The following is a 115,343-nucleotide window of genomic DNA, read 5'->3' as shown; positions in this document are numbered from 1 at the left end:
GTGTTGCAGCGGTTGCAATTGCACTTGCCCTTCCGGAGTATATCCATCTTATCAGTACAGTTATCGGATTAATGATTCCCTATGTTTTACTTGTTGTAGAACGTATTATGTTTCATGTAAAAAATCAGCAATGAGAATGTGAAAGAGAGGTGAATTAATCGTGGAACATTCAAATCCCACATTTGAATTTCTAGGCATGACAGGGAACTGGTCCAATATTTTAATGTTAGCAGTGACTACACTAATAGTATTTTTGATCGCCTTTATATCAACTAGAAACTTAAAGATGAAGCCAACTGGTATGCAAAACTTCATGGAGTGGATTATGGACTTTGTGAAGGGAATCATTAAAAGTAACTTTGACTGGCAAACTGGCGGTCGATACCATGTTCTTGGAATAACCCTACTTATGTTTATCGCAGTAGCGAACTTATTAGGACTTCCATTCTCCATATCTTATGATGGGGTACTATGGTGGAAATCTCCGACGGCAGACCCAACAGTTACAATGACATTGGCAGTTATGATTATCATTTTAACGCACTATTATGGAATAAAGATGAAGGGTATGAAGGGCTACGCAGTAGATACATACTTAAAGCCAATGCCGTTCTTATTCCCATTAAAAGTTATCGAGGAATTCGCAAATACGTTGACACTTGGTCTTCGTCTTTACGGGAACATCTATGCAGGTGAGGTTCTTTTAGGCCTTCTCGCAGGTTTAGCAACAGGTTATGGAGCTTTTGGCTTTGTTGGTGCAATTATACCAGCAATGGCATGGCAAGGTTTCTCGCTATTTATCGGCGGAATCCAAGCATTCATTTTCGTTATGTTAACAATGGTTTATATGTCACACAAAGTGTCGGCAGACCATTAATATAACTGTTTAGATTCTTAAACAGAAAAAAAATAAAACAACATTCCAAGGAGGAAATTACACAATGGTAGGTTCAGTTGGTCTTTTAGCAGCAGCTATAGCAATCGGTTTAGGTGCACTTGGTGCAGGTATTGGTAATGGTTTAATCGTTTCAAAAACAGTAGAAGGTATCGCTCGTCAACCAGAAGCACGTGGAGCTTTACAAACAGTTATGTTCATCGGGGTAGCATTAGTTGAGGCGATTCCAATTATCGCAGCAGTTATCGCATTCATCGTATTAAACAAATAATAACTCAATCAAGTCTTAATGGCGGGTCTTAATCCGCCATTCTCTTTATGAATAACACATTATATGAACTAGAAAACAATGATTACTATTAAATAATAGAAGCAAGATCTCTTAATAGCGTTTGAAAGGAGTGAAACAATCGTGTCTTTTGATTACCTTGTACTTGGTGCTAGTGGCCATGATGGGTTGAATACTTGGGATATTTTAGCTACATTATTCTTCTTCCTGTTACTTATGGTTCTATTGAAGAAAGTAGCTTGGGGTCCACTTATGGGGATTATGACTCAACGTGAAGAGTTAATCGCAAGTGAAATCGCAGCAGCTGAAAATAGTCGCCAAGAATCACAGCGTTTACTTGAAGAACAACGTGACTTACTTAAAGAAGCACGTACGGAAGCTTTAGCGATTGTAGAAAATGCGAAAAAGCAAGGCGATGCATCTCGTGAGGAAATTATCACAACTGCTCGTACTGAAGCTATCCGTTTGAAAGAATCTGCTATCCGTGAAATTGATACAGAAAAAGAAAGAGCGATTGCAGCAGTACGTGAAGAAGTAGTTTCACTTTCAGTACTTGCAGCGTCGAAAGTTCTTGAAAAAGAAGTTTCGGAAGAAGATAATCGTGCGCTAATCGAGGCAACGATTGCGAAGGCAGGCGAGGTTAATTGAGTAATTCAACTGTAGCTAAGCGTTATGCAATCTCTTTGTTCGAGTTAGCAACACAAAAAAATGAAGTATCAGCAGTCGAAAATGATTTGCGAGAACTTAAAGTTGTTTGGAATGGTAACAAAGACGTGAAAACTTTATTCACCTCTCCAAAGTTATCTCTAGACAAGAAAAAAGAGTTAATACGTCAAATCTTTGCAAATGCCAATCCGATCGTTATCAATACACTTTTAGTGCTTATTGATAAGAAGAGATTAGCAGAAGTATCAGACATTATTTCTGAATTTATGATTCTTTCGAATGAAGCACAAGGTATTGCTGAAGCGAAAGTGTATACTACACGTGCACTTACAGAAGAAGAACGTGCAAACGTATCATCTGTATTTGCTAAAAACGTAGGAAAACAAGCTTTAAATATTCAAAACATTGTAGATCCATCAATTATAGGTGGAATGCGTGTTCAAATCGGAAACCGCATTTACGACAGCACTCTAAGCACAAAATTAGATCGCTTAAAACGTAACTTGATCGGTTAATATTATGAATTATGAGAGGTGACATACATGAGCATCAAAGCTGAAGAAATCAGTGTCTTGATTAAGCAGCAGATTGAGAATTACGAATCTGAGATGAAAGTTAGCGACGTTGGTACGGTAATCACGATTGGTGACGGTATCGCGCGTGCTCATGGCCTCGACAATGTCATGGCTGGAGAGCTTTTAGAATTCTCAACTGGTGTTTTAGGTATGGCGCAAAACTTGGAAGCCAACAACGTTGGTATCGTTATCCTTGGACCATACTCGGACATCAAAGAAGGCGATGAAGTACGTCGAACAGGCCGTATTATGGAAGTTCCAGTTGGTAAAGAATTGATTGGCCGCGTTGTCAATCCACTTGGCCAACCAGTTGACGGACTAGGTCCTATTGCAACTACAAAATCTCGTCCAATCGAAAGTCCTGCACAAGGGGTTATGGCACGTAAATCTGTACATGAGCCACTTCAAACAGGTATTAAAGCGATTGATGCACTTGTACCAATCGGGCGTGGCCAACGTGAGTTAATCATCGGTGACCGCCAAACAGGTAAAACATCTGTTGCAATCGATACTATTCTAAACCAAGCAGACCAAGATATGATTTGTATCTATGTTGCAATTGGTCAAAAGGAATCGACTGTACGTAACGTTGTAGAAACACTTCGTAAAAAAGGTGCTTTAGATTACACAATTGTTGTAACTGCATCTGCATCACAACCAGCTCCATTACTTTACCTAGCTCCTTATGCTGGTGTAACAATGGCAGAAGAATTTATGTTCGAAGGTAAGCATGTATTGATCGTTTATGATGATTTATCTAAACAAGCTGCTGCATACCGTGAGCTTTCATTACTTCTTCGTCGTCCTCCAGGCCGTGAAGCATATCCAGGGGATGTATTCTACTTACACAGCCGTCTACTTGAGCGCGCTGCGAAGTTAAATGAAACACTTGGTGCAGGTTCAATCACTGCATTACCATTCGTTGAAACACAAGCTGGAGATATCTCTGCTTATATTCCAACAAACGTAATTTCTATTACAGATGGTCAAATCTTCTTACAATCTGATTTATTCTTCTCGGGTGTACGTCCAGCGATCAATGCCGGATTATCAGTATCTCGTGTAGGTGGGTCAGCACAAATTAAAGCAATGAAAAAAGTTGCGGGTACACTACGTCTTGACTTAGCTGCATACCGTGAACTTGAAGCATTCTCTCAATTTGGATCAGATCTTGACGCAGCAACACAAGCTAAACTTAACCGTGGTGTGCGTACAGTAGAAGTATTAAAACAAGACTTGAATAGCCCGATTAAAGTGGAAAAACAAGTAATGATTTTATATGCTCTAACACGTGGCCATTTAGATGATATTCCAGTGAAAGATATTACTCGTTTTGAAGCAGAACTTGGAAGCTGGTTAGATTCAAACCACACAAATGTTTTAGATCATATTCGCACGACAAAAGACCTTCCTTCAGATGAAGATATGAGCAATGCAATTTCTGCATTCAAAAAAACTTTCGCTAAATCTGAATAATTCCTTTGTCTAAGTGAAAAAAACAATAAGGTGGTGAAATACCAGTGGCATCATTACGCGACATTAAAAGTAAAATTACGTCAACAAAGAAAACAAGTCAGATAACAAAAGCTATGCAAATGGTTTCTGCTTCTAAATTGAACCGTGCGGAGGAAAATGCGAAAGCATACGTTCCCTACATGTCAAAAATTCAAGAAGTAGTTGGTGCAATTGCATCAGGTACTAGTGATAGTGGGCATCCAATGTTAACTTCTCGTCCTGTTAAAAAGACTGCATATCTTGTCATTACTGCTGATCGTGGTTTGGCTGGCGCATATAACAGTAATGTTATTCGTGCTGTAGCTAATGCAATAGCTGAAAGACATTCTTCAAAAGAAGAGTATGTAATCTTCGCAATTGGGCGTATGGGACGTGATTTCTTCCTAAAGCGTGGTTCTAACGTAATTGGGGAAGTAGTCGGCTTACCAGACCAACCTGCTTTTGCTGATATTAAAGAAGTTGCTCGCAAAGCTGTTGGTATGTTCACGGATGGTACATATGATGAACTTTATATGTACTATAACCACTTTGTCAGTGCTATCTCCAGTGAAGTAACGGAGAAAAAGGTACTGCCACTTACGGATATTGCAGTAGAAACAGGCACAACTGCTTCTTATGAATTTGAGCCTTCACCTGAAGCAATTCTAGAAGTATTACTTCCACAGTATGCGGAAAGCCTGATTTTCGGTGCATTACTCGATGGTAAAGCCAGTGAGCATGCTTCTCGTATGTCTGCGATGAAATCCGCGACAGACAATGCAGCTGATTTGATCAGCAATTTAACATTAGTATACAACCGAGCACGTCAAGCAGCAATTACGCAAGAAATTACGGAAATTGTCGGCGGCGCAGCGGCATTAGAATAGTTCTAGATAGAAAGTAAGACAGGAGGGAACAGTAGTGAACAAAGGACAAGTACTACAAGTAATGGGTCCAGTTGTTGACGTTAAGTTTGACAACGGCCATTTACCAGCTATCTATAATGCACTAACTGTAGCGATTGAACGTCCAAACGAAGCGCCTACAACTTTAACATTAGAAGTAGCGTTACACTTAGGAGATGACTCAGTTCGTACTATTGCAATGTCATCTACGGACGGCCTTAAGCGTGGTACAGAGGTATTTGATGCTGGTACAGCAATTTCTGTTCCAGTTGGTGATGTAACTTTAGGACGTGTTTTCAACGTACTTGGTGAAGTTATTGACTTAGGGGAAGAAGTACCAGTTGGAGAACGTCGTGATCCAATTCACCGTCAAGCTCCAACATTTGAAAACCTATCTACAGAAGTTGAAATTCTTGAAACAGGTATTAAAGTAGTAGATCTATTAGCTCCTTATATTAAAGGTGGTAAAATCGGTCTATTCGGTGGTGCCGGTGTAGGGAAAACGGTTCTTATTCAAGAACTTATTAATAACATTGCTCAAGAGCATGGCGGTATTTCTGTATTCGCTGGTGTTGGAGAGCGTACGCGTGAAGGAAATGACTTATTCCATGAGATGAGTGATTCAGGCGTTATTAAGAAAACAGCAATGGTATTCGGTCAAATGAATGAACCACCTGGCGCACGTATGCGTGTTGCTTTAACTGGTCTTACAATGGCAGAATATTTCCGTGATGAACAAGGTGCAGACGTACTTCTATTCATCGACAATATTTTCCGTTTCACGCAAGCAGGTTCTGAGGTTTCAGCACTTTTAGGTCGTATGCCTTCAGCTGCTGGTTACCAACCAACACTTGCAACTGAAATGGGTCAATTACAAGAGCGTATCACGTCAACTAACACTGGTTCAGTTACATCTATCCAAGCGATTTATGTACCAGCCGATGACTATACGGATCCAGCTCCAGCAACAACATTCGCTCACTTAGATGCGACTACAAACTTAGAACGTAAATTATCTGAGATGGGTATCTATCCAGCGGTTGATCCTTTAGCTTCTTCTTCACGTGCGCTTTCTCCGGAAATCGTAGGTCAAGAGCATTATGATGTAGCACGTCAAGTGCAATATACATTACAACGCTATAGAGAGCTTCAAGATATTATCGCAATCTTAGGTATGGATGAATTAGGAGATGAAGACAAGCTAGTAGTAAACCGTGCTCGTCGTATTCAGTTCTACCTATCTCAAAACTTCCATGTTGCAGAACAATTTACAGGTCAAAAAGGTTCATACGTTCCAGTTAAAGAAACTGTTGAAGGATTCAAACAAATTCTTGATGGAAAATATGACCATTTACCAGAAGATGCATTCCGTCTAGTTGGACGCATTGAAGAAGTTGTAGAAAAAGCGAAAAGCATGGGCGTAGAAGTATAATAAATCGGACCAGGAGGTAAAAATATGAAGACACTTACAGTCAATATTGTCACTCCCGACGGCCCGGTATACGATTCTGAAGTAGACATGATTATCGCGAAAACAGCATCTGGTGAAATCGGTATTTTACCTGGCCATATTCCAATGGTTGCACCACTTGTAGCAGGTGCAATAAAATTGAAAAAAGAGGCAAAAACAGAGTACGTAGCAGTAAGCAGTGGTTTTGTGGAAGTTCGACCTGAAAAGGTATCGATCTTAGCAACATCTGCTGAGGTTGCTTCAAGTATCGATTTAGCTCGTGCTAAAGAAGCGATGAAACGTGCTGAAGAACGTCTTCAAAGCAAATCAGACTCGGTTGACTTCAACCGCGCTGAGCTTGCCTTGAAACGTGCGATGAATCGTATCAACGTTTATGAGGGTAATATTTAAGCTTATTTCTTTATGTGGGATAATCTTAAAACCTATGGCGAAGCAATGGATTTTGTAAGGGAATTTATCTTGCTAGCCGTTAGTGGCTTGACGAAGGTCAGTTAGCCTATGAGGATGTATACGACATAGGTTAAATTTCCTGCATATTCTTAGCTAAATGCCTAGGTGAATTTGATTTAGATGAAGCGGGCAGAATAATTTAATTCTGTCTGCTTTTTTTACTATTGCCTAAAATAGGAGGACTATAAATGGGATTATTAAGTAGTGAACAAGCAGTAATTGCTATACTAGCAAATATCTTTTTTATTGGAATATCTTTCTATGCGTTACAGGCATTAATGATGGATAAAATAATAAAGAAAAATCGTGTATTTCAAGCACAACTTTTTTATATTTTAACGAGTATAGTGATTGGATCTATCGTCGCTAATTTTTTCTTGAATTTAACAAGTTGGTCAAATCAGCTTCCATTTTTATTCGAGTAAAAAGATCCTATATGCTCATGCAAATTATGGGAAAGTTTGTATGAGCATGTAGAATCTTCACGTATTTCCTGGGAAATTTTTTGTTCAATAGGTTTACCCGTTCGTACTATGGGTATTTTAAAATTATCTACACGAAAAGGCTGGGTAATACGTATAATAGAACAAGAAAAATAATGGAAAAGCTCAAAAATAGTGTTTTAGATGCTTGTATGTAGTCGAATTACATTGTATGATGAATATTGTTTTGAATACCTAAAATTGACATCATACGTATTCTTTTATATAAAGCAAATGGATAATGAACGCGGAGGGAAAGTAGTGGACAAAATCGTTGTTAAAGGTGGCCAAACGTTAAACGGGAAAGTACGAGTAGAAGGTGCAAAAAATGCAGTACTACCAGTATTAGCTGCAGCTCTACTTGCTACTAAAGGCAAAAACGTTATTAAAGATGTACCGACACTTGCAGATGTTTTGACAATAAATGAAGTATTGAAAAGTTTAAATACAGAAGTTAGTTATAACCCGGAAAAGAATGAAGTAATCATTGATTCGCAAAAGAAACTATCTAGTGAAGCCCAATTCGAGTATGTTCGTAAAATGCGTGCATCTATACTTGTAATGGGTCCAATTTTAGCGCGTAATGGATTTGCACGTGTAGCTCTTCCTGGTGGTTGTGCAATAGGATCACGTCCTATTGATCAGCATTTAAAAGGTTTCGAAGCAATGGGTGCAGTAATTTCATTTGGACATGGATTTGTTGAAGCAACTACTAATGGACGTCTAAAAGGTGCCAAAATTTATTTGGATGTTCCAAGCGTAGGTGCAACGGAAAATATTATGACTGCTGCGGCATTAGCGGAAGGTACAACAATTATCGAAAATGCTGCAAAAGAACCTGAAATTGTCGATTTAGCTAACTTTATCAACGAAATGGGCGGATTGGTAAAAGGTGCAGGTACCGACACTATTCGCATTGAAGGTGTGGAAGAACTTCATGGCACAGAACACCATATCATACCTGATCGTATTGAAGCGGGAACATTCATGGTCGCTGCTGCAATAACAAAAGGTAATGTGCTCATTGAAAATGCAGTACCTGAACATATGACAGCACTTATATCTAAAATGCAAGAAATGGGCATTGAAATTACCGAAGAGGAACAAGGTCTTCGTGTACGTTCTAAAGGAAATCTAAAATCAGTTGATATCAAAACGATGCCACACCCAGGTTTCCCAACAGATATGCAATCCCAAATGATGGCATTAATGATGACTGCCCACGGAACTGGCATCATAACAGAAACAGTATTCGAAAATCGCTTCATGCACGTGGAAGAATTCCGCAGAATGAATGGCAACATGAAAATCGAAGGACGTTCTGTCATTATGGAGTCCCCATCCGACCTACAAGGTGCAGAAGTCGCTGCAACCGACCTAAGAGCGGCAGCAGCACTTATTATTGCAGGATTAGTCGCTGAAGGAATCACACGCGTTACGGAGCTCTACCATCTTGATAGAGGATATGTCGATTTTGATAAAAAATTGGCAGCATTAGGCGCCGATATTGAACGCATCGGTAGCGAATCAGCAGAGAAAACAGTGCAATTTGTATAACACTATATGTAAAGCACTACGCATGTATACATGTGTAGTGCTTTTTCGTTTTTGTTGCATGATTGCTCTCGTATAGCTGGAGTCTCTCTCGTACAATCCTCTAACTCTTTCGTATAAGACCGATTTGCTCTCGTATAGTGTAAGGTCTCTCGTAGAGCACTGAATTACTCTCGTATAGCTGGAGTTCACTCTCGTATAATCCTCTAAGTCTCTCGTATAGCACCAATTTGCTCTCGTATAGTGTAGGGTCTCTTATATAGGACTGAATTGCTCCCGTATAGCTGGAGTTCACTCTCGTATAATCCTCTAACTCTCTCGTATAGCACCAATTTGCTCTCGTATAGTGTAAGTCTCTCGTATAGAACCGAATTGCTCTCGTATAGCTGGAGTTCACTCTCGTATAATCCTCTAAGTCTCTCGTAAAGGACCAATTTGCTCTCGTATAGTGTAGGTCTCTCGTATAGGACTGAATTGCTCTCGTATAGCTGGAGTTCACTCTCGTATAGTCCTCTAACTCTCTCGTATAGCACCAATTTGCTCTCGTATAGCTGGAGTTCACTCTCGTATAATCCTCTAAGTCTCTCGTAAAGGACCAATTTGCTCTCGTATAGTGTAGGGTCTCTCGTATAGCTTAAGTTCTCTTGCATAGCGCAGTTTTTATTAGCAACCTCCTTTTTTAATATTTGTGTCGATTTATGTTTGTTATTTATCAAAATTCAATTAGTAGTTTGATATTAATAGAATCATCAGTCTCTCAGTACGAGCATATAGTATTTCTATGAAACAAAACATACTTTTTATAATCCTATGCGCAGCCCTGTTGTTTTTGCCCTTTTTATTAATAAAAGAAAAACCAAAAGAAGAAACAGTACCATCGCCAACATCGGAACTCGAAATTTCTTGTCCAATACTAATCGAAGTGAAAGGGGTTAAGGAGAAAATTCCGCTAGAAAGTTATGTACTTGGAGTTGTGGCTGCTGAAATGCCGGTTACTTTTCATGAAGAGGCATTAAAGGCTCAATCTATAGCGGCAAGGACATATGTGCTTAGAGATACGAATTATGGTCAAAAATCAATCAATCCAACAGTATTGAAACAGGTCTATGCTAGTGAGACAGATCGGAAAGAAAAGTGGGGGGCCTCCTTCCAACAATATGAGGACAAGCTAAAGAAGGTTATCGCTGCGACAGAGGGAGAAATTATCGTCTATAAAGATCAACTAATCACAGCGATGTTCTTTTCTTCCAGCAACGGTCAAACGGAAAGTGCAGAAAACTACAGTGGAAATGCGATCCCCTATTTAGTATCTGTACCAAGTAAATCAGAGGAAATGTATGCTCCAAATAGAACGAAGCAGTTTGAATTTACACATGGAGAATGGTCTAAAGCCTTTAATATGAAATGGACTTCAAACATACCTAAAACTTTCGAAGTACGAAAGACTGATACGGACCGAGTAGAATCGATCCATATGGATGGAAAGTCGTGGACAGGCCGTGAAGTTCGAACCCTTTTAGGTCTACCATCTACTGATTTCACTATAATGTTTCAATCTGATAAAGTAGTAGTGGATACGGTTGGATACGGGCATGGAGTAGGGATGAGTCAGTACGGGGCAGAGGTACTTGCAAATGATTCTGTATTGGCAGCCGATATTTTACTTCACTACTATAAAGGTACAGAAATAAAAAAATTTTCACCATGTTTAAAATCTCCTTGATTTGCAAACAATGCAAATAGAGGTGATGAAAATGAGAGAAGAACAAAAGAACAATACTTCTCAGAAGAAGAATAATAACCCGAAAAAGCCGTGGTTTTGGCCACTAATTTATGCAGGTTTTTCGGTAGCTTTTGTAGGAATGATTTGGGGTTACAATGTGTATGTCAGTGATGATTCAGCAAAAGATTCAGAATGGACAGATGCAAGTAAAGATCCAGATTCAGTAACGATTGAAACAAATGCTCAAGCAGAATCGATGAAATACCCTTTTAAAGAGGCTCTGCATGATAGCATCAAAATCGTACAGCACTATTACGATATGGAAGCAGATGAAGCGACTCGTGAAAAGTCAATACTTGTATTCGATCATAGTTATGTGATGAATACAGGTGTATCTCTATCTATGAATAGTGAGCCATTTGAAGTAGTTGCAGCAATGAGTGGAAAAGTAGAGGAAGTCAATCTAGATCCATTTGTTGGAGATGAAATCGTCTTGTCACATGCTAATGGTATGGTAACCAAATATCGCTCTGTCACTGGTATTCTAGTAAAAGCTGGAGACGTTGTAGAACAAGGAGACTCGCTTGCTACAGCTGCTGAAAATGAATGGAACCCAACTGCGGGTATTCATTTACAGTTTGAAGTACTGCAAGATGATGTTTTAGTAAATCCAGAGACCTTACTAGCATTTTAATTCATAATAGCTAAGACGTATGCATAAATTGATGGAAAGTGTTCCTTTACTAACGAAAGGAAGAGTTAGTGCACGAAACGATTCGTCATAGATGCATACGTTTAGGTGAAATGGTCATTGAGACTAAAAAAACTGTTCGTGCTATCGCGAGCACAACCGGTCATTCCAAAAGCACTGTGCATAAGGATTTGACGGAAAGACTTCACTTAGTAGATCCGCAACTGGCAAAAGAAGTAAAAGAAATTTTAGCGTATCATAAATCGGTCAGGCATTTACGAGGTGGAGAAGCGACGAAAAGAAAGTGGAAAACGAAAAAAGAAGATAGAAGAGGTCGTGATTAGTAAGTGATCACGGCTTTTTCTTATATTTTAGCGATGCATAATCTCATTACCGCTGCAATTGTCTCATATACCTATATCCGCTTAAAATAAATACTTAGTCGCGCATCTAATAGTAGTTTAGACCCGAATTCCATGCCATTTTTTCACATATTTTATTGTTAAATAAAGTGTATTTCTAGTAAAACTATGATAAAATTTAAAGTTAGAGACGTATCGATTAATATACATAATGGTTTTAGCTGGGAAGGAGAAACATCAGTAATGTTTGCAAAGGATATAGGAATTGATTTAGGTACAGCAAATGTATTAATACATGTAAAAGGAAAAGGGATTGTTTTAAACGAACCCTCTGTCGTGGCTATAGATAGAAATACAAAAAAGGTACTTGCAGTTGGAGAAGAAGCTAGACAAATGGTCGGGAGAACTCCAGGGAATATAACAGCAATTCGACCACTTAAAGATGGTGTGATTGCTGATTTTGACGTGACAGAAGCTATGTTAAAGCATTTTATCAATAAGTTAAATGTAAAAGGATTCCTATCCAAGCCGCGCATTTTAATCTGCTGTCCTACAAATATTACTAGTGTAGAACAAAAAGCAATACGCGAAGCAGCTGAGAAGTCTGGTGGGAAGAAAGTCTATTTAGAAGAAGAGCCAAAAGTAGCCGCGATCGGTGCAGGAATGGATATTTTCCAACCGAGTGGTAACATGGTTGTTGATATTGGTGGAGGTACAACAGATGTTGCAGTACTTTCCATGGGGGATATCGTAACGAGTGAATCGATTAAAATTGCGGGAGATGTTTTTGACAATGACATTCTTCAGTATATAAAAAAAGAGTACAAGCTTCTCATAGGGGAACGTACTGCTGAAAATATTAAAATTTCGATAGGAACCGTTTTTCCAGATAGTCGTCATGAAGAGATGGACATTCGTGGACGTGATATGGTCTCAGGACTTCCTAGAACGATAACAATTAAATCTGAAGAAATAGAAAAAGCCTTGAAAGAATCAGTTACAGGTATTGTACAAGCTGCAAAAAATGTATTAGAAAAGACACCACCTGAGCTATCTGCAGATATTATTGATCGCGGAGTTATCATAACAGGAGGCGGAGCACTTTTACACGGTATGGACCATTTGTTGATGGAGGAGTTAAAAGTACCGGTATTTATAGCTGAAAACCCAATGGATTGTGTCGCAATAGGAACAGGGATTATGTTAGATAATATTGACAAAATATCAAGAAGATAAATGCGAATTTTCTGCGGAGCTAAAAGATATGCCCGTATACTAAGTTTGCATTAGACTGAAGTGGAGGCTTTCTTATGTTTCGCGGATTTAATACAGTTGCATCAGGAATGATTGCGCAACAGCGTAGAACAGAACTATTAACAAATAATATGGCCAATGCAAATACACCAGGATTCAAAGCAGATCAATCGACGATTCGCTCGTTTCCAGATATGCTTATGTCCAGACTTGGACCTACTCAAATTCCTACAAAGGATCCGATTAGTGGAAAATATGTTTCCGAAGTTGGCGCAATTAGTACGGGTGTGTACATGCAAGAAACAATGGCATTAATGACTCAAGGACAACTCGTGCAAACTGATTTAAACACAGACATAGCATTAGTTGATGGTTCACTACCAGTGGATGAAGAGACAGGTCAAACAGGAGCAGTATTTTATCGTTTGCAGCATCCTACTGAAGGGGAAGCATACACTCGAAATGCGAATTTCACGTTAGATGGAGCAGGATACTTAACGAACCCCCAAGGCCTGTATGTACTGGATTCAGAAGGGCAACCAATTCAGCTAGAGAATGATGATTTCCAAGTGGATTCAAGTGGACAGATCCTTGTAGACAATGCTGCAGTAACCCGAATTGGTGTATCCTTTTCTACGCAGCCTAATACGCTTATAAAGCAAGATAACGGTTTATTCCAAACAGTGGACGGTACTGACCTTCCATCTGCCTATAATATAGATAATGTAACGTTTTCGATGCAACAAGGGTATATTGAAGGTTCAAATGTAGACACTGCCAGAACAATGACAGATATGCTAACTGCGTATCGTGCATTTGAAGCAAACCAAAAAGTACTGCAAGCATACGATAGAAGTATGGACAAAGCTGTTAACGAAGTGGGCCGTGTGAATTGATAAAGCTATTACAATCTTTAACCATGAAAAGAGGTAGGCTTAAATGCTACGCACGATGATTACAGCGACAAATACAATGTCGCAACTACAAAGCCAAATAGACATTATTGGGAATAACCTTTCTAATACAGGTACTCATGGCTATAAAGCGAAGGATGCAAAATTCCAAGAATTATTATATCAACAATACAATAATGATAAATTAGATAGAGTAGAACGAGATTCACCTACAGGAATCCGCTATGGTGTTGGTGCAGCTCTTGCGCAGACGCAAATGAACTGGAAGCAAGGTAGTCTCCAATCTACAGACCGCGATTTAGATTTCGCTTTCCAAGAGCCGAAGCAATATTTTAATGTGCTTATGCCGGATGGGGTAGACGGGCAACAGACAGCCTATACGCGTCAAGGTGCCTTTTATGTTTCGCCAATGGAAAATGGAGAGCTTATGCTTGTGAACGGTGATGGTTATCCAGTAGCTAATGCAGGTGGACAAGCGATTACTATTCCAGATGGTGCTACGGGTTTCACTGTAAATGAAACAGGAACTCTAACAGCAACATATCCAGACGGTACTACTCAGCAACGTGAATTAGCAGTTTCTGTGTTACAAAAGCCGAATGCGATGGAGCATTTATCTGCAACATATATTGCGATGCCGGAAAACCTACAAGAATTAGGTTTAAATGCAGAAGATATTATGACAGATCTACAAGGTGCAGACCGCGAGGAAATAGCTATGGCGAATGGTATGTTAGAGTTGTCTAATGTGGATACATCTAAAGAGATAACGGATCTCATGACAGCGCAACGTTCTTATCAGTTCAATGCCCGTTCCATTACAATTGCGGACCAAATGCTGGGACTTATTAATGGCATTAGATAATTATTCGTGTAAGGAGTTGTGTTTATGACAGAAGAAAGTAAAATTTCTGGTAGACAACAGCGAAGATTAGAAAAAGAACAAGAAAAAGCCAATGAACAAGCAGCAACGACTGGAGCAACCAAATGGGTTCAGATCCGCATGTTTCCTATTTGGTTGCGTATACTACTCGTTATTCTATTCTTTGCTGGAGCAGCTATGGCAGGTCTAATGGTTGGTTATGGCGTATTAGGTGATGGTGAACCAAAGGACGCATTAAAATGGGATACATACCAGCATATGATTGATATTAAAGATGGCAAATAATCTTTTGGAGGATGATTCTATGTTAACAACAGAGCAAGTTCAAGCAATTTTACCTCATCGTTATCCCTTTCTTATGATAGATAAAATTCTAGAAGTTGAAGAAGGAAAGCGTGCGGTAGGCTTAAAAAATGTAACGATTAACGAAGAGTTCTTCAATGGTCATTTCCCAGGATATCCAGTAATGCCCGGAGTACTAATCGTAGAGGCTCTTGCTCAGATAGGGGCAGTAGCTGTTCTTCAAATTCCAGAGAATAAAGGAAGACTCGCATTCTTTACTGGGATTGATAATTGCCGATTTAAACGTCAAGTGAAGCCAGGTGACCAATTAAAACTAGAGGTTGAATTGACAAAACTACGTGGAACTATGGGAAAAGGTCACGGAATCGCAACAGTAGATGGAGAATTAGTGTGTGAGGCAGATATACTTTTTGCCCTTGGACCTGTAGTAGAGAAGTAATAATTTGCAATATAGAGTTATATCATATAAAATAAGTTGAATTATTTAGAAATATTTATGCGTTGCAATAATGTAGGAGGTTTTATGCTTCATGTATAATGAGTTGTCATCAGGAATTAAAAGCAGTATTACTAGATCTATAACAAAGGCTTTTGAAATATATATGACGAATATCAATTGGGATGAAGAACTTTTTACTATCGAAGACTTCGTGAAAAGTTGGCAATTATACATTGTTGAGTCTGCCACTTGGTTTGAGAAAGTACCTCAAGAGGTAAAAGAAAGTCCAGAGTTCCATGAAGAAATAGCACTAAAAATAAATGCATCTATTGAGAAAATTTTATCAGAGCCAGTTAATGAGGATTTGATTGCTTCCATTGAAATTATGCAAGAAAAATTAGATACTCACTTTAAATATGGCTGCAAAGCAGAGGCATTATACGTTGAATCGCTTCTAAAAGAAATGCAAAAACAGGCATAAATGCCATAGGATAGTTCCTTTTTTCTTGGATAACCTATCGTAAGTCACAAATTAGTGATGACGATATCTAAGAAAGGAGGAATTTTTTTATGTGGAAAAAAGCCGTTCCTGCTGTAGCTTTATGTTCTTTTTTATTAGTTGGGTGTAACAATGTAAACGATGATGCTATCCCTGACAACAATGAAACCCCAATGGAGGATGTGCGAGATGATATAAATACTCCATCGCCGAACACAAACAACGGTATGGATAACAATGGGAATGGAACATTAAACGATGGAACCATCAATGATGGAACCAACAATAACGGAACACTCGATAACGGAACAATGGATGGCGATAATGGTACAGGAAATGGAATGGGAACTGATAATGGTACAGGAAACGGAAATGTACCAAACGATGATAAATGGATAAAAGAACCAAGCACAGAGCACGATGATGATGAATTGATAAATGATAAAGACAATAATACTAAATAATTTGAATAAAAATTAAAAAAGATGCTGATTCCTAAAAAATTTAGGATCAGCATCTTTTTTCAGTTAAACAAATGGCAAGCGCAAGTAACTAAATCTTTCGTCCTAGATGATTTCTATAGAATATCCACCTTTCTTAATGGATAAATATTCCGTTTCCCAAATAAATGGCACTTGAAAGCAAGTAACCAACGACGTAGCGCAAGTACCGGATAGGATAGAGCAAGTAAATTTACCATGAGCGCAAGTAACCGACATGTTAACGCAAGTAACTAGTATTAAAGAAGAAAAACTTGCGATATCCTTCATGGAAGTAAACGGTATTTATAAACTTGGCAAAGTGGAAAAATTGATCTCAACCGATAGCAATGGCTGGTCTCAGTGATTTTACGTAACAAAAATCGCTGCAAATTCACAGGGATTCCAAGAATTCCGGTATAAACAAAAATTGCATTAGCAAAGCTAGTATTAGGTTTCCTACTATTGATCCTTCTTCAAGGCAGGTCTAGTTTTCATATCGTTTTCAAATTTAGAAAGTAAATCTTCGCCAGTTAAGCCTTCCTCGATTAGCTGCGCTAGCAAAGACTCTGCGTATTTTCTTCTTACTCGTTTCAATGTACCTCTAAGCAGCACGGAAAGGTGATTGCCAATTTGTTTAACAGAGTAGGTTACCACTTCAAAATGAGCAGGTTCGTTTTCTGGATAAGAAATAATAACTTTTACATCATATACTTCATTAGACATTTTTAATTCATTAAAATAATTTTCGTATTTTTGATCAGTAAATAGTTCTAATATCCAAGAACGGCTTGAATTTTCCTGATTGATAACAATGCCATCCTCAATTGTTATTGGCACTTCTTCATGGTCTGAAATAATACTGACTGAAATCATTTTGAATGTTTTCATACACAAATCCCCTTTGGAAAAGCATTAATTAGTTTCCATTATAGCATAGTGATTTAGGTGGAAAAAATAATAGTACAAACTACCAAAATAGCATTATTGAAAATTAGAAAGTTGATATAGAAAGAGTTTAAAGAAAGTCGGTTTCAGGAATTAAATTTTGTGCTTAAAAAATGCTTGAAAATTGAATTATAAGCTTTTGCCAACAATTTATACTGCCAGTATGATAGGGCTAATGCTAGTAAAGGAGGTGACAGATTGAACACTGTTTCGATAATCGGACGTATGACGAAATCTCCACAATTAAAGCATTTATCAGAAGGGAGGATGCAAACGAGTTTCATAGTCGCGGTAAATAAAAGCTATAAAAATGATGAAGCGAACTTTGTGCTATGCACGATTTGGGGAAAGCTCGCTGAAACGACCGTCAAGTATTGTGGTAAAGGGTCACTTGTAGGGATAACAGGTAGACTTAATACAAGGTCTTATGAGAAGGAAGCGGGAGCGAGAGTATTCGTTACAGAAATAGTTGTGGAGGACATCCGATTTTTAGCAACAAAGAAACGAGACGAGGAACAACCAGCACAAACAGTGCAACAGCCAAATAAAAATATTGAGAGTGATTTTGAATTTCCAGTAACACCACCAAACCAACTACCAGTTTAATGATTGATAAGGCCGCAATCCTATTCAATGATTATCAAAAGAGGGAAACCCTGACCAAAAAATATTTGGCCAGGGTTTTAATAAAATATTATTAAATAGACAGTGTGAGTAAGTCTTTTATGTCATTATCCGACATTTCAGTGATCCACTGACTAGAATGGATTAACTCCTCTGATAGCGCCTGTTTCTCAACTAGAAGCTTATCGATTTTTTCTTCAATTGTTCCAATTGTTATAAATTTATGGACATGAACAAAGTTTGTCTGTCCAATCCGGTAAGCACGATCAGTTGCTTGGTTTTCAACTGCAGGATTCCACCATCGATCGGCATGGAGCACATGACTTGCCGCAGTTAAGTTTAAGCCAGTTCCGCCAGCCTTAAGTGATAATAAGAATACAGGAAACTCTTTTGCTTGGAATGCTTCTACCAAATGATCACGTTGGTTTTTAGGCATACTACCAGTCAAAAATGGTGCATCAATTTCATATAGCTCTGTTAAACAATGCTGAAGTAAATGTCCCATCCCGATATACTGAGTAAAGATTAGACATTGCTCACCACGTGCTGCAATTTCTCCGGCAAGTGTCACAATTTGAGCTAGCTTCTCGGAACGCTCAAGCATATCCTCTGCATCATCAAAGGGCTCTTTTAAATAGAGTGCGGGGTGATTACAAAGTTGTTTCAGCTTGCTGAGCATTTTGAGAATGAGGCCCTTTTTCTCGAACCCAGTTAGTGTGTCGAGCTTGCTTACGGTTTCTTGTATAAGTGATTCATACAAAGCCGCCTGCTCTGTAGTAAGGGCACAATACTCTCGTTGCTCCAACTTTTCTGGTAAGTTAAGCTGAAGCTCTGGATCTTGTTTCGTTCTTCTTAATAGGAATGGTTGAATTTTCACTCGTAATTTATGTTTTGTTGCATCGGAATTATCTCGTTCAATAGGTGCTATATAATTTTCTTGGAACTTACCGAAAGAGCCTAAATATCCTTTATGGATAAAGTCAAAGATAGACCATAACTCCGATAATCTATTTTCTACAGGCGTACCAGTCAGCGCAATATGATGACCACCAGTTAACTTTCGAATAGCACGTGATTGTTTTGTATGCATATTTTTAATGTTCTGTGCCTCATCTAAAGTAGTACTGGTCCATACGATTTCAGAAAGTGAATCGATATCTTGCATAGCAGTTCCAAATGTAGTGAGAACAACATCACTCGTCATATCTATCTCTTTTGTTCGGGAAGATCCGTAATGTGTCTGTACTTTAAGTGAAGGAGCAAACTTGGCAATTTCTTTTTGCCAGTTTCCTAATACAGAAGTAGGACAAATAATGAGCGAAGGTGTCGGTTGCTCTGTATTTTCATGGACATGCAGTAAATAAGATATCAACTGTACCGTTTTTCCAAGACCCATATCATCCGCTAGGCAAGCCCCAAATTTTTCATTTCGCATAAAGACGAGCCATTCTAATCCTTGCTGCTGATAAGGGCGTAAAGTCGTCAACAGATTAGGAGAAATCTCTACGGAAGGGAAACCCTTTTTATCCGAGAGCTGTGTCATAAGAGTTTGCAAGGATTTTTGCATTTCAAATTCAAATAACGGATCAGCATCAGTTTCCTCTTCGTCGTCAAGTGCGAGTGCAAGCTCTTCGGGAATTTCGCGGAACAGTAGCTCTTTCACCGTCCAGTTCTCATCCTCTGATTTTCTTATAAGCTCTCGAACTTCATGCATCCAAGCGGAATCGATACGGAACCATTCATTGCCAGCCTGTATAAACGAACGATTTTCATTTACCATCTGTTGAAACACATCGGCTGAAATCTCTTGACCGTTCAAAGAAAAACTCCAATTAAATTGCAGTATTTCATTTAAACCTGCAGTAGTTTTATATGAATTGGCCGTCTTAGCGACAGTTTTAATACGCATTTTTGTGTCTTTTACCGCCTTCAGCCAAGCAGGAAGAACAATCTCAAATCCAAGTGCCTGTAGTTTCACTAAATCATCACGAAGAAACATCCGTACTTCTTCATCAGTTAATGTGGAAGAATAGAATGTTTCTGGATTTGTTTGATCGATGGAAGAAATAAGAGAAAATATTTTTGACTGTGTTTCTTCTATAAAATCACTAAATTCAACCCATTTATCAGGAAGTGCTTTACCTATGGGTAATGATTTCTTTCGGTATGCAGGTGTCCAGTAAACACTGCTTTTTTTCCCACGAACCACTGTCTCGAGCAACCATGTGTCTTCCATTGCTTCTGGTTCTGACAATCTAAGTGCAACTAATAAACTTGGATGAGTAGCCTGAGACTTGATCGGCCAGCCACCTCGTTTGAAAAATGGTATGAGTGGCTCTATATCCTCCATCGATAGCCCGGCTTGGAAAAGCTTTTGTTTAACAGCATTCCCAAGAAGTGCTTGCCCACTATCATCAATTGGTGCAGTAATTTTAAGTTCATTTCCTTCAACGTTTATAAAGTCCCATAAGTCAGGCGTTGCCCAAACTTTTGCTGTATCTTTGAATGTTTCTAACCATTTATTAGAATCTTCATTGACACCGTCAAACAATGTAAATGGATTCATTTTTCTAGAGAAAAGTTCAACTAACTCAACGGGAGAGGCGATAAGTGCATTATCTTCTATTTGAGCATTGAGACCGAAAAAGCTTTCTCGATGATTTAAATATAAGGATGGTACCCACTTTTCGGCAGGTATATTTATCGAAACTAAGCGAAACTGCCCGTTTTCCAAAGGGTGAATGTTTAAAGAAAATTCTTTCGTAATAGATAAAGGCTGAGTCATAATGGTAGGTTTCCTTTCTCTATTTCTTGTTGCAGTGCGCGAAGTCGGCGATACTTTTCGCGAACATTTTCCACGTATGCATTCCAGTAGTCAGTATCATTCGATTTTTTCGCAACTTGTTTCATTTTTTTCCAAATTCTAACGGCTTGTTTGTAGCTATAGCGATTTTTCTCTTGAATGAAACGCATTGCATAGTGATGATAAAGTGGAAGTAAAACATCTGGAGCCTCTTCTTTTATAACTGAAAGTCCACATGCTTCCGCATACTCTAATGAGGAATTTGCCGATTGATGGAGTGCCATCCAATCATAGTAACGCTTCTCCTTAATGAGTAAGTTCGAATAAGACTGTAATCCATACAGTCCAAAAGATTGGTATACTTTTTCTAACTCTGCAGGCTGCAACTGCACTGTTTCAAATAAAAGCTCTAATCTACGGATGAGTATAACACGTGATGGATTTAGTATTACCTCGTTTAAGTAATAAGAAACATGAGGCAGCAGCTTTCGAGCTAAGTTGGTACCTAATTCTTTTTTGCCAGTTTGAAGCGCCTTTTCACATACTTCTACCCACTCAAGTAACTGGTTTCCTTCCATTTTTTCCGCAGCTAACAATAGTTCATCGGTCATGGACAAGGTTAAGTAAAAGTATGGTAGCACCATATTTAAAGGCACATCATCTTCTACTGTGTCTAATGCCTCTAAATATTTTACTTCTTTCATTCTTTTATTTTTGTCTGTTACGAGCGCATCCCAAAAGGACAGATATACTTGCTTTCGATAGTGTACAAGGTTTTCCATATCAAAGTAAAAATGCTGAACTCGCACCATTATTTCATCGTAAAAGGGATCGGCTGCGAACATACGCGGCTTCGATGATAGTTGGTTTAAATGATCATTCAGCTCATCCAAGTATTCGTTTAAAAAATGTAGAACTCGATTTTGCATATTCGACTGGGCAAGAGGTTCGATATATGGCCATGACTTTATGAGTATAGAAAGTTCCACATACACATCAAAAATAGGCTGCCACTCGCGTTCAAATGGACGGGACTTTCGAATTTGAGATTTCAAATCATGAATAGCAAATTCAAGTAAATAAAAACTTGTAGGTGGATAATTGGCGATAAATTTACGGAAAAAGTTTTCGACAATAATATCCCAACTTCTAGGACTACGTTCATCTTTTAGCAAAGTCAGTTGGACCTGGTCTGCCTGTGAACGCCATTCAGAAATCCAAGTAGACAAGGAATCATTTTGTTGATACAAATAAAAAACAGCTGCCACAATATGTCTACACGGCTTATGTATAGGACAAGGGCAGTGAAAATTATCTTTGGTAATATGATAGTTCACTTCAATATTCGTCACATCGCGTATTGTAAAATCAACCCGATGCTCCTGAGGGTAATAATTCGTTATAGAAACAGCACCGTTACGCACAAAAAAAGCGGCACGACGGACAAGCTCCTCATCCTCTAACATAGCAGGATGTAGCTTTTTAGCAATCGTATCCATAGACTGGTGAATCTGTTTATTATAATGAGATGCAAGTTTTTGATAAGAAGTAAGGTTCAAACGGATCTCTCCTAAGAAAAAAGGCTTTCCTTCCATTATACGTTTAAAACCTGCTGATTAAAAGTCGAACCTAAAACAATTTGACTAAAAGGCGACGTAACAACAGAAAAAGCCTTTACTTATTGTGATGTAAGTAAAAGCTTTAATCTTTTTTTAATCGACTTAAAATGTATTTTCTTCGTTCTTTGTCACTTTCGGCAAAATTAACAATATCCATGGTGAAATCACGATATTCTTTCAAGTGAATGACTTCGTTGACAAACTCATCCTGAAAGGTTTCTATGTATCTTGCTTTACTTTCCCTAGCCTCTAGGATCGGATCTTCGCTTTTATAGCGCTTATCCTGGAACATATATAAAAATTGATCATCTGGAATTTTGTATTTTTCTTTTATTTTTGCTAATAACTCGAGGGAAATACCAAGATCGCCTTTTTCATATTTTGATAATGCGGAATGATCAATACCTAAAATTTTAGCAGCTTCCATTTGTGTGATGTCTAGTTTTTCACGATAAGCACGCAAATGCTCCCCAAATGTCATATTCATCCCTCCCATATACAATGCAAGGATAGCGAAATTAAAAGAGCAATGAATAAAAATCGCTAAATTGGAGATATCCATAAAAAACACAAGCATTTATAGTATAAGGAATATACATCCACTAACATTAATGAGAAATATAGGAATTAATATAATGTAAAAGGAAGTGATAGTTATAGAAAGAGTACAATTTAACATACCGTCCTTATTTGAGTTTCAGGATAATGATTCAAGTAGGAATGAGGAAGATATAAAGGTTATTGGTGTTAAGAAAAAGTATATTGAGTATTTTAGTGGATATCGTAGAAAAGAGATGACTCATATTGAACAGATTGTTGCAGAGGATTTCACTGTTTATGATTTACAACTCGATTGTAACGCTAACCTATTATCATTTTTTTTAGAACATAAAGGGGAGTATAACCAAACAAAAGTACTGGAAAAAGTATTTCAAACGTTTATCGTTGAATACAACCCGCACTCATTTGGTTTTTTCACCATAGCAAAAGGAAAGAATAGACCGAGATCTCTAGTAAAATAAAATCATATTTAAAAGCGGATACGGAGTGCATTCGCTTTTTTTTATTTATTCGATAGTTACTTTATCGAAAACAATTACCCACAGCATTAATCCCGTATAAAACATAGAGGAAAATACGAGTAAATGGTGCTCCACCGGAAGTATTTAGAATACCATAGCAAGTAAATCCTTCACGAATGCAAATAAATAAAGAAAGAGCGCAACTATCCAGTAGTTATGAGCGTGTAAATGATCCCAAGGAACAAAGCGTTAACGTTAAATATTTCCCATCTAGTAAGAATATTTAATGGCATTAACTACACGAAAATGAGAAAATGTGATAAACTAATAGTAATCAGAAAATTCTATTAAAGGAGAGGAGAATATGATACTAGTACAGTTAATGAAACCATTTTATACAAAGTATGAAGGGAATAGTATAAAGATGGTGTTTGCCTATCAGTATTTTTCCATAAGGAAAGATGATGAGCTGTTTCATTTTATACCAGTAGAGGGCAAAGAAATCATTTTAAATGCGCAGACATTACAGGTGGAAAATTTGTCGGAAGTATTTGTTTTTCAAAAAGGGAATAGATTTATTAGATTGCCACTCTATCAATTATTGCTTGTGTCAGATATTCATACACATTTACAAACAATTTTAGAAGAAGCAAACCAAGATACACAGGAAGTACCGATAGAAGGAACTGAAGAAGTCATCGAATTACTAGAACAACTAAACTTAGAGCGCATGTTTGACTTTGCTTTGACGACAAGAGATGAGTCATTATTCAACAAACTACAACAGTATAAAAAAAATTAACGGAGGACGTTACATTGTTTAAATTTATCAAATAGAAAACACCTAACGAATAGGAGCATTTCGATAGGTGTTTTTATATGCTTTCCAATTTAATAGGATGTAAAAAAGTAAAGAAACAAAACAAAACCACTTGATCCGAGTACTCCAAACAAAATGTCCCCCCAATTAAATCCAAACTTGTCGATTTTCATTTACAAAAACTCCTTTCCTGTCAATTTCCCGGGAAATAACTCGATTATTAAGTTTGTCTTAAAACTATTTTAAAAGTTACATTTATACTCTCCTAAACTGAAAGGAATTAATCGTTTTCAAGCGTATTAATTTTAAGAAATCTCAAAGATTGAAAGATATTAAAATAACGACGATATAAGGATAAAGTAAAAGTTTATCCCCACTGGTTGTTAGTTGAACCATTCGGGCTTTTACGGTCAGTTGATCTCCCACGTACACTTCGTTGCTTTGGACCAACCTTGAAATGGGAGTCATACTGACCGTTAATGCGGGATAAACGGTTCAAAAAGGAGCTGAGATGATGCTTGGAAAATGGAGCTCTACGGGATTATCTATTGTGCGGAACATGAACTCTCAATGGGCAATGGTAAATAAGTCGATGGAACGCATTTCTTCCGGGTATCGTATCAACCGCGCAGGTGATGATCCTGCAGGTCTAGCTATCTCTGAAAAAATGCGTGCACAAATTCGGGGACTAGGACAAGCTTCGAGGAATATTCAGGATGGGATTTCCCTTGTCCAAACTGCGGAAGGTGCTCTAAATGAAACACATTCTATTTTACAAAGGATGAGAGAACTAAGTGTTCAATCAGCAAATGATACGTTAACTGACAGGGATCGTGATCAATTAGCAATAGAATTTGAAGAACTAAAAAAAGAAGTGTCTAGAATTTCAAAAGATACTGAGTTTAATACAAAGCCGTTATTAGATGGGTCTCAGAGCTCTCTTAAGATTCAAGTTGGTGCAAATGCCGGGCAATATATCGAACTGTCCTTTGGCAATATGGGTGCCGCTAGTATTGGTATACAGGATTTATCCATTTCTACGAGAGATGGTGCAGATAATGCGATTGGGGAACTCGATAAAGCACTTCAAAAAGTATCCAGTGAACGCTCAAAAATGGGAGCTTATACAAATCGAATGGAACATGCGTATAATAATGCAGTTAATATGGAAGAAAATCTAACCGCAGCGGAATCTAGAATTAGAGATGTAGATATTGCAAAGGAAATGATGGCCCTCACTAAAGCTAGTCTATTAATGCAAGCGGGTCAATATGTTCTAAGCTTGCATATGCAACAAGCACAGGGAGTACTGCAACTTCTCAAATAATCAGAGGGGACAACAGTTGTTTTACTGTTCAACCCAATAATACTTTTCTTTTATAATATAGAAATTTATGCAGTTCTTGTAAATTTCAGTTAAGATAGGTTTATAGATATTTAAAAGGGGGAAATGGGATGAAGAGGTCTACTCTCTTAGCAGCAATCATTATGATTACCGGATTAATCTTAGCTCCGATTTCCACATTGGCAGCACCACTAGATGAAGTGAAGAGTTTAGTTAGTGTGCACTATAAAGGAGAACTACCCTCTAATATAGAAGAAATAAATTCTATTGATGAGATAATGGAGCAGTTGGATCCCTACTCTGCTTATTTTACGAGTGAAGAATATGAGGCATATACGAACACCATCAATAATACGACGACTGGAATTGGTGTGACGATTGAGGAACATGAAAGTGGTATACAAATTGTCAGCACATTTGAAGGAGCAGCAGCAGGGCAAGCTGGAATTTCTCCTGGTGATATTATTCTTTCAGTCGATGGTATATCTACAATTGGTATGGCAGTTCAACAAGCTTCTTCCATCATCACGGGTAAAGAAGGAACCACAGTCAAGCTTCTGGTTTTGAAAAGTAACCATACGAAACAAATGTATAACATAACCCGTATGAAATTTACGATTCCTGTCGTAACGAAAGAACTCTTGGCAGGCAATATAGGGTATATAAGGATGAATTCGTTTTCAGATGATGGAGCAGTCCTTGTACAAAAAGCAAAAGTCGAACTTCAAAAGCAAGGTGCAACTTCGTTTATACTAGACTTACGTAATAATGGCGGCGGATATGTACATACAGCAGAAGAACTTATTGGTTTATTTCCCAACAGTCCCAATGCATTTAAAATTATTACAACTAGTGAGTCTATGTTAACTAAATCGACAAAGCAAACCTCGTTATTTCCTGAGAATACAAGAGTACTAGTCAATGGGTATAGTGCGAGTGCGTCTGAAATGACAGCAGCAGCGCTACTAGACCAAAACTCTGCAACCCTCTACGGGCAAACGACTTACGGAAAAGGATCGATGCAATCTTTTTTTAGTCTTTCTGACGGATCCATTTTAAAGCTGACGATTGCAAACTTTACCGGACCAAAAGGCACTCCTATTCACAAAACTGGCGTGAAGCCGCACTATGAAACAGTAATGGGTTACGAGCTAATACAAGCGCATAAAGATGCATTAGTGGAAACAAATAAAAACTATAAAAAAATGTCCACACTACATAATGTACCGACAACGAAACAATTTACCATTACTTTTTCCAACAATATAGTAAAAAGTTCAAAACAAAAAGTGGAATTAGTAAAACTAGGAACTACAGATATCGTTCCGGTAACAATTGAACCAAAATCATCGAAACAGTTCGTTGTCACACCAACAGCACCACTAAAAAAAGGAGCAGCTTATCTACTACTCATCCATCCGACTTTCCAAACGAATGCAGGGATCATGATGAAAACTGGTGCTTATGTGGAAGTAACTGTTCAACCATAAGAGGGGGAACACTTGAATGTTTTTTGAATTTCGGTTTTGGAAATACCTTTTCAATAGAAATGAACTAATTGTATCGTTAAAGGAAGATGCAACGATGCGAGGTTTTCAGAGTCGAGTATGGTTCGTAGCGATCTTTGGAGTCCTATTATACGCGCTACGAGATATTTGGGGATTACATACAGAAGAACTAACGGCGCTATTTGTCAACGGCTATGAAGATACTTTTACGATTGCTAGAATCACCTCTTTAATAGGAACAATTATATGGTCTTTACTATATATGGGATTTCATTTCTTTATAATTGCGTTTATTTTACATAAAATTACGAATGTGGAATTATCAAAGGTAGCGGTACTCCAATTATTTGTCGTAGCACTTTTATTAATGGAAAAAGCATTTAACTTTTTTCTATATGCAATAGTAGGCTACGCAACTGATTACTCGGTACTCTCATTTGGTCCACTAGCAGCAACATTTCTCGAACATTCATATTTCAATCATTTCTTCAATGAATTATCTTTAATCACCGCATTAATAATCGCTCTTCAGTTTCATTTTTTACGAGCTTTTACAACGTTGTCCGCTCGTAATCTATTTATATTACTAATAATAATACAAGTAATTTTATCACTTACCTCAGCGGGCTTTGAAGTACTCCCAATTGAATCATGGATCGAGGGGGGCAAATCAAATGAATAAATGGTTAACTATAGGGGTTTCCATAGTGGTCTCTACTTTTATCGGGGCAAATGCGATCCTAATATATTCGGATAAAAGTCAAATCAGTCGAACATTTTACGTGAGTGAATATGATCGTGTATATGAAAATACATATGCAAAGGAACTAGAAAAAGAATCTATAGTAGTTCCAGCAAATGAAATGTCTGTGACGATTAATGTAGAAGCTGTTAATGATATCGTTGTTGCGGAGGGGGATCATGTGGAGGAAGGTGCTGACCTTGCTACACTGAAGACAGATTCTGCTGAAGACCAGCGTTCATTATGGGAAACAGAGAAACAGGCTTATACGCTGGAACAGTCGAAGCTTCGTACTATTATCAGGGAACTAGAATCTGAACGTTCTGAAGCAGATTCTAGTTCATCGGGCGATGGTCAGGCAACCGGTGGAACGGCAGATGAGATTGTAGATGTAAATGTTCAAGTAGACGTAAATGTTTCACAAGACGGAAACTTTGCTCAGGGTATAGCTGATGCAAAGCAAAAACAAGCAGAAATAGATCGTAAACTTCAAATTGTCGATGCTCAGCTTGCGCAAGATTCAGGTGATCTTTCTTTATTAAGCCCAATAAGTGGTACTGTTTCTACTATCGAAGAACGTAACGGAAACTATTTCATACACCTATATGCAGATGAAAAATCCGTTATCACTTACGTACAAGAGTCCGATTGGCATAATATTGAAGAAGGACAAACCGTGAAAAACTACTCAACCCACCGTGAAGGAGTAGTAGAAGGAAGCGTCTTGGGCAAAACACAAGTACCTGCAAATGCATCCAAATGGCTAACAGCATTCGAACAATTTGAACATAAAATCGACGAACCTGTTTACGAAGTAAGGATCCAGTTAGCGGAACAACTAGAAACCCTGCCTTTTGCAGCAAATCTAAACTCAGTAATCATTACAAAACAAGCAGAGAATGCAGTGCAAATAAAATCGAAATGGCTACTAAACCGCTCCAAAGAAGTAGCGGAAGTGTACATGCTCACTAGTGACGGTAGAATCGCTCGTACTCCTGTTACCGTACCATTCGATTTGAAACAACATGCTATCCTTTCGGAGGGACTTAACAATGGTAACGTCGTCCTCAATTCAGAACATAAAACAGACGACGCCGAAGCATTCCTACCATTCCCATTAGACCTTCCAACCTGGAACAGCATCAAAGCTGTCAATTGGAAGGAATACGTAAAATACTTAACATACAAATAAATTCCATTGAAAACAACCGGAAAGCACAGTGCTTCCCGGTTTTTTTGGGGGGGGAGGGGATAGATTCAGCTATACGAGAGCGAATCCGGTCGATACGGGATTGCCATGCTATACGAGAGAGGTTAGCGCCTATACGAGAGAGCATAGCAACTATACGAGAGTAAAATGGGTTTATACGAGAGCGAATCCAATCTATACGAGATAGCCGTTCTATAAGAGAGCGATTTGCGCCTATACAAGAGAGCATAGCAACTATACGAGAGTAAAGTGGGTTTATACGAGAAAAAAACCAAGCTATACGAGCTTGCCGTTCTATACGAGAGCGATTTGCGCCTATACGAGGGAGCATAGCAACCATACGAGAGTAAAATGGGCTTATACGAGAGAGAAACCAATCTACACGAGATTGCCATTCCATACGAAAGCGAACCCAAAATTACGACAGACACAACCCCTCCAACCAACAAACCCCACCTTTTCAAACCCCAGCTCTTAACAACTGAATTTATCTTCGTTATACTAAAGTGAAACATTATGAACGGCAGGAGTGGATGAAATGGATCCTAGATTTAAGATTGCACATAGGGAGGCGCTGATTGGCGTTGTGCTCGCAATTGTGCATTTTATATGGTGGTTTGGGTTTGCGTATGGGCTTGGCTCAAAGCCGGTAGAGGAGTATTCGTATATTCTCGGATTTCCAGATTGGTTTTTTTATAGCTGTATTGTCGGTTTTATACTTGTGGCAATTACGGTTATATTTCTTGTGAAATTCGTGTTGAAGGATGTTTCTTTAGAGGAAGAGGGGGATGAACGATGAATATACAAGTAATCATCCCGATGGTCATTTTTCTTGGTATTATTTTTTTCATTGGTTTTTGGTCTAGTAAAAAATTAGGATCATCGACAGGTGGTTTTTTACAGGAGTACTTTTTAGGGGGGCGTGAGCTTGGAGGATTTGTGTTGGCCATGACGATGGTTGCAACGTATGGTAGTGCCTCGAGTTTCCTAGGGGGGCCAGGAACTGCATACACAATGGGCTTTGGCTGGGTACTACTTGCGATGACTCAAGTAGTGACGAGTTATTTTGTTCTGCTTATTCTAGGGAAAAAGTTTGCTATATTAGCTCGAAAATATAACGCGATCACATTAATAGATTTTCTAAAAGTGCGCTATAACAATAGTAAAGCAGTAGTATTACTTGCGGCTGCTAGTATCATTATCTTTTTGTTTTCCGCAATGACAGCTCAGTGGGTGGGTGGCGGTCGTTTAATCGAGTCACTAACTGGCATGAAGTATACGACAGCATTATTTATTTTCGCTGTGTCAGTACTCGTTTACGTAGTCATCGGCGGTTTCCGAGCAGTGGCGGTGACAGATGCAGTGCAAGGCGGGGTTATGGTTATTGGGACGCTCGTGCTGCTAATCGCAGTCATTATCGCTGGCGGAGGAGTACCGAGTATTATGCAGGACCTTTTGAACGAAAATCCAAACTTGGTGACTCCATACGGTAATGAAGGGAATTTATCTGCAGCCTATGTATCATCCTTTTGGATACTTGTAGGAGTAGGCGTTGTTGGACTTCCACAAATGGCAGTGAGAGCAATGTCTTATAAAAATACACGCTCGATGCACCGAGCGCTAGTAATTGGAACGCTTGTTACTGGTTTTATCATGCTGAATATGCATCTCATCGGTATTTTTGCTCGCCCGCTTATGCCGGGGATTGAGGTGGCAGACACAGTGATCCCACTTGTTGCGCTGAAAGTATTACCTGCATGGCTTGCTGGGATAGTACTTGCTGCACCACTTGCTGCAATTATGTCTACAGTAGATTCCCTGCTCATTCTAGTGAGTTCTTCAATTGTAAAAGATGTTTATATTAATTATATCAATCCAAATGCAACAGAGAAGAAAGTAAAAACCTTAAGCTTTGCGATAACAACACTTTTAGGCACCATCGTCTTTTTATTAGCATTAAATCCACCTGAATTATTAATCTTTTTGAATTTATTTGCTTTTGGTGGACTTGAGGCAGCCTTTATATGGCCGATTGTGCTAGGCTTGTACTGGTCGTATGGAAACAAGCACGGAGCAATCGCATCGATGGTAACAGGAATCGTTTCCTATATCGCACTCCATTTTTACAATGAAGCATACGGTAATCTATTTGACATTCACACAGTGGTAATTCCGGTTATCTTATCGTTAATCGCCTATGTGTCATTCAGTTTATTGATCAATAGAACAAAATATATATTTTAACAAGGAGATCCTCGAATGAATAAATGGAAAATATATGCAATGCTCGTATTTGTCATGTTCGCTTGGGGAGCTAACGTATCACTACTCAAATATATGGTAGAAGCAGTACCACCCGTAACACTTACTGCATTCAGAATACTCGTAGCGGGTTTAGTCGTACTACCGATTTTATGGAAAATGAAACTGCTGCGTAGACCAACGTCGGGTGAATGGAAGTATATTTTACTCGGAGCACTCACTAATGTGGTAGCCCATCACTATTTTCTAAACATGGGATTATCCATCACAAGTGCAACCCACGGAGGATTAATCTTAGGAACAGGACCTATGTTGACTGCAATATCAGCGGCGATCATTTTAAAATATTTTCCTTCAAAATTTCAGTGGTTAGGACTAGTAATTGGTCTAGCGGGGGTTGCGGTATCCATCCTAGTAGGCAGTGAAACAATGGGAGCAAATCTAGGTGATTTCTATGTATTCCTAGCGATACTTGTCCAAGTATTAAGCTTTATGGTGGTAAGTAAAGCTTCTAAAACATTAGATCCACGATTACTCACAGTCTATATGCTACTAATTGGTGCGGCAATTCTATTTGTAATCAGTCTCATTCAAGAACCAGGTGCCATCAAACAATTTGCAGCAACAACACCGACCTTCTGGACAATTTTCTTAGCTTCTGCAGTCGTATCAACGGCAATCGGTCACCTTATATACAATTATGCTGTGGGTCAAGCTGGTGCAACGAAAGCAGCAATATTTATGAACTTAAACCCATTATTTTCATTAATCATATCGGCACTATTCTTAGGAGAGGTGTTACATCTCAATCATTTCCTCGGACTTATATTAATCGTAGCAGGTGTCATGTTAGGTTCTGGTGCCGCGGAAGATTTATGGAAGAAACAAAAACAAATCAAATCGAGTCATTAGACTTGGCGATAGTAGGTCAAATTAAGTGGTGGTTATTTGTAAAACAGTCCCTTTAGATCTATAATAAAATAAGTGATTATAGAGCAAAAGGAATGATTATGTGGACTACAGAGATTTATTAAAACAGATCAATAATAGCATGGAAAAATTGGACTTGATATCTGCAAGAAAATATATAGAGCAAAACCTAGATGTAGTAGGTGAGTATAGACATCTACTACGTAGTAATGCAAGAGCATTATTTGACTTTTTAAGAAGTGAGAAAGACTCCGGTCGTGAGCCATTAGACAGAAGAGAGATGACAATTCTCTATTCGATAAATAGATATGCGAGCTCCTTCGATATTCGTGGTTTAAAATTATTAGTGAATAATTACCCTGAATTGCTAATGAGACAGGAAATTCAAGCTTATTTAAATGATGATGCTTTAACCCTATTAGAAAGCATGAATGTAATTCAAAAGAATCAAGATTCAATCCCGGCCCTACATTGAAAACTCCATATATTGCGTTAGTCTAGGTTCAAAGTGTCCATATACACAAGGAAACCTATAGCCTATACTTATAAAAAGGCTACTTTGCAAAAGGGGCAATAGAATGGACTTTCGAGAATTATTAAAACAACTTAATAAAAGTATGGATAGTTTAGACTTAGTGTCAGCTAGAAAGTATATCGAAGAAAATATAGATATATTAACAAAAAATAGACAGCTTTTACAAGGTAATACTAGAGCAATGTTTGATCTCATCAAACAGAAAAAAGATATAGGTGAAAGACCATTAAGTCGCCACGAAATGACCGTAATCTATTCCATAAATACGTACGCTACTAAATTTGATCTCACTGGACTCAAACTAGTAGTGAACAACAACCCAGAACTCTTCCTAAATGAAGAAATAAAACAGTACTTAAACGAAGACGCCAAAACGCTCCTTCAAGGCATGAAAGTACTCCACTAAAAGGAACGCATAAACTGCGTTTTTTTTTTGTGTATTAAATTGGATAAATATTCGGTTCCGCAAGAAAAGCCACCGCATCGCAAGTAAACGTAGGCAAAGAGCAAGTAACTGCCTCCCGAGAGCAATTATCCAGCCAGCGACCGCAAGTAAAAATAATTTCTTTCCAGCCGACCCCCATAAAAAGGACAAGTCCTTCGAATAACTAGGTGTCCGAACAAAAGGACAAATTCCATACGAGGTGATTAGACAATGCAGATGAAATTTAAGAAAACCGGAGCAGCTCTATTAGTTGCAACAATGACGCTTACTGGAGCAAGTTATGCGTGGGCAAACGAAAATCTGTTTGATACGGTGGATTTGAACGAAGTACTCAATCAAAAAGAAACTGAAACTGTTGAAGCACCGAAAACTTCTACACCAGTTGTTACAACTGACGACACAGTGGGAATGGGTATTGAAATTCCAGAAGGATACACTGCTGGAAACTTAGCGGCACTTTCTAAAGCATATGAAAATGCCGGAAACGAAACTGCTAAAGCAGCGATTAAACGTAATGCGGAACGCGCAATTGCAAAATTTGAAGCTTCACAAGAAGAAGCTACTGAAACACCTAAACAAGAAGAGCCTAAAACAGAAGAACCTGTAAAACAGCCTCCTGTAACAGAACAGCCGAAAACAGAAGAACCTGCAACAGAAACTCCTGTAGTAAAACCAGTTGAAGAAGAAACTGTCGTTGAACAACCAGCGAAAGAAACTAAGCAAGCTGAAAAAGAAGAAAGAAAAGCACTTCAAACAGAACAAAAAGAAGAACGCAAAGCATTACAAGCTGAACATAAAGCAGAAAAGAAAGCTTTGAAGGAAGAACACAAAGCTGAAAAACACGAAAACAATAAGAACAAAGATCAAAAATAAATCCATTTCAAATAAAACACTATTTTAAGAGATGAAATAAATCGTGTAGATACTTTTAATTTCGTCTAGTAATTTAAGAAACTACCAAAACAAAAATAGCACCGCTTTTCATTCTCTACTCGGCCGAGTAAAATAATAGGCTAAGGGAAACATGGGAACGGAGGGTATGTATGCTCTTGTCAATTATGCAAGGTCTATTCAAAACAAAACCAAAACAAAATATGCAAGAGCTTATAACAAAGGCGCAAGCGGGTGATGAGGAGGTTTTAAATGACCTCCTTCTTGCTCATACCCTTTTTTTGAAAAAAACAGCTAGTTTCATATGTAAACGAACGATTGATGAACAGGATGAGGAATTCAGCATTGCGTTAAATGGTTGTCACGAAGCGATAAATGCATATAATCCAACTGAAAATGCTTCTTTCCAAACATTTGCCCACTTAATTATAAAAAGACGCTTAATTGATTTTATCCGTAAAGAAGCGGTTCGATATAAACAAGAATTACTCTTTGATAACGGTGAAAATGAATTGGAAGATGATCATTTTTTATTAAAACAGCACGCAGTAACTACATATTCGGAAGAGCAATTTAAAGAAACAAGACGAGAAGAACTGATAAAATATAGCGAATTATTATCCAACTTTAACTTATCATTTGACGAACTGACAAAAGCAGCACCAAAACATAAGGACGCTAGAAAAACAGCCTTTCAAATTGCTCAAATTACCGCAGATTCAGAAGAACTATATGGACTATTAATAAAAACTAAAAAACTACCTTTGAAAGAAATAGAAGCACTGGTGGAAGTGTCGAGAAAAACATTGGAACGGCAACGAAAATACATAATTGCAGTTGTACTTCTATTGAACAGTGACTTCGTTTATATAAAAGACTACGTGAAAGGAGAAATCATATGATGCGCAAATATAGAGGCATTGTTTGCGAAAAGAAGGCTGCCTACTCTGTTTTTCTTACAGAAGATGGCGAATTTCTTCGTGGAGTTCCACTTATTGAAGACGTTCAAATTGGTGAAGAAGCAGAGTTTCGTTTAATTGCCCCATCCACATCTTCAAAACGAGTGAAACCAATTTTCATAGCGCCAGCCTTAGTAGCTGCAGTCCTACTTATATTTTTAGTTGCATCGTGGTTTCCACAAACAACTACTGCCTACGCCTACATACAAGTGGAAGGGGATTCGACTATTGAAATCGGTGTAGACGAGGAAGGCAAAGTTATGTCTCTTCATTCAACTACAGGAGCAATGAAAGATTGGAAGGGTCAATCGATCGATTCGGTGTTAGCAAAAGCAGTAGAACAAGTAAGTACAGAAAAGAAAGAACTTGCTGTCACAACCGTTTATGAAAAAGAAGATAAACCGAAGCTCAAAAAACAAATTGAAAAAGCGGTCCAGGAAGTAAAAAAAGCAAAATCATCATCAGACAAGAGTTCTGTGGAGACAAAATCGAAAAAAGCACAGCCTACAACAAAGCCTCCCGGACAAATTAAAAAAGAAGAAAAGTCATCAAATTCAAATACACCAGCAACAAGTAAGGAACAAAAGAACCCACCAAAACAAAATACTAAAAAAACAGACACAAATATCAATCAAGAACAGCCAACAACAGAAGCCAAGCCAACAAATAATTCCAATGAAAAACCAGGGCAAGAAAAGAAAAAGAACGAAGATAAATCAAATAACAAACCGAATAACGGAAACAAAAACAACGGTAATAACAATGGCAATGGTAACAATAACAATAACAATAACAATGATAACAACAATGATAACAACAATGGTAATAACAATGGCAATGGTAACAAAAACAATTCGAATAACTAATCCAACCCCCTTGCGTAAAGTAAGGGGGTTTATTTTCATCAACTCATCAGATAAATATTCACAATAATAATTAAAAATACAATTGACTTTATAATTATGCAGTATTATACTAATCATTATCTTACGGTTGGAGTGATAAGGATGAAAATAGGAATTATAGGAGCAACGGGTTATGGTGGTCTAGAATTAATAAGATTATTGCATAATCATCCGGATGCCGAGTATATTGATTTATTCACTTCTTCAGAAGAAGGAATACAATTTTCGAATAAATATACACATTTAATGAATATTTACGATCAAGCGCTTCTAGCAATCGAACATAATAGACTAACAGAATATGATGTCATTTTTACGAGTACTCCCTCAGGGGTATCTACCGATATTTTACCCTCTTTAATAGGAAGCGGTCCAAAGCTTATTGATTTGTCCGGTGATTTCCGTTTGAAAAATCCAGTAGACTATGAGCAGTGGTACAAAAAAACACCAGCTCCATCTGACGCAGTAGAAAAAAGTGTCTATGGTCTAACAGAGTGGAACGAAGAAGCAATTAGGCAAGCAGATCTAATCGCAAACCCGGGATGCTACCCTACCGCAGTATTGCTTTCATTGTTACCACTACTAAAGGAAAATCTGATCGACGGGGCGAATCTCATCATAGATGCAAAAAGTGGCGTGTCAGGAGCAGGTAACAAACCATCTCAAATGACGCATTTCAGCGAAACAAATGAAAACACTGCTATTTATAAAATACATGAACACCAACATATACCGGAAATAGAACAGGCAATCAACTTATTTGCAAATCTAGAATCACCTATCACCTTTACGACACATCTTGTTCCGATGACTAGAGGAATTCTAGCAACAAGCTACGCCTCTCTTAAACCGAACGTTACCGAGCAACAACTGACAAACGCATTAAAAGAAACATATGCAAACCATCCGTTCGTCCGAATTATCGAACAAACGAACAAATTCGGTACCAATCAAGTGTACGGCTCTAATTTCTGTGATATTCACGTCAAAGTCGACCCGCGCACAAATCGCGCGACCATCGTTTCGGTCATCGACAACCTCGTAAAAGGAGCAGCGGGCCAGGCAATTCAAAATATGAACGTACAGTTTAATCTCGACCAAACGACTGGTCTTCAGCAAGTCCCACTATTTATCTAGAAAGAGGAGGAATAACCGATGACTACAAAAACGATTACGATGAAAAGCATTTCCTATAAAAACATCGCTTCACCAAAGGGTTTCCAAGCAACAGGTATCCATTGCGGCCTAAAACATAAGAAAAAAGATCTTGCATTACTTGTTAGCGACGTCCCTGCAAGTGTAGCTGGAGTTTTCACAACAAATGCCATCAAAGCGGCACCACTACTAATCACAAAAGATGTCGTATATGAAACAGGTAAAATGCAAGCAATCATCGTCAACGCTGGGAATGCCAATGCCTGCACAGGAAAACAAGGGATGGCAGACGCATACACGATGCAAAAACTAACGGCAGAAAAACTAGGGATAGATCAATCACTTATCGGTGTTGCCTCAACTGGAGTTATCGGGGAGCTCATGAAAATGGAGCCAGTAACTATAGGGATTCAAACGTTAGAACCTGCGGACGAACTAGAAGGTGCGATCGACTTCTCTTTAGCAATCATGACAACAGATACCGTAACAAAAAATACAACTTATTCAACAATCATTGATGGTAAAGAGGTTATTATCGCAGGGACCGCAAAAGGCTCTGGCATGATTGAACCAAATATGGCAACGATGCTTGGTTTTATCACTACCGATGCAAATATCGAATCCAACCATCTTCAGGACGCACTAAAAGCAATCACAGACGTTACTTTCAACGCAATTACTGTTGATGGCGACACATCGACAAATGACATGGTCATCGTGATGGCAAATGGAATGGCACAAAATAATACGTTAACACCAGACCATCCAGACTGGGAAAACTTCGTAGAAACCTTACACACTGTGTCTCAAGATCTAGCTAAAATGATTGCCAAAGACGGGGAAGGCGCAACGAAACTAATTGAAGTGGAAGTAAAAGGTGCTATTACTGATATAGAAGCACGTAAAATAGCAAAAACAGTAGTTGGATCTCCGCTTGTGAAAACTGCCATTTTTGGTAATGACGCAAACTGGGGACGAATCATTGCAGCGGTCGGCTATAGCGGTGCAACAATTGATCCAAACGCCATTACAATCCTGCTAGGGACAACAAAAGTTGTAGAAAACGGCGAGCCTGTACCTTTTTCAGAGGATGATTTAATCGTTTATTTGAAGCAGCCAGAAGTCAAAATCTTCGTCGATATTCATCAAGGCAACGGCCAAGGAACTGCTTGGGGGTGCGATTTGACATATGACTACGTCCAAATCAACGCAACTTACCGCTCCTAAACGCATCGTCATCAAGCTGGGCGGTAGCATGCTTGAGGGGTTAAATGAAAACTTCTTCACCAATTTCAAAAGACTGCAAGTATCTGGACGTGAAATCGTCATCGTTCACGGCGGGGGACCTGCGATCAACAAAGCCCTTGCAAGTAACGGAATCTCGACCATTTCTATTAACGGAATACGAGTGACATCCGCCGAAGCAATCGGGATTGTCCAGTCAACACTAGTCGGTCAAGTAAATCCAGCACTAGTGCACCAGCTGAATAAAAGCGGAATCCAAGCAATCGGTCTTAGTGGCTACGATAGTCAGCTGTTACAATGCGAGCTATTAGATGAAGCAACGTACGGATTTGTCGGAGAAATCCAACAAGTGAATACATCATTTATTGAAGTATTACTGAAAAATGGAATCACGCCAGTCATTTCAAGCATTGGCTGCACCACAGATGGAGACCCACTGAACATCAATGCCGACACTGTAGCAAGCGAAGTCGCTTTAGCAATAAAAGCAGTAAGCCTGCAACTCGTAACCGACACGCCAGGTATAAAAATAGATGGAGAGGTACAAGAAACTGTTACCTCTGATAAAATTACCGAATGGATCACTTCGGGTGATATATACGGTGGGATGATTCCAAAAGTAACAGCGGCTCTTGATTGCCTAACAGCAGGTATTCCCTCCGTCCAAATCGTCGGAGATCAGCTATCCGGCACAACAATTTTGCAGCAGGAGGTATACGCATGAGCTCTTTATTCCAAAACTATACTCGCCGACCTATTCACCTTGTGAAAGGTAAAGGTACGATCGTTACGGACAATACTGGAAAAAACTATCTCGATTTTACAAGTGGTATAGCTGTGCTCAGTCTGGGGCACACTCATCCTGCAGTGGTCCAAGCGATTCAACAGCAAAGTGAAAAACTCTGGCATATCTCGAACTTATTCGAAAACCCAGAACAAGAAAAACTTGCTGAAACTCTTGTAAATGATACACATTTTGCTCACGCATTCTTCTGTAATAGCGGAGCAGAGGCGAACGAAGCAGCTATCAAGCTGGCACGCAAACATACTGGAAAGCACACGATCATCACCTTTGAAAAATCATTCCACGGTCGCACATTCGGTGCCATGTCCGCAACTGGTCAGGACAAAATACGCAGCGGCTTCGGTCCATTGCTCGAAACGTTCAAAACAGTACCCTTCAACGACGTAACTGCATTAGAAGCAGTAATCGACGATGAAGTCGGCGCAATCATGCTCGAAGTAATCCAAGGAGAAGGCGGAGTCAACCAAGTAACACCGGAATTTGCACAGGCTATCACGGACATATGCGCAGCCAATGGAATCCTACTCATAGTAGACGAAGTCCAAACAGGCATTAGCCGTACAGGTACTCGCTATGCATACGAGCAAACAGTCCTAAAACCTGACATTATGACGTTAGCCAAAGGGCTTGGCGGTGGCTTCCCAATCGGTGCTATGCTCGGAACAGCAGACCTACACGACTCATTAGGTCCAGGCACACACGGCACGACCTTCGGAGGAAATCCTCTAGCGGTAGCCGTCGCACAAACAGTATTGGATAACGTATTTGTACCGGAATTTATAGCAGATGTGAATAAAAAATCTGCTTATTTTATCGAGAAATTAAATGAAGCTCTACCAACCAATCAGCTAGTCGGCTCTGGTCTATTACTTGGAATCGTCTGCGAAGAAGAAGTTGCAGCCTACATAACAGCAGCCGACGAAGCAGGTCTACTACTAGTAGCGGCAGGACCAAACGTCATCCGCCTCCTGCCACCACTAACCGTAACAACGGAAGAAATCGACCAAGTCGTCGACATCTTACAAGCAATCCTTAGTAAATAAAACTTATATTACCTTGAATTAAAGCGCTCAGCGAACCGCTATTCACTCCCAAGGACCCGCCTAAATACGGCGGGTCCTTTAATAATGCCCACATAAAGAAAATGCCCTATGCGAGAGTGATTGCTATATATACGAGAGCGATCCCATTCTATACGAGAATGATCGTCGCCGATACGAGAGTAATCACCATCTGGACGAGAGACCCTAGTGCATACGAGAGAGAAACTAGTCTATACGAGAGTGATCATCGCCTATGCGAGAGCAATCCACCCCTAAACGAGAGAACCCGACCCATACGAGAGCGATCCCAGTCTATACGAGAATGATCATCGCTTATGCGAGAGCGATCCATCCCTATACGAGAGACCCCAACGCATACGAGAGAGATCCCTTTCTATACGAGAATGATCGTCTCCCATGCGAGAGCAATCCACCCCTATACGAGAGACCTAGCGCATACGAGAGCGATCCCAGTCTATACAAGAATGATCATCGCCTATGCGAGAGCAATCAACCTCTGTACGAGAGACCCTAGTGCATAAAAGAGAGATCGCATTCTATACGAGAATGATCATAGCCGATACGAGAGCAATCACCACCTATACGAGATTGATCATCGCTTACGCGAGAGCGATCACCTCCTATACGAGAGAGCCACATTCATACAAGAGTAGAATCCTCACATATCCAGAGTAAAACCCAATCGGAAGCTTTTCGTCTAAAAGCGAAAAGCACATTAAAATCATGAAATCTAACAGCATCATAATATTATATAATCCCGAACAATTTCTTAATCCACTAACTTGCATTCTATTGAAAATTCCATTCATATCAACGTTAAATACTGAAAAACCATCGATTATTAAATTGTTTAAAATATGTAACAATTCCATTTCTACAGCACAATATCTAATTAAAACGTAAAAATGGAAATTAAATGGATTCCCTGAAAGTACTATGCTAATCTATTATTGAGGTGATAAATATTGATAGTAAAACCATTCAAAACAACTTTAGAATCAGAAGCACTAAATTCTATTGCGCTAAGACTCCCAATATCTCATCCAATGCATAAAAGTATGCTGAAAAAAGCAAAAAACAAAGCCGCCGGAGACATTGGTGAAGAAGTAGTAATGCGCGAACTGGCAAAACTAAAACTCCCGTACTCGTTTCACGCATACCACAACGTCAGTCTATATGCCGAAAAGCTAATTCAAATGGATATCCTAATTGTTACGCCACACTACGCATTAATCCTAGAAGTAAAAAATTTCAAAGATACCGTTGAAATTACAACTAACCCCAGCCAGATGGTTCAGACACTTGCAAATGGAGTGAAAAATGTCAGTCGCAGCCCCGAATCTCAGGTAGAAGATTATATTTATCAACTAACCCAGTTTTTCAAACAATTCAATATCAATCTTCCAGTCCTAGGTGCCGTTGTCTTCGCTTTTGAAACTCTGCACATCATTAATTCCTCCAACCGGACAACTATTCTCTTACAAAACGATTTACTCTCTTATCTGCGAGCAATAAAAACTCAAAAGCCCCATTTAAACGTAACGCAACTCGAACGAATAAAAAATCTCATTTTACAGAAAAACAAGGACTATCAACCATTTCCGCTAAGTGATTACTATTCGATTGATCCCAAAGATTTAATCACTGGAGTTATTTGCGAAAATTGTACCTATATTGGAATCAAAAAGGTTAAGCTCCGATGGATTTGTCCTAAGTGTAGTACGCCAAGTCAAACTGCACACCAACATACAATCAAAGAATATTTTTTAATAGCTAGAAAAACACTATCAAACAAGGAGTGCAGACAATTCTTGCGCCTAAACAATAACCATGAGGCAACCAGAATAATGAAAAAAGCAAATCTAACGAAAATCGGAAAATCCTCAAGTACTAAATACCAAATGATCTTTCCAAAGTAAAGCCCTCTGACCAAGTCAAAGGGCTTTACTTATAAATAAACTTTTAGCAAAGAGTGATACCAATCTAAACGAGAGTGTACGAGAGAGATTCCGATTTATACGAGAGAATTTCCAGGTGATACGAGAGAGCTCCCCATATACGAGAGCGACCTCAGATTATACGAGAGAGCACAGCTCCTATACGAGAGACAACCCAATCTATCCGAGAGACAAAAACCTCCCCAACAAAAAAAGCCCTCCACTCTCGCGAAAGACCCTCAAAACCTAAAAATCATATGTCATCGTCCAAATAGCTATTGCATCCGTATCGCCATCATTCATAAACCGATGCGGTAGCGAACTATCAAAGTAAATACTATCGCCCTCGTTAATTAGGTAAGCCTCGCCATCAATCTCAATACGCAAACTACCAACCAGCATCAGCCCGCACTCCTCGCCGCCATGGAACATGAGTGGATCATCGGTGCCATCGCCTGGCGACACGATCATCTTAAAAAAGCTCATCTGTTTGCCGGAACTTGGCGACAAAAGTTCGTATCCTACATTAGGTCGCACACGTTTTATCAGATTACCCTCACCTTTGCGGGTAAGCGTTACTGCATTATTTTCCTCTGACTCAAAGAACGAAAACACCGGAACCTTCAAGCTATGACTTAATTTCCACAACGTTTCTAAAGAAGGAGAAACTTGTCCTCGCTCAATTTGAGAAATCATACTCTGGCTCACGCTAGTTTTTTTCGCCAACTCTTCTGACGTCAATCCTTGAAATCTACGTAAATACCTAATTCGCTTACCAACCTCACTTTTAGGAAAAACCAAGACAAACACTCCTTTTTGAATAAAAATGCATTATGCAGAATAATAAAACATCTAAATGCTGAAAATATAAAATACTAATCTTATACCAAGTTACATAAACTACAAGTATATACAATCTATTTTGCACTTTTTCCCAAATAGAATCAATAATAAAAATATTATAACTAATTATTTTTTATGTAGACATGTGAATAATAATAATCTATACTACTAATAATTCACAAGTTTCATAAGGGGAACTGAATAAAAAAAACGGGGGTAAAAAGATTATGAAGAAATGGTTAGCAGCAGTACTTATGATTACCGTTTTAATCATCGCAGGTTGTAGCAATGATTCAGGCGGGGGAGTATCAACAGAAAACTCAACAATTCAAAAAGCATTAAAAGAGAAGAAATTAATTATCGGGATGTCTCCAGGATATTTCCCATTTGATATGAAAGATCCAAATGGCGATTTCGTAGGTTATGACGTAGACACTGCAAATGCACTAGGAGAAGCACTTGGTGTGGATGTGGAATATAAACAATTCACATTTGATGGTCTAATTTCAGCATTACAAACAGGCGAAGTGGATATGGTTTTCGCAGGAATGACCATTCGTGGCGACCGTGCATTAGCAGTAAGCTTTGCAAATCCATACTTCCAAACTGGTCAAGCTGTAATGATTCCTGGATCAGATACAACAACAAAAACTTGGCAAGATCTTGATGTAAAAGGTAACAAAATTGCAGTAGGTATCGGAACAACTGGTGCTTTACTTGCGAAAGATGTATTCAAAAATGCAGAAATTCTAGACTTTGAAGAATTCCCATCAGCAGCGGCAGCAATGGCGCAAGGGGAAGCAAACGCAGTAGTGTACGATGAGCCAGCAATCGCGGTATGGAAATTACGTAACGGAGATGCTGTAACTCAATTAGAAGGTTTAATTTCAACTGAGAACTTAGGGATTGCTATTAGAAAAAATGACTTTGAAACAATTCAGTGGGTGAATTCATTCCTAGACAGCTACCTTGGAAGCCCGACAGAACTTGCATCTCGCGAAAAATGGTTCGAAACTTCTGACTGGTTATCAGAAGTAGTAGAAGAGTAATACACTCTGGCAACCTAGAGGAGGAACAACTATGTATCAATATAACTGGAGTGTCATCCCACAAAATATGGATGTGTTCATATATGGTGCACTCAAAACGTTAGAAATCTCAGCAATTTCGATCCTTTTGGCAATTCCAATCGGGATTATCTTTGGACTTGGGCGCATTTCCAAAAACAAATTCATTCGATTTATATCATCTGCGTATGTTGAAATAATTCGTGGGGTGCCATTACTCGTTCTACTAATGTGGATATTTTATGTGCTCGGGCAAGTATTTAGATTAGGCTCGTATTGGGGGTCCATTGTAGGACTCGCAATATTTGCCGGTGCATTTATCGCAGAAATTGTTCGCTCTGGAATCCAAGGCGTACCAAAAGGGCAGATGGAAGCAGCGCGTTCCCTTGGAATGTCCCATACAAAAGCGATGACACATATTATTTTACCGCAAGCATTTAGACGGATATTACCGCCACTTGCTTCACAATTTATTATGCTTATCAAAGATTCGTCTCTAATATCTATTATTGCTGCAAGCGAGTTGACATTAGACGCAAAAAACCTAGTAGCAACATCGTTCCGTCCGATTGAAGTTTGGACATTCGTTGCGCTTGTGTATTTCATCATGACATTCAGCTTATCGCTAATCATTCGATACTTCGAAAAACGATTACAAAAAAGCGAAGCATAACGTTAAGGAGGGTGTACCCAAATGATTACTATCAAAAATGTCAATAAAAGCTTCGGCGACCACCACGTCCTAACCGACGTTTCGCTCGAAGTACCAAAATCGAATGTTGTCGCATTGATTGGCCCAAGTGGAGCGGGTAAATCAACCCTAATCCGAACCATCAACGCATTAGAGCCGATAGACAATGGAGAAATAACAGTGGACGGCGTATCCATCCACGACAAAAAAACGGATATCAATGGAGCGCGTAATAACATCGGCTTCGTTTTCCAAAGCTTCAACCTATTTCCGTTCCTGACAGCACTAGGAAACGTAACTATGGCACCGATGAAAGTAAAAGGACTAAGCAAAGAAGAAGCTGAAAAAAGAGGAAAAGAACTACTAACTTCCCTTGGACTAGCAGACAAATTTGATGCCTACCCAAACAGACTTTCCGGGGGTCAACAACAACGTGTGGCCATCGCACGAGCATTAGCAATGGACCCGCAAGTCATGCTATTTGACGAACCGACATCCGCACTCGACCCAGAAATGGTAACTGAAGTGCTCGATGCCATCCGTAAACTAGCGAAAGACGGCATGACCATGGTCGTCGTAACGCACGAAATGGGCTTCGCCAAAGAAATCTGCGACGAAATTGTCTTCATGGCAGAAGGCAAAATAGTCGAGCGCGCAGCACCATCCAAATTCTTTACTAATCCGGACACACAGCGTGCCCAAGACTTCCTATCTAAAGTACTTAACCACTAGAGCAATCTAGTGGTTTTTACATGCAATTAAACAAACCCCCATACTTTTACCCGCCTACCACATAAACCCAATCAAACAACACATATGTAGTCAATTCCACCGGATAAACCATCAAATCCACCACTTAACTTGTCCCATCCACCACATAAACCTCCTCATCCACCACAAAAATCCATTAATCAACCAAATAAATCCCATACCAATTAACATATTCTTACTGATTGGTAAAATATCCACAAATTACATGGATTCAAAACAAATAAAACATGCTAATATCAATTGAACACAGAGAGCTTTTACCCAAAAAAAATTCGGGGGTCCAACATAATGAGCAAGTACCAAAAAATGTTCAAAATTGCATTAGCAACTGCACTCTCTACTAGCGTACTAGTAGCGGCATTACCAAACACAACACAAGCAGAAGAAGTGAAAGTACCAACTTTTTCGGATGTAAAAAATACACCGACAAACCATCTTTACGCACCAGTTATGGATTTAGCTTCACGCCAAATCATCACTGGATACGAAGATGGAACATTTAAACCGTACCAAAGTATCAATCGTAAACAGGCAGCTAAAATCATGGCTTTGGCACTTGATTTAGATCTAGACCCAAAAAAGGTTAAGGACCCTGGTTTTACAGACATCAATAAGGATCACCCATACTACGTACACATCGCGGCACTAGTGGAAGCAGGAATTATCAAAGGATATAATGACAACACTTTTGGTCCAAACAACACGCTTACAAGAGCGCAAATGGCTAAAATGATTACTTTAGGATTTGATTTTGATCAAGTGACTCTAGCAGAAAATCCATTTACTGATATTTCAAAAGACAAAGAGGTTGCTGGATTTGTTCAAACACTTTATGCAAACGAAATCACAACTGGTACAACTGCAACAACTTTCAGCCCATATTCAAATGTAACACGTGGACAAATGGCTTCATTTATCTTCAGAAGTGAAAAAGAAGTCGGTAATATTGTAGCCGAAGACTTCGGACAACTTACTAAAACTACTTTTACAGCTGGAGCAGATCTAACAGAGGGACAAAACGCTAGCGACGTAGCTTCACTAACTGTAGAATGGTTTGACCAAGCAGGAGCTGAACTAGGTAAAGGAACATTGAATAAGAAGTTTGCAGCTGATTTCCCAACGGCTACACAAATTTCAATGCCATTTGATGCTAACTTTAACTATGTAACAGACGGTTACTGGACTGTAGCGGGTGATTTTATTGGCGAACCAACTAAAGTGAAATTCACTGTAACATTCAAAAATGGTGATGTAGAAACAGCTGAAAACACAAGAGAATTATCTGGTAACATCGTTGCTCAAGACTTCGGTTTAGTTAGTGGAGACAAATACTCTGCTGGAGCAGTTCTAACTGAATACAAAACAGTAAGTGATATTGACACACTAACAGTTAAATGGTTTGATTTAGCTGGAAATGTAATAGGTAAAGGAACGTTAACAGACAAACTTGCAAAAGAATACCCAATGGCTACTGATATTTCAATGCCATTCGATGCAAACTTTGCATATATTGGTGACGGATACTGGACTGCAACAGGTAATTTCAAGGGAGAACCTGCTAAAGTTGAATTCTCGGTTAAATACAAAAACGGCAAAGAAGCTACTGTAGAAAATACAAGAACAGTTTCTGGGGACATCAAAGCACAAGATTTCTCTAATACTTCTGAAACAAGCTATTCAGCTGGAGCAGCTTTAACAGAAAACAAAACAGTTAGCGACATCGAAACTCTAACTGCTGAGTGGTTTGACAAAGACGGAAAATCTTTAGCGAAAGGTACAATGACAGAAAAATTTGCAACTGACTATCCAACAGCAACACAAATTTCAATGCCATTCGACCCAGCATTTGACTACGTAACAGACGGTTTCTGGAAAACAGAAGGCAAATTCACTGGCGAACCAACAAAAGTGACATTCTCTGTTAAATACAAAAACGGCAAAGAAGCAACTGTAGACAACACTTTAGTAAAATAAAACCAAATCCCAATCCATTGACCATCCAAAGGTCAATGGATCTTTTTAGGTATACCCCCTCAAATTCTTCAACGCCACATAAACTCTGATAAGTACCACATAAATCAAACTAACCACCACATAACCCATCCCAACCACCACAAAACTCATCCTATTCACCACTTAACCTTGCAACTACCACATAACCAAGTTTAATCACCACAAAAAGACCGACAACCACCACAAAACTCTTCTCAACCACCACACAAACAGTCCAATCTACAACATAAAATTCCCCAAAAAACAATTGCCTCAACACCTAATATCTGGTATCCTATTGCCAACGCAATAGAAAGGGGCACTACTCATAGAAATTATCAGACCATTACCTCAAAACTACCACGCACTAACAAGATTGAAAGCCCGCTTGCCAACCCATCACGAAAAATACCCAGCAATCCTAGAAAAGTTGGACCAAATAAGCGCAGGCTATTTTGGAGAATTACGAACCGATCGATTCATAGAAGAAGTATTATTTCCACAGCAACTACTCATCATCCCAGATCTACACACCCGCTTACATTCCAAACGACACATCCAAATCGACACATTAATTTTAACCAGATCCTACATGCTCTTAATAGAAGTAAAAAATATCACCGGTACCCTACGATTCAAAACAGACCCCAACCAACTAGTTCGAATTAAAGACAACGTAGAAGAAAAATCATACGCTTGTCCGTTCACACAACTAGATCGAAACTGCGATGGTATTAAGACATTATTTCCGAGAGCCAAACTACCCATCATTCAAGCACTTGTGTTTCCATCCCAAAACACAATCATCGAAGATGCCCCAAAAAACCGTCATATCTTCTTTGCCAAACAACTCCCATTATTCATCCAAAAACTAAACAAAGGGTCATCAATAATTACTGCCCAACAATTTAACCAAATAGCCAACCAACTAACGAAAATGAACAATAATTTTACACCTGATTCCCTATGCAATCGCATGAATATAAATCCTGAAATACTAAAAAAGGGGGTCCTATGCAAAAACTGCAACTCCAAACTCCATAGAAAATCACTCCAAATCTGGCACTGCAAAACATGCCTAGCAACGGAGAAAAATCCGATTTCATCAAACATTGAAGACCTATTCTTGTTAATAAAACCAGACCTATCGGTGAAAGACTGCATGCATTATCTAGAAATAAATTCAAGATACACCATCTACAACAGCCTCCAGAAAATGAATGTAGAAAAAAGTGGATACAAAAAATCCACCAAATACAAAATATTGCACTAAAAAAAGGAAGCCAACCAAAAATTGGCTTCCTTTTATATTCCAACTTGGCATCCGCCACATAACTAGATCCAACCACCACATAACCAAAGCGAACCACCACATATCCAAGTCAAATCACCACATAACTAGATCCAACTACCACATACCTAGGTCAAACCACCACAAATCCAGCCGACCACCACATAAACTTATACAACCACCACATAACTAGAGTAAACCACCACATACCCAAGTCAAATCACCACATAATTAGATTAAACTACCACATACCCAGGTCAAACCACCACATATCCAGCCAACCACCACATAAACTTCTACAATTACCACACCAACCACCACATATCCAGCCAACAACCGCATAAACTTCTACAACCACCACATATCCAACCAACTACCACATAACCAAAGCCAACCGCCACATACCCACCCAAAACCACCACACAACCAACCCAATCCCAACCCCAACACATCAAAAATCGCCCATTTCCATAAAATATGCTATAATATTGCAAGGTAAAAAAAGAAAGGAAGTACCCAAACATGCAAAAAAAATTATGTGTGGTCGGCTTAGGTTATATCGGACTTCCAACCGCAGTTACATTCGCTAACCACGGCGTCCGCGTACATGGCGTAGACGTAAATGAAAAAGCAGTAGAAATGATTCAAAACAAACAACTTCATATAGAAGAAGACGGCCTACAAGAGCGCCTAGATAAAGCGATAGATGAAAAACTACTAACAGTTTCCACTAAACCGGAAGAAGCGGACGTATTCATTATTGCCGTACCATCTCCGATTAATCGTGATAAAACAGCAAACTTAGAATATGTACGTCAAGCAACAGCATCAGTCGTTCCTTACTTAAAGGAAGGAAACCTTGTTGTCCTAGAATCTACCGTGCCACCAAAAACGGTTGAAAACATCATGTTGCCAGAACTGATTAAATCAGGTTTGAAAATTGGTGTAGAACTTTTCGTTTCTCATTCACCAGAGCGCGTTATTCCTGGTCGTATCTTCGAGGAGCTTACGAACAATGACCGTATCGTTGGTGGGATCAATGATGAATCTGCCCAAATGACGAAAGAGCTTTATGAAACGTTCGTAAAAGGGACAATTCATATTACAGACGCTACAACAGCGGAACTTGTAAAAGTAATGGAAAACACATACCGTGACGTGAATATTGCATTCGCAAATGAACTAGCAAAAATTGCAGAAACGCTAGATGTGAACATTTGGGAAGCTATTAAATTTGCAAACTTCCATCCGCGCGTGAATATCCACTATCCAGGTCCTGGAGTAGGGGGGCACTGTATCGCGGTTGACCCGTGGTTCTTAGTTGAACTTAGCTCGGAAGCGAAAATCATTGAGCTTGCTCGTAACACGAATGATGGAATGCCAGGATATACGGCGAAAAAGACAAAACAAATCCTACAAGAAGTAGCAAACAAAACAACTGGTAAAGTTGCTGTACTTGGGCTAGCCTTCAAAGGAAACGTAGATGATATGCGTGAAAGTCCTTCAACAGACGTGATCCAAGAATTGCAAGAACTTGGGTTAGAAGTAGTATCATACGACCCGCATATTAAAACAAATACGCATCCAACACAAACGCAATCTTTAGATGAAGCAACTGCTGGAGCAGATGTTGTACTTGTGCTGACAGACCATAACGAATTCAAAGCATTACAACCAGCTTCTATTCGTGAAAACGTAGAAACAGCAGTCGTATTAGATACGAAAAACTGCCTACTTCGCCAAACATGGGAACAAGCAGGATTTGCTTTCTACACGCTTGGTGATGCAAAAAATAAAAGCCAAAGTCAATTGGAGCATCAGAACCAATGAAAGAAATGATACTTGGTGTTAAAGTCGACACCGATAATTACGATGAACTCATACAAAAACTGTTCAAACGTATCGACAAAAAAGAAAAGTCACTGGTTGTTGCGATAAACCCTGAGAAGCTGATGAAAGCAAAAGAAGATCAGTCCTTAAAAGACCTCCTAAACCGTGCGGAATTTCAAATTCCAGACGGTATAGGAGTCATTCTTGCTTCCAAGCTAAACAAAGGGAATATCAAATCTCGCGTTACGGGCATCGATATGATGGATCGCATCGTAAGAGAAGCAGCAAGAACTGGGAAGTCTATATTCCTATACGGAGCAAAGCCAGGTGTAGCGGAAAGCGCAGCCGAAGCACTTAAATTTACATATGCTTCGCTTCAAATTGCAGGTACACAGGATGGTTACGAAAAAGATAACGAAAAAGTTATTCAGAAGATAAACGAAGCAAAACCAGATATCCTTTTCGTTGCAATGGGGTCACCTCGTCAAGAAGAATGGATTGAAGCAAATCGAGACAAACTTCATCCGTCCCTTTACCAAGGCGTGGGAGGTTCATTTGACGTATTAGCTGGGAATGTAAAACGAGCACCAGGATTTTTCCAAAAAACTGGGCTAGAGTGGTTTTATCGTCTGGCAAAAGAACCAAGCCGCTTAAAAAGACAACTAGTTCTACCTGTATTCTTAATAGAGACTTTAAAAAAGTAATAAAAAAATTTCTAATATTTACTACTTGACAGTGATTTATCTATTGAAGTTTTAAACAAAAGATGGTAGCATGAAATTGTAAGGATCGTTTCCTCAGAATATATAAATCATTAAAAAAAGTCGGTTGGTTGCCCACGCAAAAAAGCCTAAGTAGAATTCTACTTAGGCTTTTTTGTGTTATTCAGTTATGCTCGATTACTTTTACGGACCAGCTAGTGAAATCTGGCTGTTCTTTTAGCACCATTTCTTTTGGGAAGATGAATGTCCACGGTTTACTTGTGTTAGCTTGAACAGTAAGTGGGGGAAGAGTAAATGCACCCTTTGCTACCGTTTCTTTAGCTGCATCCATAACCTCAAGTGGTAGCTGGCTAATAGAAATGTCCTTTTCATGACCACTTCTTATTAATACAGTTACGCTCAAACCTCCATCATCACGCAAGCTTTGCTGCAAGCCCATGAAATTGACTTCGTTTTTCTTTGGAGGAGTTAAATCCTCTACAATTTTTCTTAATTGATCTTTATTCGCAGTAGCTAAAGACTTCTCCCAATTTTCGTCTAAATCTAAACGATGGGGAAGCTTTTGCTCAAATGCAATGGACCAGTTTTCCTTCAAAATTTGATCAGCTGGAATAACCAAATGCTCTTTTTCAAAAGTAACAATCCACGGCATAGCACTCTCTGCAGGAATTGTCCCTAGCTCACTTAAATCTGCATCCATACGACCAACTAATTTTCCATCCTCACCGAACAAAACAAGTGGCGTAATTCCCATATTAATTTCTTTGGCTAATGTTTGGCGGAAGAAAAACTGTGCATGGACAGTTTCTCCTTCAATCTTTAACTCAATCGGTGCAAGGGAAAGCTGATTTCGCTTTAAAGGCTGTAATTCGTTTAGCAGAAATTGGAAATAATATTGATCCTCTACTTGCTTTGGTTTTCCGCCGTAGAAGTATAGTTTCGTATGAATTTCTTCCTCTGTCGCTTCAGATGCCGTATCTAGTAAATCTTTCGAAGCGATGGCAGATTCTTTCTGTTGTTTCTTAGAAGTACGTTTGAAAAAAGGGATCATTCTACTTCTCCTCCATTTTGTAAAGTAACGCCATGCTCACGTATCAAATTAGAAATCTCTGTTGCGACTCCTTTACCAATTCCGTGAATCATACGAGTAAATAATTCTAAACCTTCTCGTTCATATTGTCTCATCGGATCCTCCTGGGAGTAGCTGCGCATACCGATACCTTCTTTTAGCTTGTCCATCGAATCCATATGAGTCAACCAATGCTGATCCACTGTGCCGATTAAATACATACGAAGCTGTTCCTTTTCAGTAGCATGGCTTAATAGCTCGAGAACCGTGTTTTTGTATAGACTAGCCTGCGCATTTACTTGTTTTTTCGCTACTTCAATCGTTAAACCGGTATCCCAAGCTGGAAGCTCTATACCTGGCATCTTATCTAAGAAAACTTGGCGAAGTGCTTCAAACTCTTCGTCTGAATGAGAAATCTCCTCATCAAAAAAGAAGTTAAGCTCATGTTCTGGGAACTCCTTTATAAATGTAACAAAGGTTTCTTCTATATTTTCTCCAAAAATCAACTGATCACGAAGCTCATAAATAGTTTTACGCTGTACATTTAATACATTATCCAGCTTCAAATTATATTCCCGCACACTATAGCTGGCACCTTCACAAATCCGCTGCGTTCTTGAGACGAATTCCATTGCCTTTTTGTTTTCGATAAGTCCGTCTTTACCTGCTTTTACATTGGCAACTAGTTTTTCTAACTCTTCTCCAGCAAAACGTTTGAACATTTCATCCTCAAGCGAGATGAAAAATTCAGAAGTACCTGGATCTCCTTGACGACCAGAGCGACCCTTCAACTGATTGTCAATACGACGAGACTCATGTAACTCTGTTCCGATAACATACAGTCCACCAAGCTCCGCTACACCTTCGCCAAGGGAGATATCCGTCCCACGACCTGCCATATTCGTGGCAACAGTGACCATACCTTTTTGCCCAGCCAATGAAATAAGCGAAATCTCTTGGTCAATACTTTTCGCATTTAATAATTCATGTGTAATGCCTGCTTGCTTTAAATAGCTCGAAACCTCTTCCGATTGAATAATAGAGGTTGTTCCTATTAATACAGGCTGCCCAGTTGCATGGAGTTCGTTTACCTTCGAAGCAACTGCTTTATATTTGTCATCTATTTTCGCATATATACGATTTGGTAAATCTTTTCGAATGATTGGTCGATTAGTTGGTATTTGCATAACGTTCATCGCATACAATTCTTGGAACTCTTTTTCTTCCGTCTTCGCCGTACCGGTCATCCCGGAAAGGAATGGATACATACGGAAATAGTTTTGTATTGTAATAGAAGCCTGTGTTTTGTTTTCTTCTGTAATGATTAATCCTTCTTTAGCTTCAATCGCCTGGTGAAGCCCATTAGAAAGACTGCGCCCTTCCATTGGACGGCCTGTGAACATATCCACTAGTAATACTTTGCCCTCTTTAACAATATAATCTACATCACGGGCGAACATCATGCGTGCACGCAATGCTTGAATCATATAATGATAAAGCGTTTGATGGGCTAAATCGTATAAATTATCAATAGAGAAGAAGCGTTCAATCTGTTCGATCCCTTCTTCTGTATAACTTACTGTCTTCGTTTCTAAGTCATAAAGAAAATGCTTCTCTTGCTTAAATGATTTCACTAGCTTAGCGCACAGTGTGCTGAGCTGATCATGCACGTCCGTTTTTCCAGCGATTATAAGTGGTGTCTTCGCTTCATCGATTAATACACTATCCACTTCATCTACTAAAGCAAAATGATACGGACGCTGTACACGAGAGGCTGCGTTATAAGCCATATTATCTCGAAGGAAATCAAAACCAAATTCAGAGCCTATTCCATATGTAATATCAGCAGCATAAGCTGCAGCCTTTTGAGAAGGCTCCGTCATAGGTAGTGTGATGCCGACCGTTAATCCTAAAAACTCATGGATCTGACCGATTTGCTCCTGGTCACGTTTTGCCAAATATTCATTTACCGTAATAACATGTACGCCTTTTCCTTCTAATGCGCGGTAGTAAGATGGAAGGGAGGCAACTAATGTTTTACCTTCACCAGTAGGCATTTCAGCGATATTACCGTCTGAAAGGACCATTCCACCGATAAGCTGCACATCAAAGTGACGCATACCAAGAACTCGGTGAGCTGCTTCACGAACAACGGCGAAAGCTTCGGGGCGAATAGCTTGTAGTTTTTTACCTTGTGCAAGTCTTTCTTTAAATTCGGTCGTCTTGTTCGCTAACTCGATGTCAGAAAGACCGCGTAATGTTTCGTCCCATTTATCTATTTCTAGTAATTCCTTCTTATATAAGGTTAGTTTTTTATCATCTACTGAGGGGAAAATCTTTTTCCATATGCGAGCCATTTGTTAATCTCCTTTTATATGAATACTCTTCAGTCAATAAGTATATCATAATTCAGACAAAATATTATAAATTGGTTAAACTTAACTATTTAGGAAGACAAAAAGAGAGGATAGGAATATTAATCCAAAAAAACACTTGAAATTATCTTTTATTGCTATAGAATGGAAATGAGGAATCTAACAATTAGCTATAAAACTGGATGCTATATGAAACTGTTTCCAATTTAATAATTGACAGAATTCTATAACCAATCTATACTTTAATGTGTAGTTGGTAAACTATTATCATTTTGCCGTGTTAATAGTTTACAAATTTATTTTTACCTATGAGGAGGAAATTATCCATGGCTAACCAACCAACGAAATACAAGAAATTTTTAGCTGGTGCAGCTTCTGCTACTTTAGTAGCAACAGCAATCGTACCAACTGCTCTAGCAGCAGACGCAACAACAGCAGCAACTGACTTTTCTGATGTAGCTGCAACACACACACACTACGCTGCAATTATGCAAGCTGTAGAACGTGGACTATTCAACGGTTACACAGATGGTACTTTCAAACCTGAAAACACTATCGACCGTAAAGGTGTAGTTAAATCTCTTGCTAACTATGTAGTTTCACAATCTGACTACAAAACTTATGAAGAATACATCACTGCTAACAAATTAGTTGATAAAGTAACACCGTTCACTGATGTTCCTGCAACTCATGGTGATAAAGAATTATTTAACGCTTCTTTAATCGTTAAAGATTCTGGTATCTTCACGGGAAGCAACAACAACTTAATGCCTGCTAACGTAATTACTCGTCAACAAATGGCTAAAGTATTAGTTAACGGATTTGGTCTTAAAGATCTTGCTGGAGTTGAGTCAAAAGTTACTGACACTGACAAAGCTCAAGCTGAATATGTAAACTTCATCAACATCTTATCTGAAAACGGTGTAACTGAAGTTACTACTTACAACCCAACTTCACCAGTTAAACGTGGCCAAATGGCTTCATTCTTAAACCGTGCATATGATTCAGCTCATAAAGTTGTAGCTCCTGAAACAGCTACTAAAGTTGTATCAGTAAGTGCGACTAACCTGAAAGAAGTAGTTGTTGCTTTTGACGGTTCTGTTTCAAAAGAAAATGCTGAAGAAAAATCTAACTACTCATTAAAATCAGGTAAAGCAATTAAATCTGTTGTTTTAAATGAAGATGGAAAATCAGTTACAATCACAGTTGAAGGAACATTAGCTAACAACAAAGCGGATGCAGTAACAGTATCTAATTTCCTTGATGCTAAAAATGTTGAATTCACAACTGTTGATAACGCACTTCCAGTAGCTGAATCAATCAAATCTTTAGGAACTAAATCATTGAAAGTAGTATTCAGTGAACCAGTTACTGATTTGAAACAAAGCAACTTTACTCTTGATGGTAAAGCTTACTTCGGTAAAGTTGATTTAGGAGCTAATAACCGTTCGGTTATCTTAACTCCATTCAGTTCTTCTGCTCTTGCAGTTGGTGACCATAAAGTATCTATCTCTGGAGTTAAAGACTTTGCTGGTTTCGTATCATTAGCATCTACTCATGACTTCACAGTAGTTGAAGATAAAGATGCTCCAACAGTAGTAGAAGCTACAGCTACATTAGAAAGTGTTACATTAACTTTCTCTGAAGATGTTGACCCATCTACAATTTCTGCTTCTAAAGTTTACTGGAAATCTGGTGACTCTAAGAAAGCAGCAACAGGAACTGTTGAACAATTAGCTGACAACAAATTCAAATACACTTTCTCAACAACTAACTCTCTTCCAACAGGAACTGTAGATATTCATGTTGAAGGAACTAAAGATTATTCAGGTAATGAAATTGCTAAAGATACAAAAGTATCTGTAAAACCTGAAATCGATCAAACTCGTCCTGAAGTAAACAAAGTATCTGTTCTTGATGCAACAACAGTTAAAGTAACTTTCTCTAAAGCTGTTAATGCTGATAGCGCTGAAGAAGTGAAAAACTATACTGTATTAAACAAAGATGGTAAAGTGGTTTCTGTTCAAAGTGCTACTGTAGATGCAACAGATTCTAAATCTGTTATTGTTAAACTTTACACTTCACTTTCAACTGGTGAAAACACATTAACTATTAAAAATGTAAAAGATAATACTAAACTTCAAAACACAATGCTTGATTATAGCGGAAAAATTGTAAGAGCTGATAAAGAAGCACCTTCATTTGAAGAGATTGTTAGTAAATCAGATCGTCGTGTTGTTCTAAAATTCGACAAAAAAATGAATGTTGATACATTAGTTGATTACTCAAATTACCTAGTGAAAATCAATGGTCAATTACAAGCTTTATCTTCTGACGTTGCAGACATTTCAGTAATGCAAGATGGTACAGCTGTAGTTATTACATTTGCTGAAACTCTAAATGGTAAAAATGTTGTATTCGCAGGTGGTGGTACATCATCATCAACAAACGCTAATGTTTCTGAATTACAAGTACTAGGTGTTAAAGATGCTGCTGGTAACTTACTAAGCGAATTTACATCTGCAAATGGATCTAATATTGTTGACTTAACAGAAGACACAGAATTAGAGTTAGCTAATATCAGTACTGAAGCTGCTTATAATGGTTATGAAGCAGAGCTAGTTGATACTAAAACAGTTAAAGTTAAATTTACTGCTGGTATTAACTCCGCATCTACTGGTGCATTCTCTTATGTCGTTAATGGCGTAGAGCAAGTTGAAGATGTTGAAGTTGATGGAACTTCAACAGTAACTGTTAAATTCAAAAATGATCTTGGAACTGCTGCTACTGGTTTAGACTTAGATGTTGATTTCACTAAATTAGTAACAATTGCTGGAAGCAATGGTACTGGTACAGATGTTGTTGATTCTACTAACTTATTAGATTCTGTAGCACCAGAAGTTCTTGACACAGGTGCTTATAGCGTTGTAAATAATACAATAACAATTAATTATTCAGAAGGAATTGAAGCTGTTACTGGTGCGTCACAAGATTTACTAGATACAGACTTTACTATTACTCGTATTTCTGATAACAAGAAATTAAATCCAATTGGCGACTATAATGTTGCTGTTACAGGTGGAAATAAAATTGAAATTACACTTTCAGATGCACGTACAGTGAATTCTGCATACCGTGTAACTGTAGATGGTGCTGATTACTTTACAGACCTATCTGTTGCTGAAAATGCAATTGAAAATTCTGTTGGTCAATCAGCAGTTGTAACTGCAGCTGCTGCAACATTACAAGCAGCAACTAATGCTGTTGAAACTGCAGAAGCTACTCCAACACAAGCTAATAAAGATGCAGCACAAACAAAAGTAACTGCATTACCTGCTGGTTCAGACAAAGATGCACTTCAAGTTCGTCTTGATGCTGTTCAAGATACAATTGATGCAGCGACAGCAGCAGCAGTACTTGCTGATTTAAATACTGCTAAAGGTGCTGTTGAAGGTGCTACTTATACACTTGCAACTACTGATACAGCTGCACAAGCAGCAACAAAAGTAAAAGCAGCAGTAGATGCATTACCAGCTGTTAGCTCTAAATCATTTACATCTGCTGTAACAGAAGTTAGTTACACTGCAGCAGTAGATGACACAACTGATGGTGAGTATAAATTTACTGTTAAATTAACAGCAGCTGATGGTCAAAATGTAACTACATCAACTGTAACTGCAGTAATTCCACAATAATTATCTGAGGTACCAGATTCTAATACAATTCAGATAAATATGTGGTTCAATAAGAGAAAGCCTTGTGGAGAGAAATCTCTGCAGGGCTTTTCTTTTTGTATTCCTATTGATTTCAGTTGTTTTTATGTACTGTGTACTATTCTTATTATTTCCTTTCAGGTGAGTAGTAAACGTATATGACGGATTTGTATATTATGTAAGGATATTGTAGTTTTTGTGGTGTGGTTGTAATGTAATTAGATAGTTATATAGATTGAAACATAAAAGTTGATTAAAATAGTAGAGTAAAAACTGCCCTGTAGAGAAAGTTCTACAGGGCAGTATTAGAGTTCATTTAAAGATTAGGGTATATCACGACTAAGTTTTTATAACAGCATTACCATTTAATAGAGTTATTGAGAGCAACTTAAAGGTTACAGTATTTTTGATTTCTTCGAAACAGAAAAAAAAGTGAAATTGATCGTTATTATATAAAAATTTGTTCGTTACCTTTTAATTTATTTTCTATTCCCTCATTATATTCAACCCATTTCTCTTTTTCTCGCTCCACTGCTCGATTTTGCCACTCAAACCAAACGTATGAACATTCACTACAATGACTCTCTACCCCACTATTATTGTGTAAATCTCTACGTATAAATAAAGTCTTTTTGCGACAGCAGTAGCAATAAATGATTTTATCCTCACTCTTTTTTATTATCATATTAATAATCGACCTCCAATATAGACTATTTATTGTCTATTACTTGGTTATTTATTCTTTAGTTATTAAAATAAATCAACAAAGTTATCATCGAATCCTTGCTCTTATGCTAGAGTAGGGGTTTTTCTATTCTGCCTTATGAGTTAGATTATCATTTTTAAAAATGATTAAAAAACAATAAGTTGTGAAGACTGATTAACAAATTAATTTAAGAATAAAAGAAAGGTTGGTGCCGCCATGTCTCCACCAAAGAAAATTCCACATTCTCTTACAACATGTCTAAATAATCAGGAGTATACACATCCAATACAGAATGGTGTATCAGAACAAGATGGGGTGAAAATTTGAATCATAAAATACAAGAAGACTTCTTAAATGACCTGTCCCCTTCAAAAAGTAAACCCACGAAAAAAAATTGATTAAATCAACCAAATTTGTAGTGTGATTTCTTTTTTATTGTCAGCTGTATGTTTATTCTAGACAGGATGAAGTGGATACATACGGTGGAATGGAAAAAGTGGAAAAAGAAAGGCATGACAAAAAAGCCTTTCTCTCAAGGGTTTTAAAAATTCTTTGTGAGATGTTAAGCTACTTTTTTGTATGTATGATAAAGACCGTTTAACACAGGTGTTGCTTCTAATTTTGTTTCCGCAGCTTTTGTTGGAAGATACACAGGGGAAGGAATTGGTGTTTTCCCTTCTAATCCTTGATGTGTTCGGCTGGTGTTGTAATAGTCTTTAATATATTAATGAAGTATTTTATGCAAGTGTAATTGGTTTAGTGGGATGATATGATCTAATAATTCGCGTTTGATTGTTCCAATTACTCTTTCTGCATACGCATTTTGCCAAGGTGAGCGATATGCTGTTCTCTTAGTGGTGATTCTCGATGATGATAGAAATCGCTGAAAAGCCTTTGAACGAAAAATAGGATCATTATCATGAATGAGATATTTAGGTGCTTCACCAAATGGCGTTGTATTTCTGAACTGTTGAATCGTCCACTCTGCAGTAGGGTTATATGTAACTCCGAAAGAAATAATTTTTCGAGTTCGATGGTCAATAATTACTAACACATAAAGTATATTGCAAGTTAAAGTTGGAATCGTAAAGAAATCTGTTGCCCAAGTAACTGACTGATGATTTTTAAGGAATGTCTTCCATGATTGAATTTGTTTTTCTGTAGGTGGTTTTCTTGTACTCGGAATATATTTAGCAATTGTATTTGGTGCAGGAGTTTTTTCTATTCCTAGTTGTTGTAGTTTTTCATGTATTTTCTCAGGTGATAACAATTGATTATCATGATGGACTTGTTTTATGAGCTTAATCGTTTCTGGAGATATTTTCGGTCGTCCTGGTTTACTTGATTTACGTCTCCAGTGTAGTTTGAAAGCCGTTCGATGCCATTTTATGACTGTTTCAGGTTTGACAAGAATCAAGTGAGATTCCCAGTTTACCAAATAATTAGAAAGTATAGCCCAAAGCTGTCTAAAAGCTGGAGTTGTTGCCGGTTTGGGCAGCTGTTGTTTTTCGAAACGTTGTTGATACCGTGCTAATTGACTTCTGAGAACAATATTTTCAAGTTTAATATCTTTGGAAGATTTAAAGAAAAGCGAAAGAAAAGGCATGAGATAGCTCATCCATTCTTTAAAAAACACATATAGAGAACGAATAATCGACAAAATAAATCACTACTAAATAAAGAATAGTAATTATTCATTCTAAATGAGATGATAGAAAGCTTCAATTTAGTTTGTTTAATTAAAATATGAACAGCAGATAGGCTTTTAGTAAGCTTATCTGCTGTTCATATTTAGTTTAATTGATATTAGAAGAATGGATATTTTCTAGCAAGAAATAAAAGAATTCTAAACAACAATGGAAGGATCAGTGGCAAGAAAGTTCCTACATCGACCTCCAAACCTGCAGAAAAATATAGCAGCAGAAGTTATTACAGTAATGGATGACCAATTTCTACCAATTAAACCTCAATTAATGGAAACAAAAGGAGTTAGTGAATCCGCAACCTTTGATGTACAAGAAGCCTACTTCCGAAGGCTAAAGAACCTCTCAGATATTGATTAAACCAGGCTTAAACGAAGTTTTGAAAAATTCTCAATCTGCTTAATAGACATGAAAGATCCTGCATCAATTAGGTGCTGGATCTTTCTTTTATGTGGTGGGTATACCAATCATTGCTATTAGACTTAATAAAATACTAGATTTATACTAACTTAGTAGTCTCCAAAAGATTTATTGGAGGATGTAAATATACGAAGAGACAGCAACATTTCGTTATTTCTACATTTGCAGGAGCGATTTTTGCTAAAGTATGGTTTACAAATTTTTATTTACCTATTAGGAGGAAATTATTCATGGCTAACCAATCATCGAAATACAGTAAATTTTTAGCTGGTGCAGCTTCAGCTGCTCTAGTAGCAACAGCAATCGTACCAACTGCTTTAGCAGCAGAGGTAGAAACAGCAGCAAAAGAATTCTCAGACGTAGCTCCAACACACACACACTACGGTGCAATTATGCAAGCTGTAGAACGTGGATTATTCAATGGTTACACAGATGGTACTTTCAAACCTGAAAACACTATCGACCGTAAAGGTGTAGTTAAATCTCTTGCTAACTATGTAGTTTCACAATCTGAGTATAAAACTTTTGAAGCGTATGTTGCTGCTAACAAGTTAGCTGAAACTGTAGCGCCATTCAATGATGTTCCTGCAACTCATGGTGACAAAGAATTATTTAACGCTTCTTTAATCGTTAAAGATTCTGGAATCTTCAGAGGTAGTAACAACAACTTAATGCCTGCAAACAACATTACTCGTCAACAAATGGCGCAAGTACTTGTTAATGGATTTGATCTAAAAGATCTTGCTGACGTAGAGTCAACAGTTACAGACAACGAAAATGCACAAGCACAATATGTAAACTACATTAACATCTTATCTGAAAACGGTGTAACTGCAGTTACTTCTTTCAATCCTACTGGAGACGTTAAACGTGGACAAATGGCTTCATTCTTAAACCGTTCATTTGATGTTGCTCATCCAGAAGAAGTTATCTCAACTCCAGAAGTAGTTTCTGTTAGTGCGGTTAACGCTAAAGAATTAGTTGTTACATTCAACCAAGCTGTTGATGCAACTGATGCTGCTATTAAAACGAAATATGCTGTTGAAGGCGAAGTTATCTCTAACGCAGTAGTTTCAGAAGATGGTAAGACTGTAACTTTAACAACTGCTGATGAGTTAAAAGTATCAAATGCTAAAGTTACTGTTTCACCAATCAAAACAAAAGAAGATGCTACTGTACTAACTTCAGAGTTCAACAAATTGCTAACATTTGCAGATACAACTCCTGTTGATGTTAAATCTGTTGAAGCAAAAGGAACTACAGCAGTTATCACTTTTGATGAGCCTGTACAAAACGAAGGAACTGTAAGCTTGGATGGTGTTCAACTTGCATCTACTCAATATACTTTAGCTGGTAAAACACTAACAATTACAGGTTTAACTGCTGAAAAGTCTTATAAAGTAGATGTTGTTGGAGCAACTGACTTCGCTAACAATATCTCTAACCCTATCGCTGTTAACTTCACAGTAGCTAAGCCAGTAGTTGATAATTCAAACCCAACTGTATCTACTACAGTTAACGGTACTGAAATCACTTTTGATTTCTCAGAAGAATTGTCTAAACAAAATCTTGATGGGACTTTAGGTCGTAATGAGTATGCAAAAGTAACTGTAGGAACTACTGATTTCTACTTGACTGATGCTAATATTAAAGATGCTACTGATAAAACTAAATTCACTGTAGATGCAGTATCTGTATTAGGTGCAGCGAAATTTATTAATACAAAAGTTAAAGTAGAAGGACAAAAAGACCTAGCTGGTAATGCTGGAGATGCATTTGAATTCGATGCTACTTTAGCTAAAGATTCAACTCCTGCTGTTCTTTCATCTACTTCAACAAAAATGTTAGTTGCAGATGATTCAACTGTTACTACAGATGTAGATGCTTTATACCTTACTTTCAATGAACCTGTAAATGTTAAAGGTGATTTAACTCTTAATACTAAAAATGGTATTGTCTACACAACTGGAAATGTAATAGCTGTAGATGAAGTTGCTGGAACTGATGTTGATGGTAACGGTAAAATTGAAGGTTCTGAGTTAAATACTGTTAAAGTTTCTCTTGATTTAGATAGCAATTCAACATACTCTTTCGAATTGGCTGCTGGATCGGTAGCAGACTTGTCTGGAAATGTGAATGCAGATACTATTACGTTTGATGTTGCTTCAGGTACTTTCCAAATTACACCTGGAACAGTTACTGCTTCATTAGTATTAGGCAATACACCAGTTGTAGTAGATGCTACTAACAATAGAGTATTCACTGTTGAGTATGCTGCGGATGTTACTTCTTCAGCAACAACAGTAGCTAACTACACTCTTGGAGGAAAAGTATTACCTGCTGGAACTCAACTACAGTTTGTAAATGGAACTAAAAAAGTAAGATTCACATTACCAGAAGGTTCTATCACTGCTAATGGTAGCTATGTACTTGAAGCTAAGAATGTTGTAGATACTAAAGGTAACACTCTTAAAGACGGTAAAGCTACAACTCCAGTTGTACTAAAAGAAAGCGTTGCTCCAGTAGCTTCTAAAGTAACTGTAGTAGATAGCAAAACATTTACTGTTGATTTCTCTGAAGCAATTGCTGACCAAGCTACTGTTACTGGTTTAACAGTTAAGATTGCTGGTGCTTCTGTAGTTCCTACTTCAGTAGTAGCAGCTAATGGCAAGCTAACTGTTAAGACAACTAATGACTTTGCTCTAACTGATAGCATTGATGTTGAGTTTAAATCAACTAACCTATTAGATGCTAATAATAACAAAGTTAAAGACGTTACTATTTCTAAATAATATTATTTTGAGTGCGACGTGCTAAAACAATTCAGACAATTCTATTCTACTGAGTGGAATAATTGAATAAGAAAATGCCTTGTGGAGAGAAATCTCTGCAGGGCTTTTCTTTTGCCTTAATCCGTATAATAACTTTTTCAAACCAACCCTGTGTTAGAAACAGTTCTCTTGGATGTGTAATAGAAAGTCTTGCAGAGTTAAACTCTGTGAGGCTTTTTATTTGTTTATAGATTTTTTCTATAGTATCAAGTTCTTTACCACAACATTACAAAAATTTCATTAACCTTAAATAATGCATAATAACACTATTAAACGTTTATTTCTTATAGCGAAGGAAATAGTACAGGTAGTGTAAAATATGAAAATTTCTATTACACTACTTAAAACTACTTTAGAATCTAGCATCTAAGATGAGGAGGAAATTATACATGGCTAACAAACCTAAAAAATACCGTAAGTTTTCAGCAGGTGCAGCTACAGCTACACTAGTAGCAACAGCAATTGTACCAACTGCTTTAGGAGCAGAAGTAAAAACTGCAGCAACAGATTTTTCGGATGTAGCTTCAACTCACACACACTATGCTGCAATTATGCAAGCTGTAGAACGTGGACTATTTGACGGCTACAAAGATGGTACTTTTAAACCTGAAAACTCTATTGATCGTAAAGGTGTAGTAAAATCTCTTGCGAAATATGTAGTTGCTCAATCTGACTATAAAACTTTCGAGGAGTATATTACTGCTAACAAATTAGCAGATAAAGTAACTCCTTTTAAAGATGTTCCTGCGACCCATGGAGACAAAGAATTATATAATGCTTCTTTAATCGTTAAAGATTCTGGAATTTTCAGAGGTAGCAATAACAACTTGATGCCTTCTAACAACATTACTCGTCAACAAATGGCACAAGTACTTGTGAACGGGTTTAGTTTAAAGGATCTTACTGGAGTTGAGTCGAAGGTTACAGACAATGCTAAAGCACAGGCACAATATGTGAAATACATCAATATCTTATCTGAAAATGGTGTAACAGAAGTTTCTGCGTTCAATCCAACTGGAGACGTTAAACGTGGACAAATGGCGTCATTCTTAAACCGTTCATTTGATGTTGCCCATCCAGTAGTTGAGAACCCAACTCCTGAAGTAGTTTCCGTAAATGCAGATAACTTAAAACAGTTCTCTATTACTTTTAATACAAAAGTAGATAAAGCATCTGCTGAAGATATTGCAAATTATTCATTAGTTGATGAAACATCTGGGGCTACTGCAGATTTAAAAAACGGTTCTGTGGAGCTACAAGCTGACGGGAAAACTGTATTTGTAACACTTGGAACGGAAGCTCGTCAACAAGACGAAGTGAGGGTTACTGTAGAAGACGTAGTAAATGAAAAAAATGTGGCTAACAAAAAATACGAAGGAAATGTTACATTCTTTGATAGAGCAGCACCAACAGTTGAAATGCTTCGTACAGTTGGTCCACGTTCAGTAGAGATTAACTTCTCTGAGCCATTAGCAGTTGCACCAACTGTTAAATTAGATAATGGATCTATCTCTACAGCTGTTACCATTGATCCTGCCAATCGCTCTAGAGCAGTAGTTGAATTTGGTATAGCTCCTACAACAGGTGAACACTCACTTGAAATAGAAGGTGGTCAAGACTACGCTTCATATAAAGTAGCTAAAACTACTAAAGACTTTAACTATGCTGTTGATACAACAGTACCAACAGTGACAATTGATAAAGCAGCACCAGACCGCGTTACATTAAAATTCTCTAAACCGGTTAAAGTGACAAACGCTGGTAATGTTTCGCTCTATCATACTGTTAATAATAGTGCTAGTTATGTAGGGACAGGTCTTACTGCCGTAAATCCAGTTAATGGTTTTGCTAGTACATTTACAGTGAATTTTGCAACTCCACTTCCAGAGGGTGCTTCGAAGTTATTCTTAAACACAAAAGAAAATGCCTTTGAAGATGCTTGGGGTAATGACGTTGCATCAACGGAATTATCAGCTAATATAGTTTTAGATAAAACTGCCCCTTCTGTTACAAAAGTAGATGCTTCAACTGACAAGAAATTTGTTATTACTTTCTCGGAAGAAGTAACTAAAGCAACAGCTGAATTAGCAGCAAATTATGCTTTAACGGATTCGGCTGGGAAAACTATATCACTTACTGGCGCTAATTTCGTTTACGACAATGCGAAAAAGACTGTAACTGTTACTTTGCCTACAAGCTTAAAACCAGGTTCTTACGCATTAGTAGTTAAAAATGTAGAAGATGTATCTTATGAAAAAAATAAATTAACTTCACAAACTATTGACGTTGCTATACCTGATTCAACAGCATGGGGTGTTCAAAGTGCAGTTAAAAGTGGAAATAATATCCGATTAACATTTAACGAAGCTATGAGCGCAGATGGATTAACAAATCTTTCTAATTATAGTTTGCGAAATAAGGACGTAATGGAGGATTACCCGGCTGGTACAACAATCGTTGTTATTAATAATTCAACCATTGAGATTCGGTTACCTGCTGGCAATACAGTTATCAATAATATCGATGGAGTACGTGTAAGTGGATCACTCAAAGATGCTGCAGGCAATGTATATAGCAATACCGATTTCATTTTAGCACCGGTTACTGCTGATTCTCTAGCCGAAACATCTCTTGTCGAAGGTTCTGCTATGACAGCTTCAAATAAAACTGTTAAGTTCCAATTAAACCAAGAACTACAAGGTTCATTGAATCCATCTATGTTTACTATAGCTGATCCAACACCTGAAGGAACATTTACATTTGGTGGAGCTTCCTATGAAAATAGCAATGGAAAAGCAACTGTAACTTTAACACTTGCAGCTAACAGTACAACATCTTCCTTTGCACCAAACCAACAATTAAAAGTTGTAGCTACAGCTGGTGCTTTAACGAATACATTTGGAACTCCAAACTCACCAATCACCATCCCAGTTAAAGATGGGATTGCTCCAAGTGTGGAGAAAGGTACTGACGGAAAATTATTAATAGCTAACAATACAGCAACTGGTGATGTTTCTGATTTCACTATTGATTTTGATGAAGCCTTGTCAGCATCTACTGCTCTATGGGCTAGTGATTTAGTTATTACAGATGCTGCAGGTAACAGATTGAAAGCTGGAGATCATTACACAGTAACCGCATCTGCAAACGATGATACCGCCACTGTTGCTTTGGTAAATAAATACGCAACTTACACTGGTGCTTTATCCGTTGCTACTGTAAAAACTCCAGAATATATCCGTGACGCAGCAGGTAATACTGCTAACGCATTTACTGCAACAAGTGTATCGATAGAATAATTTTCAAGTATTACATTCGAAAAAAATTCTGAGAATTATATTTTGTAGAGTCATTTGATTAAATAAATAATAGAAGGCCTTGTGGAAATAGATTTCTGCAAGGCTATTCTTTTCGTATATTATTGTGAGAGAGGGGGGTCTGTTAGTTGAAAATGTTAGAGGATACTTATAGAGTAGTAAATTAATTTGAAAAAGAAAATAGGATATATTTTACCAAAAAAATGCTGAAGCTAGAGCGATTCCAGCGATTGCACCTAGGGCGATTCCAAATCCAAATCCGGATTCTCCAAATCCGCCAAAAAATCCTAAGCCATAACCACCAAGGTTTTCCTCAGGTCGAATCCAGACCATATTTCTGCTAACTCTAGTAATTTCCCCTACGTGAACCCTACCATCATTACAAGTAATTCTCACTCGTTGACCATGAAACCTACAACATTGATTATATAAATCAGATTGATTCATTTTCTTCCTCCTTTCAAGACTACTTACAAACGTGTCTTTTTTAACATATGCAGTTAATAATATCGTGTAAGAGACAACCGTCTAGAGAATGAAAGTTGAAGATAATTTTAAGTTTTATAAAACTGGTAAGAATTCATAGCTTCATATGATATAAGATAATGAGAGGAAGAGGAGCAGTCAGTAAGAGGTTCTTTTTTATTATTTGAGATATATACCTCCGCTAAAGTGACATTTTTGTAGCAGTATTAACATTTCCCTACGATTTGCTACATTTAAATGCACGATAGCCGATGAAATCCTGGTTTTGAAGTATAAATTTGTTATGCTCCTCCCATAGCTCAAAGAGGTCCATATTAATGTTCTTCGATGGATTTATGTCATTAATTTCACTTTGAATAAGCGCAGGTGGAGTACTTATCATTTCAACTTGAGTTAATCCTGCTTGATGTAACCGCAATATCCATTCTTCTTTATCTAATATTTCATTGATGCCGTATAGACTACATGCTTTTTTTTGTTTTTCTTCTGAAAGATGCTGTTCAGCAGTCATTTCAATCATGATCAATTTCCCATCACTTTTTAAAACTCTAGAAAGTTCCTTTAACGTCCTTGAAATATCAGTAAAAATTATAACAGACTCGGCTATTATTAAGTCGAATGAATCATCTACAAAATCCAATTTTTGTACGTCACCTACCATTACCTTGACTGGTGACTCTATTTTTTCAAATCGTTGCCTAGCTTTTTCTACCATAATTGGATGATTATCAATCGCAGTCACTTGACAATTAATTCTTTCGGCTAAGAAAGCTGCAGTCTGCCCTGTCCCACAGCCTATTTCTAATACAGATTCATTTGGTTGAATGTTTTCAGCTTCCAATATAGATTTGGTTAGACTAAACCCTCCAGGATGTGCACCCCCAATTCCAAAATAAGCCAATAAATCTAAATAAGCATTAGACAATGAATTTCCCTCCTATTATTAATATAGCTATAGTATGCTAATTGCAGTTTTCATGACTTTTCTTGGTTGGACGAAACTTGGCATTCAAATAGCCACAATCACTTTCAACCTAGGAACTGCTTAAACAATAACTAAACCGCTTTTCACCAGCACTCCGCACAGAAAAATCCTTGTACAACAAACTAGATTTCTTCACCAATCTAAACGAAATAATATCACCCGGATAGCAGATTTGTTTTTATCCTTCCTTCACTTGATACTTCTTCATATAAATCGCCCAAATTAAATAAGCTACTAACTCTATAATGGAATTAAGTTGGATATTACTATTTCAAAATAAAGATATATAATTGAGGTATCAGTTGAAACGGATCAAAGATATTCTCTTTTTTAATTATTTCATTCCATTCGACAGACTCGAATTGTCTATTAGAACTTGGTAACCTAAACTAATACAATACAACTAAACAATATAGATACATAATTCTCCATTTACATTGCAACAACATCACAAAAAATACATTATTCTTACATAATATACAATTCCGTTATATAAGTTTACTTCTCCTAGGAAAGGTAATAATAAGAATAGTACACGGTACTATCACCATCGAATATAAAGAAAAGCGTAGAACCTATTACCCGCATTAGCGGTAAGATCAGTCGCACTTACTGATACAACTTTAGTAGCTGTTCAGGAGCTACTACTTTATGAGCTGCATCATATGGACGATCCAACGATTGTCTCAATAATTTAGTCCAGACATTTAAGTAAATGTCTGGACTTTTTTATATGTTTACAATTTAAAACTTTATAATTTTTACAATAATTTAGTAATCTACTAAAGCTAAAACTATTCATAGAAGAGACTCTCGTAAGCTGCAAAGTGAAGGACGGGGCGGCTTTTTCGTTAATTGTTCCTATGAATTTTAGGCGAATTCATTTAATTTTGCATTAGTTTTTATAGGAGTAAAGTATTAACAATCACTTAACATTAAACTAATTTTAGAATGGTAATCTTTATTTAGGGATTAATCTGAGCCCATGACTAGAGGAGGTCAGTAAATGAAGAAACATGCTAGTTCATATCAAAAATTATTCGGAGCAACATTAGCTACGGTGGTGGTAGCTGGAACGACTACAACAGCTGTACCAGTAATTACACAAGCCGATGAGGTGGGAGTTCCTTCCTTTTCGGATGTAAAGAATATTGAAAGTCATCATTTCTACGAGAGTGTTAGAAGTTTGGCTTCTAGAGGTATTGTAAAAGGATTTGGCGATGGTACTTTTAAACCTTTTCAATCAGTAACTCGGGGACAAATGGCTAGCGCTTTAGCTAAAACACTTGAGATGAATATAAAAAATGTGAAAAACCCAGGATTCAAAGATGTGAAGGTGACGGACGAATATTATGGACCAATTGCAGCACTTGTAGAAGCAGGGATTATCGATGGATATAACGACAAAACGTTTAAGCCGGGTGAACCACTTACACGTGCACAAATGTCTAAAATCATTAGTCTTGGTTTCAAACTAGAAGAAGAAAAGCTTACAAATACTCCATTTACTGATGTGAAAACGGGACACTGGTATACAGATTATGTCCAAGCATTGATCGCAAATAATATTACAACAGGAACTACTCCAACTACATTTGAGCCAAATGCTTACGTTACTAGAGGACAAATGGCTTCGTTTATTGTTCGCAGTGAATCCCCTGTACAAAAGACGGCAAAATTGATTGGAATAACAAATGAGACAGTTGAGTTATCGTCTGGAACATATGCATTGTCAGCGGACTTAAAGAAAATATTGAATGCTTCAAATTCGGCAGCTCTTTTAGGAGCGGCTTTGGAATATACAGTCAAAGAAGGTGTAATCGTTGGAATTGCCTCAATTGAACTTACAGCGGATGGCAATGAAACAAATAATGTAGTACTAGATGGACAAGGGTCTAAATTTGCAGGGACGGTACGTGTTAATGGTGACTATGTTTCATTGAAAAACTTAACGATTGAAGAAGATTTGGAAATAGGGAAAGAAGTAGAAAATAGTTTCAAAGCATTTGACATCAAGGTTTTAGGGAAAACTAATCTTACCGATAAAACCTCCATTAGCCGAGACAATAATGTATTTTCAACAGCTGCTGTAGAAGTGAAAGAACCAAGTTTTGTTTTCACGGACTCTAGCATCCAAACTGTTGAAGTGTCAAAGAGTAATAAAGTAATAATTGAAGTAAAAGGGAATTCAACAGCTCAAGGATTCACTCTTTTATCGAACGTCCATTTAAAGGCCGATAAAGGAATTACATTACCAAAAGTGAACATCAACAAAGGTGCGACGAACGTAACACTTGACGCATCAGTGGACAATCTTTCAGTGAATACGCCTAATGCATTGTCGATTAATGGAACAGCCAATATCAAAAATATCACTGTCGAATCTAAGACAGATCTAAAGCTTCAAACAACCGGAAAAATAGAAAAAGTGATTGTTGCGATTAAAGGTACTGCAATCACATTAGGTGCTGGAACAAAAGTCGATAGCTATGAACTACCAGAAGGAGTATCGGCAAAAGATGTTATTGCGAATTTCGATGAATCCAATAGCGGCGGTACTTCTAGTGGTGGAAACAACTCTGGAGACAATGGCAGCAATAACGGCGGAAACAATGGTGGAGGTAACGGCGGAGGTACAGATGAATACTTCCAACTTTCTTTAATGCATGTAAATGATATACATGCTAATACGGACAAAGCACCAAAACTTGTTACAGCAGTAAAAGAAGTACGAACAGCTAAACCAGATGCATTGTTATTAGATGCAGGGGATGTTTTCTCTGGAACGTTGTATTTTAATGAATTCCTAGGCCAAGCAGATTTAGAATTTATGAATTTGATGAAAGTCGACGCAATGACATTTGGTAACCATGAGTTTGACCTGGGTTCATCTCCTGAAGGTCATCAAGCATTGGTTGATTTCATTAAAGCAGCAGACTTCCTATTTGTATCATCAAACGTAGATTTTACAAAAGATGACAAATTTACAGGGCTGTTCAATACAAAAATTTCAACAAATCCAGAAAAAAGCAATATTTACACTGGGATTGTAAAAGAAGTAAACGGAGAAAAAGTTGGAATCTTTGGTCTAACAACTGCAGAAACGGCAGACATTGCAAGTCCAGGAAAAATTACATTCTCTAATTATATTGAAGATGCAGAGAAAATGGTTGCTGAATTTGAAGCAATGGGTGTTAACAAAATCGTTGCACTTACACATATTGGTTTTGACGATAATGCCGCTATGGACAATGACCAACAACTAGCTGCAAATGTCGAGGGAATTGACGTAATTGTAGGAGGACATAGTCATACTAAATTAGATGTTCCAGTCGTTGTAGACAAAGATGAAAATGGTGTAGCGAAGGATAAAACAATTATTGTACAAGCGTATCAGTATTCAGATTACCTAGGTACTTTAGATGTTGAATTTGACAAAAATGGTGTCGTAATAGGACATGCTGGCAAGCTAATCGAAACTAAAGGTAAAAAAGAAGATGCTGAGGCAGTAGCGCTTTTAAAACCATATAAGGAAAAAATCGAAGCTGTAAATAACAAAGAAATTGGAGTAACACTTGATAAGGCACTAGTAAATCCAAGAACATCTGATGAGGATTATGTACCTGGCACAAGTGTACGTGCGAGTGAAACGATTCTAGGGAACATAATTACGGATGGAATGCTAGCTAAAGCGAAAAAATATAACAACAAGGTGATCATGGCATTTCAAAATGGTGGAGGAATTCGTGCTGGTATTGGAGCCGGTCCAATCACTGTAGGTGAAGTAATTACAGTACTTCCATTTGGTAACACGCTAGCGACTATGGACGTTACGGGTGCAGAACTAAAAGAGGCATTTGAAATTAGTTTCAAAGAGTATCCAAAAGAAAGTGGCGGTTTCCTCCATGTATCTGGTGCGAAAGTAGAATTCGATTCTTCTAAACCTGCAGGAGAACGTGTAGTTTCAATCCATTATAAAAATGAAGATGGTACTGACACTAAAATTGAAGACGCTAAGACATACACAGTAGCAACAAACGCATTCACAGCTAAAGGTGGAGACGGCTATGACGTTCTTAAAAAAGCTTATGAAGAAGGTCGTGTAACAGACCTAGGGCTGTCAGATTGGGAAAACTTAAGTGAACATTTACAATCACTAGAAACTATCCCAACTAAAACTGAAGATCGTATTGTAGACATTGTAGGACAAGTTGTGGAACCAGATCCAATCACTGGATTCTATAACTCGAACCCTGAAAAGTTAGCAGTCTCTCAAATTGCTCGATATGATAGCGGTCAAGGAGAAACTGGAACAGAGATTTTAGCATATGATGCAAACTTGAAAAAAGCTTTCGTAACAAATGGGAAAGTTAAAGGTTTTGATATTGTATCATTCGAAAACTTGAAATCTGGTACATTAACAGGAATTACAGAAACTACAAGAGTTCTGTTATCAAGCTTTAATATTAAAGAGGTAAAGGATATTACTAGTATTGCTTCCCATCCAACTGAGGATTTAATCGCAATTTCTGCGGTAAATGATCCGAAAACAGATAATGGACATATCGTATTTGCTACAAAAGAAGGAAAATATGTGAATCATGTTGAAGTTGGTGCATTACCAGACATGGTAACATTCACTCCTGACGGGACAAAAGCAATTGTGGCAAATGAAGGGGAGCCAAACGATGACTATTCTGTAGATCCAGAAGGCTCCATTTCAATCATTGACTTAGCAACATTTACAGTAGATACACTAGCTTTTACAGAGGGTATGTTAGATGAGCATGTTCGTGTTAGTTCTAAAGGTACAATTTTAGAGCAACTAGAACCAGAATATGTAACTGTTTCTGCAGACAGTAAAACAGCTTATGTTTCATTACAAGAAAATAACGCAGTAGCAACAGTAGACCTTGTAAATAATAAGATTATAGATGTGAAGGGTCTTGGCGTGAAAGATCATTCCGTAGAAGGAAACGAACTAGATGCGCTTAAGGATGGAGTAGTAAAACTAGAGAAACAACCAATACTTTCCTTCTATATGCCAGATGCAATTGATACGTTTACCGTAGCTGATCAGACATATATTGTTACACCGAATGAAGGAGACGCTCGGGACTACGATGCGTACAGTGAAGAGAAAAAGTTATCAAAAATCGGTAAAGAGATTAAATTAAATGAAAAAAATTATGCTGGTTATACACAAGAAGAGCTAAATGATTTTGATTTAACTAAGCTAGTAGATTACAAAGTTACGACTGAAAATGGATTAAGCGCAGATGGAACTGTATACGAAGCGCTTTATGGATACGGTGGACGTAGCTTCTCTATATTTAATGCAGACACAATGGAGCTAGCATTTGATAGTGGAAGTGATTTTGAATCTATCATTGCAAACGACCCAAGATTAAAACAATACTTCAATGTAAGTAACGACAATGTGGATGTAGATGATCGCAGTAACAGTAAAGGTCCAGAACCGGAATCGGTAGTAACTGGTGAAATGAATGGGAAGACTTACGCATTTATCGCTTTAGAACGCATCAGCGGTATTATGGTTTATGATCTTGCTGATCCATCAAACCCAGAGTTTGTGACATTTATTACAAGTCGTGACTTCTCTGAAGATGTTGCAGGAGATGTAGCACCAGAAGGCTTAAGATTTATCCCAGCTTCTGAAAGCCCAACAGGTAACGCATTACTTGCAGCAACACACGAAATGTCAGGAACCGTAGCTGTTTATGAATTTGAAGGAACTGGAATTCCAGTAACACCAGTTGCTGCAGCTGATTTCTCCGATAACACGCATGAAGGTAATATTTCTGTTGACGTTACAGAAGTTACAAATCTTCAGAATGCAACAGTAAACGGTAACCTAATTTTAACAGGTACTAATAGTGGAACATTAACACTCACAAATGTAACTGTTACAGGTGATGTAGACTTCACTGGAGTTGACGGTGACATTAAGATTGAAGGTTTAGATGCAAAAGATGGAAATGTAGTACTATAACAATTTTGCGAAACCTTCTGCACCTGTGGGAGAAGGTTTCGCATTCTAAATAACAAACAAAAAAATCCCTAACTTAAAAGGAGAATTATTTAGATGAGTAAATGGAGTTGGAAAAAGCCGATTAATGCTTTTTTATCCGCTAGTTTAGTAGCAGGTTTAGTACTGCCAGCAATGCCATCAAATGCAGTAGCTGCTATGAATGCACCTGACTTAATTATTTCGGAGTATATTGAGGGTAGCAGCTTTAATAAAGCTATTGAACTTTATAATGGCACTGAAGCTGAAATTGATTTAAGTACTTACACACTAGAACTTTATTCAAATGGAAGTAAAGCAGAAACAGGTACACTGACTGCTACTAATAATTTATCTTTAAAAGGGACATTAGCTAGTGGTGAAACTTATGTTATACATCACAAAGATGCAAATGACGCTATAAAAAGTAAAGGGAATCTTGAAGATTCAAGTGTCATTAATTTTAATGGTAATGATCAAGTTACTCTATTAAAATCTGGATCAGTTATTGATTCAATAGGTCAAGTTGGATCAATAGAAAATGCTCTTGCAGATGTTTCATTAGTTAGAAATCCTAATGTAATAGCTGGTGATACAATTATTGACGATGCTTTTGACTGGTCTTCACAATGGACTGATTTAGGAAAAGATAATTTTACAAATATCGGTTCACACTCAATGGATAGCGGAGATACACCACCTGTAGAAACAAAAGTGAGTGATGTAAAAGCATCTACACCATCTTCAAGTGTTTCAGCCGGAACCGAAATCGAATTATCAACAAACACTGAAGGAGCAACAATTTACTATACAACTGATGGGACAGAACCATCTAGTTCAAGTATAGAATACACAAGCCCAATTATTATTAATGCAGATACAACCATTAAAGCAATTGCGATTAAGGATGGACTAGATAATAGTGATATAACATCACTTACTTATACAATACTTGCTGTCCAGTCAATCTCAGAAGCTCGTGAAGCTCTAAACGAAACAGTTCAAATCGAAGGGATTGTTACAACAGAAGCAGGACCATGGGGAAGTCAAGCATTCTATATGCAAGATGAAACTGCAGGAATGTACATTTACGCAGGTTCAGCTAGTGTTCAACCTGGAGACAAAATCAGTGTAACTGGGAAGGTAATCACCTATTCATCTGAAATAGAAATAGAACCAACGAATATTGAAGTAATTTCTTCAGACAATGAAATTCCAAACGCCCAAGTAGTAACTCCATCAGGTGTCAATGATGATACTCAAGGGGAGCTAGTAGCTTTAGAAAATATAGAAATCACAGATTTATCACAAAAAGATTATGGAACATTTGAATTCCAAGCACTAGCAGAAAATGGAGAAAAGGTTCTTGTTCGCCATGATAACCGCACAGGTGTGGATTACAGTGAATTCATTAAATATTTCAATGAAGGCGATAAAGTAAATTTAACAGGAATAGCAGCAGTTTTTAACAATGTGTTCCAATTTAAAACGTTAGGCCTTAAAAGTTTTGACCTTGTAAACAAGCCTGCCGTTTATGCATCCAAATATGCTGGAACTGTTCCAGTTAATACGCAAATTGAACTTGCATCTGGCTTAGATGGTGCTGAAATCTATTACACTATTGATGGTTCTGAACCAACAACAGCAAGCACGAAATATGTAGGGGCAATCACTCTTACGGAAACGACAACAATTAAAGCAATTGCAGTAACAAATGAAAAGACTAGTGACGCATTTAGCTTTACATACACAATTATTAAAGCAGAAGACGTAACTATCCGTGATATTCAAGGAAATGATCATAGATCACCTTATGTTGGAGCATCCGTGAAGAATATTACAGGTGTTGTAACACATAAAATTGATGGATCAAATTTTGTTATGCAAGACATCGAGAATGCTGACGCAGACATGACTACGTCAGAAGCGATTCAAATAAACAAATCATCTCACGGTGTAACAGTAGGGGATAAAGTAACAGTTGCAGGAACAGTAGAAGAAAATGGTTCCGGTACAAATCTTACAACTACTCGTATTAAAGCAACAACTGTAGCAGCAGATGGAACAGCAGCACTACCTGAACCATTAGTAGTTGGAGTAGATATTAATCCACCTAACAAAATTATTGATAACGATAAACTCACTTCATTCAATCCGTCAGAGGATGGAATTGATTTCTGGGAATCGGTAGAGTTTATGCGAGTTTCATTCCCAAATGCAAAAGTAATCGGAACACCATACAGTGGAGATATCCCAATCGTTGCTGAAAATACAACGAACAACGATTTCAATGTACTTGGTGGATTGAACATTGCAAAAGATGATTATAACCCAGAAAAAGTATTTTTAGATATTAATAATAACAACTATATTACAAACTCTGGTGACTATTTCACTGGCGATATTATCGGAGTAATTTCTTATGGAAATAGCAACTTCAAAGTATTAGCAGTAGAAAGCGAATTACCTGAAATTACTCGTTTAGAGCGAACAAAAGATGTAACAACAATCGAAACAAAAGAAGATCAACTAACAGTAGCTGCATACAATATAGAAAATTTCTCAACAAACACAAACAACACTCCAGATGAAAAAGTAGTGAAAATTGCTAAATCATTTGTGGATAACATGAAATCACCAGATATTATTACATTAGTAGAAGTACAAGATACAGATGGGGAAACAAATTCTGGTAACAGTGATGCTACTGGAAGCTATGAACGTCTTATTGCAGCAATCACTGCAAATGGGGGTCCAACATACAATTGGACAGATGTTGCACCAGTCGATAATACAAACGGCGGAGCACCAGGTGCTAATATCCGTGTAGGATACTTGTACAATCCTAAACGCGTTACTCTAGTAGAAGGAACTAAAGGAGCACCAACAGCAGCAAACTCGTGGGATGAAGAGGGTAGCTTAGTACTTAATCCGGGAGTAATAGAACCTGCTAATTTTACGGATACACGTAAACCAATTGCAGCTGAATTCGAATTTAAAGGAGAGAGAGTTGTCGTTATTGGAGCTCACTTAAATTCAAAAGGTGGAGACGAACCATTATTCGGTAAAAACCAACCTCCATACTTAGGTTCAGAAGCAGAACGTCTTGGACTAGCTACAACAATTAACGAATTTATCCAAGATGGGCTAGCGACAAATCCTAATTTAAACGTTGTCCTAGCTGGTGATATGAATGACTTCGAATTTACACCTGTTATGGATAAACTAAAAGGCGATCAATTAACAAATATGGTAGATTTAGTACCAGCAGAAGACCGTTTTTCTTACTTCTTCCAAGGGAACAACCAAGTACTAGACCATATTTTAGTATCAAACAATCTAGTAAATAACACAGTCGTAGATATGATTCATATCAATGCGAACTTTACGGAAGCACAAGGTCGCGCATCTGACCATGACCCAGTACTAGTACAAATTGATCTAGCAGCTGCAGAAGATGTAGCGTTAAAAACATACAATATTAAAAACCTTAAAACAAAAAAACTAACACTAAGCAAGCCAAGTGTATCTGTAACACTTGATGATCAATCAGTAATTACAGATGGTATTGTATTTACTGGAGCGAAATATGCTGAATTCCGTGGAGCAGGCTTTGCCAACACCACTGTGACATTAAAACCATCTGAAGCGAATGCAATCATCGACTTCAAAGGTACAAATGTCCAAAAAGTAATCATTGATGGCACGAACATAAAAGAGATCCGCGGTGCTGAAAATATTCAAGCAATTGAATACCTCGACGGAGCAAGTGAAAAAACAGTTTCATTCACAAATACAAAAGGGGAACCCATTGTGGTTCCTTCTTTAGACGATGAAGATATAGAACTAGAATCATATTACAAAGATGCATTAGGTAAAGAAGGGAAAGCATTAAAAACAGCATTACATGAAATTATCGATGACCATACGGAACTATCATATAGCCAAGTTTGGGAAGCTCTTCGAGAAACAGATGAGGACCCGGGTAATCCTAACAATGTAATCTTATTCTACTCTGGTCAGTCAAGAAGTAAAACACTTAATGGTGGTAATAATGGTGACTGGAACCGCGAACATACATGGGCAAAATCCCATGGTGATTTCGGAACAAGTAATGGACCAGGTACTGATATTCATCACCTTCGCCCAACTGATGTACAAGTAAATGGGTCTCGAGGGAATTTAGACTTTGATAACGGAGGAAGCAGAGTTATCAATTGTGCTCAATGTAAAGGCGACTCCGATTCATTTGAACCACCAAACTATGTAAAAGGCGACGTTGCAAGAATCCTCTTCTATATGGCAACACGTTATGAAGCGGGGGATAGAGTAGATTTAGAACTAAACGAAAAAGTTAATAATGGAAAAGATCCTTTCCATGGCAAACTATCCGTCCTACTACAATGGCATGAACAAGATCCAGTAGACGAATTCGAAAGAAACCGTAACAACGTCATCCAAGAGTGGCAAGGCAATCGAAACCCATTCATCGACCACCCCGAATTCGCTGAGCTTATTTGGTGAAGTACCATTGTTGCCAACACAAATTGGAAAAATGAAATTTGAAAAGCAACCAATTTTTTCCTTCTTTATGCCAAATGCCCCTTCAAGTTTCTTTAGCGCTAGTCGGGGCTAACATAAGGGGCTTTTCGCATCATTCCTTATCAGCTCGCTTAATAGCTGTTCTTGTGGTCCTTACAAGGTTTTTGGAGAATATTGAAGTTGGAAGTTTTAAAAAGGCTATTAAACTTTTCAGTGCTACTGGTGCTACCGTTGACTGGCACCCAAGGAGGAGATAAATGTTGATGAATTTTATGAAGAAAACCCTTACGATTTATTTAACTTTTCTTTTGCTATTTAGTTTAGTAACACCGATTAATACTCAATCTGCTATAGCTGCCGAATTGGAACCTGAAACACCAAGTGAAACACCAAATGAAACACCAAGTGAAACACCAAGTGAAACACCAAATGAAACACCAAGTGAAACACCAAATGAAACACCAAATGAAACACCAAATGAAACACCAAATGAAACACCAAATGAAACACCAAGTGAAATACCAAATGAAACACCAAGTGAAATACCAAGTGAAATACCAAGTGAAATACCAAGTGAATTAGAGCAACCGTATATTGTTTTAGAGGATTTTGAGACAAGTAATAATTGGAAAGCAACGGGATCTAAATATAATTCTATTGCAGCTGAAATTTCAAATGAGAAAGTACGATTTGGTGGACATGCACTGCAATTAGATTATGATTTCCTTAAACAACAAGGGACTTCAGGAGTATATGCAAGTCAAGATACAAGAATTGATGTCCCTGGACATCCAGAGAAAATTGGTATGTGGGTTTATGGTGATGGAAATAAGCAATGGTTAAGACAGCTAATGTATGATGCGAATGGACAGAGCTTCAATATCGATTTCACTGGTGACTATCCAAACGGCGTAACTTGGAAGGGGTGGAAGTACGTAGAGGCTACTATTCCTAACAACTGGGTAGCACCATTTCAAATAGACCAGGCTGTTCGATATATGGCTACAAAAGATGAGGCAAAAACAGCAGGAACCATTTATGTGGATAATATACAAGCTGTTTACGGTGAATTTGATGATGATGTAACGAATCCAGAGATAACTAATTTTTACCCTTCGGATATCTCTTCAACAAATAGACCCGAAATTAGTATTATAGCAGCAGATAACGAAGGTGGGTCAGGAATCGATTCCAATAAAATCTATATGAAGATTGATGGAAAAGATGTTGAACCAGCATTCAATGCAGAAACAGGCATTGTCTCTTATACACCTGCAACTCCATTAGTGGATGGATTACACCAAGTCTATGTAGAAGTTTTCGATATAGCAGGAAACCACAAATTTGATACATATAATCTCTCCATTTCTTCTGGTGGACCAGAATTTAAATGGGCAGGACCAGACGTTGCATTAGCCGGAGCAACTTTTGAAGTTCAACTAACTATGGATAATATTAATAGTTTAAGTGGTACAGAACTAAAATTCGCTTATGAACCATCTTTAATGACACTTCAAGATGGTGACCATACGATAGATGGACTTCAAGTAAAAATTCAAGACAAATTCAAAAGCACAGCAACCATTAATCATGCAAATGAATCAACAGGCGAAATTTCATTAAAATTTGAAGGATTAAATAATATCGAAACAAATGAAAATGAAGTTTTAGGGACAGTATCTTTCTCTTTAGGAAATAATGCAACTGGTATTGCAAACCTTGCCCTTACAGAAGGTAGCTTAACATTCACAGACTCATTAATTGGAACCTTACCTTTTTCTACAGTTCCATTTGAAGCAGTAATTTCTCAGCCATATTTACTAACGGTTGAAGGAAAATCAGTAGGAACAACAACTAAAATTACAGTAACAGATCTTGATGGAAATCCAGTTGAAGGTGCTAAAATAGCGATTACGAACGGAACAAAACTATTGAAAATAAAGAACGACACGACTATTTATAAAGGAGGAAGTGGAATACAGGGTGATCCATACGAAACTGTGAACGCAGGAACTTATATGCCCTTCACAAATCCACCTACTTCTAGTTTCGACTTTTATCGAGTTTATATTCCAAATGGACAAGTTCGTTATTACCATGTTCCTGGAGCGGATGCAGAAATAGTTGATTGGAACAGTTTATTTGATCTTACCGATGAAAATGGAGAAATTACTACCGATAACGTAACGCTTTCTCAAATACCTATAAGTATGCAAGCGGATAAAAATGGACAAGTGAGTCAAGTAGAAACATTTACGGTAGTACCTCAACTAGGAACACATACACCAGAAAATATTACATTAACATGGACACAAGATCCTAAAACGTCCCAGCATTTCACCTGGCGCACAGGAACAGCTTTTACTAACTCTATTGTAGAAGTAGTCGCTCAATCGGATGAAAAAGGCTTTGAGTCTACTGCAGTAATTCGTGCTGAAGGAAACCATGAATTTTATGCGGACAATAAAGGGGAAATGACAATTCATAAAACAAATGCAAGCGGATTAACTCCTGGAACTGATTATAAGTACCGTGTAGGGGATGGTACTGAGCAGGGGTGGAGTGAAATAGGTTCATTTATAACTGAATCGAATGAAGTAGAACCCTTTAACTTTTTATTTTTCACTGATACTCAATCACAAGATGCAGCAGGTTTTTCCATTTGGACAAAACTATACGAATTAGGTTTAGAAAAGTATCCAAATACAAAATTTGCGCTTCATAGTGGAGATATTGTGGAGGATGGAAGTGTTATGAGCCAGTGGGAGTTGTTTCTACAAGCTTCAAAAGGATTGTCATCAACAATTCCTGTCATGACAGTTTTAGGTAATCATGATGTATATGGAAATGGTGAATCAGTATACAAATCTTTATTCTCCTATCCACAAAATGGACCTAAAGGAAAGGAAGGATTTGTTTATTCCTTTGAATATAGTAACGCTAAATTTATCATGCTGAATTCCGAATTTGGCATTAAAGATATGGAAGAACAACAAGAATGGATTCGCCAAGAAGTAGAAACTTCAGATAAAGAATGGACTATCGCGGTGTTCCACCGACCAGCTTACAAAAGCAATCCACTAACAGGAGTTAACGCAACAGCAACAACATTTGCTCCATTGTTAGAGGAACTAGGTGTGGATGTCGTTTTAAACGGGCACGATCATTCTTATATGAGAACACACGCTATGAAACATGGACAAGTACAAGCAAATGGCGATGGAACTGTTTACGTAATTGGTGGTTCTGCTGGACCAAAATTCTATCCAGTAGAACATAATGATTATGTGGATGTTCAATTTGATACAGACACACAAGTCTTTACCTCAATTTCAATAGAAGGAAATATATTAAAAGGTGAAGTATATTCTATGGAGAATGAACTTGTGGACTCTTTTGAAATTGAAAAAACTGCAGAAGAAGTACCAGAAGGAATAACAGCAGAAAAAACATATAACATCAATGATCTTAAAACAAACAAATTAACACTAAGCAAGCCAAGTGTTTCTGTCACACTAGATGTGGAATCCATAATTTCAGACGGAATTGTATTTACTGGAGCGAAATATGCTGAATTCCTTGGAACAGGCTTTGCGAACACAACTGTGACATTAAAACCATCTGAAGCAAATGCAATCATCGACTTCAGAGGTACAAAAGTCCAAAAAGTAATCATAGATGGCACAAACGTAAAAGAAATTCGTGGTGCTGAAAATATTCAAGCAATTGAATACATCAACGGGGCAACAATAGATTCATTAACACTTACAAATACAAAAGGGGAACCCATTGTGGTTCCTTCTTTCTAGCTGAGCCGATTTGGCGAAGTGTCCCTGGGTTTCGCAAAAATTACACTGGTGATTGCTACTGTATCAACTCCGGCATATATCCATGTTGTAGACGCTAATACTGCTAACGCAATTTAAATAGAGTAATAGAAGGATGGAAAGTCTGTGGAGAGATCTCTACAGGGCTTTTCTTTTTTTATTTATATTACTGTGTACTCTTACTATTTCCTCTCAACATTTCATGGTGGTCTTCCAACCGAAATCCAAGATGCTTGTATGAAAGCTAACTCAGCTACAACAAGCTACAATTGCATTACAAATAAAAGGAAGCCAATCAATAGCTATTACCCACTGGCTTCCTTTTGTATTTTTATCTTTTTGTAGGATGTCATGAATGTTCCATAGACATTGTCAGCAAACACTTTTTTATAAGTTTTTAGTTTATTACACTCTTCCAAAATAAATTGAATGGTACGAAAGTATACCAAGGAAACTATCCAAAAGAAGAATACTGAATAGTCAAAAACTACCCGTTTGAGGGAGGCTGGATTGTTTTGCACTGTATATACTGAAGTTAGTTCCATTGCATGATGATCAAAACGAAAACGAAGTCTAAGGAGGCAGTGAATGACATAAAAAGAGGAGCTTAAATCTAGAAATGGATATCAAGCAAAACGTGGCATTATAATTCTATTATCTATCGCTTTTACAGGCTGAGAAACCAAGTATACCTTGAGGGATTTAGCCAAAGAATTCTCTAAAGTGGTGTAATAAACTACTTAGAACAAAATGCAACATTCGAAGTAAAAAAGCTTTCGGACTATGAAATGGTGCATGGAACCAAGTCTATCTTATACAAAAGCAAACTTCGAAACAAAGCTTGAAAGAGCAAATGAGTAATAACAAAACTAAACTAAAACTAATTGGAGGAAATTAAAAATGAGTATTAAACAAAAGCTAGCAATGGGTATCTTAACTGGTGGATTGGCTATTAGCATGATCGGTGGAGGAACTTATGCTTATTTCAATGATGTAGAAGTAAATAACAGCAGTTTTGCAGCAGGTACGTTGGATATTAATGTTGCAGGTAATGACGCAGCAAATGCCATTATTAATGTAAGCAATCTTAAACCAGGTGATGTAATGCTACGTAACTTTAAGCTAAATAACACTGGTACCCTAGATGTATCCAAAGTATTATTAACTTCAAAATACACTGTTTCCGATGCAAATGGCAACAATGCAAGCGCAGACTTTGGTGACCATATTAAGGTTAAATTCCTTACCAATAACGATAAAGAGTCACCGGTTATTTGGGAAACTACCTTAAGTGAATTGTCTAAAACAGACGTTGTAGATAGAAATCTATTAGGAGCTATATTTGGTGGGGAAAGGGACGGACTAAAAGCAGGTACATCTGATGATCTTACTGTATTGTTTGAATTTGTTGACAATAAAAAGGATCAAAATACCTTCCAAGGGGATTCTTTAAGTCTTGAATGGACATTTGATGCAAAACAGACTAATGGAACAGCAAAATAATACTATCATATAGTCTGGGAGGAGAGCCCTTCTCCTCCCTTATTTTATTTAACCAATCCGTCGGTGCCATTCCATATATATATTTCTGAACATATAAAATTATTTTGTGTTTTGAGGAATATACTTAAGGAAATTTCAAAATAAAAAATTAGAAAGGCGGAATCGGATTGAGAAGCAAGCGTAGACGCAGATATAAGAAAAGGAAATACGATCTTTTCCTGATTTCAAAAATTGCACTCATTTGTTACTTAGCCATCTTTGGCGTCGGTTATATGTCATCCGACACATCCGCATATTTCAGTAGCCAATCGGAGATCTCACAGACGATCACTGCCGGTATATGGGAGGTTCCGAAAGAGATTGTTAATGGATGTGGCGAGGAAGATACAATTGATGATGTATCGAACGAGGAAACTGAAGTTAACTTGGAAGATAAAGGTGAAACTTCTGAAGAAACCGGGATAGATCCATTACCCGGCGAGGATATCAATGGCGAACACGAAGGCAAAGATGGTAATCCTATAGAAGAAACAGAAAAAGATGAACTGTCAAACAGCGAAAATGAGATTGACTGTGAGGATATAGAAGACGCATCTAACGAAACAGATGAAACAGATGCTACAGAAGAGCTAGAATGCGAGGGCAAAGATGAAAACCTTGTAGAAGAAAATGAAGAAGATGCCACTACAAGTGAGGAAGTCAAGACCGAGTGTCCGAGTAAAGATGAAGAACCTAATAAAGAAAACGAAAAAGAAAAAGCACCAACGGACGTAGAAACTACTGAACCGATTATGGAGAAACAAGTTGAATTAAAAGATGGAGATATTGAAACCGAGAAAGAAAATGCGGATAAAACAGATGTGGTTGATAGCAAAGAGGAAGAACCTCAGAAAACTAACGATGAAAGTGCAAAACAACCGGACGACAAGGATGCATCTGTAATCGAATCGAAAGAAGAGAACCCAATAGAAAAAGATTCCGCAAAAGATGAAACTTCAGAAAGTAGTATCGACACTAAGAAAGACGATGAAATAACCGACGCCGTAAAATAAGTAAAAACATAAAGAAAGCGGAAGGTGATTTAAATGAGAACTAAACCGAAAACGAATACAAAAAAGACAATGATAATGAAGTGGATAAATAACATTGTCACCGGCATATTAATGATCTTACTAATCTGTGTAGCTACCGTAGTTGTTATATCTAAAGCCTCCGGCGGAGAACCAGAATTTTTTGGATACCAATTAAAAACCGTTCTGTCGGGATCCATGGAGCCGGGGATTCAAACAGGCTCCATCATCGCTGTCAAGTCTGCTGTAGTTAAAACTGGTTTCGAAAAAGACGATGTCATTACATTTCAAGCAGAAGAAGATATTTTAATTACACATAGAATAACAGAGGTAGTTAGAACTGGAGACTCCGTACTTTATCGGACAAAAGGCGATAACAACAATGCAGAGGATATGAATCCGGTTCTTGCCGAAAATGTGGTAGCGAAATACACCGGTTTCACAGTACCTTACGTCGGATACTTCATTAATTTTGCTGAGTCTAAAAATGGCGCATTGCTATTGTTGATACCTGGATTCATGTTGCTGATTTACTCCGCATTTACGATTTGGAAAGTGCTATCTATCATCGAATTGCGCCCGAAAAAGCAAGTGGATGTAGTAGGGGAAGATAGCGGGAAAAGTACTTCCTGAATTGGTTTATAGAATATGTAAGGAGGTATTACGATGACCAAATTATTTCGGTTATTCCCGTTTCTTCTATTAATTAGCGTGATCTGTTTTTATCCTATGACGAGTGTATTTGCAGATGATGGAAGCGGCACGGCTGAGAATGAACTAGACATCAGTCTATCCACAGAAGAGAATTTATTTGATATTAGCAACATGAAGCCTGGTGATTGGGCGCCACGGACCGTTGCAGTACAGAATTCCGGAAGCAAAGATTTTGTCTACCAAATGCAGTTGCAAAATAGTGGAGATAACAAACTTTTCAATGAGCTCTTGCTGGAAATTAAAGCAGGTGATACAGAATTGTATCAAGGGAATTTAGCAGCATTTAATTCATTGCCAGAAAGAAAGCTTACAAGCGGCACTGAAGAAAACTTAGATATCACTATTCGTTTTCCAGAGCATCTTGGAAATGATTTTCAAGGACTTGAGTCTGCTTTCGTTTTCACCTTTACGGCGGAAGGAAAAGATAACACGACTGTTCAAGTCATGACAGCAGGACAGGTTGCCAGCGTAGGTCCAACACCAGGCGGATCTAACCTTCCTACCACTTCGTCAAATGTATTTATTCTAATATTAGCTGGTACTTTACTTGTGGCAGGTGGAATCGTGTTGATTTTCATCAGACATTACAGACGGATGAAGATAGCTCAATAGACCAATCAGTTATAGAGGGACTTTTGAAAAGCTGGCAATGCATGGCGTATCATGCATTGCCAGCTTTTTCGTTTTTCGTGAAGACTTTCGGTGAATACAAGATGGATAAAAACATCCTATATAACTTTTACAGTCGGATACCCGAAATTCTATTCCTCAGTCCTTGCAAAAAAGTGGAATAAATTCCCGTTCTGCAAGTAAATCTCCACTGAGCGCAAGTAACCTAATCAGAACAGCAAGTAAACACCACCATACAGCAAGTACCACACCATCATGAGCAAGTATCCACCAGGTGAACGCAAGTATCGTGTTGTGAGTAAAATAAACAATATGCACTCATTATATTAGTATTAGTTCTCTGTATTACCCAGGGAGATTTTCATAGGAAAGGATAGAGGATAATAAACCCCTAAACTAGAATATAATTATTTGTAGGATAGTTAGGAAAAGGGAGGAAGAGAATTGAAAAAAGCAATGAAGAAACTCAGCTTATTGTTTGTATTTGCACTTGTACTACAGCTAGTAGCCATTCCAGGACTTTCATTTGCAGCTGAAACGGATACAGAGGCGCCGACTTGGGTTACTCCGGTAAATTATTTAGCGCTTGGAGATTCGTTAGCTACTGGTGTTACTCCAGATAGTAAGCTGGGAAGCGGATATACAGATTTCATCGCAGAAGCTTTGCAATCTCAAAATGTTTTAAACTCATTCAACAAAGGTTTTAGTTTACCAGGTTATACGACCACGGATATTTTAAAGGATCTTCAAGCAAATGCAACCAAACCTGTTTTTGGAACTGGCAATCAAGGCGATACAGCTGAGCTGCATAAGTCTATCGCAGCTGCAGATATTATCACTATTAGTGCCGGAGCAAATGATGTACTACCATACTTTAAAGTAGATGCTGCTACTGGTGTTCCAACTGTGGATTTAGCAAAAATCATGGCTTCTATCCAACAAGTTGGCGTTAATTATAGCCAAATATTAAAAACTATCTATATGATTAATCCAGATGTTCAAGTATATGTAATGGGCTATTATAATCCATTCCCACAAATGGATGCGACGTACCAAACTCAGATTGCTCAGTTGATGGATGGGCTAAATGGAGCAATTAAAACTGGATTGACTGGAACAACTGCAGCCTTCATCCCAACTGCTGAAAAAATAGCAGAAAATTATGCAGCTAACCTACCAAATCCAAAGAATATCCATTTAAGTGAAGCAGGCTATAAGGTAGTTTCGGACTTATTTAATCAAAAACTAGTAGAGAACTATCCATGGGTTTCAAAGGATACGCTAACTGCAGTAGTCTCCAACAAAACAACTGCAACATTGACATGGAAGCCTGCTACCGATAATACAGGAGTAGCTGGTTACGCAATCTATAATGGGAAAGAAGTAGTAGGGCAAGTAACAGGGAATATACTCAAATATGAAATAGGAAATCTAGAAGAAAATAAAGCATATACGTTTACAGTTGTAGCTGTAGATGCTTCGGGCAATGCGAGTGTAGTTAACCCGACTGCTGCAATTACTACTGGAGTAACACCTGTAATTTTCCCAGATATCCAACAACACTGGGCAAAGGATTATATTACACAAGCCGTTGCTGCTGGAGTAGTAAAGGGTTATCCAGATGGTACATTTAAACCAGAACATAAAATTACACGTGCACAAGCAGCTTCAATTATCGTAAATGCATTAAAACTAAAAACAGATAAGACTGCACCATTCGAAGATATTGAAATTTACGCTGCAGAAACACAAGCAGAAATTGCAGCTGCTTATCAATATGGCATTATTAAAGGAAGCGACGGGAAGTTTCGTCCAACCGAATATATCACACGTGCGCAGCTGGCACTTATGCTGAAACGAACAGTGGAATCCGTTACAGGAAATCCATATACTGCAGCAACTCCAGCACCATTTTCGGATATTGCCCACTACGACGATGAAACAAAAGCTGCTATATCCATGCTAGCTACATTCAAAATTGTAAGTGGTTCGGGCGGCAAATTCATGCCAGAAGACACAGCAAAGCGCGGCCAAGCAGCTAAAATCCTAATCAATTCACTAACATATTTAAAATAAAATAGACTTACCAAAGCGGCTGATAGTTGACAATCAGCCGCTTCTTTTAGTTAAGGCTTTCCCTTTCAAGTGGTGTCTGCCACAAAAGCCAGGTCAACCACCACATAACCAGTACCAATCACCACATAAGACCAGGCAACCACCACATAACCAATCATATCCACCACATAACCCACAACACTTCCCAAAATAGAACCCCAATCCAACCTAAATTGTTATATACTAGGAGTAGGGGAAACTATTAACAGTATATATCGTCTAATTTATGCGGTAATGACCATTAAAAAGGGGGAAATTCATATATGAAAAAACAAAATAAGTTTCTAACGAGTTCTGTAGCTATATCTTTAGTAGCAACAGCTATTGCACCAACGGCTTTTGCAGCAAGTTTCTCAGATACAACCGGCAACACACATGAACAAGCGATTTTAGCATTGGTGGAAGCTGGTGTTATCACGGGCTATCCTGATGGTTCGTTCAAGCCAAATAAAACATTGATACGCTCCGACGTAGTGAAACTAATCGGCAAATACTTAGTGGCAGAAGGCTTTGTAGTACCGGACAACTATAAGACAAAATCACGTTTTTCAGATATAGCTTTAAATAAAGATAATGATGAACTTTTAAAATATGCAGCCTTGATCAAGGATAACGGAGTATTTTGGGGAACTGAAGATAAACTTTTAGCTCAACAAAAAATGACACGAGAAGATATGGCTATTGCTTTGGTTCGTCTGATGAATATCGGAGAAGATACTAACTTAGAAGATTATGTAGCAAAAGAAACATTTAAAGCTGATGTGAAAGATTTGGCGAACGCCAAAGAGACTGCACGTCCATATATCGCTGTACTTGATTATTTTGATATTACAAATCCTGCTTTAGATAAATTTAACCCTAAAAGCACAACTACTCGCGGTCAGTTTGCGACATTTCTTCAAAGAGTCATTGAATCAAAGCCTGTAGAAATAACAAAATTTGAGGCTACTGGCGCCTTTGCATTAACGGTAAATTTCAATAAAGTAGTAGATTCTTCTGCTAAAATTGCAGTTAAAAAAGGTACTACAGATGTAGCGATTACTAGTATGGAATTTTCAAAAGATAAAAAATCAGCGAAGATTTTATTATCTGATAGATTAACAGCAGGAACGTATGATATTTCTGTAACTGCAGCCCAAGAGACAAACCTATCGAAATCGACAACTGTAACGGATGAAATAGTGACTGCTATTAAGTTTCCAACGACTGCTGCAATCCCAAATGTTTCGGGAAATAAAGTACGTATTCCATATAAAGTAGAAAACCAATACGGAGAAGATATGACATCTCAAAGTCATAATTTAGTAGGAAACACAGATGTAACAGGAGCAGGTAGTGACATTACTGTAAAGCCAACTGAAGGTGTTATAGAAATCACGAAAGCTGCAGCATCCTCTAATTTTAAGCTAGGGGATAAAATTTCGGTTACTTTATTGGATACAAAGACTTCCATCTCAGAATCCAAAACCGTTCGCGTTTCTGAACTATCAAAAGTAGCTGAAGTGAGCATTAAAAATGTGTATAACGATTTGGATCCTAGTGCGACTCTAGATCCTGATGCAACATACGAAGACTTTCATTTAGTCTTAAAGGCAATCGATCAATATGGCCTTGAAGTGCCATTCCAGGATATCGCAAAAGACGTTACCGTTTCGATTTCAGATTCATCGATCGTTGATGTGAACAAAAGCGTAACCTTACCTACTTTTTCACAATTGATAATAGATGGCCAAAAACAGACTGTTCTTGAGCTAAAACAGCCGAAAACGAAGAAAACTGGTAAAGCAACTATTTCAATTACTTCAAAATCTACCGGGAAAACGGCTAAATTTGAAGTGGTAGTTGCAGAGGGTGTGAAAGCTGATACGATTTCACTCAATACTCCAAATCTAGTCGTTGCAGATGAGAAGACAGAAGTTCCTTTCCAAATACGAGGAATTGATGGCAATGAAATTACAAGCGCAGTAACTTTAAATAAGCCAAATGGCGTGACTGTAACAACAAATGATGCGAATGTTAAGGCAACGATTGAAAGCGATCCATTGACGGGCAAAGCAAAATTAGTATTAACCGATTCCTCAAAATCAACAAAAGATCGTCAAGTACTAATATCCGCTACAACAGCAACGAAAAGGTCAGAAACACTTCTCGTTACAGTTAAAGCGAAAGCAGAAGCAAAACAGATTGTAGCAACAAAAGACTTAGAAACAAATCTACTAGTTGGCGGGGCATTTACATTAAACAAAGAGTCAATTATTGTGCTAGATCAGTATGATAGAGAATTCAAATTGACTGATTCAAACCTAGCAACAGCTGAAACAACAGCAAACGCAGGTAAATACTTAGTTAAAGTAGATGCAATGGATGACAAAGTGAAAATTTCAACAAACAAAGTAATTTCAACTAAAAACGAAGTAACAGTAACGGGCAATAAAAAAGGTGCAGATGCGATCAAGCTGACTTTACAAAAAGTAGATGCAAAAGGTATCGCTCAGGTCATAGAATCTAGTGCATTTGACATGAATCTACGAGTAATCGATAAAGCAAGTATCGTTTCCTATGAAATGAAACCTATTGCACAAATTTACGATAACCCATCGAATCTATCAGTAGAAAACTATGCTACAGAATTGATTGTTTACGGAATCACATCAGATGGCAATAGACTAGTTGTACCAAAAGCAGAATATACCGTAATCACTGGGCATAATGATCTCATTTATAATGTATTAAACGGAAAACTATCCGTTCGAGGAACAAAAGATATTGTAGATAAAGAAGATAAAACTGTTCCAGTAAAAGTAATTGTAAATGCTGATCGTCAGCCAGTAACGCTCGACCAAGAGATTATCGTGACCAAGTCAGAGCCACTTGCAAGCAGCATTGAGCTCCAGCCAACCAATGGCCTGAAAATTGTTGACCAAGGCTTACAAGTACCAGCAACAACAGCAACCGTAAATATCGCTTCAGCCGATTTAAGAGCAGTATTGAAAATCACCGATCAATACGGAGAAGATATTTCCAAAACAGCAGCAAGCCGTATCAAACTAACAGCAACCAACCTAGTTAACGCAGACGCGGACAATACAGCACCAACAGTAACAGGCAATGGAACCAATACACTAACATTCAAAGATGTAGAAAAAGGCGACACATTCTACCTAACCTACATCGTAGACGGCAACATCTTAACAACACAAGTAATCGTAGGCCAATAAAACAAAAAGTCCTCTCACCTGAGAGGACTTTTTTGTGTGCTTGAAATATAGCCACCACATACCGACATCCATCAACCACACAACCGAGTAGCCACCCTATAAATTCAACTAACCACCATATAAATCTCTCCAGCTACCACATAAACCAGTTCAACCACCACACAAAAGAGAAGCTACCACATAAATTCAACTAACCACCACATAAACCAAGTTAACCACCACATAACCGCATCCAACCACCACACAAAAGAGAAGCCACCACATAAACCAGTTAAACTACCACATAAATTAAGCCAACCACCACATAAATCTCTCTAACTACCACATAAATCAGATCAACCACCACACAACCCAATCGAACCACCACATAACTCAAACAAAAAAAAGAAAAGCGAGCACAAACCGCTCACTTTCCCCAAAATCTCATATAGTTCTATTCAACACAGGAATCTTACCAATAACCCAACTAATAATTACAGAAATCACTAATAATATAAAGGTCTGCAACGGAATCCCTATAACTGGGTGGATGTATATGTCCAATCCTTCGTGAAAGTAAGGTCTTACCAAATCCAATATCACCGGATGCACCAAATAAATGCCGAAGCTTGTTGCAGAGATGAGTTTAATAACCTTACCGGTTTGAAAATCAGTATTTTTTTCACTCCAACGTGTGATGGCATATTTGATGAAAACAAACAATGCAATCGACATGGCGATGACTCCTGGACTGGAGTACGAAAAGGCGTAGCTAGAAAAGCCTCCTTGATCGTGTGCGAAAGAGTTTGTTCGTAAAATAGTGCCAATTCCACCAATGATACCTAGTAGATAAATAATGATTCGTGCTTTTAAAGGTTGTTCGAATTTAGAAAAGTAATAGCCCATTAAAAACATGCCGATAAACTCCGTTAATGGGAAATAAGTACTGACTTCATTGATAACGATAAACGAATAATAGCGGAATCCTCCATATACGACTATCCACAAAAGTACGAGGTATCCTACTAAAGTACGAGATGCATGATTCACAAATACATTAAAAATAGGAACTAATAAATAAATCCCGATCAAAGCGGCAAAATACCAAAGATGATAATACGTACCATTGTTCAGCATTTGAGAGATCATCTTTGTAATAGAAAGTTCAGCGCCGTAATGGAAGTGCCTCCATGCAAAGTAGAAAACAGACCAAAACAGGAAAGGGACAATAATCCTGTTTGCCCGTTTAGTAAAGAAATCGGTCAAGGATTCTTCTTTTCTACCTAATAGTAAAGCCCCACTTACCATTAAGAATAATGGAACACACCATCGAACTAGCGAGTTATAAATAATACTAGACTCCCAAACCCAAAAGTCGACTTTGTTGTACATTGTTGCATATGGTGCAGCTGTATGGATTACCAAAACACCAATAATTGCGATAGCCCTTACATAATCCATATAAAAAATGCGTTTCTTAGCCATTTAAATACTCCTTATCTTGCTCACAAAAAGAGATTAATGAGACACTAGTGATTTCACATATTTCTTCAAAATATCCTCTACACCTTGACGCAAATCTGGTCTTTCTAAAGCAAAAGCAATAGTCGTATCGATGAAACCAAGTTGTTCACCAATATCATAGCGTTTACCTTCAAAGTTATAGGCATACACTGGTTCACTTCTATTCAATCGCTCAATAGCATCGGTCAATTGAATTTCTCCACCAGCTCCTATTTTCTGGTCTTCTAATAGAGAGAAAATAGCTGGTGTTAAAATATATCTGCCGACAATTCCAAATTGGGAAGGTGCGTCCGCTTGTTTAGGCTTCTCCACAAATTGACGAACCCTCATCAAACGGTCGTCTGCATTGATCGGGTCTATAATACCGTATCGATGAACATCCTCTAAAGGCACTTTTTGCACACCGATAACACTACTTTGTACTTCATCAAAATGGTTGATCAGCTGGGCAAGACAAGGCACTTCACTGGACACGATATCATCTCCCAGTAACACTGCAAATGGTTCATCGCCTATAAATTTACGTGCACACCATATGGCATGTCCTAGCCCCAGCGGTTCTTTTTGACGAATATAATGGATATCCACAGTGGATGGAGCTTGTACTTTATTTAACAGGTCGAATTTTTCATGCTCCAACAAGTTTGCTTCTAGCTCATATGCGTTGTCAAAGTGATCCTCGATGGCGCGTTTATGCTTTCCCGTTACGATAATAATATCTTCAATACCTGATGCAATTGCTTCTTCTACTATATATTGAATGGTTGGCTTATCTACTATTGGAAGCATTTCTTTCGGCATCGCCTTTGTGGCAGGAAGGAACCGTGTGCCTAGACCTGCCGCTGGAATAATTGCTTTTTTTATAGTACCCATTGAATCCACGTCCTTTATTTATTTAACTTTATCACTATAATATCACCTTCGACTCGAACCGAAGCGGGATGCGGCCAAGTAGGCATGCCAGCAAACCATTCGGTCTCTTGAATAGTCTGTTTCTCCTCTGGACTCGCTAAGTGGAACGATTCACCAAACTCATTGGCAAATAAATACTGATAATGATAAGGCTGAGCAAGCATAGTTTCGCCAATAACACCCGTCATTGATGGAAGTCTATCGGGTATTGTCGAAGAGCCCAACTCAGATTTCAAATAATATGTTCCAAATATCGCAAGCTTCGTTACGTTTTCATAACCAGCAGTTTGTTCTATACGGTCCAACACTCGATTAGCGTAGGAAATGGATTTCTCATACTTCAGTGTCGTATTAAAATAAGAAATATTCGCGATTAGTCCAAAGTTAAACACGGTCAACCCAAGTACGATAACAGTAGCCCAAGCTACCCCTTGTCCAAATCCTTTTTCACGAACCATTCGATCGTAAAATAAAATCGGGAGCACATAAAAACTAACAAGTCCCATCACCATCAGCATGTGATATTCCACACCAGGCGAGACGAAATACATACAATAAGAAAGCACTGGCATCATAACGAAAATGCCAACAGCAAGTATAATATGCACAATTGGTCGTTTACGTAATGCCCATATAAAACCGGCAATAGTTACAACTACTAAGAAGACATTCAATACATCCAAGAAAGTCATTGCTGTATCTGCCTGGAAACCTCCAAAGAAAAAGGCCACCATGGAATTCTTTATAGCTACAAAAGCCGATGACAGGCTCAAGGATCCGGCCCCAATTTCACTTAAACCCTGATAATCGGAAATCTCTCCTGCAAAGTAGGTTTGATAGATTTTAAATGTAATTGCATAAAGAATCATACCGACACCAATCGTTAATACATAGCTAATCCACTTACTAAGAATTACTTTCATCTTTTTATTCCCATATAAAAGATCCTGTAACCATACTAACGCGATTAAAGTTAGTGCAAGTGGAAGATTGGCCTGATAAATTCCGACCGACAAATAGAAGATGAAAGCTCCTGCTATAAAGCCATATCTAAACTTCTGTGTCACTAGAATAGCTAGGGCAGCAAGTAAAAAGCCCATCATATACCCATCAGCAGTGAACATATAAGAAAACGTCGAAGCAATCGTTGGAAAGCTTACAACCAAACCAGCTGTTAACCAAATGGACAAGGTTTTCCGAAGCTTTAAAATCTCTACAATCAGCACGACTGTTACCGCTAAATATAGGATAGACAATACACCGATAACAAACGGCAGATCAAAATAGGAGCTAATTCCACTAAAGGGACCGAGGAAAAAACGCCCTAATTGAAATTTCAATTGCGTATTATGAATATTAATAAGTCCATCATGATTAGGTAAATAATTGACAAATGCGTATAGATGAATCAAAAAGCCAATAACAATACTGGCCATAAATGCAGACTTCCACTCTGGGCGAAGCCACTGCTTGAATTTCTCAAAAATTTGTTCTGGCATATATGTACTCCTTTTAATCATATTAATCCCTTCAAATTATAGCATAGCTACACAGTTGAAAAGTAGTCGAGTAGGGAAATGGACGTATTGAATGGAAATCAACAAGTTTTTGCACCTCAAGCAAATGCAACAAGCGCATCAGCTTCCAAAATACTTTACTTCCTATTAGAAACTTAATAAAAGTACCCGCCACACTTTCTATACGAGAGCGATCCACCTCTATATGAGAGAGATCGCCGCTCATACGAGAGCAATCTACTTCTATACGAGAGAGAATCTCCCGAACGAGAGAGTTTGCCACTCATACGAGAGAGCTCCGCCTCTATGCGAGAGAGGTCACCGCTCATACGAGAGAGATCTACTTCTATACGAGAGAGCCACCCCAGCATACGAAAGCCGAGACGTCGAGAGCCAGGAATTTCTGCGCAATTCAAAACTCAATGTTAACCTGCTAACTTTCACTAGTTACAATGTATAATAGAAGAAAGGCAAACGACTTGCAAAAGAAAGAGGTTTTATGATGAAATATATCATTACATTCATACTTGTCCTTTCATTCGGATGGATGACAGCTACACAGGAAGCTGCTGCAGAAACAAATCCACAGAAGATAGGAATTCTGTATCACGGACAAAGCGATACATATACAAAAATTAAAAAATGGAGTCTCACAAGTGATAAGGCAGATAAACTCTATCATCTGTACGAATCTCAGGGATTCCAAGTTTCTAAAATTACGGAAACGGAGTTAAAGAGTTTAAGTGAGTTACGTAAATATGATGCGATAGTATTCCCATATACGGTCATGATGAATGTAAAAGAGCGTGAAAACGTGAAATTATATATACAAGATGGTGGAGGAGCTATCTTCGCATTTGGAACTGCCCGTAACGAGTCCGCTCATATGGACACCGTCCTAAAAAATGATCGAACACCTCTTATCTACGACACATTGACCTGGATATGGGAATGGGATAATCTAACTGAAGTTTTTGCTTCCCGTTTTATAGATGATGTCCAGTTAACGAATTTTACAGTTAAAAATACTTCAAACAAACATCCTATTTTAACAAACACATATAAAGAACTTGGTAAAATCAGTCTATCCTTTACTAATACAAGACCAGCTGGGGATTGGGTTGAAGTAATTGAACCATGGAACAAAGCCATTTCACCACTACTAACATATACAAATTACTCAGCAACTGACAAACCTAATACTGTTAAAAAAGGATCAACAGGAGCTGCATATGCAGTAGAATATGGCAAAGGTAGAATGGTATATAGCGGATTTAAAATGTATGACCACATAACAGGTGGAAATTTAAAGAGCTGGGATAAGACAACCGGGGACCAGGATGGACAAGTATTCTTAAAACATTCCCTAAACTGGGTTACAGAGCCACATACAACCGAAGTAAAACGAACGTATAATGTCTCCCTTACGCAAAGTAATGTCTCAGCGTATCAAAGAGCAAATGATTTTGTTGTGTACAGTACAGTTACTGCCGAAAATAAAGGCAATGTTCCAGCACGGGGTACAGTCCATATCGAAGTTCTAGATTCGAATGAAAAAACAATCGCTACTAGCCAAAAAATATATATACCTGGACTATCTCCTGACAAATCTAGTTATAGAATACGCAATGAAAAGTTCCAGCTTTCATTGCCTAAAAAGCTAGCGAATGGAACGTATACAATTAGAGCAATATTCACAGAAGGTAGAAAGGATCAAACTGGTATTGCCGAGCAGATTCCCGTCGTAGCCTCAACTAAGACATTTAAGAAGACGTCTGCTTCCAACTATGCCATCATCGGAGAGGTGCCATTCTTTCCAGATGTCAGTAAGTCAAATGCAGCCTATCAAGATATGTTATCTCTTTATAAACTAGGAGTTATTAAAGGATCCAAAGGTAAATTCTATCCAACTGGAACACTCTCGCGTGTACAAGCAACGGAGATGATTTTACGATCACTAGGAATTAATGCATCAGCGTCAGCTACAATGAACGTCTCCGATATGAAAAAAGGAGACTATGGCTACGCAGTACTTGCAACCGGAATCCGATATGGCATAATTGAACCACAAAATGGAAAAATCAATGCCTTCCAACCGATGAAACGCGACGTCATGGCAAAAGCAATCGTAAATGGATTTAAGCTGCAAGGCATTACCGAACATAAATTTAAAGATATCAGCCCAACCCATCCATACTATAAAGAAATTAATACACTATATACCCGAGGAATCACGACTGGTTTCACGATAGATAATACGTATCGTCCAAATAACACCGTAACCAGACAACAATTCGCATCCTTTATCAACCGAGCACTACACTAACAAATAGGAAAAGAATCGATCTAATCGATTCTTTTTTTTATATGGATCCGCAGCTCTATACGAGAGCGATCCTCCTCTATACGAGAGCATCTCCTGAACGAGAGAGATACCCCAGCATACGAGAGTGATCCGCCTCTATCCGAGAGAACATTTCCTGAACGAGAGAGCTTGCCCCCCATACGAGAGAGATCACCACCTATACGAGAGCGATCCACCTCTATGCGAGAGAGCATCTCTTGAACGAGAGAGATAGCCCTTGATACGAGAGCAATCCACCTCTATACGAGAGAGCATGCCCCCCATACGAGAGACCACCCCACAAAATTCCCCATCCCCAGAACTCAACCAATTCAAGAAATGAAAATTAAATAGAATACCTGCAAAATCTCAACAACTCCTAGAAGTAGAAACGAAGAATCTATCTCACAAGTATTTTGGAATCTTTCTCTAATACCTAACATATAGTGGACGGTATAGGAAATTTGGCAGTCCCTCAATGCGACTATAGATTAATAGGAGGCTAGTTTATGAAAGAAAGAAGAAAGCTAAGAAAACGGACGTATAAAGCAGCGCTGGCAATGGCTTTAGCAACTGGATCACTAGTAACATTGTCACCACCTAATGCATTAGCAGCGGATGTGAATGAAAAATCCTTCTCCGATGTACAAGCATCTCAGCATTTCTATGAAGCTGTGAAGAATTTAACAGCCAGAGGAATAATTTCCGGTTATGAAGATGGCACGTTTAGACCGTCTGAAAACATTAGCAGAGCACATGCAGCCAAAATAATGGCGCTTGCTTTAGGATTAGATACAAAAAACGTAAAAAATCCTGGATTCAAAGATGTAAGCAAGAGCCATCCAAACTATGAGGCGATTGCTGCGCTTGTCGAGGCTGGCGTTTTAAAAGGCTATGAAAATAATACATTCAATCCTGATGGAAATTTAACTCGAGCTCAAATGGCTAAGATACTAGTAAAAGGTTTTAAGTTTGAAGAAGAGAAATATAGTAATTTACCATTTGATGATGTGAAAAACAATGAATGGCATGCGAATTATATTCAAACTTTATTTGCCAATAAAATCACAACCGGTAAGACGGCAAGCAAGTATGATCCAAATGCAAATATTACACGTGGACAAGCAGCTTCCTTTATTTACCGAACGGAACTTACCAAAAAACAAGAAGCAATTATAATACAAAACATATCTAATAATGCACTAACAGTCTCAGATGGAACATACGCAATACCTAAAAGCTTCGCTAACATCTTAAGTGAATCCAATTTAGCAATATTGAAAGGGTCACATATAAAATACACAGTGAAAGACAAGGGAATCGAAAATATTAGCGACATTGAAATGCAAGCGAGCGGTACGACTAACAATTACCTCGTTCTGGATGGAAAAGGCGATAAGTTTAACGGTGAACTTTCAACTAATGGCAATTTCATCACGATTAAAAACATAACATTAACATCACTCCAGATAAAACAGGGAACTACCTCAGTCACAGTAGACGCTATAGTTGAAAAACTTAAAGTCCATTCAAAAAATACAAAAGTCACACTCGGCACAAATGCTAAAATCGGCGATCTTCTTCTACCTACTGGAACAAAAGCAAAAGATATCATTTCAAACTATGACAAAGTAAAGGCAAATATCGCAAAGATTAATGGGGTTGCGAACCCGGATGCTAAACCAGTAACACCACCATCCACTGGCGGAGGTGGAAGTGGAGGCGGTAACACCACTCCACCAACAAAACCAGACGATAAAAACTTCGAATTATCCATCATGCATTTCAATGACACACATGCTCACTTGGATAATGCTGCAAAACGTGTGACAGCGGTAAATGAAGTACGTGCCACTAAACCGAACTCACTGCTATTGGATGCAGGGGATGTTTTCTCAGGAACACTCTATTTTAATGAATTTAAAGGACAGGCCGACTTAGAATTTATGAATTTAATGAAAGTCGATGCAATGACGTTTGGTAATCACGAGTTCGATCTTGGTTCATCTCCTGAAGGTCACAAGGCATTAGCAGATTTCATCAAAGCAGCAAACTTCCCATTTGTATCTGCAAACGTTGACTTCTCTAAAGACGAGCTGTTTACAGGTTTGTTCAATACGAAAATTGCAGAAAAACCTGAGAAAGCCAATATTTATTCAGGAATAGTTAAGGAAGTAAATGGAGAGAAAGTCGGGATCTTCGGTTTAACAACTGCCGAAACGAAAGACATTTCAAGCCCAGGAAATATTACCTTCTCTAACTATATTGACGATGCGAAAAAGATGGTCGCTGAGTTTGAAAAAATGGGCGTTAACAAAATCGTTGCCATCACACATATAGGCTATGATGACAATCCAGCAGTGGACAATGATATGGAACTTGCTAAAGCAGTCGAAGGCATCGATGTTATTGTCGGTGGACATAGTCATACACAACTAGACAAACCAGTTTTAGTAAGCAAAAATGCTCAGCCTACAATTATTGTGCAAGCTTACCAATACGCTGATTTCCTTGGAACATTGGATGTCACTTTCGACAAAAACGGAGTTATTGTTGGACATGCAGGAAAGTTAATAAAAGTTGCGGATAAAGCAGCAGACCCTGCAGCAGCGGAAATATTAAAGAAATACTCCGATAGAATTGCCGAAATATCTGACGAAGAAACTGGTGCAATTGCTGTAAATGCTTTAGAAAATCCACGTTCTAACGCAAATAGTAATGTGAGCGTTCGTAGCAACGAAACACCACTAGGAAATGTAATTACAGATGGCATGCTTAGTAAAGCAAAAGTGTACAACAAAAATGTAGTTATGGCATTCCAAAATGGTGGAGGGATTAGATCAGCGATTGATCAGGGACCTATTACAGTAGGTGAAGTAATTACGGTGCTTCCATTCGGAAATACATTAGCAACGATGGAATTAACAGGAGCAGAAATAAAAGCAACATTTGAAATTAGCTTCAAAGAACTTCCACGTGAAAATGGAGGATTCCTTCATGTATCAGGTGCAAAAGTAAAGTATGATTCGTCTAAGCCGGTTGGACAACGTGTTGTATCCATTGCTTATAAAAATGCAGAAGGTGACTACACTGAAATCCAAGATGCTGAGAAGTATACCATTGCTACAAACGCTTTCACTGCTAAAGGCGGAGATGGATATACGGTATTAGCAAAAGCCTACGCAGAAGGTAGAGTAACGGATCTAGGTCTATCCGATTGGGAAAATTTCCGTGACCACCTTGTAAGTCTAGTCAACGTTGATCCAATAGTTGAAGGACGCATTGTCGACGTGAAAGATGAAGACCCAAACAATGAATACCCTGGTGGAGATATTGATGAGGATGATTTCTCAGGCACTATTGAAGCACCAAAAGTCTACAATGGCGACGTGACTATAACGGTTGCAGATATTGCAAGTCTAGGTAATGCAGTGATAAAAGGAAATTTAACAATAAAAGGAACATCAACTGAAAGTCTGTCATTCGTTAATATAACAGTGGAAGGCAATCTAGACCTTTCAGAAATAAATTCGAAAAATATATCTTTCGACGGCGTCACAGTTTCTGGTGATACGATATTTTAATCGTATTAATACTCAACTTAACTTCTATGAAAATTGCTAAAATACAAAGGAGAATTATGTAGATGAGAAAAAGGAAATGGAAAAGGCAAATAAATACCTTCTTATCCGCAAGTTTAGTAGCAGGAATCGTTGCTCCCGCATTACCACCAGTTGCAGTGGCAGCTACGAATGCATCCGATTTGATAATTTCAGAGTATATAGAAGGTAGCAGTTTTAATAAGGCAATTGAGATTTACAACGGAACAGGGGCTACAGTGGATTTAAGCGCTTATTCACTAGAACTTCATACAAATGGAGCAGCTGCATCAGCCAATAAAGTCTCGTTAACCGGTACTTTAGCTAATAATGATACGTATGTTTTATATCATAATGATGCAAATGCAGATATTCAAAGTAAGGGAGACCAGGCAAACAATACCGTCATTAATTTCAATGGAAATGACCCTGTCGTATTAAAAAAATCAGGTACAATCATTGATTCCCTTGGGCAAGTTGGTTCGTCTGCAGACTATGGAAAAGATGTAACACTTGTCCGAAACAGTAATATTGTTGCTGGAGACACAATTATCGATGACGCCTTTAATCCAGCAGAATGGACGACATTACCAAAAGACGATTCTTCAAACTTAGGCTCTCATACAATGGACATTGGTAACCCTGATCCTGGAGAAACTCAGGTAGAAGCTGTAACAGTTTCAATACCATCATCGTCTGTTCCTGTAGGCACGAAAGTTTCATTAGCTACTAACACGGAAGAAGCTTCCATCTACTATACGACAGATGGAACTGATCCATCTGATTCAAGTATGAGATATGAAAATCCAATTGTTATCGACCAAGACATGACGATAAAAGCAATTGCAATAAAAGAGGGCTTTGTAAACAGTCAAATTTCTACATTCTCTTATACAGTGATTAGTGAAACTGGGGCGTTGTCCATTGCAGAAGCACGCAATACAGCTCTTGGTCAAACCGTTACTGTTAAAGGGATAGTAGCTGCAAACTTGAAAAATACAATTTCAGTTCAAGATGCAACTGGCGGTATTGCAATACGTCCGACAAGTTTAGCTGCAACTGTAGGTGATGAGGTAACACTTACTGGTAAATTAGCAGATTTCCGTGGTCTTCTTCAACTAGACGGTGCAACGATTGTTGAGAAGTCTGAAAATGTAGGAGCTCCAACTCCTAAGGTTGTTACAGGAGCAGAAGTAAATGAAAACAATGAATCACTTCTTGTTCAAGCAAAACAAATTACCTTAACTTCAGTAAATGCTGGAAACTATACAGCAACAGATGGTACTACAGAGTTCATCGTTCGTGATGAGAACAACTCATTAGGTTTAATAGTAGGGAATACGTACGAATCCGTTACTGGTATTGTTCAACAGTTTGATGCAGCTTATCAAATTATCCCGCGCTTTGTTTCAGATATTGTGGCGGATAGCTCCATCATACAGCCTGTTACAGCCAACCCGGGAAGTGGAACTTTTGTTGGAAGCACAACAGTAACATTATCCACATCTACGGCAAATTCGGAGATTTTTTACACAGTGGATGGAAAAGATCCAATTGAATTTGGTGCAAAATATGAATCTCCAATTACTATCACAAAAAATTCAACACTTAAAGCAGTCGTAAAAACAGAAGATGGTACTTTTAGTGAAGTAAAATCATTCGATTATACAATTACGGACAGTCTTCAAATTCATGATATCCAAGGGGCAGGACACTTCACTTCTTTTGACAATAAAACAGTCGAAGGCATTCAAGGAGTAGTTACTTACTCATTCTTATTAAATGGTGCAACCTACTATCATATCCAAACACCGGATGAGCTAGCGGATACAAATCCTAATACTTCTGAAGCCATTGTACTATACAGCGGAACAAACACATGGCCGATCAAAGTAGGAGATTTAGTATCAGTCACTGGTAAAGTAAGTGAATATGCATACGATGGGTATGCTGATCGTCAAACAACAGATTTGAAAACAACTCAAATCAATGTTCGAAATGACCAAGGTGGAAAAGTGGAAGTCATTAAAAGTGGCGTAGCTTTACCAGCTCCAATCTTAATCGATGAATCCAAAATGTCTCTAACTATAATTGATAGCGACAATCTTACAGTTTTCAATCCAACTGTGGACGCAATCGATTTTTGGGAAAGTATCGAAGGAATGCGCGTGCAAGTTGGGAATGTAAAAGCGGTGGCACCTCAAGAGCATGGCGACTTGATTACCGTTTTGGAAAACGCTCCAACAAACTCCCTTCATGGCGGAGTTTTATATGAAAAGGACAATCAAAATCCAAATCGCGTGCAATTCCGATTAGAACCAAATGGACCTGGTCGTGATTTTGAAGTAGCAACTGGCGACAAATTTACAGGGCCGATTACTGGAGTGGTAGGCTATTCATTCCAAAACTTTAAAATCTATGTCGCTTTAAATGACATGAAAGCTGCTCATACAAAAGGAACTGCAACACCTGAAAAAACAACAATTGTGAAAGAAGAGGATAAATTAACAATTGCTTCTTATAACTTAGAAAACTTCTCGAATAACAAAACATCCACTACGGACGACAAAGCACGTAAATTAGCAAGAGCAATTGCTACGGATATGCAGAGTCCTGATATTGTAGGTGTCACAGAAGTACAAGATAATAACGGAGAAAGCTCTGGAGACTCAAAGGCAGATCAAAGCTATGCAAGACTTATTGCTGCGATTAAGAATGCTGGAGGAGCAGACTACGAATACGTGAATATTGACCCAGTAAATAACCAAGATGGCGGTGCACCAAATGCAAATATCCGTGTTGGATTCCTATACAATCCAGACCGAGTAAAATTGACAGAAGGTATTGATGCAGGAACTGCGACTACTGCGGTTGGTTACAAAGATGGAAAGCTAACGCTTAACCCAGGCCGTATCGATCCAACAAATAACGCATTTGATAGTAGCCGTAAACCATTAGCTGCACAATTTGACTTTAAAGGTGAAAGTGTCGTCGTCATTGCGAATCATTGGAATTCCAAATCTGGTGATACACCATTATTCGGATCCATTCAACCACCAAAATACGACAGTGAAATCCAACGTAAAAAAATTGCAAAAATCGTTTCTGACTTTGTTGTAGATATTAAAACGAAAAATCCAGAAGCAAATGTTGTATCCCTAGGTGACTTTAACGATTATCAATTTGCCGATGCCCTTTTAATTCACGAAGGTGATCATATGACAAACATGATTAACAAAGTGGAAACGTCAGATCGATACACATACCTATACCAAGGAAACTCGCAAGTACTAGATCATATTTTAGTCACTAAAAACTTAGAAAATAAAACGAAAATCGACATTCTTCATATTAATGCAGACTTTACCGATATGGCAGGACGTGCTAGTGACCACGATCCAGTAATGGTCCAAATTGATCTATTTGGAGAAGATGTTGTTACACCGATTACAGCTGAAAAAATATACAACATCAAAAATCTTCAAACAAAGAAACTAACTATCGGTAAACCTAGCGTTTCCATCACACTTGACGATGCATCAGAAATCACAGAAGGCATTCAGTTAACGAGTGCTTATGCAGAATTCCATGGAGAAGGCTTTGCAGAGCAAACTGTAACGATTAAACCAGACCAAGCTGATGCAATTATGGATTTCAAAGGCACAAATGTTAAAAAAGTAATCATTGATGGGCCAAACGTAAAAGAAATAAGAGGCGCTGAAAATATTCAAGAATTTGAATTTATTAATGGTGCAGATAGCAAAAACATTAAAATTACAAATTCAAAAGGGGAACCCATTGTGGTTCCTTCTTTACCTGGTGAAAACCAAGCACCAGTGGTAAAAAAAAATATTCCTAACCAATCTGTTAAAACTGGAGATTCCATTTCGATCTTATTGACAGATCATTTCACAGACCCAGAAAACCAAGCTCTAACCTTTACTTCCACATTAGGAACGATAGAAGGCGCTACATTAAAACTAACGCTACCAGAAGGAAGCTATATTGTAGGAGTTACTGCTTCAGATGGTGAGAAAAGTGTAACAACAAGCTTCAGTGTCCTTGTAACTTCCGCTAGCTCACCTACTGATGACTATTACAAAGATGCTATTGGTAAAGAAGGCCTAGCGTTAAAGACTGCATTACATGAAATAATTGACGACCATACCGAACTTTCGTATTCACAAGTATGGGATGCGCTTAAAGAGACAGATGAAGATCCAAATAATAAAAATAATGTTATCCTTTTCTACTCTGGAAAATCTCGTTCTAAAAGCAGTAACGGAGGCAATGTAGGGGATTGGAACCGTGAGCACACATGGGCAAAATCCCATGGAAACTTCGGTACAAGTAAAGGACCAGGGACTGATGTCCACCATCTTAGACCTACAGACGTTCAAGTGAATAGCTCAAGAGGAAACTTAGATTTTGATAACGGTGGTAGTCCGATAAACAATTGCGACGAATGTAAACGAGCTTCTAACTCCTTTGAGCCACCAAATCGGGTCAAAGGCGATGTAGCACGTATCCTCTTCTACATGGCAACACGCTATGAAAAAGGCGATAAAGTAGACTTAGAACTAAACGAAAAACTCGGCAATGGAAGCGCACCCTACCACGGAAAGCTTTCAACCCTACTAAAATGGCACGAGCAAGACCCAGTCGATGAATTCGAACGCAATCGCAATAACATCATTCAAAAATGGCAAGGAAACCGCAACCCATTCATCGACCACCCAGAATGGGTAACATCAATCTGGAACTAAATGAAAAAATGTAACAGGAGCTTGATTCCTGTTACATTTTTTTGTTAATAAAACTATTGAAACCTATGGGTTATAGATTAAAAGTACATAACTTCTCTTATATATGACAAATTCTTTCAACAAGAAGTTTAATTATATTCTTTTTGTTTCAAGATATAGCAAGCTTCATAGTAAGGTGTTGATAGTATAGTCCTCTAAAATTGTAATATATTTGTAATATAATAAATTCGTTTTTAACATTTGAAATAATCTCATAATATGGTAAATTCATTATTGACACACTATTTGAATTATTTTGTCTCTTTAGTAGTGTAATAAATTTATAGGGGGAAATAATTTGTTGAAATTGAAAAGAACATTGCTAATGACAACTATTTTTATGTTGTCATTTAGTCCTGCTGCATTCGGTATGACAGGTTCTGGTTCTAGTATAGCGAGTAAGTCAAACTTACCTTCGTTAGAACTACAAAAACCTGAACTGAATCTACCAGAGAGATTAGTAAATCCGGAAAACCCGGATGAAACAGTACGAATTATCGTTGAGCTTGAACAAGCACCAACGATTGAAAAAGCTACAGAAAAAGGAGTTCTTTATAAACAATTAGACTCATCAGAACGTGAAAGTTTAGAAGCAACTGTTACAGATGAACAAATAGATGTACAAGATTCTATCACAGATACTGCACCTTCTATAGAATACTTGGAAAACTTCACAACAGTATTCAATGGATTTTCAGCTGAAGTAGAAGCGAAATATGTCGATGAAATAGCAGACACTGCGGGTGTTAAAGCTGTCTATGAATCTACTGAATATGCACGTCCAACTGAAAAACCTGAAATGGTTTATTCGAAGGAATTGGTACAAGCTCATGAAGCTTGGAACGAATATGGGAAAAAAGGGATAGGCATGGTAGTTGGTATCATTGATACTGGAATTGATCCTCACCATAAGGATATGGTATTAACAGAAGATTCCACTGGTGATATTACTGAGTCAGAAGTTAATGCCCTATTAGCAGATGGTTCAATTGAAAATGGTAAGTATTTCACGCCTAAAGTTCCATTTGGTTGGAATTACATGGATGGAAACAATGAAATATTAGATCTTGGACCAGATGCATCTATGCATGGTATGCATGTTGCTGGAACTGTTGGTGCAAATGGTAATGAAGCAAATGGAGGTATTCAAGGTGTTGCACCGGAAGCACAGCTTTTAGCATTAAAGGTTTTCGGTAACGATCCAGGTTTTGCTTCGACATATGGTGATATTTATGTGAAAGCAATTGATGACTCTCTAAAATTAGGTGTAGATGTTATCAATATGTCACTAGGCTCAACAGCAGGATATGTTGATGCAAACAATCCAGAACAACAAGCAGTAAAAAGAGCAACAGAAAATGGGGTGCTTGTATCAATCTCTGCAGGTAACTCAGCTCTATACGGGGATGGATATTTCTATCCATACGCTGAAAACCAAGATTATGGTTTAACGGGAGCACCAAGTGTTTCATACGATTCATTAGGAGTAGCGTCATTAGAAAATAGTATGTTAACAGCGTATAGCTTCACAATTGATCTAGAAGGTGAAGATGGTGGTCGTGCTCTATATTTATTGGCGAATAATGCGGATCCTTTGAATGTATTTAATGGTCCAATAGAAATAGTAGATGCTGGATTTGGTACGGTAGAAGAGTTTAAAGATAAAAACTTTGAAGGGAAAATTGCCCTAATTTCTCGTGGTAGTATATCATTTGTTGAAAAAGGGCTAGCTGCTCAAGCGGCAGGTGCTGCTGGGGTTATTGTATATAATAATACGGCAGGTACTATTAATATGGCTTCTGATCCTGCTATCCAGATTCCTTTTATGTCTATACTTCAACAGGATGGACTAGCTATGAAAGCGGCGTATGATGCAAATAAAACTGTAACAATTTCATATGATGGACAGTTCGCAAATACTCAAAATCCCGAAGATGGATCTATGAGTGCATTTTCATCATGGGGACCAACACCAAATCTTGATTTTAAACCTGAAATTACTGCACCAGGTGGAAATATATTCTCCACATTAAACGATGATAAATACGGTTTAATGAGTGGAACTTCTATGGCAGCACCACACGTTTCAGGAGGAGCAGCACTAATTTTAGAACGAGTAGATGGTGATTTTGGAGTAACTGGCAGTGAACGCGTTCGATTAGCTAAAAACTTGTTGATGAATACAGCGAAACCTGTTGTATTTGATGAATATGAAAACGGAACAATTGAATATGTTTCTCCGAGACGACAAGGTTCTGGACTTATGCAACTTGCGAACGCACTGAACACGGATGTAGTTGTAACCGAAACAACAACTGGAGAAGCTAAAGTTGCCCTAAAAGAAATTAAGGATAATAAATTCACATTTACATTAAAGGCTAAAAACTTCTCTGATGAGGAGAAAACATACAATGTAAATACACAAGTTCAAATGGACGTACCTGCTCCTGCAGGAGGAGGTTTATTTGTAAACGATCCTAATAATGATGGTCAGTTTGTTTTGAAAGAAGAGGAAGAGGTAGAGATTATAGCCCCAGAAAGTGTAACTATTCCGGCTAATGGTACAGCTGACATTTCTGTTTCAGTTGACGTTACATTTATGGCTGAAATGTTTAATTCGATTTATACGAACGGGTTCTTCGTGGATGGTTTCGTAACACTTACTGATTCAGAAGAAGATGTAACAGGAAACGTTCCACTTACAGTACCATTCTTTGGATTTAACGGTGAATGGGATGATGCACCTATCTTTGATTACTTTGCTTGGGATCCAATGACTTATTGGGGTTACTCTGCACTAGCAGATGAGCAAGGGAATTTCATTGATGGTGGTGGGGATTTTGATACTTCCCGATTTGGATTCTCTCCAAACGGTGACGGAGTACGAGACAAAGCAATTCCCGTATTCTCTCTATTCCGTAACGCAAAAGGATTTAAAGTTGAAGTATTAGATAGCGGAGGAAATAAGCTACGCACTATTAAAACTTCAAAAGATTTAACAAAGCATTATATATCTAGCGCTACTACTAATCCCTTCACATATAATACGAGCTACGGTTGGGATGGGAAAATAAATAACAAGGCTGCTGCTGATGGGGATTACTTTATCCAACTAAGTGGTGTCATTGACTTTGAAGGGGCTGAATGGCAATCAATTCAATTCCCAGTGAAAGTTGATACAGTAGCACCAACAGCTGAAGTAACTTTTGTAGAAGAAACAAACACAGTTTCAATTGCTAACTTTATAGATAACGAAGTAGGCACAGGAGCGGATTATTGGCAAGTTTTAGTTAATGGAGAAGTTGTAGCAGATGAACTATCTGTCGATGATAGCGAAATACTGATAGATTCCATAACTAACAAAGATATTGGAACAGTAAGAGTTTGGGATGCTGCCGGAAACTTTACAGATATTCCTTTCCAAGTTGATAGTGAAGAAGAAACAGAACATCCAGTAATCTTTATCGACACTCCTGAATTCTTTGATGCTTTCGATAACAATGAAATAGTAGTAACTGGACGTGTAGATGACGCTTCAAAAATCCTTTCTGTAACAGTTAACGGGGAAGAAGCGGAGTTTGATGGAGTTAACTTTACGCATACTTTAACATTAGAAGATGGAGTACAAGATATTTCAGTAGCTGCAGTAGATGAGTTCCAAAACCCAATGCAGATTACACGTAAAATCTTTGTAGACACACAAGTACCAAGAGTACAAGTTAAAAATAATTATCCGAAAAATACCAAATCGGAAACAGTAAAAGTAAATGTTACAGTAGAAGATAATTTTGATGAAATTAGTCTATATGTGAATGGTGATGAGAGATTTGCTCAAGCACTTTCTGAACCTTACAAAATGGATGGCTTTAGTAAGGAAATTGAAGTAGATCTTGCCCTTGTTGATGGCAACAACGAATTTACATTTGAAGTAGAAGATTTAGTCGGTCATAAAACAACTGAAACTATTACGATTAACAAGTCTGATGTTGTAGTAGAAGAACCAGGAAACGGTGGAAGCAATCCAGGTAATCCTGGAGGTGGAAACCCAGGCACATCTAATCCTGGTAATGGTGGTGGTACACCACCTACAACAGCACCAGCAGATCCTGGTAATGTAGTAGTGGACGACAAAAAAGTGGACGAGCAAGTAAAAGATACGAAGACTACTAGTGTGGAAGTAACTGTTCCTGCGCCTACAGCAGATAAGCCAAAAGTTAAGGCAGAAGTTTCTGCAATAGCTTTGAAGGCAATTGCAGACTCAGGTAAGTCTTTCTCGCTTAAAGCTGGAGAAACAAGTTTAACTGTACCAACTGAAGTATTAAAAGAAATCTCTAAAAATGGTAACGGCAAAACAAACTTCGCTATCAACCTAGACAAAGATGCAAAAGTTCCTGGTAACGGAACAACTGTATCATCTGTATATGATTTCGAAATCACGGTAGAAAAAGATGGTAAAACATCTACAGTATCTACATTCTCGAAACCTATTGAGGTTTCATTGCCTGTGAATGCATCTGCAGTAAAAAATGCAGATAAAGTTGCGGCATACTATGTGAATGAAACAACGAATACTTTAGAGTACGTAGGCAGTAAATACGCAAATGGAAAAGTGACATTCAAAACAAATCACTTCTCGAAATTTGTAGTAGTAGAAAACAATAAAACATTTAAAGATCTAGAAAACTCATGGGCAATAGACTATATTGAGTCCCTTGCTTCTAAAACGATCATTAATGGGAAAACGGAAGATACTTTCGCACCGAACGATCAAATTACTCGAGCGCAATTTGCTTTATTGTTAACTCGTTCACTAAACCTTCCTAAAGAAGAATACCAAGGGATTTTCTCTGATGTAACAGAAGATATGACTTGGAGTGTATACGAAATCGAAGCAGCAAACCGTGCAGGCATTATCGTAGGCAGTGAGGGTAAATTTAATCCAAATGAAAAAATCACACGTCAACAAATGGCTACCATGATTGTCCGTGCTATCAAATACAACGATGATTCGGCATTAAAAGCAGCAACCGGTAAAGTCAAATTTGCGGATGAAGTTTCTATCGGAGACTATGCAAAAGAAAATGTTGCTTTAGCAGCAGAGCTTGGCATTATCAGTGGGAAAGAAGTGAATGGCAAACAAATTTTTGCACCACTAGAAAATGCAACACGTGCACAAGCTTCTAAAATGCTTTACTTCCTATTAGAAAACTTTTAATAACAGCTAAATTAAAGTCCTGTAGAGAGTCCTCTCTGCAGGACTTTTTATATGTACCTGTCATCCTTTCTGTATGAGAGAGATCAGGCTATTACGAGGGAACACACCCCGAACGAGAGAGATTACCACTCATATGAGAGCGATTCGCCCCTATACGAGAGACCACCCCGCTAACGAGAGAGATCAACGCCCATACGAGAGAGATTGTCCTCTATACGAGAGCCCCACCATCGCATACGAAAGTTACCCCCAGAACCCCAACCCCCAGAACTCAACCAAACCAATCCCCCACCCAAAATATCAATCACTTAATTTTTTCATAGCATGGCCCATCTATTCATACAATGTATGAGTATCACGTTAAACATCGGTGAAACAGATGCTTTAACAAAAATCCTAATGATACATGTAGAAAGGATGCGGTCTTGAATAACCATGCAGAAATGATTTTGCACAAATTTGCTGAACAGGGGGAAATCTAATGAAGAAGAAAAAAATGTTTAACAAAGCCTTTAGTGCGTTTCTAATCTTTATGATGGTCTTTGCACTATTAGCTCCAACAAGTGCGTTTGCTAACACGGATAAGACACCATTCAAATCACAGGAGCCAAGCGAAAGCACATTAGCAATGAAAGCGGCTATCGCTGAACAACTTAGTCTGACAAATAATGGTCCAACACTTCACAAAGATTTACAAGGATTAACTGGGGATGAAGAAGTAGCGGTAATCGTTCATCTTTCGGAAAAACCTGTTGCACTTGAAAAAGGTATAAGAGAGTTAGCGGGCAAAAGTTTCTCGAAATCAGAGGCAAGTGCCGTGAAAGCGAAAGTAATTTCACAGCAGGCATCTGTAAAAAAAGAGATGAACAATAATATGATTTCTTATAAAGAAATTTTCTCGTATGACACAGTATTAAACGGATTTGCAGCTAACATAAAAGCTAGTGATCTTGTTAAGCTACTTAATGTCAATGGCGTTACATTGGTTGAGCCAGACACAACTGTGTATGCAATGGAAGATTCAAGCTCATTAGAACCAGTTGAAAATGACACAACAGTTGATGCAGCGATGAATACTAGTATTTCTTTTCTAGGAATCGAAAAGCTTTGGAATGAAGGAATTGAAGGACAAGGGGTTAAAGTAGCGGTACTTGATACAGGTATCGATGCAGATCACCCTGAATTTGCAGGAATTTATAAAGGTGGAAAGAACTTCATCCCGAACTCGTCCACTTATACGAGAACTCGTGCAGATGATGATGCATCTGAAACTTCACCTGTAGAACGACCAGAGGGGACAGCTGAATTTCATCCTACTACTGGAAGTGCGTTCTATACATCACACGGTACGCATGTAGCGGGAACAATCGCTGCAATCGGAGCGAATGAATATGGTATTAAAGGGATTGCTCCAAAAGTAGACCTATACGCTTACCGTGTACTTGGCGCATACGGCAGTGGATCTAGTTCAGGCATTGTGAAAGCAATTGACACAGCTGTAATTGAGGGAATGGATGTTATCAACCTATCACTTGGTGGAGGGGCTAACTCAGAAACTGATGCGGGATCATTTGCGATTAATAATGCAATGATTGCTGGTACAATCGGGGTTATTGCCACTGGTAATGATGGTCCTAATCGCGGAACGATGGGTACTCCAGGTACAGCTCGTTTAGGGATTGCAGTTGGTAACACAACAAATCCAGAAACGATGTATAACGGAGAAGTAAAAGTTACTGTTGGAGACTACAACTTGACGAAACAACTTCAACTAATGGGGTCTACTTTCGGTAAAGACTTAGCAACACAACTTCAAGGAGAGTTTGACTTAGTAGCCGTTCCTGGAAACGGTGAAGCAAAAGATTACCAAGGCATTGATGTAGACGGTAAAGTTGCATTGATCTCACGTGGTAGTATTGCATTTGTTGATAAAATTGCATATGCCAAAGAAAATGGAGCAGTAGCAGCAATTATCCATAACTTTGCAGGCGGTACGAATGCACCGAACGCATCTGGAACATTCTTAGGGGATTCCTTTGCATTTATTCCAACCTATGATATGTCCCAAACAGATGGCGATGCAATTCGTGCAGCGTTAAATGGTGGAGAAGGAAAAGTTACTTTTGGTAATTTTGACTCCGCAAAAACGCTTGGCGATGATGTAAACGATTCAAGTTCACGTGGCCCATCTACTCCAAACTTTGACATTAAACCAGATGTAAGTGCACCTGGAACGAATATTATGTCTACCATTCCAATGTACAAAGCAGATTTCCCAGAAGTTGTTTACGATGAAGCATTTGATCGCAAAACTGGAACATCAATGGCAACACCACATATTGCTGGTATCGCAGCACTTGTCAAACAAGCAAATCCAGATTGGAATGCATTTGACGTAAAGGTAGCCCTTTCTAATACAGCAAAAGTCTTGAATACAGCAAAATACGATGTATTCGCACAAGGTGCTGGTCGTGTAGATGCATATGCGGCAGCTTATCCTGCAGCGCTTGCATATGCAGTTGACGAAGCTGTGCTAGACTCAAGTGGTGAAATTGTTGAAAACTTAAAAGGGACTGTTACATTTGGTCCACAATCTTTAGAGAAAGATATTACAGTTACAAAGGAAATACTAGTCAAAGATATTAAAGGTATCGGTGGAGATTATAACGTAACAGTAGATGTTACAAAAGGATTTAGCGACGCGACTGTAACTGTTGATAAACCTACCTTTACATTAGCTGGAGAAGAATTGTTAACAGTGACGTTGACTGCGTCCAAAAATACTGCTGCAAAAGCAGGCGATGAAATTCTAGGTTATATTCACATTACTTCAGCAGAAGGAACTAAAACTGAAACCTCCCTTTCTGTAGACAAAACAGAATTGAAC

83 protein-coding genes (2 of these 83 cut by a window edge) are annotated in these 115,343 nt (G+C 38.1%); 66 read left to right on the top strand and 17 right to left on the bottom strand.

The genetic code is table 11. From position 1 onward, the window contains the following. From MKY37_RS06590 to MKY37_RS06490, 21 genes are all read left to right on the top strand, one after another. A protein-coding gene (locus MKY37_RS06590; RefSeq protein WP_340775120.1) for an ATP synthase subunit I crosses the window boundary here: on the top strand, positions 1 to 134 show its end. It extends 241 nt beyond the left edge of the window; only the last 134 of its 375 coding nucleotides appear in the window; its start codon lies off the left edge, out of view; its stop codon occupies positions 132 to 134. Between the two features lie 26 nt (positions 135 to 160). Beyond that, positions 161 to 877 carry a F0F1 ATP synthase subunit A gene (atpB, locus tag MKY37_RS06585; protein WP_340775118.1) on the top strand — a complete coding sequence of 239 codons (717 nt, stop codon included), beginning with the start codon at positions 161 to 163 and terminating at the stop codon, positions 875 to 877. A gap of 64 nt (positions 878 to 941) precedes the next feature. After that, positions 942 to 1,166 (top strand): F0F1 ATP synthase subunit C, encoded by a 225-nt coding sequence (gene atpE / locus MKY37_RS06580; RefSeq protein WP_053590520.1) that lies wholly within the window; start codon positions 942 to 944, stop codon positions 1,164 to 1,166. 141 nt (positions 1,167 to 1,307) lie between these two features. Continuing rightward, entirely contained in the window at positions 1,308 to 1,832 is a 525-nt protein-coding gene (gene atpF / locus MKY37_RS06575; protein WP_340775111.1) for a F0F1 ATP synthase subunit B, read from the top strand. Next, a complete protein-coding gene (locus tag MKY37_RS06570) occupies positions 1,829 to 2,365 on the top strand; it encodes a F0F1 ATP synthase subunit delta (RefSeq protein ID WP_340775109.1) in 537 nt (178 codons plus the stop codon). The genes atpF and MKY37_RS06570 overlap by 4 nt, the downstream gene beginning before the upstream one ends. 27 nt (positions 2,366 to 2,392) lie before the next feature. Beyond that, positions 2,393 to 3,901 (top strand): F0F1 ATP synthase subunit alpha, encoded by a 1,509-nt coding sequence (gene atpA, locus MKY37_RS06565; protein WP_340775106.1) that lies wholly within the window; start codon positions 2,393 to 2,395, stop codon positions 3,899 to 3,901. Between the two features lie 44 nt (positions 3,902 to 3,945). Continuing rightward, positions 3,946 to 4,806 carry a F0F1 ATP synthase subunit gamma gene (locus MKY37_RS06560; protein ID WP_340775104.1) on the top strand — a complete coding sequence of 287 codons (861 nt, stop codon included), beginning with the start codon at positions 3,946 to 3,948 and terminating at the stop codon, positions 4,804 to 4,806. 34 nt (positions 4,807 to 4,840) lie between these two features. Next, on the top strand, positions 4,841 to 6,256 hold the full coding sequence (atpD, locus tag MKY37_RS06555; RefSeq protein ID WP_090565613.1) for a F0F1 ATP synthase subunit beta: 1,416 nt from the start codon (positions 4,841 to 4,843) through the stop codon (positions 6,254 to 6,256). A 24-nt stretch (positions 6,257 to 6,280) separates the two neighbouring features. Beyond that, entirely contained in the window at positions 6,281 to 6,685 is a 405-nt protein-coding gene (locus tag MKY37_RS06550) for a F0F1 ATP synthase subunit epsilon (RefSeq protein ID WP_340775100.1), read from the top strand. Positions 6,686 to 6,933: 248 nt separating this feature from the next. After that, the gene (locus MKY37_RS06545) at positions 6,934 to 7,170 is read left to right on the top strand and encodes a DUF1146 family protein (RefSeq protein WP_340775096.1); all 237 of its coding nucleotides are present in this window, start codon (positions 6,934 to 6,936) and stop codon (positions 7,168 to 7,170) included. 318 nt (positions 7,171 to 7,488) lie between these two features. After that, positions 7,489 to 8,784: a UDP-N-acetylglucosamine 1-carboxyvinyltransferase gene (murA, locus tag MKY37_RS06540; protein WP_340779854.1), complete on the top strand. Its 1,296-nt coding sequence runs from the start codon at positions 7,489 to 7,491 to the stop codon at positions 8,782 to 8,784. A gap of 778 nt (positions 8,785 to 9,562) precedes the next feature. After that, positions 9,563 to 10,504, top strand: coding sequence for a stage II sporulation protein D (gene spoIID / locus MKY37_RS06535; RefSeq protein WP_340775094.1), 942 nt, complete (start codon positions 9,563 to 9,565; stop codon positions 10,502 to 10,504). A 10-nt stretch (positions 10,505 to 10,514) separates the two neighbouring features. Beyond that, complete coding sequence (locus MKY37_RS06530) at positions 10,515 to 11,198, top strand: M23 family metallopeptidase (RefSeq protein ID WP_340775093.1); 684 nt, start codon at positions 10,515 to 10,517, stop codon at positions 11,196 to 11,198. 68 nt (positions 11,199 to 11,266) lie between these two features. Next, positions 11,267 to 11,539, top strand: a complete 273-nt coding sequence (locus tag MKY37_RS06525; protein WP_211893058.1) for a sporulation transcriptional regulator SpoIIID — start codon at positions 11,267 to 11,269, stop codon at positions 11,537 to 11,539. Positions 11,540 to 11,800: 261 nt separating this feature from the next. After that, positions 11,801 to 12,793 carry a rod shape-determining protein gene (locus MKY37_RS06520; protein WP_340779853.1) on the top strand — a complete coding sequence of 331 codons (993 nt, stop codon included), beginning with the start codon at positions 11,801 to 11,803 and terminating at the stop codon, positions 12,791 to 12,793. A 74-nt stretch (positions 12,794 to 12,867) separates the two neighbouring features. After that, on the top strand, positions 12,868 to 13,707 hold the full coding sequence (locus MKY37_RS06515; RefSeq protein WP_340775087.1) for a flagellar hook-basal body protein: 840 nt from the start codon (positions 12,868 to 12,870) through the stop codon (positions 13,705 to 13,707). A gap of 43 nt (positions 13,708 to 13,750) precedes the next feature. Further along, positions 13,751 to 14,590 carry a flagellar hook-basal body protein gene (locus MKY37_RS06510; RefSeq protein WP_340775086.1) on the top strand — a complete coding sequence of 280 codons (840 nt, stop codon included), beginning with the start codon at positions 13,751 to 13,753 and terminating at the stop codon, positions 14,588 to 14,590. A gap of 24 nt (positions 14,591 to 14,614) precedes the next feature. Further along, positions 14,615 to 14,893 (top strand): DNA-directed RNA polymerase subunit beta, encoded by a 279-nt coding sequence (locus MKY37_RS06505; RefSeq protein WP_340775084.1) that lies wholly within the window; start codon positions 14,615 to 14,617, stop codon positions 14,891 to 14,893. Positions 14,894 to 14,912: 19 nt separating this feature from the next. After that, positions 14,913 to 15,350 carry a 3-hydroxyacyl-ACP dehydratase FabZ gene (gene fabZ / locus MKY37_RS06500; RefSeq protein WP_340775082.1) on the top strand — a complete coding sequence of 146 codons (438 nt, stop codon included), beginning with the start codon at positions 14,913 to 14,915 and terminating at the stop codon, positions 15,348 to 15,350. Between the two features lie 91 nt (positions 15,351 to 15,441). Continuing rightward, the gene (locus MKY37_RS06495) at positions 15,442 to 15,831 is read left to right on the top strand and encodes a hypothetical protein (RefSeq protein ID WP_340775079.1); all 390 of its coding nucleotides are present in this window, start codon (positions 15,442 to 15,444) and stop codon (positions 15,829 to 15,831) included. A gap of 89 nt (positions 15,832 to 15,920) precedes the next feature. Next, positions 15,921 to 16,313, top strand: a complete 393-nt coding sequence (locus MKY37_RS06490; RefSeq protein ID WP_340775077.1) for a hypothetical protein — start codon at positions 15,921 to 15,923, stop codon at positions 16,311 to 16,313. A 477-nt stretch (positions 16,314 to 16,790) separates the two neighbouring features. Here the strand turns inward: MKY37_RS06490 and MKY37_RS06485 are convergent, their stop codons facing one another. Then, entirely contained in the window at positions 16,791 to 17,219 is a 429-nt protein-coding gene (locus MKY37_RS06485; protein WP_340775076.1) for a YwpF family protein, read from the bottom strand. A gap of 255 nt (positions 17,220 to 17,474) precedes the next feature. On the opposite strand from MKY37_RS06485, the gene MKY37_RS06480 reads away from it, so the two are divergent. Then, complete coding sequence (locus MKY37_RS06480; protein ID WP_340775073.1) at positions 17,475 to 17,882, top strand: single-stranded DNA-binding protein; 408 nt, start codon at positions 17,475 to 17,477, stop codon at positions 17,880 to 17,882. Between the two features lie 91 nt (positions 17,883 to 17,973). Here MKY37_RS06480 and MKY37_RS06475 read toward each other — a convergent pair whose 3' ends face one another. The 3 genes from MKY37_RS06475 to MKY37_RS06465 all read right to left on the bottom strand — a co-directional run bounded on the left by MKY37_RS06475 (position 17,974) and on the right by MKY37_RS06465 (position 22,803). Further along, complete coding sequence (locus MKY37_RS06475) at positions 17,974 to 20,685, bottom strand: DEAD/DEAH box helicase (RefSeq protein WP_340775071.1); 2,712 nt, start codon at positions 20,683 to 20,685, stop codon at positions 17,974 to 17,976. Next, positions 20,682 to 22,262: a hypothetical protein gene (locus MKY37_RS06470; RefSeq protein WP_340775069.1), complete on the bottom strand. Its 1,581-nt coding sequence runs from the start codon at positions 22,260 to 22,262 to the stop codon at positions 20,682 to 20,684. The genes MKY37_RS06475 and MKY37_RS06470 overlap by 4 nt, the downstream gene beginning before the upstream one ends. Before the next feature lie 142 nt (positions 22,263 to 22,404). Next, a complete protein-coding gene (locus tag MKY37_RS06465; RefSeq protein ID WP_340775067.1) occupies positions 22,405 to 22,803 on the bottom strand; it encodes a helix-turn-helix domain-containing protein in 399 nt (132 codons plus the stop codon). 166 nt (positions 22,804 to 22,969) lie between these two features. On the opposite strand from MKY37_RS06465, the gene MKY37_RS06460 reads away from it, so the two are divergent. From MKY37_RS06460 to MKY37_RS06375, 18 genes are all read left to right on the top strand, one after another. After that, positions 22,970 to 23,344 (top strand): hypothetical protein, encoded by a 375-nt coding sequence (locus MKY37_RS06460; RefSeq protein WP_340775065.1) that lies wholly within the window; start codon positions 22,970 to 22,972, stop codon positions 23,342 to 23,344. Between the two features lie 364 nt (positions 23,345 to 23,708). Next, entirely contained in the window at positions 23,709 to 24,146 is a 438-nt protein-coding gene (locus tag MKY37_RS06455) for a transcriptional regulator (protein ID WP_340775062.1), read from the top strand. A 532-nt stretch (positions 24,147 to 24,678) separates the two neighbouring features. Beyond that, the gene (locus MKY37_RS06450; RefSeq protein WP_340775060.1) at positions 24,679 to 25,491 is read left to right on the top strand and encodes a flagellin N-terminal helical domain-containing protein; all 813 of its coding nucleotides are present in this window, start codon (positions 24,679 to 24,681) and stop codon (positions 25,489 to 25,491) included. A 128-nt stretch (positions 25,492 to 25,619) separates the two neighbouring features. Continuing rightward, complete coding sequence (locus MKY37_RS06445; RefSeq protein WP_340775057.1) at positions 25,620 to 26,999, top strand: S41 family peptidase; 1,380 nt, start codon at positions 25,620 to 25,622, stop codon at positions 26,997 to 26,999. Between the two features lie 16 nt (positions 27,000 to 27,015). Next, positions 27,016 to 27,699: a hypothetical protein gene (locus MKY37_RS06440; RefSeq protein ID WP_340775055.1), complete on the top strand. Its 684-nt coding sequence runs from the start codon at positions 27,016 to 27,018 to the stop codon at positions 27,697 to 27,699. Beyond that, positions 27,692 to 28,951 carry an efflux RND transporter periplasmic adaptor subunit gene (locus tag MKY37_RS06435; protein ID WP_340775053.1) on the top strand — a complete coding sequence of 420 codons (1,260 nt, stop codon included), beginning with the start codon at positions 27,692 to 27,694 and terminating at the stop codon, positions 28,949 to 28,951. The genes MKY37_RS06440 and MKY37_RS06435 overlap by 8 nt, the downstream gene beginning before the upstream one ends. A 556-nt stretch (positions 28,952 to 29,507) precedes the next feature. Further along, positions 29,508 to 29,768: a YhdT family protein gene (locus MKY37_RS06430; RefSeq protein ID WP_340775051.1), complete on the top strand. Its 261-nt coding sequence runs from the start codon at positions 29,508 to 29,510 to the stop codon at positions 29,766 to 29,768. Beyond that, positions 29,765 to 31,213, top strand: coding sequence for a sodium/pantothenate symporter (gene panF / locus MKY37_RS06425; RefSeq protein ID WP_340775050.1), 1,449 nt, complete (start codon positions 29,765 to 29,767; stop codon positions 31,211 to 31,213). The genes MKY37_RS06430 and panF overlap by 4 nt, the downstream gene beginning before the upstream one ends. Positions 31,214 to 31,228: 15 nt before the next feature. Continuing rightward, positions 31,229 to 32,143: a DMT family transporter gene (locus MKY37_RS06420; protein WP_340775047.1), complete on the top strand. Its 915-nt coding sequence runs from the start codon at positions 31,229 to 31,231 to the stop codon at positions 32,141 to 32,143. Positions 32,144 to 32,243: 100 nt separating this feature from the next. Further along, positions 32,244 to 32,636, top strand: a complete 393-nt coding sequence (locus MKY37_RS06415; RefSeq protein WP_340775045.1) for a hypothetical protein — start codon at positions 32,244 to 32,246, stop codon at positions 32,634 to 32,636. 103 nt (positions 32,637 to 32,739) lie between these two features. Then, on the top strand, positions 32,740 to 33,102 hold the full coding sequence (locus tag MKY37_RS06410) for a hypothetical protein (RefSeq protein WP_340775043.1): 363 nt from the start codon (positions 32,740 to 32,742) through the stop codon (positions 33,100 to 33,102). Positions 33,103 to 33,351: 249 nt separating this feature from the next. Beyond that, entirely contained in the window at positions 33,352 to 34,014 is a 663-nt protein-coding gene (locus MKY37_RS06405) for a hypothetical protein (protein WP_340775042.1), read from the top strand. A gap of 170 nt (positions 34,015 to 34,184) precedes the next feature. After that, positions 34,185 to 34,934, top strand: a complete 750-nt coding sequence (gene sigI, locus MKY37_RS06400) for an RNA polymerase sigma-I factor (RefSeq protein ID WP_340775040.1) — start codon at positions 34,185 to 34,187, stop codon at positions 34,932 to 34,934. Beyond that, positions 34,934 to 35,857 carry an anti-sigma factor domain-containing protein gene (locus tag MKY37_RS06395; RefSeq protein ID WP_340775038.1) on the top strand — a complete coding sequence of 308 codons (924 nt, stop codon included), beginning with the start codon at positions 34,934 to 34,936 and terminating at the stop codon, positions 35,855 to 35,857. The genes sigI and MKY37_RS06395 overlap by 1 nt, the downstream gene beginning before the upstream one ends. Positions 35,858 to 35,998: 141 nt before the next feature. Beyond that, complete coding sequence (gene argC, locus MKY37_RS06390) at positions 35,999 to 37,033, top strand: N-acetyl-gamma-glutamyl-phosphate reductase (protein ID WP_340775037.1); 1,035 nt, start codon at positions 35,999 to 36,001, stop codon at positions 37,031 to 37,033. An 18-nt stretch (positions 37,034 to 37,051) separates the two neighbouring features. Beyond that, on the top strand, positions 37,052 to 38,278 hold the full coding sequence (gene argJ, locus MKY37_RS06385; RefSeq protein WP_340775035.1) for a bifunctional ornithine acetyltransferase/N-acetylglutamate synthase: 1,227 nt from the start codon (positions 37,052 to 37,054) through the stop codon (positions 38,276 to 38,278). After that, positions 38,241 to 39,020: an acetylglutamate kinase gene (argB, locus tag MKY37_RS06380; RefSeq protein ID WP_340775033.1), complete on the top strand. Its 780-nt coding sequence runs from the start codon at positions 38,241 to 38,243 to the stop codon at positions 39,018 to 39,020. Before argJ ends, argB begins: the two co-directional genes overlap by 38 nt. Further along, positions 39,017 to 40,144: an acetylornithine transaminase gene (locus MKY37_RS06375; RefSeq protein ID WP_340775031.1), complete on the top strand. Its 1,128-nt coding sequence runs from the start codon at positions 39,017 to 39,019 to the stop codon at positions 40,142 to 40,144. The genes argB and MKY37_RS06375 overlap by 4 nt, the downstream gene beginning before the upstream one ends. A 641-nt stretch (positions 40,145 to 40,785) precedes the next feature. On the opposite strand, the gene MKY37_RS06370 is transcribed toward MKY37_RS06375, so the two are convergent. After that, positions 40,786 to 41,037 carry a hypothetical protein gene (locus tag MKY37_RS06370; protein WP_340775029.1) on the bottom strand — a complete coding sequence of 84 codons (252 nt, stop codon included), beginning with the start codon at positions 41,035 to 41,037 and terminating at the stop codon, positions 40,786 to 40,788. 93 nt (positions 41,038 to 41,130) lie between these two features. Between MKY37_RS06370 and MKY37_RS06365 the strand changes: the two genes are divergently transcribed. Beyond that, a complete protein-coding gene (locus MKY37_RS06365; protein ID WP_340775027.1) occupies positions 41,131 to 42,084 on the top strand; it encodes a nuclease-related domain-containing protein in 954 nt (317 codons plus the stop codon). 264 nt (positions 42,085 to 42,348) lie between these two features. Here MKY37_RS06365 and MKY37_RS06360 read toward each other — a convergent pair whose 3' ends face one another. Next, positions 42,349 to 42,912: a helix-turn-helix domain-containing protein gene (locus MKY37_RS06360; RefSeq protein ID WP_340775026.1), complete on the bottom strand. Its 564-nt coding sequence runs from the start codon at positions 42,910 to 42,912 to the stop codon at positions 42,349 to 42,351. A gap of 260 nt (positions 42,913 to 43,172) precedes the next feature. Here MKY37_RS06360 and MKY37_RS06355 point away from each other — a divergent pair, with 260 nt between their 5' ends. The 4 genes from MKY37_RS06355 (at position 43,173) to MKY37_RS06340 (ending at position 47,448) form a co-directional block, all read left to right on the top strand. Continuing rightward, positions 43,173 to 43,994 carry a transporter substrate-binding domain-containing protein gene (locus MKY37_RS06355; protein WP_340775025.1) on the top strand — a complete coding sequence of 274 codons (822 nt, stop codon included), beginning with the start codon at positions 43,173 to 43,175 and terminating at the stop codon, positions 43,992 to 43,994. Between the two features lie 31 nt (positions 43,995 to 44,025). Continuing rightward, on the top strand, positions 44,026 to 44,685 hold the full coding sequence (locus MKY37_RS06350) for an amino acid ABC transporter permease (RefSeq protein WP_340775022.1): 660 nt from the start codon (positions 44,026 to 44,028) through the stop codon (positions 44,683 to 44,685). Positions 44,686 to 44,706: 21 nt separating this feature from the next. Further along, positions 44,707 to 45,435 carry an amino acid ABC transporter ATP-binding protein gene (locus tag MKY37_RS06345; RefSeq protein WP_340775019.1) on the top strand — a complete coding sequence of 243 codons (729 nt, stop codon included), beginning with the start codon at positions 44,707 to 44,709 and terminating at the stop codon, positions 45,433 to 45,435. Positions 45,436 to 45,762: 327 nt separating this feature from the next. Next, entirely contained in the window at positions 45,763 to 47,448 is a 1,686-nt protein-coding gene (locus tag MKY37_RS06340; protein WP_340775016.1) for an S-layer homology domain-containing protein, read from the top strand. A 151-nt stretch (positions 47,449 to 47,599) separates the two neighbouring features. Here MKY37_RS06340 and MKY37_RS06335 read toward each other — a convergent pair whose 3' ends face one another. Then, positions 47,600 to 47,734 (bottom strand): hypothetical protein, encoded by a 135-nt coding sequence (locus MKY37_RS06335; protein WP_340775013.1) that lies wholly within the window; start codon positions 47,732 to 47,734, stop codon positions 47,600 to 47,602. 108 nt (positions 47,735 to 47,842) lie between these two features. On the opposite strand from MKY37_RS06335, the gene MKY37_RS06330 reads away from it, so the two are divergent. The 3 genes from MKY37_RS06330 to MKY37_RS06320 all read left to right on the top strand — a co-directional run bounded on the left by MKY37_RS06330 (position 47,843) and on the right by MKY37_RS06320 (position 51,291). Then, complete coding sequence (locus MKY37_RS06330) at positions 47,843 to 48,739, top strand: nuclease-related domain-containing protein (protein WP_340775011.1); 897 nt, start codon at positions 47,843 to 47,845, stop codon at positions 48,737 to 48,739. 540 nt (positions 48,740 to 49,279) lie between these two features. Further along, positions 49,280 to 50,587, top strand: a complete 1,308-nt coding sequence (locus tag MKY37_RS06325; RefSeq protein WP_340775009.1) for a nucleotide sugar dehydrogenase — start codon at positions 49,280 to 49,282, stop codon at positions 50,585 to 50,587. After that, positions 50,584 to 51,291 (top strand): WecB/TagA/CpsF family glycosyltransferase, encoded by a 708-nt coding sequence (locus MKY37_RS06320; protein ID WP_340775007.1) that lies wholly within the window; start codon positions 50,584 to 50,586, stop codon positions 51,289 to 51,291. Before MKY37_RS06325 ends, MKY37_RS06320 begins: the two co-directional genes overlap by 4 nt. Before the next feature lie 181 nt (positions 51,292 to 51,472). On the opposite strand, the gene MKY37_RS06315 is transcribed toward MKY37_RS06320, so the two are convergent. Together MKY37_RS06315 and secA2 are read right to left on the bottom strand one after the other, a co-directional pair. Continuing rightward, on the bottom strand, positions 51,473 to 52,360 hold the full coding sequence (locus MKY37_RS06315) for an accessory Sec system S-layer assembly protein (RefSeq protein ID WP_340775005.1): 888 nt from the start codon (positions 52,358 to 52,360) through the stop codon (positions 51,473 to 51,475). Beyond that, positions 52,357 to 54,735, bottom strand: coding sequence for an accessory Sec system translocase SecA2 (gene secA2, locus MKY37_RS06310; protein WP_340775004.1), 2,379 nt, complete (start codon positions 54,733 to 54,735; stop codon positions 52,357 to 52,359). The genes MKY37_RS06315 and secA2 overlap by 4 nt, the downstream gene beginning before the upstream one ends. Before the next feature lie 344 nt (positions 54,736 to 55,079). Here secA2 and MKY37_RS06305 point away from each other — a divergent pair, with 344 nt between their 5' ends. After that, positions 55,080 to 58,448 carry an S-layer homology domain-containing protein gene (locus MKY37_RS06305; protein ID WP_340775002.1) on the top strand — a complete coding sequence of 1,123 codons (3,369 nt, stop codon included), beginning with the start codon at positions 55,080 to 55,082 and terminating at the stop codon, positions 58,446 to 58,448. A 466-nt stretch (positions 58,449 to 58,914) separates the two neighbouring features. On the opposite strand, the gene MKY37_RS06300 is transcribed toward MKY37_RS06305, so the two are convergent. Continuing rightward, positions 58,915 to 59,151 carry a hypothetical protein gene (locus MKY37_RS06300; RefSeq protein WP_340775000.1) on the bottom strand — a complete coding sequence of 79 codons (237 nt, stop codon included), beginning with the start codon at positions 59,149 to 59,151 and terminating at the stop codon, positions 58,915 to 58,917. A 745-nt stretch (positions 59,152 to 59,896) separates the two neighbouring features. Then, positions 59,897 to 60,808, bottom strand: coding sequence for a DDE-type integrase/transposase/recombinase (locus MKY37_RS06295; RefSeq protein ID WP_340774997.1), 912 nt, complete (start codon positions 60,806 to 60,808; stop codon positions 59,897 to 59,899). A 220-nt stretch (positions 60,809 to 61,028) separates the two neighbouring features. On the opposite strand from MKY37_RS06295, the gene MKY37_RS06290 reads away from it, so the two are divergent. The 3 genes from MKY37_RS06290 to MKY37_RS06280 all read left to right on the top strand — a co-directional run bounded on the left by MKY37_RS06290 (position 61,029) and on the right by MKY37_RS06280 (position 67,425). Further along, a complete protein-coding gene (locus tag MKY37_RS06290) occupies positions 61,029 to 61,235 on the top strand; it encodes a hypothetical protein (RefSeq protein WP_340774993.1) in 207 nt (68 codons plus the stop codon). 290 nt (positions 61,236 to 61,525) lie between these two features. Further along, positions 61,526 to 64,087, top strand: coding sequence for an S-layer homology domain-containing protein (locus MKY37_RS06285; RefSeq protein ID WP_340774991.1), 2,562 nt, complete (start codon positions 61,526 to 61,528; stop codon positions 64,085 to 64,087). A 428-nt stretch (positions 64,088 to 64,515) separates the two neighbouring features. After that, entirely contained in the window at positions 64,516 to 67,425 is a 2,910-nt protein-coding gene (locus MKY37_RS06280; RefSeq protein WP_340774990.1) for an S-layer homology domain-containing protein, read from the top strand. Positions 67,426 to 67,635: 210 nt separating this feature from the next. Here MKY37_RS06280 and MKY37_RS06275 read toward each other — a convergent pair whose 3' ends face one another. Together MKY37_RS06275 and MKY37_RS06270 are read right to left on the bottom strand one after the other, a co-directional pair. Continuing rightward, positions 67,636 to 67,890, bottom strand: a complete 255-nt coding sequence (locus MKY37_RS06275; RefSeq protein WP_340774988.1) for a hypothetical protein — start codon at positions 67,888 to 67,890, stop codon at positions 67,636 to 67,638. A gap of 256 nt (positions 67,891 to 68,146) precedes the next feature. Then, on the bottom strand, positions 68,147 to 68,854 hold the full coding sequence (locus tag MKY37_RS06270) for a class I SAM-dependent methyltransferase (RefSeq protein WP_340774987.1): 708 nt from the start codon (positions 68,852 to 68,854) through the stop codon (positions 68,147 to 68,149). 1,066 nt (positions 68,855 to 69,920) lie between these two features. Between MKY37_RS06270 and MKY37_RS06265 the strand changes: the two genes are divergently transcribed. From MKY37_RS06265 to MKY37_RS06230, 8 genes are all read left to right on the top strand, one after another. Beyond that, the gene (locus tag MKY37_RS06265) at positions 69,921 to 74,927 is read left to right on the top strand and encodes a choice-of-anchor I family protein (RefSeq protein WP_340774984.1); all 5,007 of its coding nucleotides are present in this window, start codon (positions 69,921 to 69,923) and stop codon (positions 74,925 to 74,927) included. A 93-nt stretch (positions 74,928 to 75,020) separates the two neighbouring features. Then, complete coding sequence (locus MKY37_RS06260) at positions 75,021 to 79,466, top strand: endonuclease (RefSeq protein WP_340774981.1); 4,446 nt, start codon at positions 75,021 to 75,023, stop codon at positions 79,464 to 79,466. A gap of 275 nt (positions 79,467 to 79,741) precedes the next feature. Continuing rightward, on the top strand, positions 79,742 to 83,293 hold the full coding sequence (locus MKY37_RS06255; RefSeq protein WP_340774979.1) for a metallophosphoesterase: 3,552 nt from the start codon (positions 79,742 to 79,744) through the stop codon (positions 83,291 to 83,293). Positions 83,294 to 84,211: 918 nt separating this feature from the next. Then, complete coding sequence (locus tag MKY37_RS06250) at positions 84,212 to 84,814, top strand: CalY family protein (protein ID WP_340774978.1); 603 nt, start codon at positions 84,212 to 84,214, stop codon at positions 84,812 to 84,814. 167 nt (positions 84,815 to 84,981) lie between these two features. Then, complete coding sequence (locus tag MKY37_RS06245) at positions 84,982 to 85,866, top strand: SipW-dependent-type signal peptide-containing protein (protein ID WP_340774975.1); 885 nt, start codon at positions 84,982 to 84,984, stop codon at positions 85,864 to 85,866. Between the two features lie 33 nt (positions 85,867 to 85,899). Next, positions 85,900 to 86,517, top strand: coding sequence for a signal peptidase I SipW (gene sipW / locus MKY37_RS06240; RefSeq protein ID WP_340774973.1), 618 nt, complete (start codon positions 85,900 to 85,902; stop codon positions 86,515 to 86,517). A gap of 96 nt (positions 86,518 to 86,613) precedes the next feature. Continuing rightward, positions 86,614 to 87,210 (top strand): hypothetical protein, encoded by a 597-nt coding sequence (locus MKY37_RS06235; protein WP_340774971.1) that lies wholly within the window; start codon positions 86,614 to 86,616, stop codon positions 87,208 to 87,210. A 462-nt stretch (positions 87,211 to 87,672) separates the two neighbouring features. Then, a complete protein-coding gene (locus tag MKY37_RS06230) occupies positions 87,673 to 89,304 on the top strand; it encodes an S-layer homology domain-containing protein (protein ID WP_340774969.1) in 1,632 nt (543 codons plus the stop codon). A 65-nt stretch (positions 89,305 to 89,369) separates the two neighbouring features. On the opposite strand, the gene MKY37_RS06225 is transcribed toward MKY37_RS06230, so the two are convergent. Continuing rightward, positions 89,370 to 89,510, bottom strand: coding sequence for a hypothetical protein (locus MKY37_RS06225; protein WP_340774967.1), 141 nt, complete (start codon positions 89,508 to 89,510; stop codon positions 89,370 to 89,372). A 96-nt stretch (positions 89,511 to 89,606) separates the two neighbouring features. Here MKY37_RS06225 and MKY37_RS06220 point away from each other — a divergent pair, with 96 nt between their 5' ends. After that, entirely contained in the window at positions 89,607 to 92,561 is a 2,955-nt protein-coding gene (locus MKY37_RS06220; RefSeq protein ID WP_340774964.1) for an S-layer homology domain-containing protein, read from the top strand. Positions 92,562 to 92,984: 423 nt separating this feature from the next. On the opposite strand, the gene MKY37_RS06215 is transcribed toward MKY37_RS06220, so the two are convergent. The 3 genes from MKY37_RS06215 to MKY37_RS06205 are packed head-to-tail and all read right to left on the bottom strand — an operon-like array spanning position 92,985 to position 96,475. Further along, positions 92,985 to 94,025: an acyltransferase gene (locus MKY37_RS06215; protein ID WP_340774961.1), complete on the bottom strand. Its 1,041-nt coding sequence runs from the start codon at positions 94,023 to 94,025 to the stop codon at positions 92,985 to 92,987. 33 nt (positions 94,026 to 94,058) lie between these two features. Next, entirely contained in the window at positions 94,059 to 94,937 is an 879-nt protein-coding gene (gene galU, locus MKY37_RS06210) for a UTP--glucose-1-phosphate uridylyltransferase GalU (protein WP_340774960.1), read from the bottom strand. A gap of 14 nt (positions 94,938 to 94,951) precedes the next feature. Beyond that, positions 94,952 to 96,475 (bottom strand): glucosyltransferase domain-containing protein, encoded by a 1,524-nt coding sequence (locus tag MKY37_RS06205; RefSeq protein WP_340774958.1) that lies wholly within the window; start codon positions 96,473 to 96,475, stop codon positions 94,952 to 94,954. A 520-nt stretch (positions 96,476 to 96,995) separates the two neighbouring features. Between MKY37_RS06205 and MKY37_RS06200 the strand changes: the two genes are divergently transcribed. The 5 genes from MKY37_RS06200 to MKY37_RS06180 all read left to right on the top strand — a co-directional run. Next, positions 96,996 to 98,819, top strand: a complete 1,824-nt coding sequence (locus MKY37_RS06200) for an S-layer homology domain-containing protein (RefSeq protein ID WP_340774956.1) — start codon at positions 96,996 to 96,998, stop codon at positions 98,817 to 98,819. 527 nt (positions 98,820 to 99,346) lie between these two features. Further along, entirely contained in the window at positions 99,347 to 102,421 is a 3,075-nt protein-coding gene (locus MKY37_RS06195; RefSeq protein ID WP_340774953.1) for an S-layer homology domain-containing protein, read from the top strand. Between the two features lie 62 nt (positions 102,422 to 102,483). After that, positions 102,484 to 107,202 (top strand): endonuclease, encoded by a 4,719-nt coding sequence (locus MKY37_RS06190; protein ID WP_340774951.1) that lies wholly within the window; start codon positions 102,484 to 102,486, stop codon positions 107,200 to 107,202. Positions 107,203 to 107,539: 337 nt separating this feature from the next. Continuing rightward, positions 107,540 to 112,456, top strand: a complete 4,917-nt coding sequence (locus MKY37_RS06185; protein ID WP_340774950.1) for a S8 family serine peptidase — start codon at positions 107,540 to 107,542, stop codon at positions 112,454 to 112,456. Positions 112,457 to 112,937: 481 nt separating this feature from the next. After that, positions 112,938 to 115,343, top strand: partial view of a S8 family serine peptidase gene (locus MKY37_RS06180; RefSeq protein ID WP_340774947.1) — the 5' portion only. It continues 1,947 nt past the right edge of the window; only the first 2,406 of its 4,353 coding nucleotides appear in the window; the start codon lies at positions 112,938 to 112,940; its stop codon lies off the right edge, out of view.

This window comes from Psychrobacillus sp. FSL K6-2836 (genome assembly GCF_038003085.1).
GTDB lineage: Bacteria > Bacillota > Bacilli > Bacillales_A > Planococcaceae > Psychrobacillus.
The sequence above is the reverse complement of the archived record's forward strand: the minus strand, read 5'-3'. Positions and strand labels throughout refer to the sequence as shown.

Coding starts and splice junctions, on each gene's coding strand:
- atpE (WP_053590520.1), top strand. CDS start 942: ATGGTAGGTTCAGTTGGTCTTTTAGCAGCAGCTATAGCAATCGGTTTA.
- atpA (WP_340775106.1), top strand. CDS start 2,393: ATGAGCATCAAAGCTGAAGAAATCAGTGTCTTGATTAAGCAGCAGATT.
- MKY37_RS06550 (WP_340775100.1), top strand. CDS start 6,281: ATGAAGACACTTACAGTCAATATTGTCACTCCCGACGGCCCGGTATAC.
- MKY37_RS06545 (WP_340775096.1), top strand. CDS start 6,934: ATGGGATTATTAAGTAGTGAACAAGCAGTAATTGCTATACTAGCAAAT.
- spoIID (WP_340775094.1), top strand. CDS start 9,563: ATGAAACAAAACATACTTTTTATAATCCTATGCGCAGCCCTGTTGTTT.
- MKY37_RS06530 (WP_340775093.1), top strand. CDS start 10,515: ATGCAAATAGAGGTGATGAAAATGAGAGAAGAACAAAAGAACAATACT.
- MKY37_RS06520 (WP_340779853.1), top strand. CDS start 11,801: ATGTTTGCAAAGGATATAGGAATTGATTTAGGTACAGCAAATGTATTA.
- MKY37_RS06515 (WP_340775087.1), top strand. CDS start 12,868: ATGTTTCGCGGATTTAATACAGTTGCATCAGGAATGATTGCGCAACAG.
- MKY37_RS06510 (WP_340775086.1), top strand. CDS start 13,751: ATGCTACGCACGATGATTACAGCGACAAATACAATGTCGCAACTACAA.
- MKY37_RS06505 (WP_340775084.1), top strand. CDS start 14,615: ATGACAGAAGAAAGTAAAATTTCTGGTAGACAACAGCGAAGATTAGAA.
- fabZ (WP_340775082.1), top strand. CDS start 14,913: ATGTTAACAACAGAGCAAGTTCAAGCAATTTTACCTCATCGTTATCCC.
- MKY37_RS06495 (WP_340775079.1), top strand. CDS start 15,442: ATGTATAATGAGTTGTCATCAGGAATTAAAAGCAGTATTACTAGATCT.
- MKY37_RS06490 (WP_340775077.1), top strand. CDS start 15,921: ATGTGGAAAAAAGCCGTTCCTGCTGTAGCTTTATGTTCTTTTTTATTA.
- MKY37_RS06485 (WP_340775076.1), bottom strand. CDS start 17,219: ATGAAAACATTCAAAATGATTTCAGTCAGTATTATTTCAGACCATGAA.
- MKY37_RS06475 (WP_340775071.1), bottom strand. CDS start 20,685: ATGACTCAGCCTTTATCTATTACGAAAGAATTTTCTTTAAACATTCAC.
- MKY37_RS06465 (WP_340775067.1), bottom strand. CDS start 22,803: ATGACATTTGGGGAGCATTTGCGTGCTTATCGTGAAAAACTAGACATC.
- MKY37_RS06455 (WP_340775062.1), top strand. CDS start 23,709: ATGATACTAGTACAGTTAATGAAACCATTTTATACAAAGTATGAAGGG.
- MKY37_RS06450 (WP_340775060.1), top strand. CDS start 24,679: ATGCTTGGAAAATGGAGCTCTACGGGATTATCTATTGTGCGGAACATG.
- MKY37_RS06445 (WP_340775057.1), top strand. CDS start 25,620: ATGAAGAGGTCTACTCTCTTAGCAGCAATCATTATGATTACCGGATTA.
- MKY37_RS06440 (WP_340775055.1), top strand. CDS start 27,016: ATGTTTTTTGAATTTCGGTTTTGGAAATACCTTTTCAATAGAAATGAA.
- MKY37_RS06435 (WP_340775053.1), top strand. CDS start 27,692: ATGAATAAATGGTTAACTATAGGGGTTTCCATAGTGGTCTCTACTTTT.
- MKY37_RS06430 (WP_340775051.1), top strand. CDS start 29,508: ATGGATCCTAGATTTAAGATTGCACATAGGGAGGCGCTGATTGGCGTT.
- panF (WP_340775050.1), top strand. CDS start 29,765: ATGAATATACAAGTAATCATCCCGATGGTCATTTTTCTTGGTATTATT.
- MKY37_RS06420 (WP_340775047.1), top strand. CDS start 31,229: ATGAATAAATGGAAAATATATGCAATGCTCGTATTTGTCATGTTCGCT.
- MKY37_RS06410 (WP_340775043.1), top strand. CDS start 32,740: ATGGACTTTCGAGAATTATTAAAACAACTTAATAAAAGTATGGATAGT.
- MKY37_RS06405 (WP_340775042.1), top strand. CDS start 33,352: ATGCAGATGAAATTTAAGAAAACCGGAGCAGCTCTATTAGTTGCAACA.
- sigI (WP_340775040.1), top strand. CDS start 34,185: ATGCTCTTGTCAATTATGCAAGGTCTATTCAAAACAAAACCAAAACAA.
- MKY37_RS06395 (WP_340775038.1), top strand. CDS start 34,934: ATGCGCAAATATAGAGGCATTGTTTGCGAAAAGAAGGCTGCCTACTCT.
- argC (WP_340775037.1), top strand. CDS start 35,999: ATGAAAATAGGAATTATAGGAGCAACGGGTTATGGTGGTCTAGAATTA.
- argJ (WP_340775035.1), top strand. CDS start 37,052: ATGACTACAAAAACGATTACGATGAAAAGCATTTCCTATAAAAACATC.
- argB (WP_340775033.1), top strand. CDS start 38,241: ATGACTACGTCCAAATCAACGCAACTTACCGCTCCTAAACGCATCGTC.
- MKY37_RS06375 (WP_340775031.1), top strand. CDS start 39,017: ATGAGCTCTTTATTCCAAAACTATACTCGCCGACCTATTCACCTTGTG.
- MKY37_RS06370 (WP_340775029.1), bottom strand. CDS start 41,037: ATGGAATTGTTACATATTTTAAACAATTTAATAATCGATGGTTTTTCA.
- MKY37_RS06355 (WP_340775025.1), top strand. CDS start 43,173: ATGAAGAAATGGTTAGCAGCAGTACTTATGATTACCGTTTTAATCATC.
- MKY37_RS06350 (WP_340775022.1), top strand. CDS start 44,026: ATGTATCAATATAACTGGAGTGTCATCCCACAAAATATGGATGTGTTC.
- MKY37_RS06345 (WP_340775019.1), top strand. CDS start 44,707: ATGATTACTATCAAAAATGTCAATAAAAGCTTCGGCGACCACCACGTC.
- MKY37_RS06340 (WP_340775016.1), top strand. CDS start 45,763: ATGAGCAAGTACCAAAAAATGTTCAAAATTGCATTAGCAACTGCACTC.
- MKY37_RS06325 (WP_340775009.1), top strand. CDS start 49,280: ATGCAAAAAAAATTATGTGTGGTCGGCTTAGGTTATATCGGACTTCCA.
- MKY37_RS06320 (WP_340775007.1), top strand. CDS start 50,584: ATGAAAGAAATGATACTTGGTGTTAAAGTCGACACCGATAATTACGAT.
- MKY37_RS06315 (WP_340775005.1), bottom strand. CDS start 52,360: ATGATCCCTTTTTTCAAACGTACTTCTAAGAAACAACAGAAAGAATCT.
- secA2 (WP_340775004.1), bottom strand. CDS start 54,735: ATGGCTCGCATATGGAAAAAGATTTTCCCCTCAGTAGATGATAAAAAA.
- MKY37_RS06305 (WP_340775002.1), top strand. CDS start 55,080: ATGGCTAACCAACCAACGAAATACAAGAAATTTTTAGCTGGTGCAGCT.
- MKY37_RS06300 (WP_340775000.1), bottom strand. CDS start 59,151: ATGATAATAAAAAAGAGTGAGGATAAAATCATTTATTGCTACTGCTGT.
- MKY37_RS06290 (WP_340774993.1), top strand. CDS start 61,029: ATGGAAGGATCAGTGGCAAGAAAGTTCCTACATCGACCTCCAAACCTG.
- MKY37_RS06285 (WP_340774991.1), top strand. CDS start 61,526: ATGGCTAACCAATCATCGAAATACAGTAAATTTTTAGCTGGTGCAGCT.
- MKY37_RS06280 (WP_340774990.1), top strand. CDS start 64,516: ATGGCTAACAAACCTAAAAAATACCGTAAGTTTTCAGCAGGTGCAGCT.
- MKY37_RS06275 (WP_340774988.1), bottom strand. CDS start 67,890: ATGAATCAATCTGATTTATATAATCAATGTTGTAGGTTTCATGGTCAA.
- MKY37_RS06265 (WP_340774984.1), top strand. CDS start 69,921: ATGAAGAAACATGCTAGTTCATATCAAAAATTATTCGGAGCAACATTA.
- MKY37_RS06260 (WP_340774981.1), top strand. CDS start 75,021: ATGAGTAAATGGAGTTGGAAAAAGCCGATTAATGCTTTTTTATCCGCT.
- MKY37_RS06255 (WP_340774979.1), top strand. CDS start 79,742: ATGTTGATGAATTTTATGAAGAAAACCCTTACGATTTATTTAACTTTT.
- MKY37_RS06250 (WP_340774978.1), top strand. CDS start 84,212: ATGAGTATTAAACAAAAGCTAGCAATGGGTATCTTAACTGGTGGATTG.
- sipW (WP_340774973.1), top strand. CDS start 85,900: ATGAGAACTAAACCGAAAACGAATACAAAAAAGACAATGATAATGAAG.
- MKY37_RS06235 (WP_340774971.1), top strand. CDS start 86,614: ATGACGAGTGTATTTGCAGATGATGGAAGCGGCACGGCTGAGAATGAA.
- MKY37_RS06220 (WP_340774964.1), top strand. CDS start 89,607: ATGAAAAAACAAAATAAGTTTCTAACGAGTTCTGTAGCTATATCTTTA.
- MKY37_RS06215 (WP_340774961.1), bottom strand. CDS start 94,025: ATGGCTAAGAAACGCATTTTTTATATGGATTATGTAAGGGCTATCGCA.
- galU (WP_340774960.1), bottom strand. CDS start 94,937: ATGGGTACTATAAAAAAAGCAATTATTCCAGCGGCAGGTCTAGGCACA.
- MKY37_RS06205 (WP_340774958.1), bottom strand. CDS start 96,475: ATGCCAGAACAAATTTTTGAGAAATTCAAGCAGTGGCTTCGCCCAGAG.
- MKY37_RS06200 (WP_340774956.1), top strand. CDS start 96,996: ATGAAATATATCATTACATTCATACTTGTCCTTTCATTCGGATGGATG.
- MKY37_RS06195 (WP_340774953.1), top strand. CDS start 99,347: ATGAAAGAAAGAAGAAAGCTAAGAAAACGGACGTATAAAGCAGCGCTG.
- MKY37_RS06190 (WP_340774951.1), top strand. CDS start 102,484: ATGAGAAAAAGGAAATGGAAAAGGCAAATAAATACCTTCTTATCCGCA.